The organism is Streptomyces sp. TG1A-8 (assembly GCF_030499535.1).
Lineage (GTDB): Bacteria > Actinomycetota > Actinomycetes > Streptomycetales > Streptomycetaceae > Streptomyces.
On the sequence record NZ_JASTLB010000001.1, the window covers coordinates 4931728 to 5043225 of the forward strand.

At 73.9% G+C, this 111498-nt stretch carries 107 protein-coding genes, 1 tRNA gene, 1 other RNA gene and 9 pseudogenes (2 of these 118 cut by a window edge); 63 read left to right on the forward strand and 55 right to left on the reverse strand.

Annotated elements, in window-relative coordinates; all coding sequences use genetic code 11:
- From QQY24_RS21565 to QQY24_RS21575, 3 genes are all read right to left on the reverse strand, one after another.
- Positions 1-138 carry the start of a hypothetical protein gene (locus QQY24_RS21565; protein ID WP_301974344.1) on the reverse strand. 831 nt of this gene lie to the left of the window's left edge, so the window shows 138 of its 969 coding nt (coding positions 1-138); its start codon is at positions 136-138; its stop codon lies off the left edge, out of view.
- 97 nt (positions 139-235) lie between these two features.
- Complete coding sequence (locus tag QQY24_RS21570; RefSeq protein ID WP_301974345.1) at positions 236-1240, reverse strand: zinc-binding dehydrogenase; 1005 nt, start codon at positions 1238-1240, stop codon at positions 236-238.
- Positions 1237-2394 (reverse strand): mandelate racemase/muconate lactonizing enzyme family protein, encoded by a 1158-nt coding sequence (locus QQY24_RS21575; protein ID WP_301974346.1) that lies wholly within the window; start codon positions 2392-2394, stop codon positions 1237-1239. The genes QQY24_RS21570 and QQY24_RS21575 overlap by 4 nt, the downstream gene beginning before the upstream one ends.
- A gap of 201 nt (positions 2395-2595) precedes the next feature.
- Between QQY24_RS21575 and QQY24_RS21580 the strand changes: the two genes are divergently transcribed.
- Positions 2596-3522: a hypothetical protein gene (locus QQY24_RS21580; protein ID WP_301974347.1), complete on the forward strand. Its 927-nt coding sequence runs from the start codon at positions 2596-2598 to the stop codon at positions 3520-3522.
- An 84-nt stretch (positions 3523-3606) separates the two neighbouring features.
- Here the strand turns inward: QQY24_RS21580 and QQY24_RS21585 are convergent, their stop codons facing one another.
- Positions 3607-4605: an NADP-dependent oxidoreductase gene (locus QQY24_RS21585; protein ID WP_301974348.1), complete on the reverse strand. Its 999-nt coding sequence runs from the start codon at positions 4603-4605 to the stop codon at positions 3607-3609.
- 96 nt (positions 4606-4701) lie between these two features.
- Here QQY24_RS21585 and QQY24_RS21590 point away from each other — a divergent pair, with 96 nt between their 5' ends.
- Both QQY24_RS21590 and QQY24_RS21595 read left to right on the forward strand, forming a co-directional pair.
- Complete coding sequence (locus QQY24_RS21590; protein WP_301974349.1) at positions 4702-5139, forward strand: MarR family winged helix-turn-helix transcriptional regulator; 438 nt, start codon at positions 4702-4704, stop codon at positions 5137-5139.
- Between the two features lie 20 nt (positions 5140-5159).
- Positions 5160-5957 carry an EI24 domain-containing protein gene (locus tag QQY24_RS21595; protein WP_301974350.1) on the forward strand — a complete coding sequence of 266 codons (798 nt, stop codon included), beginning with the start codon at positions 5160-5162 and terminating at the stop codon, positions 5955-5957.
- Positions 5958-6219: 262 nt separating this feature from the next.
- On the opposite strand, the gene QQY24_RS21600 is transcribed toward QQY24_RS21595, so the two are convergent.
- Positions 6220-7191, reverse strand: coding sequence for an aldose epimerase family protein (locus QQY24_RS21600; RefSeq protein ID WP_301974351.1), 972 nt, complete (start codon positions 7189-7191; stop codon positions 6220-6222).
- 15 nt (positions 7192-7206) lie between these two features.
- Positions 7207-8103, reverse strand: coding sequence for an SGNH/GDSL hydrolase family protein (locus tag QQY24_RS21605; RefSeq protein WP_301974352.1), 897 nt, complete (start codon positions 8101-8103; stop codon positions 7207-7209).
- A gap of 253 nt (positions 8104-8356) precedes the next feature.
- Here QQY24_RS21605 and QQY24_RS21610 point away from each other — a divergent pair, with 253 nt between their 5' ends.
- Positions 8357-8851: a DUF3145 domain-containing protein gene (locus QQY24_RS21610; protein ID WP_301974353.1), complete on the forward strand. Its 495-nt coding sequence runs from the start codon at positions 8357-8359 to the stop codon at positions 8849-8851.
- Between the two features lie 69 nt (positions 8852-8920).
- Here the strand turns inward: QQY24_RS21610 and fabF are convergent, their stop codons facing one another.
- From fabF to QQY24_RS21635, 5 genes are all read right to left on the reverse strand, one after another.
- Positions 8921-10183, reverse strand: coding sequence for a beta-ketoacyl-ACP synthase II (fabF, locus tag QQY24_RS21615; protein WP_301974354.1), 1263 nt, complete (start codon positions 10181-10183; stop codon positions 8921-8923).
- 82 nt (positions 10184-10265) lie between these two features.
- Positions 10266-10514 carry an acyl carrier protein gene (locus QQY24_RS21620; protein ID WP_301974355.1) on the reverse strand — a complete coding sequence of 83 codons (249 nt, stop codon included), beginning with the start codon at positions 10512-10514 and terminating at the stop codon, positions 10266-10268.
- An 80-nt stretch (positions 10515-10594) separates the two neighbouring features.
- A complete protein-coding gene (locus tag QQY24_RS21625) occupies positions 10595-11626 on the reverse strand; it encodes a ketoacyl-ACP synthase III (protein ID WP_301974356.1) in 1032 nt (343 codons plus the stop codon).
- Positions 11627-11642: 16 nt separating this feature from the next.
- Complete coding sequence (locus QQY24_RS21630; protein WP_301974357.1) at positions 11643-12590, reverse strand: ACP S-malonyltransferase; 948 nt, start codon at positions 12588-12590, stop codon at positions 11643-11645.
- Positions 12591-12679: 89 nt separating this feature from the next.
- Entirely contained in the window at positions 12680-13888 is a 1209-nt protein-coding gene (locus tag QQY24_RS21635; protein WP_301974358.1) for a CdaR family transcriptional regulator, read from the reverse strand.
- A 70-nt stretch (positions 13889-13958) separates the two neighbouring features.
- Here QQY24_RS21635 and QQY24_RS21640 point away from each other — a divergent pair.
- A pseudogene (locus tag QQY24_RS21640) lies at positions 13959-14609 on the forward strand (pirin family protein); the annotation flags it as partial.
- Between the two features lie 94 nt (positions 14610-14703).
- Here the strand turns inward: QQY24_RS21640 and QQY24_RS21645 are convergent.
- Complete coding sequence (locus QQY24_RS21645; protein ID WP_301974359.1) at positions 14704-15519, reverse strand: serine hydrolase; 816 nt, start codon at positions 15517-15519, stop codon at positions 14704-14706.
- Positions 15520-15688: 169 nt separating this feature from the next.
- Here QQY24_RS21645 and QQY24_RS21650 point away from each other — a divergent pair.
- Together QQY24_RS21650 and QQY24_RS21655 are read left to right on the forward strand one after the other, a co-directional pair.
- Positions 15689-16129, forward strand: a pseudogene (locus QQY24_RS21650) (MerR family transcriptional regulator); the annotation flags it as partial.
- 44 nt (positions 16130-16173) lie between these two features.
- Positions 16174-16530: pseudogene (locus QQY24_RS21655) on the forward strand (aldo/keto reductase); the annotation flags it as partial.
- A gap of 62 nt (positions 16531-16592) precedes the next feature.
- Here QQY24_RS21655 and QQY24_RS21660 read toward each other — a convergent pair.
- The 3 genes from QQY24_RS21660 to QQY24_RS21670 form a co-directional block, all read right to left on the reverse strand.
- Positions 16593-17453, reverse strand: a complete 861-nt coding sequence (locus QQY24_RS21660; protein ID WP_301974360.1) for a DUF4429 domain-containing protein — start codon at positions 17451-17453, stop codon at positions 16593-16595.
- A gap of 65 nt (positions 17454-17518) precedes the next feature.
- Positions 17519-18733 carry an alpha/beta hydrolase gene (locus tag QQY24_RS21665; RefSeq protein ID WP_301974361.1) on the reverse strand — a complete coding sequence of 405 codons (1215 nt, stop codon included), beginning with the start codon at positions 18731-18733 and terminating at the stop codon, positions 17519-17521.
- A 61-nt stretch (positions 18734-18794) separates the two neighbouring features.
- The gene (locus QQY24_RS21670) at positions 18795-19451 is read right to left on the reverse strand and encodes a TetR family transcriptional regulator (protein WP_301974362.1); all 657 of its coding nucleotides are present in this window, start codon (positions 19449-19451) and stop codon (positions 18795-18797) included.
- A 112-nt stretch (positions 19452-19563) separates the two neighbouring features.
- Here QQY24_RS21670 and QQY24_RS21675 point away from each other — a divergent pair, with 112 nt between their 5' ends.
- Together QQY24_RS21675 and QQY24_RS21680 are read left to right on the forward strand one after the other, a co-directional pair.
- Positions 19564-21174 (forward strand): MFS transporter, encoded by a 1611-nt coding sequence (locus QQY24_RS21675; protein ID WP_301974363.1) that lies wholly within the window; start codon positions 19564-19566, stop codon positions 21172-21174.
- Positions 21175-21405: 231 nt separating this feature from the next.
- Positions 21406-21714 carry a small hydrophobic protein gene (locus QQY24_RS21680; RefSeq protein WP_301976319.1) on the forward strand — a complete coding sequence of 103 codons (309 nt, stop codon included), beginning with the start codon at positions 21406-21408 and terminating at the stop codon, positions 21712-21714.
- A gap of 116 nt (positions 21715-21830) precedes the next feature.
- On the opposite strand, the gene QQY24_RS21685 is transcribed toward QQY24_RS21680, so the two are convergent.
- Together QQY24_RS21685 and aceE are read right to left on the reverse strand one after the other, a co-directional pair.
- Complete coding sequence (locus QQY24_RS21685) at positions 21831-22571, reverse strand: potassium channel family protein (RefSeq protein ID WP_301974364.1); 741 nt, start codon at positions 22569-22571, stop codon at positions 21831-21833.
- Positions 22572-22643: 72 nt separating this feature from the next.
- Entirely contained in the window at positions 22644-25391 is a 2748-nt protein-coding gene (gene aceE, locus QQY24_RS21690) for a pyruvate dehydrogenase (acetyl-transferring), homodimeric type (protein ID WP_301974365.1), read from the reverse strand.
- A 394-nt stretch (positions 25392-25785) separates the two neighbouring features.
- Between aceE and QQY24_RS21695 the strand changes: the two genes are divergently transcribed.
- From QQY24_RS21695 to QQY24_RS21720, 6 genes are all read left to right on the forward strand, one after another.
- A complete protein-coding gene (locus QQY24_RS21695; protein ID WP_301974366.1) occupies positions 25786-26226 on the forward strand; it encodes a DUF3052 domain-containing protein in 441 nt (146 codons plus the stop codon).
- A gap of 120 nt (positions 26227-26346) precedes the next feature.
- The gene (locus tag QQY24_RS21700; protein ID WP_301974367.1) at positions 26347-26805 is read left to right on the forward strand and encodes a peroxiredoxin; all 459 of its coding nucleotides are present in this window, start codon (positions 26347-26349) and stop codon (positions 26803-26805) included.
- A gap of 137 nt (positions 26806-26942) precedes the next feature.
- Positions 26943-27518: a TerD family protein gene (locus QQY24_RS21705; RefSeq protein ID WP_301974368.1), complete on the forward strand. Its 576-nt coding sequence runs from the start codon at positions 26943-26945 to the stop codon at positions 27516-27518.
- Positions 27519-27618: 100 nt separating this feature from the next.
- Entirely contained in the window at positions 27619-28197 is a 579-nt protein-coding gene (locus QQY24_RS21710; protein WP_301974369.1) for a TerD family protein, read from the forward strand.
- Between the two features lie 49 nt (positions 28198-28246).
- A complete protein-coding gene (locus QQY24_RS21715; protein ID WP_301974370.1) occupies positions 28247-29386 on the forward strand; it encodes a DUF475 domain-containing protein in 1140 nt (379 codons plus the stop codon).
- Between the two features lie 218 nt (positions 29387-29604).
- Positions 29605-30342, forward strand: coding sequence for a Tellurium resistance (locus QQY24_RS21720; RefSeq protein ID WP_301974371.1), 738 nt, complete (start codon positions 29605-29607; stop codon positions 30340-30342).
- Between the two features lie 29 nt (positions 30343-30371).
- On the opposite strand, the gene QQY24_RS21725 is transcribed toward QQY24_RS21720, so the two are convergent.
- Positions 30372-31178, reverse strand: a complete 807-nt coding sequence (locus tag QQY24_RS21725) for a TerD family protein (RefSeq protein WP_301974372.1) — start codon at positions 31176-31178, stop codon at positions 30372-30374.
- Positions 31179-31349: 171 nt separating this feature from the next.
- Here QQY24_RS21725 and QQY24_RS21730 point away from each other — a divergent pair, with 171 nt between their 5' ends.
- Genes QQY24_RS21730 through QQY24_RS21740 form a run of 3 tightly spaced genes read left to right on the forward strand, consistent with a single transcriptional unit; the run spans position 31350 to position 35817 of the window.
- Positions 31350-32516: an HpcH/HpaI aldolase/citrate lyase family protein gene (locus QQY24_RS21730; RefSeq protein ID WP_301974373.1), complete on the forward strand. Its 1167-nt coding sequence runs from the start codon at positions 31350-31352 to the stop codon at positions 32514-32516.
- A 23-nt stretch (positions 32517-32539) separates the two neighbouring features.
- Positions 32540-34987, forward strand: coding sequence for a phosphoribosyltransferase (locus QQY24_RS21735; protein WP_301974374.1), 2448 nt, complete (start codon positions 32540-32542; stop codon positions 34985-34987).
- Positions 34987-35817, forward strand: a complete 831-nt coding sequence (locus tag QQY24_RS21740; RefSeq protein WP_301974375.1) for an HAD family hydrolase — start codon at positions 34987-34989, stop codon at positions 35815-35817. Before QQY24_RS21735 ends, QQY24_RS21740 begins: the two co-directional genes overlap by 1 nt.
- An 80-nt stretch (positions 35818-35897) precedes the next feature.
- On the opposite strand, the gene QQY24_RS21745 is transcribed toward QQY24_RS21740, so the two are convergent.
- Positions 35898-36119 (reverse strand): zinc ribbon domain-containing protein, encoded by a 222-nt coding sequence (locus tag QQY24_RS21745; protein ID WP_301974376.1) that lies wholly within the window; start codon positions 36117-36119, stop codon positions 35898-35900.
- A 355-nt stretch (positions 36120-36474) separates the two neighbouring features.
- Here QQY24_RS21745 and QQY24_RS21750 point away from each other — a divergent pair, with 355 nt between their 5' ends.
- The 3 genes from QQY24_RS21750 to QQY24_RS21760 all read left to right on the forward strand — a co-directional run bounded on the left by QQY24_RS21750 (position 36475) and on the right by QQY24_RS21760 (position 41236).
- On the forward strand, positions 36475-38601 hold the full coding sequence (locus QQY24_RS21750; protein ID WP_301976320.1) for a transglycosylase domain-containing protein: 2127 nt from the start codon (positions 36475-36477) through the stop codon (positions 38599-38601).
- Positions 38602-38644: 43 nt separating this feature from the next.
- Complete coding sequence (locus QQY24_RS21755; protein ID WP_301974377.1) at positions 38645-39937, forward strand: hypothetical protein; 1293 nt, start codon at positions 38645-38647, stop codon at positions 39935-39937.
- Positions 39938-40057: 120 nt separating this feature from the next.
- The gene (locus QQY24_RS21760; protein ID WP_301974378.1) at positions 40058-41236 is read left to right on the forward strand and encodes an amidase domain-containing protein; all 1179 of its coding nucleotides are present in this window, start codon (positions 40058-40060) and stop codon (positions 41234-41236) included.
- Here the strand turns inward: QQY24_RS21760 and QQY24_RS21765 are convergent.
- Positions 41224-41787 carry a DUF4383 domain-containing protein gene (locus QQY24_RS21765; RefSeq protein ID WP_301974379.1) on the reverse strand — a complete coding sequence of 188 codons (564 nt, stop codon included), beginning with the start codon at positions 41785-41787 and terminating at the stop codon, positions 41224-41226. The genes QQY24_RS21760 and QQY24_RS21765 overlap by 13 nt on opposite strands.
- Positions 41788-41898: 111 nt before the next feature.
- Positions 41899-43299, reverse strand: coding sequence for a hypothetical protein (locus QQY24_RS21770; protein ID WP_301974380.1), 1401 nt, complete (start codon positions 43297-43299; stop codon positions 41899-41901).
- 203 nt (positions 43300-43502) lie between these two features.
- Here QQY24_RS21770 and QQY24_RS21775 point away from each other — a divergent pair.
- Positions 43503-43574: transfer RNA gene (locus QQY24_RS21775), tRNA-Val, on the forward strand.
- Positions 43575-43620: 46 nt separating this feature from the next.
- Here QQY24_RS21775 and QQY24_RS21780 read toward each other — a convergent pair.
- Entirely contained in the window at positions 43621-43965 is a 345-nt protein-coding gene (locus QQY24_RS21780; RefSeq protein ID WP_301974381.1) for a hypothetical protein, read from the reverse strand.
- A 149-nt stretch (positions 43966-44114) separates the two neighbouring features.
- On the opposite strand from QQY24_RS21780, the pseudogene QQY24_RS21785 reads away from it, so the two are divergent.
- A pseudogene (locus QQY24_RS21785) lies at positions 44115-44349 on the forward strand (DUF2277 domain-containing protein).
- Positions 44350-44424: 75 nt separating this feature from the next.
- Here QQY24_RS21785 and QQY24_RS21790 read toward each other — a convergent pair.
- The 3 genes and pseudogenes from QQY24_RS21790 to QQY24_RS21800 form a co-directional block, all read right to left on the reverse strand.
- Positions 44425-45047 (reverse strand): annotated as a pseudogene (locus QQY24_RS21790) (DedA family protein).
- Between the two features lie 198 nt (positions 45048-45245).
- Positions 45246-45701, reverse strand: a complete 456-nt coding sequence (locus QQY24_RS21795) for a DoxX family protein (RefSeq protein ID WP_301974382.1) — start codon at positions 45699-45701, stop codon at positions 45246-45248.
- 211 nt (positions 45702-45912) lie between these two features.
- A complete protein-coding gene (locus QQY24_RS21800; RefSeq protein ID WP_301974383.1) occupies positions 45913-46557 on the reverse strand; it encodes an HNH endonuclease family protein in 645 nt (214 codons plus the stop codon).
- A gap of 371 nt (positions 46558-46928) precedes the next feature.
- Between QQY24_RS21800 and QQY24_RS21805 the strand changes: the two genes are divergently transcribed.
- The 5 genes from QQY24_RS21805 (at position 46929) to QQY24_RS21825 (ending at position 52247) form a co-directional block, all read left to right on the forward strand.
- Positions 46929-47510: a TMEM165/GDT1 family protein gene (locus QQY24_RS21805; RefSeq protein WP_301974384.1), complete on the forward strand. Its 582-nt coding sequence runs from the start codon at positions 46929-46931 to the stop codon at positions 47508-47510.
- Between the two features lie 161 nt (positions 47511-47671).
- Positions 47672-48340, forward strand: a complete 669-nt coding sequence (locus QQY24_RS21810; protein WP_301974385.1) for an HAD-IA family hydrolase — start codon at positions 47672-47674, stop codon at positions 48338-48340.
- A gap of 308 nt (positions 48341-48648) precedes the next feature.
- Positions 48649-50688 carry an MFS transporter gene (locus QQY24_RS21815; protein ID WP_301974386.1) on the forward strand — a complete coding sequence of 680 codons (2040 nt, stop codon included), beginning with the start codon at positions 48649-48651 and terminating at the stop codon, positions 50686-50688.
- Positions 50689-50864: 176 nt separating this feature from the next.
- The gene (locus QQY24_RS21820; RefSeq protein WP_301974387.1) at positions 50865-51536 is read left to right on the forward strand and encodes a hypothetical protein; all 672 of its coding nucleotides are present in this window, start codon (positions 50865-50867) and stop codon (positions 51534-51536) included.
- Between the two features lie 3 nt (positions 51537-51539).
- A complete protein-coding gene (locus tag QQY24_RS21825) occupies positions 51540-52247 on the forward strand; it encodes a hypothetical protein (protein ID WP_301974388.1) in 708 nt (235 codons plus the stop codon).
- 51 nt (positions 52248-52298) lie between these two features.
- Here QQY24_RS21825 and QQY24_RS21830 read toward each other — a convergent pair whose 3' ends face one another.
- Entirely contained in the window at positions 52299-52733 is a 435-nt protein-coding gene (locus QQY24_RS21830) for a DUF1992 domain-containing protein (protein ID WP_301974389.1), read from the reverse strand.
- A 119-nt stretch (positions 52734-52852) separates the two neighbouring features.
- Between QQY24_RS21830 and QQY24_RS21835 the strand changes: the two genes are divergently transcribed.
- A complete protein-coding gene (locus QQY24_RS21835) occupies positions 52853-53245 on the forward strand; it encodes a hypothetical protein (RefSeq protein WP_301974390.1) in 393 nt (130 codons plus the stop codon).
- A 37-nt stretch (positions 53246-53282) separates the two neighbouring features.
- Here the strand turns inward: QQY24_RS21835 and QQY24_RS21840 are convergent, their stop codons facing one another.
- Together QQY24_RS21840 and QQY24_RS21845 are read right to left on the reverse strand one after the other, a co-directional pair.
- A complete protein-coding gene (locus QQY24_RS21840; protein WP_301974391.1) occupies positions 53283-53954 on the reverse strand; it encodes an O-methyltransferase in 672 nt (223 codons plus the stop codon).
- A gap of 284 nt (positions 53955-54238) precedes the next feature.
- Positions 54239-54442: pseudogene (locus tag QQY24_RS21845) on the reverse strand (MFS transporter); the annotation flags it as partial.
- Positions 54443-54833: 391 nt separating this feature from the next.
- On the opposite strand from QQY24_RS21845, the gene QQY24_RS21850 reads away from it, so the two are divergent.
- The gene (locus tag QQY24_RS21850) at positions 54834-56870 is read left to right on the forward strand and encodes a bifunctional glycosyltransferase 87/phosphatase PAP2 family protein (RefSeq protein WP_301974392.1); all 2037 of its coding nucleotides are present in this window, start codon (positions 54834-54836) and stop codon (positions 56868-56870) included.
- A 120-nt stretch (positions 56871-56990) separates the two neighbouring features.
- On the opposite strand, the gene QQY24_RS21855 is transcribed toward QQY24_RS21850, so the two are convergent.
- Positions 56991-57401, reverse strand: a complete 411-nt coding sequence (locus QQY24_RS21855; RefSeq protein ID WP_301974393.1) for a transglycosylase SLT domain-containing protein — start codon at positions 57399-57401, stop codon at positions 56991-56993.
- A gap of 806 nt (positions 57402-58207) precedes the next feature.
- Here QQY24_RS21855 and QQY24_RS21860 point away from each other — a divergent pair.
- From QQY24_RS21860 to QQY24_RS21895, 8 genes are all read left to right on the forward strand, one after another.
- Positions 58208-58795, forward strand: coding sequence for an XRE family transcriptional regulator (locus QQY24_RS21860; RefSeq protein WP_301974394.1), 588 nt, complete (start codon positions 58208-58210; stop codon positions 58793-58795).
- Between the two features lie 120 nt (positions 58796-58915).
- Positions 58916-59515 (forward strand): hypothetical protein, encoded by a 600-nt coding sequence (locus tag QQY24_RS21865; protein WP_301974395.1) that lies wholly within the window; start codon positions 58916-58918, stop codon positions 59513-59515.
- Positions 59515-60849 carry an MAB_1171c family putative transporter gene (locus tag QQY24_RS21870; protein WP_301974396.1) on the forward strand — a complete coding sequence of 445 codons (1335 nt, stop codon included), beginning with the start codon at positions 59515-59517 and terminating at the stop codon, positions 60847-60849. The genes QQY24_RS21865 and QQY24_RS21870 overlap by 1 nt, the downstream gene beginning before the upstream one ends.
- Complete coding sequence (locus tag QQY24_RS21875; RefSeq protein WP_301974397.1) at positions 60842-62257, forward strand: NAD(P)/FAD-dependent oxidoreductase; 1416 nt, start codon at positions 60842-60844, stop codon at positions 62255-62257. Before QQY24_RS21870 ends, QQY24_RS21875 begins: the two co-directional genes overlap by 8 nt.
- Before the next feature lie 154 nt (positions 62258-62411).
- Entirely contained in the window at positions 62412-62540 is a 129-nt protein-coding gene (locus QQY24_RS21880; protein ID WP_301974398.1) for a hypothetical protein, read from the forward strand.
- A gap of 128 nt (positions 62541-62668) precedes the next feature.
- On the forward strand, positions 62669-64063 hold the full coding sequence (locus tag QQY24_RS21885) for a glycosyltransferase family 4 protein (RefSeq protein WP_301974399.1): 1395 nt from the start codon (positions 62669-62671) through the stop codon (positions 64061-64063).
- On the forward strand, positions 64057-64827 hold the full coding sequence (locus QQY24_RS21890) for a class I SAM-dependent methyltransferase (protein ID WP_301974400.1): 771 nt from the start codon (positions 64057-64059) through the stop codon (positions 64825-64827). The genes QQY24_RS21885 and QQY24_RS21890 overlap by 7 nt, the downstream gene beginning before the upstream one ends.
- A complete protein-coding gene (locus QQY24_RS21895; protein WP_301974401.1) occupies positions 64824-65894 on the forward strand; it encodes a prenyltransferase/squalene oxidase repeat-containing protein in 1071 nt (356 codons plus the stop codon). Before QQY24_RS21890 ends, QQY24_RS21895 begins: the two co-directional genes overlap by 4 nt.
- A 4-nt stretch (positions 65895-65898) precedes the next feature.
- Here QQY24_RS21895 and QQY24_RS21900 read toward each other — a convergent pair whose 3' ends face one another.
- The gene (locus QQY24_RS21900) at positions 65899-66189 is read right to left on the reverse strand and encodes a hypothetical protein (protein WP_301974402.1); all 291 of its coding nucleotides are present in this window, start codon (positions 66187-66189) and stop codon (positions 65899-65901) included.
- Between the two features lie 170 nt (positions 66190-66359).
- Between QQY24_RS21900 and QQY24_RS21905 the strand changes: the two genes are divergently transcribed.
- Positions 66360-66929 carry a hypothetical protein gene (locus QQY24_RS21905; protein ID WP_301974403.1) on the forward strand — a complete coding sequence of 190 codons (570 nt, stop codon included), beginning with the start codon at positions 66360-66362 and terminating at the stop codon, positions 66927-66929.
- Between the two features lie 121 nt (positions 66930-67050).
- Here the strand turns inward: QQY24_RS21905 and QQY24_RS21910 are convergent, their stop codons facing one another.
- The 4 genes from QQY24_RS21910 to QQY24_RS21925 all read right to left on the reverse strand — a co-directional run bounded on the left by QQY24_RS21910 (position 67051) and on the right by QQY24_RS21925 (position 71463).
- Positions 67051-67863 (reverse strand): DUF5336 domain-containing protein, encoded by an 813-nt coding sequence (locus tag QQY24_RS21910; RefSeq protein WP_301974404.1) that lies wholly within the window; start codon positions 67861-67863, stop codon positions 67051-67053.
- Between the two features lie 38 nt (positions 67864-67901).
- Positions 67902-68903 (reverse strand): N-acetylmuramoyl-L-alanine amidase, encoded by a 1002-nt coding sequence (locus QQY24_RS21915; RefSeq protein WP_301974405.1) that lies wholly within the window; start codon positions 68901-68903, stop codon positions 67902-67904.
- A gap of 22 nt (positions 68904-68925) precedes the next feature.
- Positions 68926-69576 carry a class I SAM-dependent methyltransferase gene (locus tag QQY24_RS21920; protein WP_301974406.1) on the reverse strand — a complete coding sequence of 217 codons (651 nt, stop codon included), beginning with the start codon at positions 69574-69576 and terminating at the stop codon, positions 68926-68928.
- A 144-nt stretch (positions 69577-69720) separates the two neighbouring features.
- On the reverse strand, positions 69721-71463 hold the full coding sequence (locus QQY24_RS21925; protein WP_301974407.1) for an MFS transporter: 1743 nt from the start codon (positions 71461-71463) through the stop codon (positions 69721-69723).
- 205 nt (positions 71464-71668) lie between these two features.
- Here QQY24_RS21925 and QQY24_RS21930 point away from each other — a divergent pair, with 205 nt between their 5' ends.
- Positions 71669-73108, forward strand: coding sequence for an MFS transporter (locus QQY24_RS21930; protein WP_301974408.1), 1440 nt, complete (start codon positions 71669-71671; stop codon positions 73106-73108).
- Positions 73109-73211: 103 nt separating this feature from the next.
- Here QQY24_RS21930 and QQY24_RS21935 read toward each other — a convergent pair whose 3' ends face one another.
- Complete coding sequence (locus QQY24_RS21935) at positions 73212-73823, reverse strand: response regulator transcription factor (protein WP_301974409.1); 612 nt, start codon at positions 73821-73823, stop codon at positions 73212-73214.
- Between the two features lie 387 nt (positions 73824-74210).
- Here QQY24_RS21935 and QQY24_RS21940 point away from each other — a divergent pair, with 387 nt between their 5' ends.
- The 5 genes from QQY24_RS21940 (at position 74211) to QQY24_RS21960 (ending at position 77874) form a co-directional block, all read left to right on the forward strand.
- A complete protein-coding gene (locus tag QQY24_RS21940; protein WP_301974410.1) occupies positions 74211-75623 on the forward strand; it encodes a condensation domain-containing protein in 1413 nt (470 codons plus the stop codon).
- A 259-nt stretch (positions 75624-75882) separates the two neighbouring features.
- Positions 75883-76122, forward strand: coding sequence for a hypothetical protein (locus tag QQY24_RS21945; protein ID WP_301974411.1), 240 nt, complete (start codon positions 75883-75885; stop codon positions 76120-76122).
- Between the two features lie 156 nt (positions 76123-76278).
- Positions 76279-76566: a hypothetical protein gene (locus QQY24_RS21950; RefSeq protein WP_301974412.1), complete on the forward strand. Its 288-nt coding sequence runs from the start codon at positions 76279-76281 to the stop codon at positions 76564-76566.
- A 207-nt stretch (positions 76567-76773) separates the two neighbouring features.
- Positions 76774-77217, forward strand: coding sequence for a hypothetical protein (locus QQY24_RS21955; protein WP_301974413.1), 444 nt, complete (start codon positions 76774-76776; stop codon positions 77215-77217).
- Positions 77218-77529: 312 nt separating this feature from the next.
- Complete coding sequence (locus QQY24_RS21960; RefSeq protein WP_301974414.1) at positions 77530-77874, forward strand: hypothetical protein; 345 nt, start codon at positions 77530-77532, stop codon at positions 77872-77874.
- A 131-nt stretch (positions 77875-78005) separates the two neighbouring features.
- Here the strand turns inward: QQY24_RS21960 and QQY24_RS21965 are convergent, their stop codons facing one another.
- The 4 genes from QQY24_RS21965 to QQY24_RS21980 all read right to left on the reverse strand — a co-directional run bounded on the left by QQY24_RS21965 (position 78006) and on the right by QQY24_RS21980 (position 79916).
- Positions 78006-78281, reverse strand: a complete 276-nt coding sequence (locus tag QQY24_RS21965) for a hypothetical protein (RefSeq protein WP_301974415.1) — start codon at positions 78279-78281, stop codon at positions 78006-78008.
- Between the two features lie 197 nt (positions 78282-78478).
- Complete coding sequence (locus QQY24_RS21970; RefSeq protein ID WP_301974416.1) at positions 78479-78751, reverse strand: hypothetical protein; 273 nt, start codon at positions 78749-78751, stop codon at positions 78479-78481.
- 199 nt (positions 78752-78950) lie between these two features.
- The gene (locus QQY24_RS21975; RefSeq protein WP_301974417.1) at positions 78951-79235 is read right to left on the reverse strand and encodes a hypothetical protein; all 285 of its coding nucleotides are present in this window, start codon (positions 79233-79235) and stop codon (positions 78951-78953) included.
- Positions 79236-79442: 207 nt separating this feature from the next.
- Positions 79443-79916, reverse strand: coding sequence for a hypothetical protein (locus QQY24_RS21980; RefSeq protein WP_301974418.1), 474 nt, complete (start codon positions 79914-79916; stop codon positions 79443-79445).
- Between the two features lie 465 nt (positions 79917-80381).
- Between QQY24_RS21980 and QQY24_RS21985 the strand changes: the two genes are divergently transcribed.
- The 3 genes from QQY24_RS21985 to QQY24_RS21995 all read left to right on the forward strand — a co-directional run bounded on the left by QQY24_RS21985 (position 80382) and on the right by QQY24_RS21995 (position 82028).
- Positions 80382-80930, forward strand: a complete 549-nt coding sequence (locus QQY24_RS21985) for a hypothetical protein (protein ID WP_301974419.1) — start codon at positions 80382-80384, stop codon at positions 80928-80930.
- Between the two features lie 66 nt (positions 80931-80996).
- Complete coding sequence (locus QQY24_RS21990) at positions 80997-81272, forward strand: hypothetical protein (protein WP_301974420.1); 276 nt, start codon at positions 80997-80999, stop codon at positions 81270-81272.
- A 405-nt stretch (positions 81273-81677) separates the two neighbouring features.
- Positions 81678-82028, forward strand: a complete 351-nt coding sequence (locus tag QQY24_RS21995) for an AbfB domain-containing protein (RefSeq protein ID WP_301976321.1) — start codon at positions 81678-81680, stop codon at positions 82026-82028.
- A gap of 9 nt (positions 82029-82037) precedes the next feature.
- Here the strand turns inward: QQY24_RS21995 and QQY24_RS22000 are convergent, their stop codons facing one another.
- The 3 genes from QQY24_RS22000 to QQY24_RS22010 are packed head-to-tail and all read right to left on the reverse strand — an operon-like array spanning position 82038 to position 84953.
- Complete coding sequence (locus QQY24_RS22000) at positions 82038-83312, reverse strand: sensor histidine kinase (RefSeq protein WP_301974421.1); 1275 nt, start codon at positions 83310-83312, stop codon at positions 82038-82040.
- A gap of 16 nt (positions 83313-83328) precedes the next feature.
- The gene (locus QQY24_RS22005) at positions 83329-84045 is read right to left on the reverse strand and encodes an ABC transporter permease (protein ID WP_301974422.1); all 717 of its coding nucleotides are present in this window, start codon (positions 84043-84045) and stop codon (positions 83329-83331) included.
- Positions 84045-84953: an ABC transporter ATP-binding protein gene (locus QQY24_RS22010; protein WP_301974423.1), complete on the reverse strand. Its 909-nt coding sequence runs from the start codon at positions 84951-84953 to the stop codon at positions 84045-84047. Before QQY24_RS22010 ends, QQY24_RS22005 begins: the two co-directional genes overlap by 1 nt.
- 123 nt (positions 84954-85076) lie before the next feature.
- On the opposite strand from QQY24_RS22010, the gene QQY24_RS22015 reads away from it, so the two are divergent.
- On the forward strand, positions 85077-85979 hold the full coding sequence (locus tag QQY24_RS22015; protein WP_301974424.1) for a MaoC/PaaZ C-terminal domain-containing protein: 903 nt from the start codon (positions 85077-85079) through the stop codon (positions 85977-85979).
- 440 nt (positions 85980-86419) lie between these two features.
- On the opposite strand, the gene QQY24_RS22020 is transcribed toward QQY24_RS22015, so the two are convergent.
- Positions 86420-87676: a hypothetical protein gene (locus QQY24_RS22020; RefSeq protein WP_301974425.1), complete on the reverse strand. Its 1257-nt coding sequence runs from the start codon at positions 87674-87676 to the stop codon at positions 86420-86422.
- A gap of 187 nt (positions 87677-87863) precedes the next feature.
- Here QQY24_RS22020 and QQY24_RS22025 point away from each other — a divergent pair, with 187 nt between their 5' ends.
- The 3 genes from QQY24_RS22025 to QQY24_RS22035 are packed head-to-tail and all read left to right on the forward strand — an operon-like array spanning position 87864 to position 91035.
- Positions 87864-88703, forward strand: a complete 840-nt coding sequence (locus QQY24_RS22025; protein ID WP_301974426.1) for a Nif3-like dinuclear metal center hexameric protein — start codon at positions 87864-87866, stop codon at positions 88701-88703.
- A 13-nt stretch (positions 88704-88716) separates the two neighbouring features.
- Positions 88717-89460 (forward strand): zinc ribbon domain-containing protein, encoded by a 744-nt coding sequence (locus QQY24_RS22030; protein ID WP_367658052.1) that lies wholly within the window; start codon positions 88717-88719, stop codon positions 89458-89460.
- A gap of 12 nt (positions 89461-89472) precedes the next feature.
- The gene (locus tag QQY24_RS22035; protein ID WP_301974428.1) at positions 89473-91035 is read left to right on the forward strand and encodes a bifunctional RNase H/acid phosphatase; all 1563 of its coding nucleotides are present in this window, start codon (positions 89473-89475) and stop codon (positions 91033-91035) included.
- Here the strand turns inward: QQY24_RS22035 and eda are convergent.
- Both eda and yaaA read right to left on the reverse strand, forming a co-directional pair.
- On the reverse strand, positions 91007-91735 hold the full coding sequence (eda, locus tag QQY24_RS22040) for a bifunctional 4-hydroxy-2-oxoglutarate aldolase/2-dehydro-3-deoxy-phosphogluconate aldolase (RefSeq protein ID WP_301974429.1): 729 nt from the start codon (positions 91733-91735) through the stop codon (positions 91007-91009). The genes QQY24_RS22035 and eda overlap by 29 nt on opposite strands.
- Before the next feature lie 72 nt (positions 91736-91807).
- The gene (gene yaaA / locus QQY24_RS22045; protein WP_301976322.1) at positions 91808-92590 is read right to left on the reverse strand and encodes a peroxide stress protein YaaA; all 783 of its coding nucleotides are present in this window, start codon (positions 92588-92590) and stop codon (positions 91808-91810) included.
- Positions 92591-92699: 109 nt separating this feature from the next.
- Between yaaA and rnpB the strand changes: the two genes are divergently transcribed.
- Positions 92700-93103, forward strand: an RNA gene (rnpB, locus tag QQY24_RS22050) — RNase P RNA component class A.
- A gap of 41 nt (positions 93104-93144) precedes the next feature.
- On the opposite strand, the pseudogene QQY24_RS22055 reads toward rnpB, so the two are convergent.
- Both QQY24_RS22055 and QQY24_RS22060 read right to left on the reverse strand, forming a co-directional pair.
- Positions 93145-93474: pseudogene (locus tag QQY24_RS22055) on the reverse strand (MazG-like family protein); the annotation flags it as partial.
- Between the two features lie 38 nt (positions 93475-93512).
- Positions 93513-94058 (reverse strand): DoxX family protein, encoded by a 546-nt coding sequence (locus QQY24_RS22060; protein WP_301974430.1) that lies wholly within the window; start codon positions 94056-94058, stop codon positions 93513-93515.
- Positions 94059-94342: 284 nt separating this feature from the next.
- Between QQY24_RS22060 and QQY24_RS22065 the strand changes: the two genes are divergently transcribed.
- Positions 94343-95590: a D-alanyl-D-alanine carboxypeptidase family protein gene (locus tag QQY24_RS22065; RefSeq protein ID WP_301974431.1), complete on the forward strand. Its 1248-nt coding sequence runs from the start codon at positions 94343-94345 to the stop codon at positions 95588-95590.
- A 366-nt stretch (positions 95591-95956) separates the two neighbouring features.
- Here the strand turns inward: QQY24_RS22065 and QQY24_RS22070 are convergent, their stop codons facing one another.
- Positions 95957-96970, reverse strand: coding sequence for a Gfo/Idh/MocA family protein (locus tag QQY24_RS22070; RefSeq protein ID WP_301976323.1), 1014 nt, complete (start codon positions 96968-96970; stop codon positions 95957-95959).
- 87 nt (positions 96971-97057) lie between these two features.
- Between QQY24_RS22070 and QQY24_RS22075 the strand changes: the two are divergent.
- The 4 genes and pseudogenes from QQY24_RS22075 to QQY24_RS22090 all read left to right on the forward strand — a co-directional run bounded on the left by QQY24_RS22075 (position 97058) and on the right by QQY24_RS22090 (position 101713).
- Positions 97058-98349, forward strand: a pseudogene (locus QQY24_RS22075) (multidrug effflux MFS transporter).
- On the forward strand, positions 98301-99503 hold the full coding sequence (locus QQY24_RS22080; RefSeq protein ID WP_301974432.1) for a serine hydrolase: 1203 nt from the start codon (positions 98301-98303) through the stop codon (positions 99501-99503). Before QQY24_RS22075 ends, QQY24_RS22080 begins: the two are co-directional and overlap by 49 nt.
- 176 nt (positions 99504-99679) lie before the next feature.
- Positions 99680-100690 carry a small ribosomal subunit Rsm22 family protein gene (locus tag QQY24_RS22085; protein ID WP_301974433.1) on the forward strand — a complete coding sequence of 337 codons (1011 nt, stop codon included), beginning with the start codon at positions 99680-99682 and terminating at the stop codon, positions 100688-100690.
- A 285-nt stretch (positions 100691-100975) separates the two neighbouring features.
- Complete coding sequence (locus QQY24_RS22090) at positions 100976-101713, forward strand: bifunctional DNA primase/polymerase (RefSeq protein ID WP_301974434.1); 738 nt, start codon at positions 100976-100978, stop codon at positions 101711-101713.
- Positions 101714-101762: 49 nt separating this feature from the next.
- On the opposite strand, the gene QQY24_RS22095 is transcribed toward QQY24_RS22090, so the two are convergent.
- From QQY24_RS22095 to efeO, 4 genes and pseudogenes are all read right to left on the reverse strand, one after another.
- A complete protein-coding gene (locus QQY24_RS22095) occupies positions 101763-102755 on the reverse strand; it encodes a hypothetical protein (RefSeq protein ID WP_301974435.1) in 993 nt (330 codons plus the stop codon).
- Positions 102715-103689, reverse strand: a pseudogene (efeU, locus tag QQY24_RS22100) (iron uptake transporter permease EfeU). The gene QQY24_RS22095 and the pseudogene efeU overlap by 41 nt, the downstream one beginning before the upstream one ends.
- A 3-nt stretch (positions 103690-103692) precedes the next feature.
- Positions 103693-104952 (reverse strand): iron uptake transporter deferrochelatase/peroxidase subunit, encoded by a 1260-nt coding sequence (gene efeB / locus QQY24_RS22105; RefSeq protein ID WP_301974436.1) that lies wholly within the window; start codon positions 104950-104952, stop codon positions 103693-103695.
- Between the two features lie 76 nt (positions 104953-105028).
- Positions 105029-106165: an iron uptake system protein EfeO gene (gene efeO, locus QQY24_RS22110; protein ID WP_301974437.1), complete on the reverse strand. Its 1137-nt coding sequence runs from the start codon at positions 106163-106165 to the stop codon at positions 105029-105031.
- A gap of 209 nt (positions 106166-106374) precedes the next feature.
- Here efeO and QQY24_RS22115 point away from each other — a divergent pair, with 209 nt between their 5' ends.
- Positions 106375-107019: a PhzF family phenazine biosynthesis protein gene (locus tag QQY24_RS22115; RefSeq protein ID WP_301974438.1), complete on the forward strand. Its 645-nt coding sequence runs from the start codon at positions 106375-106377 to the stop codon at positions 107017-107019.
- Positions 107020-107287: 268 nt separating this feature from the next.
- On the opposite strand, the gene QQY24_RS22120 is transcribed toward QQY24_RS22115, so the two are convergent.
- On the reverse strand, positions 107288-107935 hold the full coding sequence (locus tag QQY24_RS22120) for a heme oxygenase (biliverdin-producing) (protein ID WP_301974439.1): 648 nt from the start codon (positions 107933-107935) through the stop codon (positions 107288-107290).
- Between the two features lie 141 nt (positions 107936-108076).
- Complete coding sequence (gene map / locus QQY24_RS22125) at positions 108077-108814, reverse strand: type I methionyl aminopeptidase (protein WP_367658010.1); 738 nt, start codon at positions 108812-108814, stop codon at positions 108077-108079.
- A 177-nt stretch (positions 108815-108991) separates the two neighbouring features.
- On the opposite strand from map, the gene QQY24_RS22130 reads away from it, so the two are divergent.
- From QQY24_RS22130 to QQY24_RS22140, 3 genes are all read left to right on the forward strand, one after another.
- Positions 108992-109243, forward strand: coding sequence for a hypothetical protein (locus QQY24_RS22130; RefSeq protein ID WP_301974440.1), 252 nt, complete (start codon positions 108992-108994; stop codon positions 109241-109243).
- A gap of 129 nt (positions 109244-109372) precedes the next feature.
- The gene (gene npdG, locus QQY24_RS22135) at positions 109373-110098 is read left to right on the forward strand and encodes an NADPH-dependent F420 reductase (RefSeq protein ID WP_301974441.1); all 726 of its coding nucleotides are present in this window, start codon (positions 109373-109375) and stop codon (positions 110096-110098) included.
- A gap of 13 nt (positions 110099-110111) precedes the next feature.
- Positions 110112-110354: a hypothetical protein gene (locus QQY24_RS22140; protein ID WP_301974442.1), complete on the forward strand. Its 243-nt coding sequence runs from the start codon at positions 110112-110114 to the stop codon at positions 110352-110354.
- Here QQY24_RS22140 and QQY24_RS22145 read toward each other — a convergent pair.
- Positions 110344-111144 (reverse strand): site-2 protease family protein, encoded by an 801-nt coding sequence (locus QQY24_RS22145; RefSeq protein ID WP_301974443.1) that lies wholly within the window; start codon positions 111142-111144, stop codon positions 110344-110346. The two genes, QQY24_RS22140 and QQY24_RS22145, sit on opposite strands and share 11 nt — an antisense overlap.
- 271 nt (positions 111145-111415) lie before the next feature.
- Here QQY24_RS22145 and QQY24_RS22150 point away from each other — a divergent pair, with 271 nt between their 5' ends.
- On the forward strand, positions 111416-111498 hold the start of the coding sequence (locus tag QQY24_RS22150; protein WP_301974444.1) for a BTAD domain-containing putative transcriptional regulator. Its footprint extends 3181 nt past the window's final position; the window shows 83 of its 3264 coding nt (coding positions 1-83); it begins with the start codon at positions 111416-111418; its stop codon lies beyond the right edge, outside the window.

A 111498-nucleotide genomic window follows, 5' to 3' on the forward strand; every position in this document is an offset into this window, starting at 1 on the left:
CTCGGTGCGCCAGCGGCCGCCGCCCGGGAAGGTGTGGGCGGAGGCGTCGGCCGGGTCGGGGGCGGGCGCGTCCAGGCCGAGCGCGGCGAGCACCTGTTCGCCGGGCCTGCGGGCTGCCGGAGCGGAAGCGTCGGTCACAAGCTGTCCTTCGTGTTCGATGTGCCGGAGGAGGTTCGCGGCTCGGGGTGGGGAGGAGGCGGCCGGGACGCCGTCGCGGCGCGCCCCGGGTGCGCGGTCAGGGCCGGAGCAGCACCTTGCCCACCGCCGGACCGCCGCTGCCCACCAGCTCCATCGCCTGCGGGAACCCGGTCAGCGGCAGCTCGTGCGTGACCAGCGGCAGCGGGTCCAGCAGCCCGGCGCCGAACATCCGCACGGCGTGCGCCCAGGCGTCCGGGGGCGCCCCGAAGACGGTGTGCACCTCCAGTTGGCGTACGACCAGGTCGGTCGGGTCGAGTCCGTCGGCGCCCGGCGCAGGGATGCCGGTCAGCACCAGCCGTCCGCCGCGCCGCAGCAGCGCGGCGGCGGTGCGCGCGGCGGACGCGGACCCGGCGGCCTCGATCACGACGTCGAAGCGGTCCGGGAGCGGCTCGTCCCCGAGCCGGTAGCCGGTGGCCCCGAACCGCCGGGACAGCGCTTCCCGGTCACGCCGCGCGCCCACCACCAGCAGCTCCGCCGGCGAGACCGCCTTCAGGAACTGCACGGCGAACATCCCGAGCGTGCCCGTGCCCACCACCGCGACCCGTTCGCCGGGCCGGGCCGCCGCCTTCAGCGCGGCGGCCGCGACGCAGGCGGCCGGCTCCAGCAGGGCGGCGGCCGTCAGGTCGGCGTCGTCCGGCAGCACGTGCAGCAGCCGGGCGGGCAGGGTGAGCGTGGCGGCCATGGCGCCGGGCTGGGTGAAACCGGTCTCCTCGTACCCCGCGCCGCACAGCGTCGTCTCGCCCGCGTGACAGCGCTCGCAGACCTGGCAGTTGCGGAAGCCCTCCCCGACGACCCTGCGGCCGACGAGCGCCTGCGGCACCCCGGCGCCGGCCGCGCGCACGGTCCCGGACCACTCGTGGCCGGGCGTGAGCGGGTAACGCACGTACCCCTGCGGCCGGTTGCCCCGGTACACCTCGCGGTCGCTGCCGCAGACGCCGACCGCGTGCACGGCGACCAGTGCCTCGCCCGGCCCCGGCTCGCGCGGTTCGTGCGGGACGATCCGGTGGGCGCCTGGCGCCTCCACGACGACCTGGGAACTCACTTGGTGCCCTTCGGCCTGCGCTGCTCCCAGCCCTCGGCCCACAGGTCGAACCGGGCCTGCTGCTGGGGGAACTCGGCCGCCGCGTCCACGTCCAGCTCGACGCCCAGCCCCGGCGCGTCGGAGAGGTGGAAGTAACCGTCGACCACCTCGGGGGCGCCCTTGACCACCTTCTTGATCTCCGCGTCCGCGAAGTCGTTGAAGTGCTCCAGGATCTTGAAGTTCGGCGAGGTGAAGCCGACCTGGAGGCTGGCGGCCGTCAGGACCGAGCCGCCGACGTTGTGCGGGGCGACCAGCGTGTAGTGGGTCTCGGCGGTGGCGGCGAGCTTCCGGGTCTCCCAGATGCCGCCGATGTGGCCGACGTCGGGCTGGATGATGTCCACGGCCTGGCTGTCGAAGAGCTCGCGGAACTCGATGCGGTCGTGGATGCGCTCGCCCGTGGCGACCGGGAGGTCCACCTTGGCGGCGACCTTCTCCAGTGCCTTCAGGTTCTCCGGCGGGACCGGCTCCTCCAGCCAGGCGGGAGCGAAGGGGGCCATCTCCCTGGCCAGCCGGACGGCGGTGGCGGGGGAGAAGCGGCCGTGCATCTCCAGCATCAGCTCGGCCCCGGGCCCGATGGCGTCCCGGACGGCCTCGATCAGCGAGACGGCGTAGCGGGTCTGCTCGTGGTCCAGCTCGAAGTGCCCGGTGCCGAAGGGGTCGATCTTCAGCGCCCGGTACCCGCGCGCCACGACCTGCCGGGCGGCCTCGTGGTAGGCCTCCGGCGTCCGCTCGGTGGTGTACCAGCCGTTGGCGTACGCCTTGACCCGGTCCGTCACCTTACCGCCGAGCAACTGCCACACCGGTACGCCGAGTGCCTTGCCCTTGATGTCCCAGCAGGCCATCTCCACGACCGCGATGCCGGACATGACGATCTCGCCGGCCCGCCCGTAGTCGCCGTACTTCATGCGGCGCACGAGGTCCTCGACGGCGAACGGGTCGGATCCGAGAACGTGGTTGGCCTCGGCCTCCCGCAGGTAGCCGATCAGCGCGTCGGTGTGACCGAGCATGCGTGTCTCGCCGACCCCCGTGACCCCCTCGTCGGTGTGCACCTGGACGTAGGTCAGGTTGCGCCACGGCGTCCCGACCACGTGCGTGCTGATTCCGGTGATGCGCACGGCAGTTGCCCCTCAGGTGTTCGAGATTTCGTCACACGTTCGAAATGCTGGCGTGACAGTAAGGAGGGTGCGGCGGGAGTGTCAATGGGGCGAACGGGTAACGGTTTCGGCAAACCTTCCGAGAACTCTCCGGCTCCCGCACCGAACCTTCACAGGGGTGTCTGGGAACGTGACCCGCGGGGAACTTAGTCTTCCCGCGTCATGGACTACTGCCACCCGTGCCGACGGCACCTCAACGGCGCCCTGGCCTGCCCGGGGTGCGGTACGCCCGCGGGCAGCCCGGCCGCGCACACACCGGCCGCGCGCGGGGAGGCGGGCGCGGCGGCGGAGCCGTACGGCCCCGACGGGGCCGTCCACGGGGCCCGGCCGGCCCGCGACGGGCACACCGGGCCCGCCGTCGGCACCCCCCGGGCGGGCGGGGTGGCCGGGGAGCGCGACGACCACGGGGACCCGGGCGGCCGCGCCGCCGCGGACGGCGCGCACGCCCGGCCGGACGAGGCCGGGGGTCGCGCCGCCCGCCGCCGGGCGCGCGGCCGGGGGCACGGCGGAAGTCCGGGCCGGGGTGCCGCCGGCGGCCCGCCGGGTGCCGACGACAGCCGTCGCGACCGCAAGGCCGCCGCGCACCGGCGCCGCCGGCGCCGTACCGCGCTGATCACCGCGGGCTTCGTCCTGGCGGCGGGCGGCCTCAGCCTCGCCGAACTCGGCGTGGACGTGCCCTTCCCCGGCGCCGGACCGGCCGCCTCGGGGGACGCGACGGTGGACGGCGGCGGCTCGGCCTCCGCCCCGGCCGCCACGGCCGTCCCCCCGGGCGGCACCCCGGGCGCCGTTCCCGGCCGGAGCGGCGCCGGGTCCTCGCCGGGCGCGTCGGCGTCCTCCTCCTCTTCTCCTTCGGCCTCCGCCTCCGCCTCCGCGTCGGCGAAGGACGGGGACTCCGCGTCGCCGGACCCCGGGGACGCCGGCCCGGGGGAGCAGTCGGCCGCGGCGAGCGCGAGCACGGCCCCCTCGGTCCCGGCCGGCCCGCCGCCGCCCTCCGACCCGCCGTCCACCGCCGCCCCGGCCCCCTCGGAGCCGGCCCCGGAGCCGACGCCGACGAAGAGGTGCGACCGGTTCCTGTGGTGGTGCTCGTAGACCGGAGCGGGACGCGGGTGCGCCCGCCTCCCGGCCGCGGCTCCCCGGCGCGGCCCGCGGCACCCCGCCCGCCGCGGCCGGACCTCAGAGCTTGACGATCATCTTCCCGGTGTTGTCGCCGCGCAGGACGCCGAGGAACGCCTCCAGGTTGTTCTCGATGCCCTCGACGACCGTCTCCCGGTACTTCAGGGCGCCCGAGGCGACCCAGGGACCGACCTCCTGGACGAACCGGGGCTGCAGGTCGTAGTGGTCGCCGACCAGGAAGCCCTCGATCCGGCCGCGGGTCTGGATCAGCCGGGCGAGGTTCCTCGGGCCGGGCGCGGGCTCGGTGTTGTTGTAGACCGAGATCATGCCGCAGACCGCGATCCGGCCGCCCTGGTTCAGCGATCCGATGGCCGCCTCCAGGTGCTCCCCGCCGACGTTGTCGAAGTAGACGTCGACGCCGTCGGGCGCGGCCTCGCGCAACTGCTCGCTCACCGGGCCGTTCCTGTAGTTGAACGCGGCGTCGAAGCCGTACTCCCCGACCAGCAGCCCGACCTTCTCGTCCGAGCCGGCCGAGCCGATGACCCGCGAGGCGCCCTTGAGCCGGGCGAGCTGGCCGGCCTGGCTGCCCACGGCGCCCGCGGCCCCGGACACGAAGACGACGTCGCCCTCCTTGAGGGAGGCGGTGCGCAGCAGCCCGGCGTAGGCGGTCAGGCCGGTCATGCCGAGCACGCCGAGGTACGCCGACAGCGGCGCGGCCCGCGGGTCGACCTTGACGGCGTTCTTCGCGTCCACGGCCGCGTACTCGCGCCAGCCGAAGAAGTGCAGGACGTGGTCGCCGACGGCGATCCCCTCGGCGTTGGAGGCGACGACCTCGCCGACGGCACCGCCCTGCATGGCCTTGCCCAGCTCGAAGGGGGCGACGTAGGACTTGGCGGCCGACATCCTGCCGCGCATGTACGGGTCCACGGAGAGGTACTCGTTGCGCACCAGTACCTGACCCTCGCGGGGTGCCGGGACCTCGGTCTCGACCAGGGCGAAGTCCTCGGGCTCCGGCCAGCCGACGGGACGGCTGAGCAGGTGCCACTCGCGGTTGATCATGACGGTGCCTTTCCACGCGTCCCAAATGTTTCAGTACCTGAAACAACCATGCGCATCGACATTTCAGCATGTCAAGTAACGCAGTACCCTGGAGTCATGCCCGTCCCGCGGAGAACCCACCGGCCCGACGCCGTGACCATGGAGGTCGTCGAGCTGATCGGCGACGTCGTGGCCCGCTTCTACGCGGACTACGAGGAGGCGGCGGGCGAGCACGCGCTGACCGGCCCCCAGGCCCGGCTGCTCAGCCTGCTGTCGGTGGAGCCGCTGCCGATGCGCAAGCTGGCGCAGAGGCTCAAGTGCGAGCCGTCGAACGTGACGGGCATCGTGGACCGCCTGGAGGTCCGCGGCCTGGTGGAGCGCCGCCCCGATCCCACCGACCGCCGGGTGAAGCTGGCCGCGGCCACCGGGGAGGGCGTCCGCGTCGCCCGCGACCTGCGCGAGGGCCTGCGCTTCGCCCGCGAACCCCTCGCCGGGCTCTCCGACGCGGAGCGGCGCTCCCTCAGGGACCTGCTGCGGCGGATGCTGGACGGCTGACGCCCAGTAGAGTCGTCGCCATGCGCGATCTCGGGGTGGGTTTCGGATATCTGCTGAAGGGCCAGCGCTGGGTGGGCCGGCACGGCCGCCAGTACGGCTTCGGCCTGCTGCCCGGCCTCATCGCACTGGTCCTGTACGCGGCGGCGCTGACCGCGCTCGCGCTGTGGGGCCAGGACGCGGTCGCCTGGGCCACGCCGTTCGCGGACGACTGGTCCAGCCCCTGGCAGGGGCTGTTCCGCGGCTTCCTGACGGCCGTCCTGTTCGCCCTGGGCCTGCTGCTGGCCGTCCTCACCTTCACGGCCGTCACCCTGCTGGTCGGCCAGCCCTTCTACGAGAGCCTCTCCGAGAAGGTCGACCGGGACCTCTCGCCCGACGGGACGGCCCCGGAGTCCGGCCTCCCGCTCTGGCGCGAGCTGTGGATCTCGGCCCGCGACAGCCTGCGCATCCTGGTGCGGGCCGGGCTGTGGGGCGTCCTGCTCTTCGCGCTCGGCCTCCTGCCCGTCGTCGGCCAGACGGTCGTCCCGGTGATCGGCTTCTTCGTCACCGGGTTCTTCCTCACCGAGGAGCTGACCGCCGTCGCCCTGCAGCGCCGCGGCGTCGAACTGCGCGCCCGCCTCGCCCTGCTGCGCTCCCGCAAGACCCTCGTCTGGGGCTTCGGCACCCCGCTCGGCCTGGCCTTCCTGGTCCCCTTCGTCGCGGTGTTCCTCATGCCCGGCGCGGTGGCCGGCGCCACCCTCCTCGCCCGGGACCTGCTGGGCGAGGAGGGCGGCGCGCCGGAGTCCAGCGACAGGGACGAGCCGGTTGCGTCGGGCGGGTGACCCCCGGCCACCGCGCCCGGGAGGAGTCCGGCCGCAGCCCGTCGCCCCCCCGGGGCCGCGGCCCCCGACGCACCCGTGCGGCGGCCGGGTCCGTGGGGCGTATGTGAAGGGTTCGTACGAGGTTGCCGTGGGACGCCCGATCGCCGGCCGCCGCGCCACCACGGCGATTAACGTCTGGTCCGGGACAAGTCTCCCCGTCGGCGGTCCCGGCCCGGGACCTGACACCCGGGCCGGGGCCCGCGCCCGGGCGGCGCGGCGCCGGTCAGCGCACCGAGAAGCCGTACACCGTCTCGGAGCGGTACACCTCGCCCGGCCGCAGCACGGTGCTGGGGAAGTCCGGGCGGTTGGGGGAGTCCGGGAAGTGCTGGGTCTCCAGGGCGATGCCGTCCCCGGGGGCGAACGGGCCGGCCAGGTAGTCGGCGGTGTAGAGCTGCAGGCCCGGCTCGGTGGTGGCGATGGTGAGCACCCGCCCGGACACCGGGTCGTACAGCTCGGCCACCTCCTCGGCCGCCTCGGTCACCCCCTTGTCCAGCACGAAGTTGTGGTCGTAACCGGAGCCGGTCCTGCGGCCCGCGCGGAAGTCGAAGCGGGAACCCGTCACGTCCGCCGGCGCCCCGGCGGGGATCAGGTCCGCGCCGACCGGCGTGTACCGGGAGGCGGCGAGCCGCAGTTCGTGGCCGCCCGCGTGGCCGGCACCGCCCAGGTTCCAGTACGTGTGGTTGGTGAGGTTGACGACGGTCGGCGCGTCCGTGACCGCCTCGTAGGCGATCCGCAGCGCCCCCGACGCGTCCAGCGTGTACGTGACCGTCACCCGGAGCCGGCCCGGGAAGCCCTCCTCGCCGTCCGGGCTGATCCGGCTGAACCGCACCCCGTGCTCGACCGGCTCGGCGTTCCACACCCGCTTGTCGAACCCCCGGTCGCCGCCGTGCAGCGAGTTGGGCCCGTCGTTCCGCGCCAGCGCGTACGTCCGGCCGTCCAGCGGGAAGCGCCCGCCCGCGATGCGGTTGGCGTACCGGCCGACCAGCGCGCCGAGGTAGGGCTCCGGATGGTCCAGGTAGCCGCCGAGGTCCGCGAACCCCAGCACCACGTCCGCCCTGCGCCCCTCGCGGTCCGGGACCTCGGCCGACTGCACGATCCCGCCGTACGACAACACCCGTACCCGCACCCCGCCCCGTTCCAGCGTCCAGCGGTGCACCGGGGTGCGGTCGGAAAGCGCGCCGAAGAATTCGCTCATGCCGAAAAGCCTAGGTCACGGCCGTCCTGTCGTGACCGTGCGGTAGGCGATCTCGGCCAGCCGCGCCTGACCGTCGCGGCTGGGGTGGAACCAGTCCCAGTGGCTGAGCTGGTCGGTGCCGAAGCGGTAGTCGTAGACCGCGTTGCCGTCGAAGCGGCAGCGGCGGTCCTTGGCGCAGACCTCCCCCAGCACCCGGTTGTACTCCTCCACCCGCTGCTGCACCCGTTCCCGCCGGGCCGTGGCCGCGCCGGTCAGGTCGTCCGCGCCGGCCAGCATCGACGGGCAGATGCCCAGCTTCCACACCTGCTTGCCCAGCGGGTTCGTCCGTCCCTGGGACCACAGCCGCTTCAGGTTCGGCACGCTCGCCACGTACACCTGCGTCCTCGGCAGCGACCCGCGCAACGTGCTCAGCGCCTCCTGGAAGTCCGCGCGGAAGTCGGCCACCGGGGTCATCGCCGACACCGAGGAACGGCAGGCGTCGTTGGCCCCCGCCATCACCGTCACCAGCTGCGGGCTCCGGGTGACCGCCCGGGCCACCTGCCGCGGCAGGTCGGACATCCGGGCGCCGGTCTCCGCGTAGTTCCAGGAGTGCCGGGCCGCGCCGGTCACCCCGAGCAGGCGCACCGCCAGGCTGTCCACCCGGGCGTCGCTGCCCGTCGCCCACGACACGGCGGGGCAGTCGGTCAGCACCGTGCACGCGTCGAAACCCCGGGTGATGGAGTCGCCGACCGCGGCGATGGAGTCCGGGCTGCGGTTCCACACCGGAGCGGGCCTCGCCGGGGAGCGGGACGCGCTCGCGGAACCGCCCGCCTTCGAGGGGCCGCCTCCGCCGAAGGCGTCACAGCCCGTGGCCAGCACGGTCGCCGTCACCACGGCAAGGACGGTCCGCGCACGGCGGCTCCGCTTCCGCATCCTGTCGGTCCCCTCGTCGTCGCTGCGGTACTCCCTCCCTACAACGTGCGAGGGTTCCCGGCCCCGGCCCCCTGGAACGGCACACCCCCGCACAAGCGTCCCCCCGGGTGAATGGCGGAGGTTTCCCGGCACCGGGACCGACAGTACGTCACACTCCCTGCCCCGCCTCAGGGTAGCCTCGCCATCAACGCGGCCGTCGTGCCACTGCCGCCCAGCCAGTCCGCAAGATGTCCCGCTCTGCCCGGAGGTTCCGGTGACGACACGTGGAGTTCTGTACGTGCACTCCGCGCCGCGCGCGCTGTGCCCGCACGTCGAGTGGGCCATCGCCGGGGTGCTCGGCACGCGCGTCAACCTCGACTGGATCCGGCAGCCGGCGGCTCCCGGCACCTGGCGCTCGGAGTTCTCCTGGCAGGGCCAGGCCGGCACGGCGTCCAAGCTCGCCTCCGCCCTGCGCGGCTGGCACCTCCTGCGCTTCGAGGTCACCGCCGAGCCCTGCGCCACCGCCGAGGGCGAGCGCTACAGCTGCACCCCCGCCCTCGGCATCTTCCACGCCGTCACCGGCCTCCACGGCGACATCCTGATCCCCGAGGACCGCCTGCGCGCGGCCCTGCAGCGCAGCCGGCAGGGCGAGACCGAGCTGGAGGCGGAGCTGTCCAGACTGCTGGGCAAGCCGTGGGACGACGAGCTGGAACCGTTCCGCCACGCGGGAGAGGGCGCACCGGTGCGCTGGCTGCACCAGGTGGTCTGAGCGTCCGGGCACGGCGGAGGGCCCCCACCGGCCGGTGGGGGCCCTCCGCCGTGCCCGCGGGGACGGGCCTCAGACGGTCCGGAACGCCAGCACCACGTTGTGCCCGCCGAACCCGAACGAGTCGTTCAGCACGGCGATCCGCCCCTCGGGCAGCGTCCGCGCCCCGCCGGTCACCACGTCCGCGTTGACCTCGGGGTCGAGCTCGTCGATGTTGATGGTCGGCGGAGCCGTGCGGTTCACCAGGGCCAGCACCGACGCGACGGACTCGATGCCGCCGGCACCGCCCAGCAGGTGACCGGTCATCGACTTGGTGGCCGAGATGGCCATGTGGTCGACGTCGTCCCCGAACACCTTGCGCAGCGCCTTGATCTCCGCCACGTCGCCCTGCGGCGTGGACGTGGCGTGCGCGTTGACGTGCACGATCTCGGCCGGCTCCAGGTCCGTGTTGTCGAGCAGGTTCTGCAGCGCGTGCGCGATGCCGTTGCCGGACGGCTCCGGCTGCGTGATGTGGTGGCTGTCGGCGGAGATGCCCTGCCCGACCGCCTCCACGTAGATCCGGGCCCCGCGCGCCCTGGCGTGCTCCTCGGACTCCAGGACGACGACACCGGCGCCCTCACCGAGCACGAAGCCGTCGCGGCCGGCGTCGTAGGGACGCGAGGCGCCCCGGGGGTCGTCGTTGTTCTTGGACATCGCCATCATGTTGCCGAACGCGACGATGGGCAGCGGGTGGATGGCGGCCTCGGTACCGCCGGCCACGACGACGTCCGCACGCCCGGTGCGGATCATCTCGATCGCGTACCCGATGGCCTCCGCGCCCGACGCGCAGGCCGAGACCGGGGTATGCACGCCGGCGCGGGCGCCCAGCTCGATCCCGACGTTGGCCGCGGGGGAGTTGGGCATCAGCATCGGCACGGTGTGCGGGGAGACCCGGCGCACGCCCTTCTCCCTGAGCACGTCGTACTGGTCCAGCAGCGTCGTCACGCCGCCGATGCCGGAGGCGATGACCGCGCCGAGACGGTCGGGGTTCACGGCCGCGTCCTCACCGGCCCTGGCGGTGAAACCGGCGTCCTTCCAGGCCTCCTGAGCGGCGATCAGGGCGAACTGCGCGGACCGGTCCAGCTTGCGGGCCTGCGGCCGGGGAATGACCTCGCCCGGCTCGACGGCGACCCGCGCGGCGATGCGGACCGGCAGCTCGGCCGCCCACTCCTCCTCCAGGAGCCGCACGCCGGACGTGCCGGCGACGAGGGCCTCCCAGGTCGAGGCTGCGTCGCCACCCAGCGGTGTGGTTGCGCCGATACCGGTGACGACCACGGTGCGATTGGTCGGGCTCACGGGAATTCTTTCTCCAACGGATGCGGGAATCTACGGCGCCACCGCCGGGTGGCGGGGCCTGGCAGCCTGGCTGCCGGGTGGCTCAGTCCTGGTGCTTGAGGATGTACTCGGTCGCGTCGCCGACCGTCTTGAGGTTCTTGACGTCCTCGTCCGGGATCTTCACGTCGAAGCGCTCCTCGGCGGCGACGACGACCTCGACCATGGACAGCGAGTCGACGTCCAGGTCGTCGGTGAAGGACTTGTCCAGCTGGACGTCCTCGGTGGGGATCCCGGCGATCTCGTTCACGATCTCTGCGAGACCGGCGACGATCTCTTCCTGAGTGGCGGCCATGTCAGGCGCTCCTTCTTCGATGTTCCAGACGGGTTGTGGCGATTGTCCCGCACCGGATCGCAGGATCCGGCACGGAGTGCCTAGGGGAGGGTAACGACCGTGGCGGCGTAGACGAGACCCGCCCCGAATCCGATGACGAGCGCGGTGTCCCCGCTCTTCGCCTCGCCGGTCGCCAGGAGCCGCTCCATCGCGAGCGGGATCGAGGCGGCCGAGGTGTTGCCGGTGGTGCGGATGTCACGGGCGACCGTGACGTGCTCCGGCAGCTTCAGTGCCTTCACCATCGAGTCGATGATCCGCACGTTGGCCTGGTGCGGGATGAAGACGTCCAGGTCGTCCGGGGTGATCCCGGCCGCGTCCAGCGCCTGCTGGGCGACCTTCGCCATCTCGAACACGGCCCAGCGGAACACCGCCTGGCCCTCCTGCGTGATCGCGGGGAACTTGACGTTGCCCTCGCTGTCGACGGGCAGTTCCGAGACGTCGCCGATCCTGAAGCGGTTCCAGGGGACGGTCTGCTTGATGGTCTCGGACTTGTCGCCCTCGGAACCCCACACGGTCGGGCCGATCGCCGGCTCCCGGGAGGGGCCCACCACCACCGCGCCGGCGCCGTCGCCGAACAGGAAGGCCGTCGCGCGGTCCTCCAGGTCGGTCAGGTCGCTCAGCCGCTCCACGCCGATGACCAGGACGTACTCGGCCGACCCCTCCACCACCATGCCCTTGGCGAGCGTCAGCCCGTAGCCGAAGCCCGCGCAGCCCGCCGAGATGTCGAAGGCGGCGGCCCTGTCGGTGCCCAGCTTGTCGGCGATCTCGGTGGCGACGGCCGGGGTCTGGCTGAAGTGCGAGACGGTGGAGACGACCACGGCGCCGATCCGCTCGGCGCCGATGCCCGCGTCGGCGATCGCCTTGCCGGAGGCCTCGATGGCCATCGCGGCGACCGTCTCGTCCGCGCCCGCCCAGTGCCGGGTCTCGATGCCGGAGCGCGAGCGGATCCACTCGTCGGACGAGTCGATCCGCTCGAGGATCACCTCGTTGGGCACCACCCGGGTCGGCCGGTAGCCGCCGACGCCGAGGATGCGCGCGTACGGGGCGCCCTTGCTGGGCTTGATCTTCGCCATGCTCTGGGGCTCCTTGTCAGGCGCCCGCCGCGTGCGCGGCAGGCGTCACGGTCTCGGCGATGAGCGCACGGGCCGCGTCGAGGTCCTCGGGGGTCTTCAGGGCCAGCGTCCGCACGCCGGGCAGGGCGCGCTTGGCCAGGCCGGTCAGCGTGCCCCCGGGACACACCTCGATGAGCGCGGTGACGCCCAGCTCCTTGAACGTCCGCATGCACAGGTCCCAGCGGACCGGGTTGGCGACCTGGCCGACCAGCCTGCGCAGCACCTCGCTGCCGGTGGCGACCGTCGCGCCGTCCTTGTTGGAGACGTAGCCGACCCGCGGGTCGGCGGGCGTGAGGTCCGCCGCGGCCTCGGCCAGCGACTCCACCGCGGGAGCCATGTGGTGCGTGTGGAAGGCCCCCGCGACCTTCAGCGCGACGACCTTGCGGACGCCCTCGGGCATGTCCCCGGCCAGCGCGGCGAGCTGCTCCAGCGTGCCGGCGGCGACGACCTGGCCCGCGCCGTTGATGTTCGCCGGCGTCAGGCCCAGCCGCTCCAGGTGCGCGACCGAGACCTCCGGGTCGCCGCCGAGCAGCGCCGCCATGCCGGTCTCGGTGACGGCGGCGGCTTCGGCCATGGCCAGACCCCGCTTGCGGACGAGGCCGAGCGCGGCGGCGTCGTCCAGGACGCCCGCGAAGGCGGCGGCGGTGATCTCACCGACACTGTGACCCGCGACGGCGCCCGGGGCGATCTCCGTGATGTCACCCAGTGCCGCGGCGGACAGGATCCCGGCCGCGACCAGCAGCGGCTGCGCCACCGCGGTGTCACGGATGGCGTCGGCGTCGGCCCGGGTGCCGTAGTGGGCCAGGTCCAGTCCGATGGCGTCCGACCACGCGGCGACGCGGTCCGCGGCACCGGGGAGTTCGAGCCAGGGGGTCAGGAAGCCGGGCGTCTGGGCGCCCTGGCCGGGAGCGACGAGTACGAGCACTCTCACACTCTCTCTTGGGGACGGCCGCGGCCGCCCGTGGGGACAAGGACGAAGAACACGAGGGCGTTTTGTGGGCCCCCGACAAAAACCTAGGGTTGAGGTTCACCATCGGCCAGACGCCCCAGGGTGAGGGCGATCCGCAGTGTGAACGCGGATCGTACATCGGACGGTGACCAACCGGTGACGTCAGTCACACGTCGGAGCCGGTAGCGCACGGTGTTCGGGTGAACGAAGAGCATGCGCGCCGCGCCCTCCAGACTGCTCGCCTGCTCAAGGTAGACACTCAGGGTCTCGAGCAGCGCCGAGCCCGCCTCCTCCAGCGGTCTGTAGATCTCCTCCACCAACTGCTCGCGCGCGCTGGGATCACCCGCGATGGCCCGCTCCGGCAGCAGGTCGTCCGCCAGCACCGGCCGCGGCGCGTCCTGCCAGGCGAAGCACGCCTTGAGACCGGCCGCGGCGGCCTGCGCGGACCGCGTGGCGGCCATCAGGTCGGGGACGACGGGCCCGGCCACCACCGGCCCGGCCGCGAACGGCCCGATCAGCGACTTGGCGACGCCCAGCGGGTTGGCGCTGCCGCCGGCGACGACGACGAGCCGGTCCCCCAGCACCCCGGTGAGCACCTGGAGCTTGGCGTGCCGGGCGGCCCGCCGGATCGCCTCGACGGTCAGCTCGCTGTCCCCGTCCGGCGCGGTCCCGAGCACGACGCACACGTGCTCGGGGGAGTTCCAGCCCAGCGCGGCGGCCCGGCTGACCGCGCCCTCGTCGGCCTCCCCGCTCAGCACGGCGTTCACCACCAGCGACTCCAGCCGCGCGTCCCAGGCGCCGCGTGCCTCGGCGGCCTGGGCGTACACCTGGGCGGTGGCGAAGGCGATCTCCCGCGCGTACACCAGCAGCGCCTCGCGCAGCACGCCCTCGTCACCGGGTGCCGCGACCTCGTCGATCGCGCTCTCCATCACCTCGATCGTGGTGCGCACCATCTCCACGGTCTGCCGCAGCGTGATGGCCCGGGTCAGCTCCCGGGGCGCCGTGCCGAACACGTCGGTGGAGATCGCCTGCGGGGCGTCCGGGCGCCGGAACCACTCGGTGAAGGCGGCGATGCCCGCCTGGGCCACGAGTCCGATCCAGGAACGGTTCTCCGGGGGCATGGCCCGGTACCACGACAGGGTCTCGTCCATCCGCGCGATGGCCTGCGCGGCGAGGCTCCCGGAGGACTTCTCCAGCCGCTTCAGCGTCGCGGAGCGCGAGTGGACGGGGTGCTGGGCTGCGCGTTCGCTGGTGTGGGATTCGGGTTCGGGCACGGGGACAAGACTGCCTCATCCGGACGGGGCACCGTGCCGCCGGGTCCTCGCCGGGGTCTACGGTGGTGCCGTGACGGACGTACGGCGCGCCGGCGAGCGCTACCGCGGAGGCGACCGCGAGGCCGGGATCGACACCCGCCACGCCTTCTCCTTCGGCCCCCACTACGACCCGGACAACCTCCGCTTCGGAGCGTTGATCGCCTGCAACGAGGAGCGGCTCGCGCCCGGCGCCGGCTTCGACGAACACCCCCACAGCCACACCGAGATCATCACCTGGGTCGTGGAGGGCGAACTGACCCACCGCGACTCCACGGGCCGCGGGACGACGGTCCGCCCCGGCGACCTCCAGCACCTCGGCGCGGCGGCGGGCGTCCGCCACGTGGAACGCAACGACGCGCCGACGCCGCTCACCTTCGTGCAGATGTGGCTGGCCCCGCTGGTCCCCGGCGGCGACCCGTCGTACGGGATCGTGCGCGGCATCGCCGACTCCACCCCGTACGCCGTCCCGGCGGCCGGCGCCGTGCTCCACGTGCGCCGTCCGGCACCGGGGGAGCGGACGGCGGTCCCGGACGGGGCGTTCGTGTACGTGCACGTGGTCCGCGGTGAAGTGCGGCTGGACGGCGAGGAGCTGGGGGCGGGCGACGCGGCCCGCATCACGGACGCCAGGGGTCTGGAGGCGACGGCGCTGACCGCCGCGGAACTCCTGGTGTGGGAGATGGCAGGCCCCGCCCGGCGCGACGCCGGCCCCCCGCCCGCCGGACGGGCGGCCGCGGCGGCCGGAAAGTCCGCCGGGCCGGCGCGCGGCCGCGGGCCGTTCACAGCTCGGCCAGCACCGCGTCCGTGAACGCCGGCCACGCCTCGACCGCCCAGGGTCCGAACGCCCGGTCCGTCAGGGCGACGGCCGCGACGCCCGCCCGCGGGTCGACCCACAGGAACGTACCGGACTGACCGAAGTGCCCGAAGGTGCGCGGGGAGGACGAACCGCCCGTCCAGTGCGGTGACTTACCGCCCCGGATCTCGAAGCCCAGGCCCCAGTCGTTCGGGTTCTGGTGCCCGTAGCCCGGCAGCACGCCCTTCGTCCCCGGGAACTGCACGCTCATCGCCTCCGCCACCGTCCGCGGGTCCAGCAGGCGCGGCGCCTGCACCTCCGCCGCGAACCGCAGCAGGTCCTCCACCGTCGACACGCCGTCCTTGGCGGGCGACCCGGTGAGCGTGGTCGACGCCATCCCCAGTGGCTCCAGCACCGCCTGCCGCAGGTACTCGGGGAACGCGATGTCCGTCGCCGCGGCGATGTGGTCCCCGAGCTGCTCGAACCCGGCGTTGGAGTACAGCCGCCGCTCCCCGGGGGGCGCCGTCACCCGGTGCTCGTCGAAGGCCAGTCCGGAGGTGTGCGCGAGCAGGTGGCGCACGGTCGAGCCCGCGGGGCCGGCCGGCTCGTCCAGCTCGACGGCCCCCTCCTCGTACGCGACCAGCGCCGCGTACGCCGCCAGCGGCTTGGTCACCGAGGCCAGCGGGAAGCGGTGCCCGGTGGGGCCGTGCGTTGCGAGGACGGTCCCGTCGGCCCGTACGACGCCCGCCGCGGCGGTGGGGACGGGCCAGTTCTCGATCGACGCCAAGCTGTTCAACGACATGCGGCCGAGCCTATGCGGCCCACGGCGGCGGCCGCGCCGGAGGGTCGGGACCACGCGTGGGCCCGGGCCGCGCGTACGGCGGCCCGGCGAGCGCGCGCGGGGACCCGCGCGCCGGTTTCCGCCCGGTCCAGTTGCTTGGAGCACACTCGAAGGTCATAGCGTGGGAGCCATGACGGTGATGCAGACCACCCCAGCGGCCACCGGGCAAGCCACCTCCGCCGACATCTGCTCCGCCCCGCCCCCGCGCCGCCCCCGCCCCGAGGGCCGGGACCACTACACGATCAGCGAGGTGGTCGCCCGCACGGGGCTGACCGCGCACACCCTGCGCTGGTACGAGCGCATCGGCCTGATGCCGCACGTCGACCGCTCCCACACCGGCCAGCGCCGCTACCGCAACCGCGACCTGGACTGGCTGGCCTTCGTGACCAAGCTGCGGCTGACCGGCATGCCGGTGGCGGACATGGTCCGGTACGCGGAGCTGGTGCGGGAGGGCGACAGCACGTACGCGCAGCGGCGGGCGCTGCTGGAGTCGACCCGCCGGGACGTGCTGGCCCGGATCGCGGAACTGCACGACACGCTCGCCGTACTCGATCGCAAGATCGACTTCTACGTCACGGGGGGAACACCCGATGACCGACGCCACGCTCGCGACGGTACGGTCCGGCCGACGCCGCGCAGTCCCGGGCCGCGCCGGACCGCGCGCTGGAACTGGGTGTCACGCTGTACGACACGGCGGACGCGTACGGCGCCGGCGAGAACGAGCGGTTCCTGTCCCCGTTCTTCAAGGCGCACCGGGACCGGCTGGTCATCGCCACCAAGTTCGCCCTGTCGATCCCGCCGGACGGGCCGACGAAGCGGATCATCCGCAACGACGCCCCGTACATCCGTGAGGCCGTCGAGGCGAGCCCGCGGCGGCTGGACGTCGACGTGATCGACCTCCATTACGTGCACCGCCGGGACGTGGACGTCCCGATCGAGGAGACCGTCGCCACCATGGCGGAGCCGGTGCGCGGGGAGGCGGACGGCCGCCCCGCGCCCGGTCACGGGCGGCCCGTGACCGCCGCCGGCCCGCCCTACAGCTCCGCCAGCAGTTCGGCCTTCTTGGAGGAGAACTCCTCGTCGGTCACCAGCCCGGCCCGGTGCAGCTCCCCGAGGTGCCGGATGCGCTCGGCGATGTCGGCGGGGTCCCGGCGCGCCGGGACCGGCAGCGCCGGCACCGGCCCCCGGGCGCGGACGGCCGCCAGGACCGCGGCCGCGAAGGGCAGCGACTCGTGCACCGGCCCGTACCCGAGCCCGAAGACGACCGCCGCCGGGTCCTGGTCGGGGCGCACGGACCCGGCCGGGCCGTCCGGACCGGGGGAGCCGTGCCGCAGCAGCCGCAGGTACCCCTCGAAGACCTCCGGCGAGCGCCACTCGACCCCGCTGAGGCCGGCGACCGGGAAGCTCTGGTCGCCGGCCTTCCACTTCGCCGAGGACGCGCCGGTCCACGACCACCGGAAGTGCACCGCCCGCCCGTCGAAGGCCGCCTTCGCGTCGTAGGCCTTGAACTGCAGCGGTGGCTCGGGCGCGGTCACCAGGTACCGGTCGGCCGGGCCGGGCGCGGCCAGCAGCTTCCCCAGCTCGCCGGCGTGGTACTCGGCGAGCGCCTCCCGCTCGGCCGGCAGCACCAGCCGGTACGGATCGGAGCCCTCCCGCAGCTGCCCGGCGGCCGCCTCCACCAGCGGATCGGCGCCGGGGCGCGGCGCGAGCCGCAGCACGACCGTGCCCCGCTTGCCCGGCGCGAGGCTCACCCCCTCGACCGCGGACAGCGGTATCCGCCGCTCCCCGAGTGCCTGGAAGAGCTTGGGTGTCCGAATCCCCCGTTCGTAACGGATGAGCACGGAGTCGGACTCGAACTCCCAGACGGCATGAAAACCCGCCAGTACGTCACCCATGCGGCTCATCGTATGCGGCACGCGCTCCTCCGTCGCCACCCTCGCGGACCGCACTTCCTGCTGTTCTACGCGCGTCCGGCCCCCGCGGTGCCCGGCAGGCCGGCCCGGCACGCATCATCCTGGTGTCCGCACGTCACCGCGTCGTACGCGCCCACCCCGATGTCGGCGAGGTTGCGCAGGCTGTCGGTGCCCGGCTGGAAGTAGCCGCTGTGCCCCCGCGCGTCCCGCGCGGACAGCACCCGCGCCCCGAACGCCGGGGACACCGGGTCGGCGCCGTGCCCGAGCCCGCCGACCTCCAGGTACGGCACGTCCCGCACCCAGTCGGTGGCGTCGCGCATGGCCCACACCCGGGCCGGGGTGCCCAGCCAGGAGGCGGCGGGGACGCGCATGCCGGGGCTGGCGGCCACGGCGATGTCGGCGACCCGGCGCGGCATGCCGCGCGCGGCGACCCCGCACACCACCGAGCCGTAGCTGTGGCAGAACATCGACACGGCCGCCCGGCCCGGCAGGGCGCGCAGCAGCGCGTTCAGCCGTACGGCCCCCTCCTCGGCGCGCATGGCGGTCGCCGCGTCCACGCCCAGCCCGTCGGGCGCGGTGTAGTCGGCCCAGGCGATCACCGCCGTACGGGTCGAGGGGCGCCGCGCCCGCTCGGCCGCGTACAGGGCCTCGGCCATGCCGGCCGGGGCGCTGTACCTGCGGGACGTCCGCTGGAAGGTGAGCAGGTCGGTGTCGACGCCGGGGACGACGACGGAGATCCGCACGGCCGCGGTGAGGTTCCCGAACACCTCCGCGATCCGGCCCGAGCCCTCGGGGTCGAAGGCGAGGACGTGCCGGCCGGGGCGCGTCAGCGCCTCGTAGCGGTGCAGGCGGCGGCCGGCGTCCAGTTGTCCGGCCGTGCTGAGCCGCCCGTCGCGCACGCGCCTGCGCTCGACCTCGCGCGCCTGCTCCAGCGCGAGGCGGTTGGCCCGGTAGCGCAGGAGGACCGGCGCGCCGTTCATGTTGCCGACCGCCAGGGGGTAGCGGCGGGCGAGCCGCTCGCGCTCGCGCGGGGCGAGCGAGGCGAAGAAGCGGGCCAGCCGGGCCGGCGCGGCGTCCGGGTCCGGCAGGCGCAGGCCGTGGACGCTGCCGTGCTCCCACTGGGCGAGCGAGGTCTGCAGGGCGGTCGGTTCCCGGTGGCTGCGCAGGGCGGTCCAGCCGGTGGTCGCGAGCATCACGAACACGACGGCCAGGGCGAGCAGGGCGCGCCAGAGGTTCAGTGGTGGGGTGTCGAAGGAAGTCACTGGGAGGACACACTAGGAGAACGGGACGGTCTCGGGGTAACCGGGTGACGGGGATCACGTTTCAGCGGGCGGGACGCGTGCGGGAAACGTCCGGGGCCGTGCGCCAGTTCCCGGTGAGCGCCGGTCCCACCTGATCGAGGTACGACGCGGTGAGCGCGCGGATCGCCTCCGGGCCGTCCTCGTCGCCGGTGCTCCACTGCCGCGCGGTGACCCGTACGACCGCGCCGAAGACGGCCACGGCCAGCCGCGGGCGCGGATCGGCGTCCACGTCGACCCCCTCCCGTTCGGCGAGCAGCCGCGCGACCGTCTCCTCGGTGGCCGCCGAGCGGCGCAGGTGGGCGGCGAGCAGGGCCGGCGTCGACTCGATCGTCCGGTACATGCGCAGGTACAGCTCGACCGGGACGGCGGACTCGACGGTCTCCCGGATCGCGTCCCAGCCCTCCAGCACCGCCTGCCGCAGCGCCACCATCGGCGCCTCGCGCGCCGGGCGGGCCCGCAGCGCCGCCACGAAGCGGGCCTCCGCCATGTCCTGGACGGCCAGGGCCGCCTCCTCCTTGCCCGCGAAGTAGCGGAAGAAGGTGCGCTGCGAGACGTCCACGGCCCCGGCGATCTCGTCGACGGTCGTGTGCTCGTACCCCCGGGTGGTGAACAGTTCGAGAGCGGCCCTCAGCAGCGACTCCCGAGTACGCCGCTTCTTGCGTTCGCGCAGCGTCTCCATGACCTCTCCCGGTGAACGTTCCCCCAGCTCGGCCCAGGTGCTGGTGTCGTGTCAGTTACCGACTTGTGAATTGGTTTGTCAACTGTCAGCGGCTGTCACTAGCCTCACCGATATGACTAGTCAGACCACCATCGACGCGGCGGGGCCGGGGGGCGGTCCGGGCCCGGGGCCGGCCCCCGGCGCGGGACTGCGCGGCCATCCCTGGTTCACCCTCATCACCGTCGCCGTGGGCGTCATGATGGTGGCCCTGGACGGCACCATCGTGGCCATCGCCAACCCGGCGATCGGCAAGGACCTGCACGCCAGCTGGGCCCAGCTGCAGTGGATCACCAACGCCTACTTCCTGGCCCTGGCGGTCTCCCTGATCACCGCCGGCAAGCTGGGCGACCGGTTCGGGCACCGGCAGACCTTCCTGATCGGCGTGACCGGCTTCGCCGCCGCCTCCGGTGCCATCGGCCTGTCCGACAGCATCGCCGCGGTCGTCACCTTCCGCGTCTTCCAGGGCCTGTTCGGCGCGCTGCTGATGCCGGCCGCGCTCGGCCTGCTGCGGGCCACCTTCCCGGCCGGGAAGCTCAACATGGCGATCGGCATCTGGGGCATGGTGATCGGCGCCTCCACCGCGGGCGGCCCGATCCTGGGCGGCGTCCTGGTGGAGCACGTCAACTGGCAGTCCGTGTTCTTCATCAACGTGCCGGTCGGCGCCCTCGCCCTGGTCCTCGGCCTGTTGATCCTGCGGGACCACCGCGCGGAGAACGCCCCGCGCTCCTTCGACCTGCTCGGCATCGTCCTGCTGTCCGGCGCGATGTTCTGCCTGGTCTGGGCCCTCATCAAGGCTCCGGCCTGGGGCTGGGGCGACGGCCGGACCTGGCTGTTCATCCTCGTCTCCGTGGCCGGCTTCGCCCTGTTCTCCCTCTGGGAGACGAAGGTGAAGGAGCCGCTGATCCCGCTGGCGCTGTTCCGCTCGGTCCCGCTGTCCGCGGGTGTCGTCCTGATGGTCCTGATGGCCATCGCCTTCATGGGCGGCCTGTTCTTCGTCACCTTCTACCTGCAGAACGTCCACGGCATGAGCCCGATCGACGCCGGCCTGCACCTGCTGCCGCTGACCGGCATGATGATCGTCGGCTCCCCGCTCGCGGGCGTGATGATCACCAAGCTGGGCCCGCGCGTCCCGCTGGCGGGCGGCATGGCGCTCACCGCGGTCGCCATGTACGGCATGTCCACGCTGGACGAGGGCACGGGCAGCGCACTGATGTCCCTCTGGTTCGCCCTGCTCGGCCTCGGTCTCGCACCGGTCATGGTGGGCGCCACGGAGGTCATCGTCGGCAACGCGCCCATGGAGCTGTCGGGCGTGGCGGGCGGTCTGCAACAGGCCGCGATGCAGATCGGCGGCAGCCTGGGCACCGCGGTCCTCGGCGCCGTGATGGCCTCCAAGGTCGACAGCACCCTCGCGGACAACTGGGCCCGCGCCGGCCTGCCGAAGCTCCCCCCGGAGCAGCTGCACCAGGCGGCCGAGGCGGTCCAGCAGGGCGTCGCCCCGGTGACCGCGCAGACCCCGGCGCAGCTCGTCCCGGGGATCACCGAGGTCGCGCACCACACCTTCGTCTCCGGCATGAGTCTCGCCTCCCTGGTCGCCGCGGGCGTGGCGGCCGTCGCCGTCCTCGTCGCGCTGCTCACCAAGCGGGGCGAGAACGCGGAGGCGGGCGCGGGCGTGGGCCACATCTGACCCGCTTCCCCCTTCCGCGGCCCACGTTCACCCATCAGGGTGGCTCCGCTCAGGGTCCCTCGCCACGGACGCGCGTCGCAGGTCACAGTGGGTCAGGTCCTCCGCAGGGCACGGGAGGACGCCGGGACCGCGGCGCGCGCCGCCGGAGGGGGCGGCGCGCGCGGGTCTGTCCGCGCGAAACCGGGGTACCCGCTCGCCGAAGCCGAAATGTCCATGGCGACCAGGGAGTTGATGATGGCGGGCTTCGGGAACGGAACGCGCGGGTACCCCCGCTCACGCGGCCGGACATGGCAGCGGACCGGGCCGGACCGTGCGACGCTCGGGATCATCGGCGCCATCTGCGCGGTGGCCGGGTTCTTCGCACTGGGCATCGTCCTGGGCCCGGTGGCGATCTTCTGCGGCTGGCAGTCCATGGGCCGCAAGTGGTCCTCCGACCACTCCGTCCCCGCGCTGGTGGCCCTGGTCCTGGGCGCCATCGACACCCTGCTGGCCGTCATCGCCCTGGCCGGCGCGGCCACGTGGGGCCACGGCCTCCTGTAGCCCCACCGCCCGGCCGCCCCGTGCCCGCCCGCGCCCGCGCGGCCCGAGGGCCGCACGGCCGCGGGCGGTGTCCCGCGCGGCCGTGCGCCCTCGGGGTCACGGGGCGGGCGGCCTCCTCAGCGCCGCTGCTCCTCCCGCGCGGTCAGCCGGGCCACCTCGGCCCGCAGCAGGCGGATCTCCTCGGCCAGCGCGGTGATCGCCTCCGTCTGCCGCCGTTCCTCCACGTCGTCCTTGTCGAACCGCGCGATGAACCACGTGGCGATGTTCGCGGTCACGACGCCCAGCAGGGCGATCCCCGACAGCATCAGCCCGACCGCGATCATCCGTCCGAGCCCCGTGGTCGGCGCGTGGTCCCCGTACCCCACCGTCGTCATCGTCGTGAACGACCACCACACCGCGTCGCCCAGGGTCCGGATGTTCCCGTCCGGCGACTCCCGCTCCACCGACAGCACCGCCAGGGACCCGAACATCAGCAGCCCGATCACGGACCCCGCGACGTAGGTGGTCAGCCGGATCTGCGGAGCCATCCGCGCCCGCCGCCCCACCAGCAGCAGCGTCGACACCATGCGCAGCAGCCGGAGCGGCTGCAGTGCCGGCAGGACCACCGCGCACAGGTCGGGCCAGTGGGACCGCACGAACTCCGCGCGCCGCGGGGTGAGGGCCAGCCGCACCAGGCAGTCCGCGGCGAACGCGGCCCACACCACCCACTCCACGCCCGTGCACACGGCCGTCGCCGCACGGCTCGCGGAGCTGTCCACGATCGGCACGGCGTACGCGACGGCGAAACCCACAGTCAGTGCCAGCAGCGGCCGCTGAGTGCGCCGTTCCCACCGCTCCTGTGCCGTCCGTCGCTCCATGACCGCATAGTAAAGAAGAGGTAAGGGCGGTGGAGTCCCCACTCCACCGCCCTCGGCCGCAGCGCCGTGCCGCTACGCGTCGCCGCCCGCCGCCCCGGGGTCCGCGGCCGAGACGTCCAGCAGCTGGTACCGGTCGATGGCCTGCTTCAGCGCGGACCGGTCGACCCGGCCCTCCCGGGCCAGCTCGGTCAGCACTCCCACCACGATCGACTGCGCGTCGATGTGGAAGAACCGCCGCGCCGCGCCGCGGGTGTCGGCGAAGCCGAAGCCGTCCGCGCCCAGCGACTGGTACGTCCCGGGCACCCACCGCGCGATCTGGTCGGGAACGGACCGCATCCAGTCGGACACGGCCACGAACGGCCCCTCGGAGCCGCTGAGCTTGCGCGTCACGTACGGCACCCGCTGCTCCTCCTCCGGGTGCAGCAGGTTGTGCTCCTCGCAGGCCACGGCCTCGCGGCGCAGCTCGTTCCACGAGGTCGCCGACCAGACGTCGGCCCGCACGTTCCACTCCTCGGCGAGGATCCGCTGCGCCTCCAGCGCCCACGGCACCGCGACGCCGGACGCCATGATCTGCGCCGGGATCTCGCCGCCGGTGCCCTCACCGATCCTGTGGATGCCCTTGAGGATGCCCTCGACGTCCACGTCCGCCGGCTCGGCCGGGTGCTGGATGGGCTCGTTGTAGACGGTCAGGTAGTAGAAGACGTCCTCGCCGTGCGGGTGCTCGGCGTCGCCGGCGTACATCCGGCGCAGGCCGTCCTGGACGATGTGCGCGATCTCGTAGCCGTAGGCCGGGTCGTAGGCCACGCACGCGGGGTTGGTCGAGGCGAGCAGCTGCGAGTGCCCGTCCGCGTGCTGCAGGCCCTCACCGGTCAGGGTCGTGCGACCCGCGGTCGCGCCCAGGACGAAACCGCGCGCGAGCTGGTCGGCCATCTGCCAGAACTGGTCACCGGTGCGCTGGAAACCGAACATCGAGTAGAACACGTACACCGGGATCAGCGGCTCGCCGTGCGTGGCGTACGCCGAGCCGGCCGCGATCAGCGAGGCCGTGCAGCCCGCCTCGGAGATGCCGTCGTGCAGCATCTGGCCCGTCGGCGACTCCTTGTACGCGAGCAGCAGGTCGCGGTCCACCGCCTCGTACTGCTGGCCGAGCGGGTTGTAGATCTTCGCACTCGGGAAGAACGAGTCCATGCCGAACGTGCGGTACTCGTCCGGTGCGATCAGTACGAACCGCTTGCCGATCTCCTTGTCCCGCATGAGGTCCTTCAGCAACCGCACGAACGCCATGGTCGTGGCGATCGACTGCTGACCGGAGCCCTTCTTCACGCTCGCGTACGTCTTGTCGTCCGGCAGCGGCAGCGGCTCGGAGCGCACGACGCGCGTCGGGACGTACCCGCCGAGCGACTTGCGCCGGTCGTGCATGTACTGGATCTCCTCGGAGTCCCGGCCCGGGTGGTAGTACGGCGGCGCGCCGGACTCCAGTTCCCGGTTGGAGATCGGCAGGTGCAGCCGGTCCCGGAAGCGCTTCAGGTCGTCGACCGTGAGCTTCTTCATCTGGTGCGTGGCGTTGCGGCCCTCGAAGTTCGGGCCCAGCGTCCAGCCCTTGATCGTCTTGGCGAGGATGACCGTCGGCTGGCCCTTGTGCTCCTTGGCCGCCTTGAACGCCGCGTAGATCTTGCGGTGGTCGTGGCCGCCGCGGCCCAGGTGCAGGATCTGGTCGTCGGTCATGTCCTGCACCATCGCGCGCAGCCGGTGGTCGTCACCGAAGAAGTGCTCGCGGATGTAGGCGCCCGACTCGGTGGCGTAGGTCTGGAACTGGCCGTCGGGCGTCGTGTTCATCCTGTTGACGAGCACGCCGTCGCGGTCCTGGGCGAGCAGCGGGTCCCAGCTGCGGTCCCAGACCAGCTTGATCACGTTCCAGCCGGCACCCCGGAAGACCGACTCCAGCTCCTGGATGATCTTGCCGTTGCCGCGCACCGGCCCGTCCAGGCGCTGCAGGTTGCAGTTGACCACGAAGGTCAGGTTGTCCAGGCCCTCGCGCGCGGCGATGGACAGCTGGCCGAGCGACTCCGGCTCGTCCATCTCGCCGTCGCCGAGGAAGGCCCACACGTGTGACCGGGAGGTGTCGGCGATGCCGCGCGCCTCCATGTAGCGGTTCATCCGCGCCTGGTAGATCGCGCCGAGCGGGCCGAGCCCCATGGAGACGGTCGGGAACTCCCAGAAGTCCGGCATGGAGCGCGGGTGGGGGTAGCTGGACAGCCCGTTCGGGTGCTTCGACTTCTCCTGGCGGAACCCGTCGAGCTGCCCCTCGGTGAGCCGGTCGAGCAGGTACGCGCGCGCGTAGATGCCCGGGGAGGCGTGGCCCTGGAAGAAGACCTGGTCGCCGCCGTCGCCCTCGTCCTTGCCGCGGAAGAAGTGGTTGAAGCCCACGTCGTACAGCGAGGCCGAGGAGGCGAAGGTGGCGATGTGGCCGCCGACGCCGATGCCGGGGCGCTGGGCGCGCGAGACCATCACGGCAGCGTTCCAGCGCGTCGCGTTCAGGATCCTGCGCTCGATCTCCTCGTTGCCCGGGAAGAACGGCTCGCTCTTGGTGGGAATGGTGTTGACGTAGTCCGTGCTGCGCATCTCGGGCACGGCCACGCGCTTCTCGCGGGCCCGCTCGATCAGGCGGAGCATCAGGTAACGGGCCCGCTCCCGGCCGCGCTCGTCCACGGCGGCGTCGAGGGAGTCGAGCCACTCCTGGGTCTCTTCGGGATCGAAGTCAGGAACCTGACTCGGAAGGCCGCCAATGATGATCGGATTGCGATCGGATCCGGAAGCCACGCTGTTCCTTACCTGTCAGAGGGCCACTGGTACTCGTGCCTACTATTCGTGTCTGCACCGGTTCCCATCGTGTACCTCGGGACGGCGCACGTCATCTCTACCGGTCAAAACGCAACGATACGCCCGGGGTGCGACGGGGATGGCAAGGTTGTTCGGCGGGTGTGACGACGGATGATTCCGATCCGAGCAAACCGGGCACATCGGTGTGAGGTGGTTCCCCGGGAATCGGGATACGGTGCCAGGAGTTGCGGCGACACGGCCGGGATCGTCACCGTTTCGGCGGTCCGGAGGGCCGGGTACTTGCGCGATCGGTCCCGCCCGTGTGGACTACGGCCAATGCTTCGCGCACGCGCGTGGCTGAGACATTCACCAAGACATGATCAGGAGGCAACCCGTGAGCGCGACCGCGGACCACGCGGAGGAGCGGACGAACCCTGCCGCCAGGCTGGGGTTCCAGCCCGGGCAGGTGGTCCAGGAGATCGGCTACGACGAGGACGTCGATCAGGAGCTTCGCGAGGCCATTGAGGAAGCCGTCGAAGGCGACCTGATGGACGAGGACTACGACGACGTGGCCGACGCCGTCGTGCTGTGGTTCCGTGACGAGGACGGCGACCTGACCGATGTGCTGGTGGACGCCACCACGTACATCGAGGAGGGTGGCGCCATCCTGCTCCTCACGCCGAAGACCGGCCGTGCGGGGTACGTGGAACCGAGCGACATCTCGGAAGCCGCGACGACCGCCGGCCTGACCGCGTCCAAGAGCGTCAGCGTGGGCAAGGACTGGAGCGGCTCGCGTCTGGCGACGCCGAAGGCCGCCAAGTCCGGCAAGAGGTAGCCGCCCCGTCCCCGGGCGGCGGACGACCCGTCCGCCGCCCGGCGGTGACGGCTGCGTAGGGTGGCCGGGGGCGTTTGCCGCGCCCTCATCCGAACAGCCCACCGAAAGGGATGCACGACGATGGCGATCCAGGTCGGCGACAAGGCACCCGACTTCGAACTGAAGGACAACCACGGCCGCACCGTGCGGCTCTCCGACTTCCGCGGGGACAAGAACGTGGTGCTCCTCTTCTACCCCTTCGCCTTCACCGGCGTGTGCACCGGCGAGCTGTGCGAGCTGCGCGACAACCTGCCGCAGTTCTCCGACCGCGACACCCGGCTGCTCGCCGTCTCGAACGACTCCATCCACACCCTGCGCGTCTTCGCCGAGCAGGAGGGCCTGGAGTACCCGCTGCTGAGCGACTTCTGGCCGCACGGCGAGGTCTCGCGCGCCTACGGCGTCTTCGACGAGGACAAGGGCTGCGCCGTCCGCGGCACCTTCGTCATCGACAAGGAGGGCGTCGTGCGGTGGACCGTGGTCAACGGCCTGCCCGACGCGCGCGACCTGAACGACTACGTCAGGGCGCTCGACGCCCTGTGAGCCGCCGCGCGGGCCGGCATCCGTGACGCGTGGCGTCAGGTCCGCCGAGGGCGGGAACCCGTCACTAGGATCGGCACGTTGATCCCCTATCCGAAGCACGACGGGGCTCCCGCCCCAGGACACCACATGGAGGACCCGTGGGAGTCAGCCTCAGCAAGGGCGGCAACGTATCGCTGACGAAGGAGGCCCCGGGCCTGACGGCCGTCATCGTCGGTCTGGGGTGGGACGTGCGCACCACGACCGGCACCGACTTCGACCTCGACGCCAGCGCGCTGCTGCTGAACAACTCCGGCAAGGTCGCGAGCGACCAGCACTTCGTCTTCTTCAACAACCTCAAGAGCCCCGAGGGCTCGGTCGAGCACACCGGTGACAACCTCACCGGCGAGGGCGAGGGCGACGACGAACAGATCAAGGTCCACCTGGCCGGCGTCCCGACCGACGTCGAGAAGATCGTCTTCCCGGTGTCGATCTACGACGCCGAGAACCGCCAGCAGTCCTTCGGCCAGGTCCGCAACGCCTTCATCCGCGTGGTGAACCAGGCCAACCAGCAGGAGATCGCCCGCTACGACCTGAGCGAGGACGCCTCCACCGAGACCGCCATGGTCTTCGGCGAGCTGTACCGGCACGGCGCGGAGTGGAAGTTCCGCGCCATCGGCCAGGGGTACGCCTCCGGCCTGCGCGGCATCGCGCAGGACTTCGGCGTCAACGTCTGACGTCCGGCAGCCTCCGCATCCGTCCGGCGCCGCTCCGTTCGGGAGCGGCGCCGGACGTGCAGGGCAACCAGGGAAGCACCATCAGGGGAGGACCAGCATCATGGGCGTCACGCTCGCCAAGGGAGGCAACGTCTCCCTCTCCAAGGCCGCACCGAACCTCACCAACGTCCTGATCGGACTCGGCTGGGACGCGCGGTCCACCACTGGCGCCCCCTTCGACCTGGACGCCAGCGCGCTGCTGTGCGACGCCGGGAACCGGGTGCTGGGCGACGAATGGTTCATCTTCTACAACCAGCTCACCAGCCCCGACGGCTCGGTGGAGCACACGGGCGACAACCTCACCGGTGAGGGCGAGGGCGACGACGAGTCCCTCCTGGTGGACCTCGCCAAGGTGCCGGCCGGCTGCGAGAAGATCGTCTTCCCCGTCTCGATCCACCTGGCCGACGAGCGCGGCCAGACCTTCGGCCAGGTCTCCAACGCCTTCATCCGGGTGGTCAACCAGGCCGACGGCCAGGAACTGGCCCGCTACGACCTGAGCGAGGACGCCTCCACCGAGACCGCCATGATCTTCGGCGAGCTGTACCGGTACCAGGGCGAGTGGAAGTTCCGAGCGGTCGGACAGGGGTACGCGTCGGGGCTGCGGGGCATCGCTCTAGACTTCGGAGTCAACGTTTCGTAAAGCCGCGTACGGCGCGGGGGAGATCCGTACACACACGATGGGGGAGCCAGTGCTTCTGAAAACCTTCGGCTGGTCGTTCGCGGTCACCGCGCTCGGTCTGGTCGCGGCGGCGTTCTACGGGGGGTGGACCGCCTTCGGCATCGTGGCGATCCTCGCCGTCCTGGAGATCTCGCTGTCGTTCGACAACGCGGTGGTCAACGCCGGGATCCTGAAGAAGATGAGCGCCTTCTGGCAGAAGATCTTCCTCACGGTCGGCGTGCTCATCGCCGTCTTCGGCATGCGGCTGGTGTTCCCCGTCGTCATCGTCGCCATCAGCGCCAAGATGGGTCCGGTCGAGGCCGTCAACCTCGCGCTCAACAACAAGGACCGCTACCAGGAGCTGGTCACCGACGCCCACCCGGCGATCGCCGCCTTCGGCGGCATGTTCCTGCTGATGATCTTCCTCGACTTCATCTTCGAGGACCGGGACATCCAGTGGCTGCGCTGGATCGAGCGGCCGCTGGCCAAGCTCGGCAAGGTCGACATGCTGTCGGTCTGCATCTCCCTGATCGTCCTGCTCATCACCGCCTTCACCTTCGCCGCCCACGCCCACCAGCACGGCGGCTCCCACGTCGACAAGGCCCAGACCGTGCTGATCGCCGGGATCGCCGGCCTGATCACCTACATGGTCGTCGGCGGCCTGTCCGGCCACTTCGAGAACAGGCTGGAGGCGGAGGAGGAACGCGAGCACGAGCAGGAGGAGGAGGCCGTCCGCAGCGGCAAGCAGCGCTCGGCGGTGGTCCTGGCCGGCCAGGCCGCGTTCTTCATGTTCCTCTACCTGGAGGTCCTGGACGCGTCCTTCTCCTTCGACGGCGTGATCGGCGCCTTCGCCATCACCAACGACATCGTGCTGATGGCGCTGGGCCTCGGCATCGGGGCGATGTACGTCCGGTCGCTGACGGTCTACCTCGTCCGCCAGGGCACCCTGGACGACTACGTCTACCTGGAGCACGGCGCCCACTACGCGATCGGCGCCCTGGCCGTGATCCTCATGGTCACCATCCAGTACGAGATCAACGAGGTCGTCACCGGTCTGGTCGGCGTCGTCCTGATCGCCTGGTCCTTCTGGTCCTCCGTCCGCCGCAACCGCGTCCTGGCGGCCGCCGAGGGCAGGAGCGACGACAAGGCCGAGGTCTCCTCCGGCGTCTGACCGTTCCCCGCCCCCCGGGGTCCTTCCTCCGGACCGGGCCGGATCGGGGAGCGGTGCCGGGACACGCGGGCCCGGCGGGGTTCGAACGGCAGGACCCAAGGGCGAGATCGGGGACGGGACGGGGTGTGACGCCCCGCGCGGTGAGGAACGCTCTGATCGGGGCGGCCGGCAGGGACCGGCCGCCCCGACGGCAGAGGAAAGAGCACCTGGGGGCGGGAATGGGTTTCTTCGACGGACTGCGCGGCGGACGCACCGCCGACTTCGACTCGGGCAGCGCCGCGAGCAACGCGATCGAACTGACCAGGCGGCACCAGCGGGTGTCCCTGACCAAACAGGACGCGGCCACCGGCCACCTGCGCGTCAACCTCGCCTGGCGGATGCGCACCTCCGACTTCAACACCACCCAGCGGGCCGGCCTGCTCCGGCACCCCTTCCGGGCCCTGAAACCCCCGGAGATCCTCGGGCACGGGCAGAGCATGGTCGACGTCGACCTCGACCTGGGCTGCCTGTACGAGCTGAGCGACGGCACGAAGGGCGTCGTCCAGCCCCTCGGCGGCTACCTCGGCGACGTCAACTCCCCGCCGTACGTCAAGCTCAGCGGGGACGACCGGTTCGGGTCCGGGTCCGGCGAGACGATGTACGTCAACCTCGACCACCGGGACGAGATCAAGCGGCTGCTGGTCTTCGTGTACATCTACGACCGCACCCCGGCCTTCGACCGCACCCACGCGGTCGTCACGCTCTACCCGAGCAACGGGCCGCGGATCGAGATAGGCCTGGACGAGCGGCACCCGCAGGCGCGCTCCTGCGCGGTCGTGATGATCGAGAACGTGAAGGGGGAGCTGACGGTCCGGCGCGAGGTGAAGTTCGTGTACGGCTTCCAGGGCGAGCTGGACCGGCTCTACGGGTGGGGCCTGACCTGGGGGCGCGGGTACAAGACCAAGGCGGACCGCTAGGGCGGGCCCCCACCACGGGCGCGCCGCGCCTACCGCCCGATGAACTGGGGTCCCTGGGGCGGCAGGCGGAAGTCCGGGTCGGCGGGGGGCGCCGCCGGGACCGGCCGGGGCTGGGGGTAGCCGTAGGAGGGCTGGACCGTCGCGGGCTGCGGGTAGCCGTAGGCGGGCTGCTGCGGGGCGGCCGGCTGCGGATAGCCGTAAGCCGGCCGGGCCGGTGCCACGGTGGGCTGCTCGGGCGGGAGCGGCTGGGAGGCCGTCTCGGGCAGCGCCCGGCGCGGCTGCTCCTGCGCCTCCGACTCGTCCACCGAGATGCCGAAGTCCGTGGCGAGGCCCCTCAGCCCGTTGGAGTACCCCTCGCCCAGGGCGCGGAACTTCCAGCCGTCCCCGCGCCGGTACAGCTCGCCGCAGATCAGGGCGGTCTCCGAGCCGGTCTCCGGCCTGATCTCGAAGCGGGCCAGCGGCTGCCCGCCGGCGACCGCCGCGTCGTACAGCAGGATGCACAGGGCCGGGACCCGGTCGAAGGGGACGCCGTCCGCCGAGGCGACCAGCAGGATGCGGCCGATGCCGGGCTCCACACCGGTGAGGTCCGACTGGATCGTGTCGGTCAGTCCCTCGGCGACGCGCTTCTTGCCGAGCCGCCACACCGCGCCGGAAGGGTGCCGGGGCTGGTTGTAGAAGACGAAGTCCTCGTCGGAGCGCACACGGCCGCCGGGGCCCAGCAGCAGCGCCGAGGCGTCCACGTCCGGGACCCCCTGGCCGGCGGTCCAGCGCACCACGGCACGCACCGCGGTGGCCTCCAGCGGGACGTTCGACCCCTTCAGCATGGCGTGCGTCATGCGGTCATCCTGCCTTCCCGGGCCCGGCCGCGACAATGCGGGGGTGCCCCGTGACATGGGCGGGTTACCGGGAATTCATGCCGGGAGGGAACCTGGGACACAGAGCCCTACGTACTATTACCGGCCACCCTTTACCGATTACACAGGTTTCACGGCGCCGCGAGGAGTCCCATGCGTCATTTCGGGCACATCGCCCCCGAGGTGCTCAGGCGCCTCTTCCACCGGGAGCCGTGCGCGTTCACCGCCGACTCCCCGGCCCGGCTCCTCTCCGCGGCCCTGGGCGCCACGCTCTACAGCCCGGCCACCCGGCCGAGGCTCGCCGACGACATCGGCAAGCAGGCGGCCGCCGGCGTGGTCTCGATGGTGCTGTGCCTGGAGGACTCCATCGGCGACGAGGACGTCGCGGAGGGCGAGGACAACCTCGTGCGGCAGTTCGCCGACCTCCACGCCCGCCCGGGGGCCGAACCGCCCCTGCTCTTCATCCGGGTGCGCACCCCCGGGCAGATCCCCGACCTCGTCCGGCGCCTCGGCCCGTCCGCGCGGCTGCTGTCCGGGTTCGTCCTGCCCAAGTTCACCGAGGAACGCGGCATCCCCTTCCTGGAGGCGCTGGCCACCGCCGAGCACACCGGCGGACGCCGCCTCTTCGCCATGCCCGTGCTGGAGTCCCCCGAACTGCTGTACCGCGAGTCGCGGGCGGAGACCCTGGAGGGCGTCTTCCGCGCGGTCGACAAGTACCGCGACCGGGTGCTCGCGCTGCGCCTGGGCGTGACCGACTTCTGCTCCTCCTACGGGCTGCGCCGCGCCCCCGACATGACCGCGTACGACGTCCAGATCGTCGCCTCCGTGATCGCCGACGTGGTCAACATGTTCGGCCGCGCCGACGGCACCGGCTTCACCGTGACCGGGCCCGTCTGGGAGTACTTCCGGGCCTCCGAACGCATGTTCAAGCCGCAGTTGCGGCAGAGCCCGTTCGCCGAGGTGCAGGCCGTCGAACTGCGCGAAAGGCTCATCGAGCGCGCCATGGACGGGCTGCTGCGGGAGATCTCCCTGGACCAGGCCAACGGCCTGCTCGGCAAGACCTGCATCCACCCCTCGCACGTCCTGCCCGTGCACGCGTTGTCCGTGGTCAGCCACGAGGAGTACAGCGACGCCCAGGACATCCTGCGGCCGGAACGCGGCGGCGGGGGCGTACTCCGGTCGGCCTACACGAACAAGATGAACGAAGTGAAGCCGCACCGCGCCTGGGCCGAGCGGACCCTGCTGCGCGCCGAGGTGTTCGGCGTCGCCAACGAGGACGTCGGCTTCGTGGAACTGCTCGCCGCCGGAATACCCGGCTGACCCTTCCCACATCCAAGGAACGCATGAAGAACGCAGTGAACGACGGGGTCTGGTCCGGCAGCTGGGTCGCCGAGCGGCTCGGGGTCGAACTGGAGGGCGACGACGGACTGCCGGCCCTGCTCGGGCTCGCGCTGCGCCGCAACCCCAAGCGGGCCCACCTGCTCGTCTCCCACGTGCTGGGCAAACACGTACCGCAGTCGCCGTCCGTGGTCTACGGCCACGGCTTCCGCCTCGGCCGCCGGGTCCGCGCCCTGCTCGGCGACACCGGGGCCGCCGCGGCCGTCGTCCTCGGCTACGCGGAGACCGCCACCGCCCTCGGCCACTCGGTCGCCGACGGCTTCGGCCCCGCCCCGTACCTGCACTCCACCCGCCGCCCGGTCCCCGGCGTGGCACGGGCCGGCGGCTTCGAGGAGTCCCACTCCCACGCCACCTCCCACCTGCTGCTCCCCGAGGACCCGGCCCTGCTGTCCGGCGACGGCCCGCTGGTCCTGGTCGACGACGAGTTCTCCACCGGCAACACGGTCCTCAACACCATCCGCGACCTGCACGCCCGCCACCCCCGGGGACGGTACGTGGTGGTCGCCCTGGTCGACATGCGCTCCGCCGAGGACACCGCCCGCCTGCGGCGGTTCGCCGCCGGCATCGGCGCCCGGGTGGACGTGGTCGCGGTGGCGTCCGGCACCGTACGCCTGCCCGAGGACGTGCTGGCCAGGGGCCGGGAACTGGTCGCCCGGCACGAGTCCGCGCAGGACGTGCCCGGGCCGCCGCACGGCCGCGTCGCCCGCGTCGACCTGCGCTGGCCCCCGGGCCTGCCCGACGGCGGCCGGCACGGCTTCACGCCCGCCCACCGGGCCCGCCTGGAGTCCGCGCTGCCCGCCATGGGCGCCCGCCTCGCCGAGGCGCTGCCCGCCGGCGCCCGGCGGGTCCTCGTGCTCGGCTGCGAGGAGCTGATGTACGCCCCGCTGCGCCTGGCCCGCGAGCTGGAGCAGATCGTGCCGGCCCAGGTGCGCTTCTCCACCACCACCCGCTCTCCCGTCCTCGCGGTCGACGACCCCGGCTACGCGATACGCACCCGCCTGGTCTTCCCCGCCCACGACGACCCGGCCGACGGCCCCGGCGACCGCTACGCCTACAACGTCGCGGGCGCCGCCTTCGACGCCGTCGTCGCGGTGGTCGACTCCGCCGCCGACACCCCCGCCCTGCACGGGCCCGGCGGCCTGCTGGACCGCCTCGCCGCCCACAGCCCGCACGTCCTGCTCGCGGTCGTCCCCGCCCACGTCCCCGCGCCCCCCGCCCCCTCCGAAAGGCCGGTCATGCTGCCCGACCCCCTCCGCGGTCCCGCCTTCTCCTCGTACCCGCCCGAGGAGGTCGGCTGGCTGCTGCAGGACCTGTCGGACGTGGCCCTGGAGGCGCCGGCCGAGGAGCGCGAGGAGGCCGTCCAGAGCGGCGGCGCGCACTACGCCGAGTCACTGCCGGTGGAGTACCAGCCCAGCGAGCAGTACCAGGGCCTGTTCCGCACGGCCCTGGACGCCTCCGCCGCGCGCCTGGCCCGGGCCGTCGGCGTGGTCACCGAGACGGTCGTCGCGGAGCGCTCGCCGCGCCCGGTGCTGGTCTCACTGGCCCGCGCCGGCACCCCGGTCGGCGTGCTGATGCGCCGCTGGGCCCGGTTCCGGCACGGCCTGGAACTCCCGCACTACGCCGTCTCGATCGTCCGGGGCCGCGGCATCGACGCCAACGCGCTGCGCTGGCTGGCCGCCCACCACGACCCCCGGGACGTCGTCTTCGTCGACGGCTGGACCGGCAAGGGCGCCATCACCCGCGAACTCACCCAGGCCCTGGCGGAGTTCGAGGAGCGGGAGGGCGTCACCGGCTTCGACCCGGAGATCGCCGTCCTCGCCGACCCCGGCTCCTGCGTGCGCACCTACGGCACCCGCGAGGACTTCCTCATCCCGTCCGCCTGCCTGAACTCCACCGTCTCCGGCCTGGTGTCGCGCACCGTCCTGCGCGCGGACCTGGTCGGCCCGGACGACTACCACGGCGCCAAGTTCTACCGCGAACTCGCCGGCGCCGACGTCTCCGTCGCCTTCCTCGACGCCGTCTCCGCCCGCTTCCCGGAGGTCACCGACACCGTCGACGCGGCCGTCGAGGAGCTGACCGCGCAGGACCGCACGCCAACCTGGGCGGGCTGGCGGGCCGTCGAGCGGATCAGCGAGGAGTACGGCATCCACGACGTGAACCTCGTCAAGCCCGGCGTCGGCGAGACCACCCGGGTGCTGCTGCGCCGGGTGCCGTGGAAGATCCTCGCCCGGGCCGGCGCGGGCGCCGACCTGGACCACGTACGCCTGCTCGCCGCACAGCGCGGCGTGCCGGTGGAGGAGGTCGGCGAACTGCCCTACACCTGCGTGGGGCTGATCCACCCCCGGTACACGCGGGGCGCCACCGGCGCCGACGGCAGGGCGGTGAACGTCTGATGCCGGTACTGGTGGCGAGCGACCTGGACCGCACGCTGATCTACTCCGCGGCGGCCCTGGCGCTGACCATGCCGGACGCGCGGGCGCCCCGGCTGCTGTGCGTGGAGGTCCACGAGAGCAGGCCGCTGTCCTACCTGACCGAGACGGCCGCCCGGCTGCTGGCGGACCTCGGCGGCACCGCCGTCTTCACACCGACCACCACCCGCACGCGCAGGCAGTACCAGCGCATCAACCTGCCGGGTCCGCCGCCGAAGTACGCGATCTGCGCCAACGGCGGGCACCTGCTGGTGGACGGGGCCACGGACCGGGACTGGCACGCCGGGGTGCTGGCCCGGCTCGCCGACGAGTGCGCGCCGCTGGCGGAGGTCCGCGAGCACCTGACGAGGTCCGCCGACCCCGTCTGGGTGCGCAAGCACCGGGTCGCCGAGGACCTGTTCGCCTACCTGGTCGTCGAGCGCGAGCTGCTGCCCGGGGACTGGGTGAAGGAACTGGCGGTGTGGGCGGAGGACCGGGGCTGGACCGTCTCCCTCCAGGGCCGGAAGATCTACGCCGTCCCCAAGCCGCTCACCAAGAGCGCGGCCGTCCGCGAGGTCGCCCGGCGCACCGGCGCGCGCCTGACCCTGGCCGCCGGGGACTCCCTGCTGGACGCCGACCTGCTGCTCGCCGCCGACCGCGGCTGGCGGCCCGGCCACGGCGAGCTGGCCGAAACGGAGTGGACCGCCCCGGCGGTCAGCGCCCTGCCGGAGCGGGGGGTGCTGGCCGGGGAGCGGATCCTGCGCGAGTTCCTGCGGGCGGCCGGGGAGGCGCCGGGGACGGGTCAATGGCCGTAGGCCCGCGGTCGTGGGCCCCCGCGGGGGTCGGCTCCTGTTGACGGCGTGCGCAGGCCCGCCCCCCGTGGGCGCCCCGCCGGTCAGCCGCAGCACCCCCCGCCACAGCAGCCGCCGCCCCCGCCCGGCCGGGGCGCGGCGGCGGCCGGGGCGGACGAGGCGCCGCCCACGGCCACCGTCGACAGCAGTTTGACCGTGTCGTCGTGGCCCGCGGGGCAGGCGGCGGGGGCGGAGGACTCCGCCATGGGGCGGCTCAGTTCGAAGGTGTCGCCGCAGGTCCGGCAGCGGTACTCGTAACGAGGCATGCCCCCAGGTTAACCGGCGTGTCCCTGATCACAGCGCCTCAAAGTTTCATGAGTGTTCGCTCACCTTCGATACTGGTGCGGAGATATTGAAAAGATCGCTGATAATTTGACCGAGCCGCGACGAGCCGTAAGACCGGAGGAATGAGGGGGAACCGCGCCGCGACCAGCGCGGCCCCCGCTCTGTCCGACCGCGCGCGCAGGAACGAGTGCGAGGGGAGACGCAGCCGTGACCGACGCATGGCAGCGGACGGACGATTCCGAGGGCGACGACGAAGCCCCGTCCGGAGGACAACGGCCGGTGGAGAGGGACGCCACGCTCCACCTGAAGGTTGACGGCCTGCGGGCGGACGCCACGATGCAGCTGCGCGTGCCGCCGCCCCCGCCGCCCCCGCCGCCCCCGCCGCCCGGGGAACCGGCGGCCCCCGGCGGCCGGGCCGCCCGGCGGCGCAGCTCCCGGCCCACGGGCCGCGACCGCCTCAGCGGCACCGCCACGACCGCCCTCGACCGCCTGCGGGCCGTCCTGGGCCCGCGGCTCGCACCGCTCGCCCCCCACGCCCGCCGGCTCAGGCCCGCCTACCCGCGCCCCAACCGCACCGGCTGGCGCCGCTGGCTGCCCTCCTGGCGGCAGTGGCTCGGCGGCGTGCTGTCCGGCTCCGGCCTGCTCTTCCTGTTCCTGCTCGCCGCCTACGAGACCACGGACATCCCGACGAACCTCAACAGCTTCGCCACCCAGCAGGACAACGTCTACTTCTGGTCGGACGGGACCCCGATGGCCCGCACCGGGTGGGTGCAGCGGCAGAGCATGCCGCTGAAGGAGATACCCGAGCAGGTGCGCTGGGCGGTGCTCGCGGCGGAGAACGAGAGCTTCTACTCCGACCCCGGCATCTCCTTCAAGGGCATCAGCCGGGCGCTGTGGCGGACCGTCGGGCAGGGCAGCACCCAGGGCGGCTCCACCATCACCCAGCAGTACGTCAAGAACGTCTACCTGAACCAGAACCAGACCGTCAGCCGCAAGTTCACCGAGGCGATGATCGCCCTCAAGCTCGACAACAAGATGAGCAAGGACGACATTTTGGAGGGCTACCTCAACACCAGTTGGTTCGGCCGCGGCACCTACGGCATCCAGCGGGCCTCCCAGGCCTACTACGGCAAGGACGTCAGCCAGCTCAACGCCAGCGAGGCCGCCATGCTCGCCTCCCTGCTGAAGGGCGCCGGGCTTTTCGACCCCACCCTCAGCAAGGCCAACCACCAGCGGGCGGTGGAGCGGTGGTCCTGGATCCTGGACCGGATGGTCAAGACCGGCAGGCTGACCCCGGCCGAGCGGGCCACGTACCGGACGTTCCCCGAGCCGCTGAAGTCGGCCCGCGTGTACGACACCGGCAAACAGAGCGACTACCTGGTGGAGCTGGCGCAGCAGTACGCCAAGAGGACCGCCCACATCTCCGACCGGGACTTCGACCTCGGCGGCTACCAGATCTACACGACCTTCGACCGCAAGCGCGAGGTCACGCTCACGGACGCCGTCACCAAGGCGCGCAAGCAGGCGGGGGCGGAGCGGCCCCAGCAGGCGAGGACCGCCCACTACGGCGCCGCGTCGGTCGCCGCCGACGGGCGCATCCTCGCCGTCTACGGCGGCCCCGACCACCGCACCCAGGGCTACAACGAGTCCAACGCGACCACGGTCCAGGCCGGTTCGGCGTTCCTGCCGTTCGTCTACGCCGCCGGCCTGCAGAACGGCGTCCACAAGACCCGCGGCGGGCCCGCCACCCCGGTCACCCCGCAGAGCGTCTACGACGGCGACGACGGGGTCCCCGTCACCACCCCCGAGGGCCCCTACTGGGACCGCAGCGGCAAGAAGGTCGCCGCGCACAACGACGGGGGCGAGTCCTACGGCAGGATCACGCTGGCCGACGCCCTCGCCAAGTCGGTGAACACGCCGTTCATGCAGCTCGGCATGGACACCGGCCTGGACAAGGTGCGCCGGACCGCGGAGGCGGCGGGCCTGCTCGCCTCCAGCATGGGACCGCAGGTGCCCGACCTGTCCCTGGGCAGTTCCACCCCGAGCGCCATCCGGATGGCCAGCGGTTACGCCACCTTCGCCGCGGACGGCAGGCACACCGAGCCGTACTCGGTGCGCCGGATCACCCGCAACGGCTCGCCGGTCGCCCTGGAGGCACCCGCCGCCCGCCGGGCGGTCAGCGCCGCGGTGGCCGCGCAGGTCACCGAGGCGCTGGCGGCCTCGCTGCGCACCGCCCACCCGGGAGCCGCCTCGGCCGTGCCGGCGGCCGGGAAGGCCGGGACCACCGCCGACGACACCGCCTCCTGGTACGCGGGCACCGCCGGCTCCGTGTCGACCGCGGTCGTCGTCTACCGCATGGACCTGGCCAAAAGTCTCGAACCACTTCCGCTCAAGGGCCTGGCCGGTACATCCTCCGACAGCGTCCCGTACGGCATCTGGGCGCAGGTCACGGGCGTCGAATGACCTCCACGGCCGCACCCGCATCCCCTCGCAGATTGAGCCGCGCATGAACAAGAAGCCGCCCACCGGCCGCCGCCGCCGGGTCCGCACCCGGCAGCCCCGCCTCGCGCTGCGCCCCGAGGTGCTGACCCTGGCCGCGCTGCTCGTCGTGGCCTCGCTCATCGCGGGGTACCTGGCGCTGACCCGCCAGGACAGCACCTCACCCGCCGCGTCCGCCAAGGGGGGCGCCAGGGGAACCACGGGCAGCACCGGCAAGGAGCCCGCCTGGGACGGCAGGGTCAGGGTCCTCGGTGACGGCTCCACGTCCTACACCGGTCCGCAGAAGGGGCAGTTGAAGCCCGTCCCGCTCAAGCCCGGCGAGAAGCCGCCCCAGTTCGTCGTCTTCTCCTGGGACGGCGCGCTGGAGGGCAGCGACCACCTCTTCTCGCACTACCGTGAGCTGGCCAAGGAGTACGACGCCCACATGACCTTCTTCCTCACGGGCATCTACCTGCTGCCCAAGAGCAAGAAGACGCTCTACCACGGGCCGCAGCACGCGCCGGGCGACGCAGCGATCGACTACGCCACCGACGAGCACATCCGCACCACCCTGGAACAGCTCCGCGACGCCTACGAGGACGGCGACGAGATCGGCACCCACTTCAACGGCCACTTCTGCGGCGCCAAGGGCGGCGGCGACTGGAGCGTCGACGAGTGGAAGAGCGAGATCGACCAGTTCTTCTCGTTCGTGGAGAAGTGGAAGACCAACACCGGCTACAACGACGTCCCCGCCCTGCCCTTCGACTTCAAGCGGGAGGTCACCGGAGGCCGCGCCCCCTGCCTGGAGGGGCAGGCGAACCTGCTGAAGGCCATCAAGGACTACGGCTGGCGCTACGACGCCAGTTCCGCAGGGGACTTCCAGATATGGCCGGCGAAGAAGGACGGCATATGGGACTTCCCGCTGCAGATGCTGCCGTACGAGAGCGGCAAGTACCAAGGCCTGTCCATGGACTTCAACTTCCTCTACAACCAGTCCGGCGGCGAGACCGACGGCGACCCGGCCAAGTACCCGCAGTGGGAGCAGGAGACCGTCGACTCCTACATGGCCGGTTTCAACCGGGTGTACTACGGCAGCCGGGCGCCGCTGTTCATCGGCAACCACTTCGAGGACTGGAACGGCGGCATCTACATGAAGGCCATCGACCAGGTGGTCGCGAACGTCTGCACGAAGAAGGGCGTCAAGTGCGTCTCCTTCAGGGAACTCGCCGACTGGATGGACGCGCAGAAGCCGGCCACCCTGGAACGGCTGCGCAGCCTCGACCCCGCCCAGTCCCCGGACTGGTCCACGGTGGTCAAGTGACGCCTGAGGGACCGCGTTTCGGCCCGGGACCCCACCGCCGCCACCCCCTTCACGGCGGGCGCCCGCCTCATGCGAAGATGCCCTCTCCCGGTAGGTGTACCGGTGCAGAGGGGAACAGCATTGAAATCGAGAAGACTGAGCCGTAAGCGGAGCCGTACCGCCATAGTCACGGCGGCGGCCGGCGCGGTCGTCGCGGGTGTGGCCCTGGTGCCCAACTGGAGCGCGGGCGCCGCCGTCACCGACAACCCGACGGTGGACGCGGCCACCAGGGCGACCTTCCAGCGACTGGCCGACGCGGTCTTCACCGACCGCACGTCCGCCCTCGTGGACAGCGGGACCCACCATGCCAAGCGTCTCGCCGCCGGGTTCTCCGGCGACGTGCGCCTGTCGTCCGCCCAGTCGCGCGAGGAGAGCTCCGCGCTGGGCGAGCTGCGCGGCCGCAAGTCCCGGCTGGCCCGGCTGGGCGAGAAGTACAGCGCGGCCAGCACCCGGGTCACGCTGGACGCCACCCGGGTCAAGGGCCGGCGCGCCACGGTCGCCGTCACCGAGACCACGACCCTGACGTACGAGAAGGTCAAGGGCACCGAGCCGAGGACCACCGGCTTCCAGGCGCACCACGAACTGACCTTCAGGGCCGACCGGCGCGGCGACTGGCAGCTGACCGGCGTCCAGGACACCGACGACGGCTACCTGGCCGTCAACCAGGTGGCCAAGCCGGACGTCGCCAAGCCGGCCACCGCGAGCGACGACGGCCCGCCCGAGGCGGCCCGTTCGGCGACCACCTGGCCCGCGCCGGCCAAGCCGAAGAGCCTCTCGGGCACCGGCTACGACTACAAGGCCATGGCGGCGTACGCAACCAAGTACTGGAACCAGTACAACCCCGACTACCCCGACTACAACGGGGAAGGGGCCGGCGGCGACTGCACCAACTTCGTCAGCCAGTCCCTCAAGGCGGGCGGCTGGAAGCACGTGCCGGGTTACACCGACGACTTCCACAACTGGTTCGGCAACGCCGACATCCAGTCGGACTCGTTCGTCGGCGTGAACGAGTTCTCCTGGTTCGCCCTGTCCTCCAAGCGGGTCACCAGCCTCGCCAACGTCTACCAGATGGACATCGGCGACGTGCTGCAGATGGACTTCAACAAGGACGGGTCCAAGGACCACTCCATGATCGTCACCTACCGCAACCCGCAGGGCGTGCCGTACGTGACGTACCACTCCACGAACACCTACAACAGGTCGGTGGCCAGCCTCGTCGCGTCGTACCCCACCGCCGCGTTCTACGCCTACCGCACCTGACGGGGTTCCCGGTGCTCCGGTTCCTCCCGCCGCGCCGGAGGGGACTCGGGGTGCCGGGACTTCCAGTAGGGGTTGTCGTGCGGCAGGGACGAGCCGACCCTGCCGTACATCCCGAAGGTCATCAGCAGCAGGCCGACGGCGAAGCTGAACAGCACGTTCTGCATCTTGAACGCCAGGAAGTTGCTGCCGGAGTCCAGCAGGCCGAGGTTCAGGAAGCCGTTCAGCAGGAACAGCACGCCCAGCACCATGTTCAGCGTGGAGGCGACGTTCCCCCCGATCACCATGCCCACGAGGAGCACCGCTCCGACGCAGATCGACAGCACGCTGAGCGCGCCGTTGGTGTTCAGGCCCACCACGGTGTCGCCGCCGGTGCTGAAGAACCCGATCCGGTTGATCATCCCCAGGATGCCGAAGGCCAGCAGGAAGAGGCCGATCAGGCCCGCGCCGACCCGGTAGACCCTGTTCAGCCGGTGGTCGACGGGCAGGTGCTCGTCGAACCGGGGCCGGTTCCTGGAGCGGGGTGACCGCGTGTGCGCTGCGTGTGGGGCCATGTCCGCCTCCCTCGGGCGCTCAGCGGAGACCGTCCGTCCCCTTCAATATCCGCCGGCTCGCATTACCCGGCAACACGGGCGGCCCTGGCCCCGTCCCGGCGCGGGCCGCGTTCACCGGCCCGGGCCGCCCCCGCGCTCCGCGCGGATCTGCGCCACCACCCGGGCCACCGTGAGCCGCACGGCCTCCGTCTCCGTCAGGAAGTGCCAGTAGTCGGGGTGGCGGCCCTCCAGCGTGCCGACCGCCCGCTCCAGCCGGGCCACCGCGTCGTCCAGCGGCCGGGCGTGCCGCGGATCGGGGGTCGCCCGGCCCGTCATGGCCAGCCGCTGGGCGTCCCGGATCGCGAACCGGGTCCGCTCGATCTCCCGCTGCGGGTCCTTCTGCACCGCGTTCAGCCGCGTCAGCCGGTCCCCGGCCGCCGAGACCGCCTCGTCGGTGCCGTTCAGCAGCGCCCGGGCGGTCGACAGCAGCGCGGTGGCGTCCGCCCAGCGCTGGGCGTCCCGGGCGGTCCGCGCCTCGCGCAGCTTCAGCTCCGCCTGCCGCACGTGCTGCGCGGCCTGTTCGGGCACCTGCTGGAGGTCCTGCCAGCAGGCGGCCGAGAACCTCCGCCGCAGCTCGCTCAGCACCGGGTCCACCTGTCCGGTGCGCGTGGTCAGCGCCTCGGCCCGGGTGCGCAGGGACACCAGCCGGTGGTCGATCTCGGCGGCCTTCTCCGGCAGCCGCTCGGCCTCGGCCCGGATCGCCGCGGCCTCCCGCTGGACCCGCTCGGCCCGCTCCAGGGTCTGCGCCACGCCGTGCTGCCCGGCGCCCTGGTTCAGCCTGGTCAGCTCGGGGGAGAGGGCGGCGAGGCGGGCGGCGAGGTCGTCGGCCCGCAGCTCGCTCCGGCGCACGGCGTCCAGGGCGTCGCTCGCGCCCAGCAGTGCCTGCCGGGCCCGCTCCACGGCGGGCGCCAGCCGGGCCAGCTGTGTCTCGGCCTTGCCGAGCAGCGGACCGAGCGAGCCGGCGAAGCGGTCCAGCTCCGCCTTGACCCGGACCAGTTCGTCCTTGGCGCCGGTCAGCTCGGTGCGCGCCCGGGCGGCGACGGAGGCCTCCAGGTCGTCGCGGTCGAGGTCGTGGGCGTCCACGGCCTGGATGTAGCGTCGGCTGGCCTCGTCGATGCGCTGTCCCAGCGCCTCGAAGTCCGAGGCGGCGCGGCGGGCGGCGGGCGAGTCGTCGACGGCCGTGATGGTCTCGACGGAGATCTGCAGGTCCCGCTGGGCGGTGTCGAGTTCGTAGAACGCCGCCGCCGCGTCGTCCTTCGCCGCCTGGGCCTCGGCCCGCTGGCCCTCGGCCCGTCCGCCGAACCAGCGCCGGGTGCCGCCGCCCGCGAAGGCGGCGGGCAGCGCGAGGGCCGCGAGCAGCGGCAGGCCGATCAGGACGAGGGTGTCACGCGGCCCCCCGGACCCGTGCCGGGCCCGTACGCTCGACGGTGGGGCGTACGGCTGCGTGGATGGCGTGCCCGGTGTCGCCGTCACATCCCTCTCCCGTGCTGTCATTCGCCTGGGTGGTGTCATTCTCCCATTCGCAGGAGACGAACACACGGGCCGGCCGGTTCGCCGTACGGGCCGCCGTTTTCCGCCCCGCCCCGCTGCGGTCCGGCCGGCGGGGCGGTCCGCTTCCGGCGTGGACGCGGTGTGCGGCACAATCCCCGGGGCGATGTAGGCTGTCGACCTGTCCCGGGTGCGTAGCTCAGTGGTAGAGCGCCTGCCTTACAAGCAGGATGTCGGCGGTTCGAAACCGTCCGCGCCCACCCACGGAAAGGCCCCCGGCCGCGTGCGGCCGGGGGCCTTTCCGCGTCACTCCGCCTCCCGGGCCGCCTCTTCGCGGGCGTGTTTGAGCGTGCTGCGGGCGTCCACGCGCTCGCCCACCGCGACCTCGGACCAGAAGCGGTGGCAGCTGACGAAGACCGCGAGTTCGTGCTCGCGGCGGCGCAGCTTCTCCACCTCGGCCTGTTCGTCCGCCGTCCAGCCGGGGGAGGCGGGCCTCTCCACCTTGCGCCAGCCGGTGTCGTCGCTTGAGCGGTCCATCGGCTCGACGGACCAGGGCAGCCGCTTGAGCAGGGCCGACAGCTCGGCCCGGACCTGATGCAGCTCCTCCTGACCGGCGAGGAGGTCACTGGGGAAATCGTAGGTCGTAGCCACGCGTTAATGCTACGCCTGTTCGAATTTGCATGGCGAGTTCAACTCCGGGGTTCAGTCGGACGGGTGAGCGCCCCGGCGGCCCGCGGGAGGCGGTGGCCGCCTTCGGCGTGATCCGCGCCGGCCCGCGCGCCGTGCGGGAGACTGGGGGCATGTGCCGGAACATCAGGACGCTGCGCCCGCCCGTACTGCCCGCCGGGGCCACCGAGGACGACATCCGCGCCGCCGCGCTGCAGTACGTGCGCAAGGTCTCGGGGTTCCGGGCGCCCGCCGCCCACAACCGCGAGGTGTTCGAACCGGGCCGTGGAGGCCGTCGCCCGGGCCACGGCGGACCTGCTCGACGGGCTGGAGGTGCGGGGGCGGCGGTCCGCGCGCGGGGCCGGGTAGGACGGGCGGCGCGGGAGCGCGCCGGCGGGCGCGGGCGCGGGCGTGGGTGCGGGGTGCGGGGTGCGGGCCGGGGCGTTACGGCGTCCGGGCCGGCCGGCGGCGCATGAGGAGGCCCGCCGCCGCCCCCGCCCCGACGGGCGCCGCCACCGACACCGCCGTGGCGAGCCAGGTCGCGCCCGGCCGGCGGGTGCCGAAGTGGCCGAGGGCCACGCTGTAGGCGGCCCAGGACGGGCCGGTCGGGGCCGACCAGGGCAGGAAGTGGCGGGCGCGCCGGTGCGCGGCACCGGCGCAGAAGGGGTCGACCGAGCGGCCGGCGGGGGCGAAGCGGGCCAGGACGACCAGGGCGCCGCCGCGCCCCGGGAGAGGGCCTCGCCGAGCCGTTCCTGCGCGCCTGTCAGGCGCCGGGAGCGGGCGGTCGCGCGGTCCGGTCGCGCACCGCCCCGCCGGGCGAGCCGGTAGGCCACCAGGTCGCCGAGGACGGAGGCGGTCGCGGCGGAGAGGATCGGGGCGAGGGCGTCGGGCACCTCGCGCGGGACCCGGCCGGTGGCCGCGCCCGAGCCCGCCGCCGCTGCCGTGGCCGCCGTGACGACGAGGACGCCGCTGGGCAGCAGGGGCACGAAGACGTCGAGCAGCACCGGCGGGGCCACCGTGGCGTGGATCCACGGACCGGCCGCAAGTGACCCCGCGCTCTCGTGCACGACGACTCCCGTTGTGTCCCCGTTGACGGCCGTACAGCGTGCGCCCGGGGCGTGACAGCGCGTTCGCGAGGGGCCCGGACGGTCGCCGCGGGAAGTCGTCCCGGCCGGGAACGGACGGTCCGGCCGGGGTGCGCGCGGACGCGGCGTCCCTTCCCGCGCTCCGGCCGGAGCGCGGGAAGGGACGCCGTCGTACCGGGGTCAGACCGCCATCGGCGCCTGCTCGGCGGCCGGTTCGCCGGTGGCCGCGGTGCGCCGGGTGGCGAGCCGGTCCAGGCCGAAGGCGCCCGAGCCGGTGAAGACCAGCAGGAAGAAGGCCCAGCAGAACAGGACCGACAGCTCACCGCCGTTCTGGATGGGCCACAGGGCGGCCCGCTGGTGGACGTCGAAGTAGGCGTACGCCATGGAGCCGGAGGCGGCCAGCGCGGCGGCGCGGGTGCCCAGGCCGAGCAGGACGAGGCCGCCGGCGACGAACTGGATCAGGGCGGCGTACCAGCCGGGCCAGGTGCCGGCGTCGATGGTGCCGCCGTGGGTGCCCATGGCGCCCCCGAGGACGCCGAAGAGCGAGGCGGCGCCGTGCACGGCGAACAGCAGGCCGACGACGATGCGGAAGGCGCCGACGACGTACGGCTGGGCGGAATCGAGGCGTGCGGACATGGAGGGTGGTCTCCTCTGCGGTGGCCCGGGCCGTGCCGTCCGGTGGGGGTGGGACGGGGGCGTCGGGCCGGACGTGGGGGACGACGGGTACCGGAGGGGAGGACCACGTTAGGCGCGCCTAAGCGATGCTTGCAAGTTCAACATTTGGCCATTGTTCGTCGGCCGCCCCGCGGGGCGCCGCGGGCACCCCGCGGGAGGGCCGACGGCCGGGTCAGCAGCCGGCGAGGTCGTTCTGCAGCGCGTTCTTCTCCGCGGAGTCGACCGAGAGGTCGTAGTAGTACTTCACCTGGACCCAGGCGCGGACGTAGGTGCACAGGTACGCGGACCGGGACGGCACCCAGGTGGCCGGATCCTGGTCGCCCTTGGCCTGGTTGACGTTGTCGGTGACGGCCAGGAGCTGGGGGCGGGTGACGTCGTTGGCGAATGCCTGCCGCTGGGCGGTGGTCCACTTGCCCGCGCCGGAGTCCCACGCCTCGGCCAGCGGGACGAGGTGGTCGATGTCGACGTCGGAGGCGGCGCTCCAGGTCGCGCCGTCGTACGGCGAGTACCAGCTGCCGCTGGTGGCCGCGCAGGAGGAGTCGGTGACGACGTTCGAGCCGTCCCGCTTCAGGATCCACTCGCGGGTGTTGCAGGTGCCGGAGATGGTGATCCAGGTCGGGAACAGGTCGCGGCTGTAGCCGGTGCGGTTCTCGGTGGCCACGGTGAGCTGGGAGAGGTAGCCGCGGGCCGTGGCGCCGCTGACCGGGGTCGGGAGGGCCGCGGAGGCGCTCGGGGGGTTGAGGAGGGCCGCGGAGGCCGTGAGGCCGGTGAGGACGGCGAGCGTGCTCAGTCGTCGACGCGCGTAGAACTTGGGCATGCGAACTCCCTGGAGGGGTGGGGATGTCGGACGCGGGCGGGGGAATGCTCGCGACGCCGTGTTGCGAGCAGGTGAGCGCCCGGTGAGAACCTAATGACGCGCTCATGACACGACAAGGTTCGCGGCGGAACTTTCGCTTCCCGTACGATGGGGACGTTGAAGGGGAGTAGCTCTTCGCCGGACCGTCGACATACTGCCCAGCGAGCCTGGGCCGGCGCCCGGAGGCGGATCCCGCGGGACCGCCAGCGAGACCTTCGGCAAGCAGTGCACGCCCGTGCCTCCCGGTGCGGGCGTCCGTGCGCTGTCCTGCCGAGGTGTCCCCTGTGAGGTGCAGCACTCTCGGCCGGGCGGCCCCGACCGATTGAGGATCCTTGATCAGCATCACCGTGACGGCGCTCGTCTTCGGCGTCGTCTTCCTCGCCGAGCTGCCCGACAAGACCGCGCTCGCCGGCCTCGTCCTCGGCACCCGCTACCGCGCCTCGTACGTCTTCGCGGGCGTCGCCGCCGCCTTCCTGCTGCACGTCGTGCTCGCCGTCGCCGCGGGCAGCGTGCTGACCCTGCTGCCCCGGCAGATCGTGCACGCGCTCACCGGCGTGCTCTTCCTCGGTGGCGCGGCGATGCTGCTGCTGAAGGAGGACGAGGACGACGAGGAGGTCCGCAGACCCGCCGACCAGTCCTTCTGGAAGGTCGCGGGGACGGGCTTCATGCTCATCCTGGTCGCCGAGTTCGGCGATCTCACCCAGATCATGACCGCCAACCTCGCCGCCCGCTACGACGACCCGGTCTCCGTCGGCCTCGGCGCGGTCCTCGGGCTGTGGGTGGTGGCCGGCCTCGGCATCGTCGGCGGAAAGGCCCTGATGAGGCGGGTGCCGCTGCGGCTGATCACGAGGGTCGCGGCCCTGTTGATGCTGGCGCTCGGCGTGTGGAGCCTCTACGAGGCGGTGACCGGCTGACCTGAACGGCGGACGAATCCTTGCGGGATACGGTGGCGGAACCCCGGCCGGGTTTTGTACCGTGGAGAAACAAAGTGGCTCCCGCCCGTTCACCTGACCGGCGGGCGGGGCCGCCTTGTCCCCCGCTCCGCCTTCGGGCGCCGTCGCCACTGGAGCTGCCGATGCCGGCCACCGCCCCGCCCTCCGTCCTCACCGCCCGCGCCCTCCTGCTCGACATGGACGGCACCCTCGTCGACTCGACCGCGGTGGTCGAGCGCGTCTGGCGGCGCTGGGCCGAGCGGCACGGGCTGGACGGCGACGAGGTGATGAAGGTCGTCCACGGCCGGCAGGGCCACGCCTCGATGGCCGTGCTGCTGCCCGGCCGGCCCCGGCAGCTGAACCTCGCCGACAACGCGCGCATGCTCGCGGAGGAGACCGCCGACACGGACGGCGTGGTCGAGGTCCCCGGGGCCGCCGCCTTCCTCGCCTCCCTGCGCGGGCTCCCGCACGCCCTGGTGACCTCGGCGGACGCCGCCCTGTCCACCGCCCGCATGAACGCCGCCGGGCTGCCGCTGCCCGCGGTGCGGGTCACGGCCGAGTCGGTCGGGGCGAGCAAGCCCGATCCGGAGGGCTTCCTGAAGGGCGCCGCCGAACTGGGCGTCGGCCCGGCCGACTGCGTCGTCTTCGAGGACTCCGGCGCGGGCATCGCCGCCGCGCGGGCCGCGGGCATGCGCGTTGTGGGCGTCGGACCGCGGGCGCACCACCACGCCCCCGACGCCGTCGTGCCGGACCTCACCCGGGTGAGGGTCGAGGCCGTGGCCGGGGGGACGGTCCGGCTGCACGTGGGCTGAGCGGGCCACGCCCGCTCACGGCCCCTACGGCCGTGCCGTCACCGCTTCCAGGCTCGCCCGGGTCGCCGGGCTAGACGCCCGGCTCGTCGGCGCGCAGGCCCCTGGTCCACTGGTAGGCGCGCACGGCGTCCTCCACCGGGCGGGTGAAGCGGAACTCCTTCGCGTCCTCCCGCACCCGCCGCACCGGGACGGACGGGGGCCGGGCGCGCGGGGGACCCGGCAGGGCCGATGGCCCGGCGGCCCCGACAGGCCGCAAACGGCGGCACCGCTCACGATGGAAGGTGTCGTCCGAGTTCCGGGAGGTCCCCATGGTGCTGGACACGCATGGCACGGCGAAGGACGTGCGGACCGCCGAGCGCGTCCCGGGCGACGTGCTCGTCTCGATCGGCGCCCTGCTGCTCGGGCTGCTGCTCGCCGCGCTGGACCAGACCATCGTGGCGACCGCGCTGCCGACGATCGTCAGCGACCTCGGCGGCCTGGAGCACCTGTCCTGGGTCGTCACCGCCTACCTGCTGGCCTCCACCGCGGCGATCCCGCTGTGGGGCAAGCTCGGCGACCAGTACGGCCGCAAGAGGCTGTTCCAGACCGCGATCGTCATCTTCCTCGTCGGCTCCGCGCTGTGCGGGGTCGCGCAGAACATGCCCCAGCTCATCGGCTTCCGGGCGCTGCAGGGACTGGGCGGCGGCGGGCTGATCGTGCTGTCGATGGCGATCGTCGGCGACATCGTGCCGCCCCGCGAACGCGGGCGCTACCAAGGGCTGTTCGGCGCCGTCTTCGGTGCGACGAGCGTACTGGGCCCGCTGCTGGGCGGCCTGTTCACCGAACACCTCAGCTGGCGCTGGGTGTTCTACGTCAACCTCCCCCTCGGCGTCGTCGCGCTCGCCGTGATCGCCACCGCCCTGCGCGTCCCGCGCCGCTCCGACCGCCACGTCATCGACTACCTCGGCACGTTCCTGATCGCCGCGGTCGCCACCTGCCTGGTGCTGGTGGCCTCGCTCGGCGGCACCACCTGGGGCTGGGCCTCGCCGCAGGTCGTCGGCCTCGCCGTGCTGGGCGTCCTGCTCGCCGCAGCCTTCGTCGCCGTGGAACGGCGGGCCGCCGAACCGGTCCTGCCGCTCAAGCTGTTCCGCGTCCGCACCTTCACGCTCGCCGCCGTCATCAGCTTCATCGTCGGCTTCGCCATGTTCGGCGCGATGACCTACCTGCCGACGTTCCTGCAGGTCGTGCACGGCGTCTCGCCGACCATGTCCGGCGTGCACATGCTGCCGATGGTGTTCGGCCTGCTGCTGTCCTCGACCGCCTCCGGGCAGGTCGTCAGCCGCACCGGACGCTGGAAGGTCTTCCCGGTCACCGGCACCGCCGTGACCACCCTGGGCCTGCTCCTGCTGCACCGGCTCGACGAGTTCAGCTCCACCGTCGAGATGGGCGCCTGCTTCCTCGTCTTCGGCCTGGGCCTCGGCCTGGTCCTGCAGGTCCTCGTCCTCATCGTGCAGAACGCCGTCCCCTACGAGGACCTGGGCGTCGCCACCTCCGGCGCGACCTTCTTCCGCTCCATCGGCGCGTCCTTCGGCGTCGCCATCTTCGGCACCGTCTTCTCCAGCCGCCTCGGCGACCAGCTCGCCGCCGCCTTCCGGGGCGTGCGGCTGCCGCCCGGCGTCTCGCCCGGCGCCCTGGAGGCCGACCCGCGCGGCATCGCCGCCCTGCCCGCCGCCCTGCGCCCGGCGGCCCTGCACGCCTACGCGTCGTCCATCACCGAGGTCTTCCTGTACGCCGTCCCGGTCGCCGTCCTCGGCTTCGTGCTGGCGTGGTTCCTGAAGGAGGACCGGCTGCGCGGCTCGGTCACCGCGCCGGACGCCTCCGAGACCCTCGCCCCCAACCCGGTCGAGCGCTCCTCCCGCGACGAGGCGTGCCGGGCGCTGTCCGTGCTCGGCACCCGCGAGGGGCGCCGCGAGATCTACCGGGAGATCACCGGGCGGGCCGGGTACGACCTGCTGCCCGCCGCGAGCTGGCTGCTGCTGCGCATCCGCAGGTACGGCTCGCTGGAGCCGGCCGTGCTGACCGAGCGCAGTCCCGTCCCGCTGCACGCGGTCCTCGCGGCCGCCCGTCAGGTCGAGGAGCGCCGGCTCGCCCAACGCCGGGGCCCGGAGATGGTGCTGACCGCCGCCGGACGCCAGGTCGCCGAACGGCTCGCCGCGGCCCGCGAGGAGTCCCTGGCCGAGCTGCTCGGCGACTGGTGGGGACCGGACCGGTCCACCGACCTGGTCCTGCTGGTGAAGGAGCTGACCGCCGAACTGTGCGGCGCCGAACGCGAACGGCCGCACAACGGCACGGTGGCGAAGGCCGGTTGACGGCTCGTCAGGTCCGCGGTCCGGTCCGGTGCCGTACGCCGGCCGGACCGCGGGCCCCGCCGGGCGCGGGAACCCCCCGCCGCCCCGCCGGGCGCCCACGGCCGTTTGTGGCGCTTCTTCCGGGTCATCCGAAAGGGGAACCGGCCAGCGGGGCCGGTCCGATCCGGAAGGCAACCATGTCCACAGGCATGATCATCGCTGTGATCGTGATCGTCGCGGCCGTGGTGCTCGTCGCGGCCGCCCTGATCGCGCGCGCTCGCGGCCGGCACGGCGGGCCGGACCTGAAGCGCCGCTTCGGACCCGAGTACGAGCGGACCGTGGCCCGGCACGACGGGGACGCCAAGGCCGCCGAACGAGAGCTGACCGAGCGGGTCGAACGCCACGGGGCCTTGCGCGAGCGGCCGTTGGAGCCCGCCGAGCGCGAGCGCTTCGAGCACGCCTGGACGGCCGTGCAGGAACGCTTCGTCGAGGCGCCCCGCGAGGCCGTCGCCGAGGCCGACCGGCTGCTCGGGGAAGTCGCCGCCGCGCGCGGCTACCCGGACGGCGGGCGCTACGAGGAGCAGCTCGCCGCGCTGTCCGTGCACCACGCGCACCACGTCGAGGGCTACCGCCAGGTGCACCGGGCGGCCCGGGACGGGGCGGGCGGCGGGGCGGACGCCGGAACCGAGGAGCTGCGCACGGCGCTGCTCCAGGCCCGCAGCCTCTTCGACGACCTGATCCGCACCGGCCACGCCGACACCGGCCGCCGGCCCTCCGGCGTGGCGGCCGACGACGGCCACCGGTCCGGTACCGCGGCCCGTGGACACGCCCCGTGGGCCCTTCACAAGAGCCGCCCGAAGGAGAGCTGAACCATGACGCAGAACAGGCAGACCGGTCCGGGCAGCGAGGACTTCCGGCCCGGCACCGACACCGCCGAGCGGGCACCGTACGGCGACGAGCGCACCGAGCGGGCACCGTACGACGGCGAGCGCGCCGGGCAGGACGCGTGGGCGCCGCGGGCCGGTCGCGACGAGGGCTTCTCGGACACGGCGGCGTCCGGCCGGCCGGGCCCGGCGGCCGACGACCGCGCGCACGGCGCCGCGACGGGGCTCCCCTCCGGCACGGACCGGCCCGGCGCGCGGCACTCCGCCACGGGAGAGCCCGCCACGCGGGACTTCCCGGGCGACGCGCGGGGCGAGCGCGCCGCCGGCACCGTCGCGCCCGGCCGGCAGGACGCGGTGTCCGACGGGCGGACGCCGCGCGACGCCCACGCCCCGCACGGCACCGACGGCACGGGCGCGTCGCTCCTTCCGCACGAGGAGTCGGAGCAGTGGGAGGCGCGGCTGCGGCAGACCGCGGCCGGGTTCGTGGACGAGCCCCGGGCGGCCGTCGAGGAGGCCGACCGCGAGCTGCAGGAGATCGCCGCCCGGGTCGAGGACGCCGTCTCCCGGCGCCGCCGAACCCTGCGCACCTCCTGGGAGGAGCGCGGCTCGCGCGGACCCGGCGGCACCGACACCGAACGGCTGCGCCTGGCCATGCAGGACTACCGCGAGCTGGCCGGACGCCTGCTGCACCTGTGACGGACCCGCCGGCGCGCGAGCGCGGCCCGCGTCGCTGCGGCGCGGGCCGCGCTACGGCCGCGCGTCCGGTCCGTCCCCCGTGGCGCCGGCCCTGCGCTGCCGCCACTGCCGCACGACCTCTTCGACGTCGTAGGGCTTCTTGCCCAGCGGCGGGCCGGGCGGCGGCTTGAACATCATGTCGCGGATCTTCACGTTGATCTCCGTGATGATCCTGCGGACGACCCGCTCCGAGGGCGCCGCCCGGGCAGCCGCGAGCGCGTCCTCGGCCTCCTTGCGCAGTGCCAGCGCCGGCGGCAGCACCGCCAGGCCCTCGCGGGCCATCTTCCGCTTGACCCACCACAGCTCGTCGTACGGGGACTCCACGTCCGCGGGCAGCGGCCGGCCCGCGCCCGGCAGCCGGTCGAACGCGCCGCGCGCCTGCGCATCGCGGATCTGGTGGTCGACCCAGGACTCGAACGGGACGCCCGGTGGCTTTCGCTCGGTCATGAACCCATTGTGCCGGACGGGGCCGCGCCGGGCGTTTTATCATGCGGCGGCAGTGTGGCGAACCGGCCACCGCGCAGGGACGGCCGGACGGCCGCCGGACGCATCAGGGGGACACGCTCGTGCTCGAACTCACCATGGCCGCCGTCTGCGGGGCCGACGCGGGCGCCACCGCCGGCATGACGATGGCCGAGGCGCCCAGCGCGCCCGGCGCCGTGCTCCGGGTGGGCCGGGACGCCTCCGTGTGCCGGCTCGTGACCCCCGAGGACTGGCTGTTCGTCTCCCGCGTCCACCTGGAGTTCGCGTGCGGCCCCGACGGCGGCTGGCGGCTGAGCTGGCTGCGCGGCTCGCGGGCCGAACCGTCCTGCGAGGTGCGGCTGGTGACCGGGGAGCAGCACCGGCCCCTCTCCTACGGCGGAACCGCGCCGCTGCCGCACGGCGGCGCCGGCGAGGTCGTCGTCCTCGACCGCGGCGCGTCCCGCAGCGTCAACGTCGGCTTCCACCACGAGCCGTGAGACCCGGGCCGGGCCCGTCCCGGGCGGCGCCCCGGGCTCAGTCGAGCACCCGGGCCAGCGCGAAGCCGTCGTAGCCCTTGGCGCCCACGGTCTGCACCGCCGTGCCGCTCAGCCTCGGGTGGGCGGCGATGAGCTCGATGGCGGCGCGGGTGCCGACGACGTCCGGCTCGGTGTTCGCCGCGTCCGCGACCCGGCCGCCGCGCACCACGTTGTCCACGACGATCAGGCTGCCCGTGCGGGTCAGCCTGAGCGCCCACTCCACGTAGTGCGGGTTGTTGGACTTGTCGGCGTCGATGAACACCAGGTCGAAGGGGGCCGGGTTCTCGTCGGCGAGCTTGGGCAGCGACTCCAGGGCCGGCCCCACCCGCACCTCGGCGATCCGGTCGAGGCCGGCCCGCGCGAGGTTGCGGGTGGCCACCTCGGCGTGCCGGGCGCTGTACTCCAGGGAGATCAGGCGGCCGTCGGCGGGGAGGGCGCGGGCCAGCCAGATCGTGCTGTAGCCGCCCAGCGTGCCGATCTCCAGGACGGTCCGGGCGCCCTGGACCTGCGCGAGCAGCTGGAGGAACTTGCCCTGGGTGGCCGTGATCGAGATGTCCGGCAGTCCCGCGGCCTCGTTCTCGCGGACGGCCGCCCTGAGCGCGTCGTCCTCCGGCGCGAGGTGGCTGGTGAAGTAGAAGTCGACGTCGTCCCACGGCTGCGACCCGCTCATGCGCCTGCTGCCTTTCCCGAGTGTCGGCTCGGGTCTCTTCCCCGAGGCCCCTGGACCCTTCCCTCCGGATGATCTCAGCCGGCCGGCCCGGACGGGGTGAGAACGCCCCGCCGGACGCCCGCGGCGGGACGGGACCGCCCCGGGGCGCCCGTCCCGGGGCGCGCCGGCCCTCGTGCGGACCGGCCCTCGTGCGGACCGGCCCTCGTGCGGACCGGCCCCCGGGGCGGTCGCGTCCGCGCCGGTGCCGCGGGACCGCGGCGGGAAGCCGCCTGCCGGCGTGCCGCGGACGGTGCCGCCCCGGCCAGCGGGCGCCCCGCCGACTCGGACACGCGCCAGACCGCGAACCCGCCGACGACGGCCGCGGCCATCATGGAGGGGGCGGGCGTCATCATGTTCCCCGTCGCTCCGACCAGCGCGGTCGCCACCAGCGGAATCGTCCCGCCGAACGGGGACACCGACACGTTGAAGCCGGTCGACGGGGAGCCGTGGCCCGCCGAAACGGGGCTCGCCCTCCTTTCGTCGGGGACGGGGCCCGGGGCGGCGCTGCCGGAATCGGGCCGAAAAGCGACCACGGGCGGACGACCGCCCCTGACGTGCCGCGCACAAGTCGGTGCATAGTGCACCGAAATGCCCCGCCGGCAGGGACGTCTCCGCGCCACCGGGCGGCCGCCGTGGGCCCCGGCTGTGATCCTTGTCGTCCTCCACGGAGGCGACCCCGTCCCCCTCCCACTATCGTCGTCCGGGCAAAAGGAGGACGGACGTCAGGTGAAGCGGGGGCCGCCTGCGTCTCCTCCTGGGGGACCGCGCGCCCCATAGGGTTCGCGGAGGGAACCCGGCGCGCACGGCGCCCGGGACGACGGGGCGGGAGGCCGACGGGGCGTGGCGAACGTGGAGCACGGCGGGCGACCGGCGGATGCCTTCGGGACGGCCGGGACGGGGTCACGGCTGCGTGCGGCCCGGCTCGCGCTGTGGGCGGTGGCCGCGGTCCTCGCGATACGGCAGCTGGCCGTCGTCCTCACCACCCCGAGCGGTGACCGGCTGACCGACCTGGAGACCTGGGTCGGCCCCGCGGGCGTCCTGCACGTGACCGGGTCGCTGTACGACTCGCCGCGCTTCACCGGTACTCCGTTCGGGGGACTGGTGCTCAAGCCGCTCACCAGGTCCGCCGAGCAGGCCCTCGGCTGGGGCTGGACCTTCGGCACCCTGCTGCTCGTCGTCGCCCTCGGCATGGTCGCCGCCCGCGCGCTGCCCCAGCCGGCCGGCCGCCGCACCTCCCTGCTGGCCGCGCCGGTCGCCATCAGCCTGCTGATGCTCTCGCTGCCGGTGCGCAACACCCTCTGGCTCGGCCAGACCAGCATCATCCCGGTGCTGCTGGTGCTGCTCGGCTGCTTCACCGTGCGCGGCGAACGCGCGAGCGGCCTGTGCGTGGGCGTGGCCGCCGCCCTCCAGCCGACCGTACTGCTGTTCGCCCCGCTGCTGTGGTTCACCGACCGCCGTCGCGCCGCCCTGTCCACGGGCGTCACCTTCGCCGCGTGCACCGCGCTCGCCTGGGCCGCGATGCCACACGACTCGTACACCTACTGGGTGCACCACATGGCCGGCGCCGGTCTCGGCGGCAAGGCCGACGCCCTCGCCAACCAGTCCCTGCACGGCGCCCTGCTCCGCCTGGGCCTCACCGGCCCGCTGGAGATCGCCCTCTTCCTGGTGCTCGCCGCCGCCGTCGCCGTCCTCGCCCTGCGCCGCGCCGTCCGCTACGCCCACGACGGCCAGCTCCTGCTCGCCGTGGCCGTCACCGGCTGCGCCGCCGTCGCCGTCTCCCCGACCACCTGGCAGCACCAGCTGCTGTGGGTGCTGCTCGCGGTGGTCGGCAGGGTCGGCAGGCGGGCCTCGGACCGTTACGTCTGGCCGGTGGCGGTGGTCCTGGTGACCACCCTCCCGGCGAAGATGATGCTGCCGAACATGCCGGTGGTGTACCCGCTGCGCGACAACATCGTGCTGCTCGCGGCCCTCGCCGCCGCCACCGCCGTGCCGTTCCTGTCCCGCACCTCGCCGTACTACCGCGCGCCGGTCCCCGCCGAGTACGCCGGGGCGGTGCCCGCCCGTTTCCGGCGCGTCCCGCTGCTGCCCCTGCTGCGCCGGGTGCTCACCCGCCCCAACCTCCTGCTGGAGCTGCTGCTCATCCGCGTGACGTACGCCGCCTACCAGCAGGTCAGGCTCGCCGCCACGGGCGGCAGCAACGCGGCGGGCCGGGCGACGGCCGAGCACAACGGCCGGCACCTGCTGGCCGTGGAGCGCTTGCTGCACATCGACGTCGAGCACGCGGTCAACCACGCCGTGGTGCGGGTCGGCTGGCTGCGGGACTTCTTCGACTTCTACTACGAGTCCTTCCACTTCGTCGTGCCGCTGACCGTGCTCGGCGTCCTGTACTGGCGCCGCCCGGTCGACTACCGCTGGGCCCGCGCCTCCCTGGGCTTCACCACCCTGCTCGCCCTGGTCGGCTTCTGGCTCTTCCCGCTGGCCCCGCCGCGCCTGATGCCGACCCTCGGCATCATCGACACCGTGCACGGCGTCCAGGACTTCTCCAAGCCCGACTACGGCACCCTGACCGCACTCACCAACCAGTACGCGGCGATGCCGTCCCTGCACTTCGGCTGGTCGCTGTGGTGCGGGATCGTCATCGCGGTCATCGCGCCCCGGTGGTGGATGAAGGCACTGGGCCTGCTGCACCCGCTGTTCACCGTCTCGGCCATCGTCGCCACCGGCAACCACTGGGTGCTGGACGCGGCGGGCGGCGCGGTGGTGGCGAGCGCGGGCTTCGGCCTGTCGTACCTGTTCCAGGGCCCCCGGGCGCGGACGGTCGCGGCGGTGGCCGGGACCGGCGCCCGGGAGCCGGCGCGGGGGGCGGCGGCGGGCTGACCGCCCGGCGGCGGGCCGCCGCACGGCGGGCGCGGGGCGGCGGGGGCGCCCGGACGCGCGCACACCCCCGCCGGGTGGGCGGGGGTGCGGGGGCCGGGGCCGCAGTGGGCGGCGGGCGGCTCAGTACCAGCCGTTGGCCTGCCAGAAGTTCCAGGCGGCGGCCGGGCTGCCGTAGCGGGACTCCATGTAGTTCAGGCCCCACTTGATCTGGGTGGCCGGGTTGGTCTTCCAGTCGGCGCCGGCCGAGGCCATCTTCGAGCCCGGCAGGGCCTGGACCAGGCCGTAGGCGCCGGAGGAGCCGTTGGTGGCGGTGGGGTTCCAGCCACTCTCGTGCTCGACGATCTTGCTGAACGCGTTGTACTGCGCGGCGTCCGGGATCATCTGGTGCGCGATCGCCTGGGCGGAGGAGGCGGAGGTGGCGGCCTGGGCGGGCGCCGCGGTCAGCGCCATGCCGGCGGTGGCGGCGGCCACGGCGGCGGCGGTGAGGGCCTTCTTCGGAGAAGCGATGCGGCGGATGAAGGAGACGGACACGGAGAACCTCTTGCGTCGGGGACGGGGGATCGCCCGCATGTCCCGGCCCCGCCCGGTGTCCGTGCGAGGGCCGCATGCGTCGGTGCCCGGCCCGTTGCGGGCTCGTGGCGCCTGGCGACGTGGTCCAGAGAAGCAGGTCGGAAACGCGTCCGCAATGACCCCTTTTACTAGTTGTGGCCGGATCCGGGGGGAGGGCGGTTCGTGTGGCGTGGCTCTCAATCCGCAGGTCAGAGGTGGTGGCCAAAGGGACTTTCCGGACATCTGGGGCTACGAGGGCGGGTCGTAGGTGATCTGCGTCATGTGGGGTGCTTCACCGTCCCCCTCACCGGCCGGACACGGGCGCTCACCCAGTGGGTGCACCGCATGTGACCGCGGTCTCGAAAACCGCCCGGCGGGCCGCCCGGTGCGGCGCCCGCGGCGGCGCGGGTCCGTGGGCGGGGGTCGGGACGGCCGTGCGGAGGGCCGGCCGGGGTCCCGCCCGGGGTGGCCGCGCGGTGGGCGGCGGACCGGTCCGGCCGCGGGGCGGTCCGGTGGTGGAACGGTTGCCGGGGCCGGCGGTGCGGGGGCGCGGCGGGGTGGGGAGCGGACAGGAGGACGCCCCGGATGCTGCTCCCCCATAGGCAGCACCCGAGGCGGGTCGATCTTGCTCCGGTGCCTCGATCCTCGCCCACCGCGCCCTCAACTGTCAACGATTGCTGCCCAATTCGGCAGTGGGTGTTGGCATGCCTGGTCGGCGCACGGGCGACCGGGTAGCCTCGCGTCAGTTCAGCCACGGAACGGATGACACGCCCAGGGGGGGGACCTCGGTGAGTGACGCCTACGCCCCGCTGGCCGATGTGCTCGACCGCCTCGGGGAACTGACCGGCCGCCCGGGCCGGCTGCCGGAGGTCCTGGACGTGGCGGGCCTCTCCCATCGCACCGGGATCCCCGTCGGCGTCGTCGTCGAGCTGCTCTCGGGCGGCCGGGCGCCCGAGGCGTCTTTGGCCCAACGGGTGCGTCAGCGGCTGGACTTCATCCGGGAGACCCGGCGGCGGCCCGACGGCAAGCGGTACTCGCTGGACGAACTGGCCAGGATCGCCGGGACCAGCCGGCAGTGGCTGAGCGAGTGGCGCAAGAGCGGCATGCCGGGCCTGGAGCACACCGACCGGCTGCGCAGGTTCTTCGGCCTGTCCGCGGGCTTCTTCACCGCGGACGAACCGGAGGCGCTGCACGAGGCGCTGCAGCCGGTGCTGCAGGCGCTGGAGGCCGAGGCGGACCCGCTGCTGAGGCTGCGCGAGAGCGGACTGGTCCGGCTGGCCGCGCGCGCCCCGCAGATGAACCCCCGCCAACTGGCCACGCTCGCCGACCTGGCGGAGATGATCATCATGTCGGAGCGGGGGGAGAGCGGCGGCTGAGGTATCCGGTCCGGTGCCCGCGCGGCCCGGCGACCGACGCGACCGATGTGACCGCAGTGGCCGGCGGCGAGCGACGACGGTCGGCCGCGAGCCCGAGGACGACGACCGCAAGGACGACGCATGAGCACCGACAGATCGCCGAAGTCCCGCAGGCCGGGCGGGTCGCCGAAGCGGTTCCTCGACCGGCTCGTCCGCGACACCGTCCGGACGCTGACCCCGCCGACCGGGCCGGAGGCGTTCCTGCACGCGGTCTGCGCCACGCTCAGCCCGCAGCTGGACCGGCCGGTCCGGTTGAAGTTCGTCGGCTTCCCGCCGGGCCTGGACGTCTCCGGGGTCACCTTCGCCATGGACGAGGAGTACGTCGTCGTGGTCGAGGAACGCGCCCCCGACGCCCACAAGTTCGTCATCACCGGCCACGAGCTCGGCCACATCCACTACCAGACGCTGGACGTGCACTACCCGGCCGGCATGCCGACCGCCGCCCGCCGGCTGCTCTCCCGGGACGACGGGGCCGTCCCGTGGGACCAGGTCGTCGCCATGGCGACCCGGTCGCCCGCCGCCGCGGCGGCCGACGCCGAGTGGGAGGCCGAGGAGTGCGGGCTGCGGCTGGCGGCGAAGTTCTCCAAGGTCGTCGGACCGCACGCGGCGGCCGGGCGGACGACCCAGGACACCCTCACCGGCCGGCTGTCGTCCTCGCTGGGCAACATCGGCGGGCCGTGATGCGCGAAGACCCGCGCTGGGACCTGGCGGGTTCCTTCCTCGCCTACACCGTCCCGGCCGTACTGCTCGCCGTGGCCTTCGTGATCAAGCTGCCGCTGCTGCGCCGGGCCTGGCAGGACCCGATCCTGCGGGCGACCGCGCTGCTGCTCGGCATCGGCGCGGTGGTCTTCGTCTCGCTGCCGCCGGGCAACCTGCACCGCGTCAACCGGATCACCGGCATCCCCAACTTCGCCGGTCTGTGGGTGTACTCGCTGCTCACCGCCTACTGCGGGGCCTGCCTGTGGCTGATCATCACCTGGCGCGAGCCCCCGTCCGCGGCCCGGCGCCGGCGCACCCGCACGGTCTGGATCGCCTACGCCCTCATCATCGTCGGCCTGTGGACGACCTTCCTGCTCGGCGACCACCACGTGGAGCGGCTGCGCGACCTCGACACCTACTACGCCAACACGCCCTGGATGCGCGAGTTCGCGATGCTGTACCTGGTCGCGCACATGGTGTCCGCGGTGGTCGCGGCGAGCATGCTGTGGGCCTGGTTCACGGAGGTCGAGGACACCTGGCTGCGCCGGGCCGTGGTCTTCCTCCAGGTCGCCTACGCGCTCGGGCTCATCTTCGACGTCGCCAAAATCGCCGCGATCGGCGCCCGCTGGAGCGGCCGGGACTGGGACTGGCTGTCGACGTACGTCGCGCCGCCGTTCGCCATCGCCGAGGCGGCCCTGGTCGCGGTGGGCTTCATCGCCGGGCAGGCCGGCCCGGTGGCCGAGGAACGCCGGCGGCTGGTCCGCTCGCACCGGCGGCTGAAGCCGCTGTGGCAGGCCATGCTCGCGGTCACCGCGCCGGCCGCCCCGGCGACCGGTCGGGTCAGCGGGGCCGCGCTGCGGCTGGAGCTGCGCCGGGCGGCCATCAACGACGGCCTGCTGAAACTGGGCCCCTACCTCAGCCTCACCCGCCGCGAGCGCGTCCGGCGGGTGGCCGGGGCCGCGGGCCATTGCGATGCCGTCGCGCGGGGCATCGCGGGTGCGGTGGACATCCTGACCGCCGTGGACACCATGCGCCGCCGGGAGGCCGGGGACGACCCGGCCCCCTCGGACCACCCCGGGGAGCCGTCGCCGTCCGCCCGCTCCGGGCCGGCCCCCGGCGCGCCCGGGGCCGGGGGCGGTGCCGGGCCGGGGGCCCCGGGGCAGCGCCGGAAGCCGCCGCCCGTGGCCCCCGGTACCCCGGGCATCCCGGACAGCGAGCTGGAGTCCATCGCGTACGCCCTGCGGTGTCACGCGCCGGACATCGACGCGTTCCGCCGGGAGGCGGCCGCCACGGAAGGTCACACCGCCCATGCCTGACGCACCCGCCGCCCGCCGCCGCACCGCGCTCGTCATCGGGGGCAGCACGGCCGGCATGCTGGCCGCCTCCGTGCTCACCGGCCGCTTCGAGCAGGTCACGGTCGTGGAGGCCGACCGGCTGCCGCAGGGGCCCGAACCGCGCAGGGGGCTGCCCCAGGCCCACCACGCCCACCTGCTGTGGTCCGGCGGGGTGGCCGCGATGGAGGAGCTGCTGCCGGGCGTCACCGGGGAACTGGTCGGCCGGGGCGCGGGGCTCATCGGCGTGATGGCGGACCTGGTGAGCAAGGCGCCCTCGGGGCAGTGGTTCCGGCGGTTCACCGACTCCCGGCACCACATGATCGTGTGCAGCCGGGACCTGCTGGACGCGGTCGTCCGGGCCGACGTCCTCGGCCGCCGCGGGATCACCCTGCTGGACGGGACGCGGGTGGCGGGCCTCGCGGGGGACGAGGGGCGGGTGACGGGCGTGCGCGTGCCCGCCGGGCCGGGCGGGCGGACCACGACCCTGCACGCCGACCTCGTGATCGACGCGAGCGGCCGGGCCTCCCACGCCCGCGCCTGGCTGCGGGAGCTGGGCCACGCCCCGGTCGAGGAACGGGTCGTCGACGCGGGAGTCGCCTACGCCAGCCGCGTCTACGCGGCCCCCGCCGGGACGGCCGCGCTGCGCTACCCGGTCGTGAACGTCCAGGCCGACCCGCGCGACGCGCCCGGCCGCGGCGGGGTCGTCGTGCCGATCGAGGGCGACCGCTGGCTGGTGACGCTCTCCGGCACCCGCGGCGGCGAACCGACCGCGGACCCCGAGCGGTTCGAGCACTTCGCGCTCACCGGGCTCGCGGACCCGGTCATCGGCCGGCTCCTCGCCCGGGCCGAGCCGCTCACCGACCCGGTCACCACGCGCAGCACGGCCAACAGGCGCCGCTACTACGAGAGGGCCGGGACGTGGCCGGACGGCTTCGCCGTCCTCGGGGACGCCGTCGCCGGCTACAACCCCGTCTACGGGCACGGCCTGTCGGTCGCCGCGCAGAGCGCGCAGGCCCTCGGCCGGGTCCTGGACCGGTACGGGCCCACCGCACCCGGCACCGCCCGCCGCGTCCAGCGCGCGGTGGCCCGCCCGGTGGGCAACGCCTGGAACCTGGCGGTCGGCCAGGACGCGTACTACCCCGGTGCCGCGCCCGAGCCGCCGACCCCCGTGGAGCGGCTGCTCACCGCGTACGTCGACAGGACGGTGGCGGCCGGCTCGCAGGACCCGCGCGCCCTGCGCGGCCTGCTGGACGTGATGAGCCTGAAGACCCCGCCCACCCGGCTGTTCGCCCCCGACATGCTGTGGGCCCTCTGCTTCGGCCCGCGCAGGCGCCCCCTGCCCGGCCCGCCGCTGAGCCGGGCGGAACGGGAGGCCGCCGGCCTCGGCTGACCCCGGAGGACCGGTGCGGGCCGGTGTGCGGGCGGCGGTCCGGGGGCGCCGTCCGGGCCGGCGCGCACCCGCCCGCACGGGCCGGCCCCGTGCGGCCCCGTGCGGCCCCGTGCGGTTCCGTCGGGTCGATCAGCCGGCACGCCGTCTCGATGCCGTGGCCTCCACCCGGGCGACCGAGGCGCTGCCCGACAGCCGGGTGATCGGCGCCGAGCGCCAGGTGCGCTCGATGGGGCACGTGGTCACCCGGTCCGGCGGGGGCCGCGCCGTGGCGCGAATCACCTGACCCACTGCTCGCAGCACTCCTACCTGCCGGTAGATTCGGAGCCGCTTGAACGATCAAGTCTGGAACTCGTTCCAGGTCGGCGTCCCGTCGTAACCTCGCGGGACAAAACAGGCAGAAGGGGGCCCAAGGTGACCGCTGAGGCCAGTCGGACGGGCCCTCGGCCGGACTCCGCCGCCGACGGCGGGCGACCGCTCCACATCGCGCTCCTCACCTACAAGGGGAACCCGTTCTGCGGCGGCCAGGGCGTCTACGTCCGGCACCTCTCCCGCGAACTGGCCCGCCTGGGCCACCGGGTCGAGGTCATCGGCTCCCAGCCGTACCCCGTCCTGGACGAGGGCCTGCCCGGACTCACCCTGACCGAGCTGCCGAGCCTCGACCTCTACCGCCAGCCCGACCCCTTCCGCACCCCCGGGCGGGACGAGTACCGGGACTGGATCGACGCCCTCGAAGTCGCCACCATGTGGACCGGCGGCTTCCCCGAACCGCTCACCTTCTCCCTGCGCGCCCGCCGCCACCTGCGCGCCCGCCGCGGCGAGTTCGACGTCGTGCACGACAACCAGACCCTCGGCTACGGCCTGCTGGGCGACCTCGGCGCCCCCCTGGTCACCACGATCCACCACCCCGTCACCGTCGACCGGCGGCTCGAACTGGACGCCGCCGAGACCTGGCAGCGCCGCCAATCGGTGCGCCGCTGGTACGCCTTCACGCGGATGCAGAAGCGCGTCGCCCGCCGGCTGCCCTCGGTGCTGACGGTCTCCGGCAGCTCCCGCCAGGAGATCGTGGACCACCTCGGCGTCCGCGACGAGCGCGTCCACGTCGTCCACATCGGCGCCGACACCGACCTGTTCGCGCCGAACCCGGCCGTCCCCGAGGTGCCCGGCCGCATCGTGACCACCTCCAGCGCCGACGTGCCCCTCAAGGGCCTGGTCTTCCTCGTGGAGGCGCTCGCCAAGGTGCGCACCGAGCACCCGGCCGCCCACCTCGTCGTCGTCGGCAAGCGTCCGCAGGAAGGGCCGGTCGCGGCGGCGGTCGAACGCTACGGACTCGCGGACGCCGTCGAGTTCGTCAAGGGCATCTCCGACGCCGAACTGGTCGACCTGATCCGCTCGGCCGAAGTCGCCTGCGTGCCCTCGCTCTACGAGGGCTTCTCGCTGCCCGCCGCCGAGGCCATGGCCACCGGCACCCCGCTCGCCGCCACCACCGGCGGCGCCATCCCCGAGGTCGCCGGCCGCGACGGCGAGACCTGCCTCGCGGTGCCGCCCGGCGACGCGGACGCGCTGGCCGCCCGGCTCGGCCGCCTGCTGGGCGACCCCGCACTGCGCGTACGGCTCGGCGCGGCGGGCCGTGAGCGGGTGCTGCGGAACTTCACCTGGGCCCGCGCCGCCGAAGGCACCGTGGCCCACTACCGCGAGGCCGTCGCCCGCGCCGCGGGCCCCGGCCGTCCCGCACCCCGGACCCCCGGCCGTCCCGCGGCCCCGGCAAGTGTTCCAGGCGTCTCCTCCGAAAGCAGGGCCACGTGCTGACCGTCGACTTCTCCCGGTTCCCGCTCGCCCCCGGCGACCGTGTCCTGGACCTCGGCTGCGGAGCCGGCCGGCACGCCTTCGAGTGCTACCGGCGCGGCGCCCGGGTCGTGGCCCTCGACCGGAACGCCGGGGAGATCCGCGAGGTCGCCAAGTGGTTCGCGGCGATGGGGGAGGCCGGGGAGGCCCCCGAGGGCGCCACCGCCACCGCCATGGAGGGCGACGCCCTCGCGCTGCCCTTCCCGGACGAGTCCTTCGACGTCGTCATCATCTCCGAGGTGATGGAGCACATCCCCGACGACAAGGGCGTCCTCGCCGAGATGGTGCGCGTGCTCAGGCCGGGCGGCCGGATCGCCGTCACGGTGCCGCGCTACGGGCCGGAGAAGGTCTGCTGGGCGCTGTCCGACGCCTACCACGAGGTCGAGGGCGGCCACATCCGCATCTACCGGGCGGACGAACTGCTGGCGAAGATGCGCGGGGCGGGCCTGAAGCCGTACGGCACGCACCACGCGCACGCGCTGCACGCGCCGTACTGGTGGCTGAAGTGCGCGTTCGGCGTCGACAACGACACGGCGCTGCCCGTGCGGGCGTACCACAAGCTGCTGGTCTGGGACATCATGAAGAAGCCGCTGGCCACCCGGGTCGCCGAACAGGCGCTCAACCCGCTGATCGGCAAGAGCTTCGTGGCGTACGCCACCAAGCCGCACCCGCCCCGGCTCGCGCAGGACGCCGCGGCCGCCGCGACGACCGAGGCGGCCGCCCAGTGACCACCCCCCGGACGGAACACCTCGTCCTGCCCGGGGTCCTCACCGCCGGGCAGGCCGCCGAGACCGTGCGCGGCATCCTCGCCGCGCAGCGGGAGGACGGCGCCATCCCGTGGTTCCGCGGTCACCACCTCGACCCGTGGGACCACACCGAGGCGGCCATGGCGCTGGACGCGGCCGGTGAGCACGAGGCCGCCGGGCGGGCCTACGACTGGCTCGCCACCCACCAGAACGAGGACGGCTCCTGGTACGCCGCCTACGCCGACGGCGCCCACGACGACGTCACCGACCGCGCCCGCGAGTCGAACTTCGTCGCCTACGTGGCGGTCGGCGTCTGGCACCACTACCTGTCCACCGGTGACGACACGTTCCTGGACCGCATGTGGCCGTGCGTCCACGCGGCCGTGGAGTGGGTGCTGCGGCTGCAGCAGCCCGGCGGCCAGATCGGCTGGCGGCGCGAGGACGACGGCACCCCCGCCGCGGACGCGCTGCTCACCGGCAGCTCCTCGGTCCACCACGCGCTGCGCTGCGCGCTCGCCATCGCCGAGCAGCGCGAGGAGGCGCAGCCCGACTGGGAGTTGGCGGTCGGCGCGCTGCGCCACGCCATCCGCCGGCACCCCGAGCGCTTCCTCGACAAGGACCGCTACTCGATGGACTGGTACTACCCGGTCCTCGGCGGCGCCCTGACCGGGGCGGAGGCCAAGGCGCGCATCGAGGCCGGCTGGGACCGCTTCGTCGTCCCCGGCCTGGGCGTGCGCTGCGTCGTGCCCAACCCGTGGGTGACCGGCGGCGAGTCCAGCGAACTCGCCCTGGCCCTGTGGGCGGTGGGCGAGTCGGACCGCGCCCTGGAGATCCTGCAGTCCGTCCAGCACCTGCGCGACGCGGAGACCGGCCTGTACTGGACGGGCTACGTCTTCGACGACGGCGCCGTGTGGCCCCGCGAACTCACCACCTGGACGGCGGGCTCGCTCCTGCTGGCCGTGGCCGCCCTGGGCGGCCACGAGGCCACGTGCGCGGTCTTCGGCGGCGACCGCCTGCCGGTCGGCCTGGACCCCGACTGCTGCCGCTGAGGGTTCAGCGGCGGTGCATGCGGTTGGCGACGGCGTGGCCGACGAACAGGTAGACCACGGCGGCGAGGCCGTAACCGGCGACCACCCGCGCCCAGGCCTCGTCGAAGGTGAACAGGTCGTGCGACCAGCCGGCCAGCCAGGAGGCCGCGTCGTGGACGAACTGCACCAGGCTGTTGGCCCGGTTCGCGTCCAGTAGGTACATCAGGATCCACAGGCCGAGGATGAGGGCCATGACGTCGGCGACGGCCGCTATGACCGTGCCGGCCTGATTCGCGCCAGTGCGATATCGAGACATGCAATGCGCATTGCCGCAACCCGGGGGGCGAAACCCCCGTGCCCGTGCCGTGCAGCGGCCGTGCGGGAGGACGGGCGGCGCGGTGCCGCCGTCCCCGAGTGGCGGGCGGCGCCCGTCCGGGTGAGTCTGCCGGAGGAAGCACCCGATCGGAAAGACACCCGGAGGACCTCGTGCCTGTACCGATACGACGCCTCTGCGTGGCGCTCACGCTGTGCTGCGCCCTGCTGGCCGGTGCCACCGCCTGTGGGAACGGCCGGACGACCAGCAGCAGTACCCAGGACACGGTGGCGGCGGCGCTCGTCGTCGCCACCCCCAGCCCGACGACCTCCGCGGAGCGCCAGAAGTTCGCCAAGACCCGCTTCGTGCTGAACGCGGGCCTCGCGGCCGGTGCGACCTACCAGTGGATCGTGAAGCCCTGGAAGGCCGGGAAGTTCAAGAAGGGCGCCCACGGCCGCACCGTGACCCTGGTGAAGGCCGGGCTCGCCGGCGCCTTCGCCTACAACCGGCTCAAGGCGGCCCAGCGGAACGCCAAGGGCGATCCCCTGCTCTCCAGGGCGCTCGCGCCGCTCACCAAGGGCATCGACGCCCTGAAGGCCCTGCCGGCCAAGCTCCGCAAGGGCGACGGCAAGGCGGCCGACTCCTACGACGACATCATCAACAAGGTCAAGGACGCGGGCAAGGACGCCGGAGCACCGGTCAAGGACAAGGTGCCCTCCGCCTCCGAGCTCTCCAAGGGGTAGGGGGTCCGGGTCCGGTCGCCGCCCCGTCCGGCGGGCGGCCGTGCGCAGTGCGCCGGGCGGCCCCACGGCGACGGCCCCCGCCCGTCCGGGCGGGGGCCGTGCGCGGCGGCGGGGGCGCGGCTCAGCCGCGCTGGATGCCGGTGGTGTCCTGGAGCACGCCGCGGCGGCCGTCCTGGGTCTGCGCGACCAGCGCGGCACCGCGCTGCTCGACCGCCAGGTACCAGGTGCCGGGCGCCAGTTCGGCGACCGGGGCGGGCGAGCCGTCCTCCGCGTACAGCGGACGCGTCACCGGCACGGCGAACCAGAACGGCGAGAACTCCGCGGCGGCCGGCTGCGGCGCCGGGGCGGCCGGCACACCCGGCTGCCCGTAGGCCTGGCCGGGCTGCGGCTGGGCGCCGTACGGCTGCGCCGGGGCGCCCGGGTAGCCGTAACCACCGGGCGGCTGGGCGCCGTAGGGCTGCGGAGCGGCCGGCTTGGCGGCCGGGACCAGCGGGGCCTGCAACGCCGGGACGAGGGGGGTGGCGATGGCCGCGGCGGCCATGACCAGCGTGGCGACGAGGGCGATGACCAGACCCGTGCCGGCGCTCGGGCCGTCGCTGGAGCCGTTGCCGATGTTGTTCGCGCCGCCCGACGGGTCGATCACGTTGCCGAGCGCGCTCCACGCGGCGAAGACGGCGAACGCGGCACCGAACTGGCCGAGGTCGAGGCCGGCCACCTTGCGCGGCTGCGGCAGGGCGCGGGCGACGACGACGAGCGCGGCCCCGATGATCCCCGCCAGGACGACGCTCAGCAGGACCGGCCCGCTCGACCAGAGGTTCGGCATGTCGAAGTCGCCGGCGTCGTACGAGTAGTTGTCGAGGAACGACGCGATGAACAGCAACACCGCTGCCCCGATCACCACGCCGTCGCCTCTAGTGAGGGAGCGGATATTCACTTCAGGTCCTTCGTAGGTCGTCTCGTCGTCGGTAGACACTAGCGCCCGTGTGAGCCGGCTGTACGGCCGGATCCGCCCGCCGCTCGCGACTCGCGCAGGAAACTCACGATTCCCTCGGAGATCCCCTGCGCCGCCTTCTGCCGCCAGGCGCCGCTGGTCAGTTGTGCCGCGTCCTTGCTATCGCGCATGTTGCCGCACTCGATGAACACCTTGGGAACCGTTGACAGATTGAGACCGCCCAGGTCCGTGCGCGTGACCAGGCCGGTGCCCGAACCGAGGTAGTTGGAGGGCGCCTCACCGGTGGCGTGCAGGAAGTGGCCGGCGATGCGCTCGCCCAGGGCGCGGGAGGGGCCGACGATCGCGCGGGTGTCGGCCCCTCCGGAGTGCACGGGCCCCGGCATGATGACGTGGAAGCCGCGGTTGCCGGGCGCCGAGCCGTCGGCGTGGATTGAGACGGCCGCGTCCGCGCGGGCGGTGTTGCCGATCCGCGCCCGCTCGTCCACGCAGGGACCCCAGGCGGGCTCGTCCCCGTCGTGGGTCAGCCTCACCGTGGCGCCCTGCTCCTCCAGCAGGGCGCGCAGCCGGTGGGCGACGTCGAGGGTGAACCGGGCCTCCGTGTAACCGGCGTTGGTGGACGTCCCGGTGGTGTCGCACTCCTTGCGGTTCGTCCCGATGTCCACGCTGCGGTTGATCTCGGCCGTGTGCCGGACGTTGCCTGGGTTGTGCCCCGGGTCGATGACCACGACCCTTCCCCTGAGCGGTCCCGCTCCGGCGGGCGCGGAGGCCGTGCGCGCGGGGTCCGGCCGCCCGCCGTCCTCCGTGGCCGCGGGGCCCGAGGGCGACGTCTCGCGCGCCGCGGTGGAGGCGGCCGGGGAGGAGGCGGTGCGGACCGGGGTCCCCGGCCCGCCGTCGCCCACCGCCTCGTACACCCCCCAGCCGAGCAGTGCGCCGGTCACCAGCGCGGCCAGCGCCACGGTCAGCGGGGAGCGCCGGGGACGGCGCGAGTGCGGGGGATCGGTCCGCGGGCCTTCGTACGACACGTCAGCGACTCTAACCGGGCGCTCAGATTCCCGCCCCCGTTCGCCGCAGGACGCGCAGCGACCCGGTCACCGCCGTCTCCGTGAACGCCCCGGACGCCAGGGCCCGCAGGTACACCCGGTACGGCGCCTGCCCGGTGAACTCGTCCTCCGGCTCGGGGAAGACGTCGTGGATCACCAGCAGGCCCCCGTCGGCGACGTGCGGCGCCCAGCCCTCGTAGTCGGCGGTGGCGTGCTCGTCGGTGTGGCCGCCGTCGACGAAGACGAGGCCGAGCGGGGAGTTCCAGACCGCGGCGATCCGGGGGGAGCGGCCGACGAGCGCGACCACGTGCTCCTCCAGTCCCGCCCCGTACAGGGTGCGGCGGAACATGGGCAGCGTGTCCATCAGCCCGGTCTCCGGGTCGACGGTCTCGGGGTCGTGGTAGTCCCAGCCGGGCTGCTGCTCCTCGCTGCCCCGGTGGTGGTCGACGGTCAGCGCGGTGACCCCGGCCCCGCGGGCGGCGTCGGCGAGCAGGACGGTGGAGCGCCCGCAGTAGGTGCCGACCTCCAGCAGCGGCAGCCCCAACCGCCCCGCCTCCACGGCGGCCGCGTACAGGGCGAGGCCCTCCTCGACGGGCATGAAGCCCTTCGCCGCCTCGAACGCGGCCAGGATCTCCGGCTTCGGTGCCGCGGGCATGGGGGTCCTTTCGTCCGGTCTGCACGACGGGGCCGCACGGCCTGTCCGGCTGCTGCCGCGTGCCGGCGCGTACGACGTCCTCGGTGCCCATGCTGGCGCAACCCCCCGCCGCCGCGGTGGGCGGGGGTACGCGTGGCGCGCTGCTCAGGCGGTGACCGCCCCGCCGGGCAGCGACAGGTCCAGCTCGACGGCCCGCTCGTCGCCGGCGTGGGTCGCCGAGGAGGCCAGCGGACCGTGCCCGGCGGCCCTGGCGGCCAGGACGTAGGCGCCCTGCGCGGGGACGGCGAGGACGTAGCTGCCGTCCTCCGCGGACACGGTGGCCCCCGCCTGGCGGCCCCGCCGGTCGATCAGGGTGACCTTGGCGCGGGCGACGGGGGCCCCGCCGGCGTCCAGCACCCGGCCCCGGAAGCCGCGCAGCGCCTGCTCGGCCCGCTCCAGGTTGGCCTCCTCCTCGCTGCTCGCCCGCAGCTGGGTGTGCTGGGCCCGGCGGGCCGTCTTCGGCAGGAAGACCGCCAGGAGCAGGCCGACGGCCACGGCGGCCGTGGCGATGAGGAAGGAGACGCGGAAGCCGTGCATGGTCGGGACCGCGACCCCGCCGACGTCGTCGGCCGTGTCGGCCAGCACCATGCCGATGACGGCGCTGGAGACGGACGTGCCGATGGACCGCATCAGTGTGTTGAGGCCGTTGGCGGCGCCGGTCTCGGAGGCGGGGACCGCGCCGACGATCAGCGCGGGCAGGGAGGAGTAGGCGAGGCCGATGCCGGCGCCGAGGACGACGGAGGTGACGATGGTCTGCCAGGCCGCGTCCATCAGGCCGAGGCCGCCGCCGTAGCCGATCGCGATGATCACGAGGCCGGTGATGAGGGTGGTCCTCGGGCCGTAGCGGGCGGACAGGCGGGCGTAGACCGGCGCGGTGAACATCATGGTCAGGCCCAGCGGGGCCACGCACAGGCCCGCGACGACCATGGACCGGCCGAGGCCGTAGCCGGTGGCCGCGGGCAGCTGGAGCAGCTGGGGCAGGACGAGCGAGACGACGTAGAAGCTGACGCCGACCATGATCGAGGCGAGGTTGGTGAGCAGCACCTCGCGGCGGGCGGTGGTGCGCAGGTCGACCAGGGGAGCCTTGAGGCGCAGTTCCAGCAGGCCCCACAGCAGCAGGACGACCACGGCCGCGGCGAACAGGCCGAGCGTCGTGCCGGACGACCAGCCCCAGTCGCTGCCCTTGGTGACGGGCAGCAGGAGCAGTACCAGGCCGGCCGACAGGCCCACCGCGCCGAGCAGGTCGAAGGAGCCCCGGGCGCGCATCGGGGACTCGGGGACCACGAGGAGGGTGAGGGCGATGGAGAGCACGCCGAGGCCGGCGGCACCGTAGAACAGGGTGTGCCAGTCCGTGTGCTGGGCGACCAGGGCCGCGGCGGGCAGCGCGAGACCGCCGCCGACGCCGATGGAAGAGCTCATCAGGGCCATCGCCGAGCCGAGCCGCTCGCGCGGCAGCATGTCCCGCATCAGGCCGATGCCCAGGGGTATCGCGCCCATGGCGAAGCCCTGGAGGGTACGGCCGACGATCATGGTGAGCAGTTCGCTGGTGAGCGCGCTGACCAGGGCGCCGACCACCATCACGGCGAGGCTGAGCACGAGCATGCGGCGCTTGCCGTACAGGTCGCCGAGCCGGCCCATGATCGGGGTGGCCACGGCACCGGACAGCAGCGTCGAGGTCAGGACCCAGGTGGCGTTGCTGGGGGCGGTGCCCAGCAGTTGCGGCAGGTCCTTGATGACCGGCACGAGCAGGGTCTGCATCACCGCGACCACGATGCCCGCGAAGGCGAGCACCGGGACCACGGCGCCGCTCGCCCTCCGGCCGGGCTGGTCGGTCGTCGTGTGCGTCATTGAGTGGGGCCTCCCGCGTCGAATGGGTCCTGGGTCAAACCTCGTATGCACAGGCAACTATTCCGTTGCTTCGGGCCCCTAAAGAAATCTTGACCTTCCCATGGGTTTCTGATCTCCCGTCAGTGCCGGCGGCGGGGCGGAAGGTGCCGTTCCGGGATGTCCGGGGCCGAAATGCCGATGCAGGGACCGTAACGGGGTTGAGAGCATGACCACCATGCTGGAAGCCGCCGACACCGCGCCCCCGTCAGCCCGCCGTGCGACACCGCCCGCCTGGCTGGTGGTCGCGCTGGCCTGCGCCGGGCAGTTCCTGGTCGTCCTCGACGTGTCCGTGGTCAACGTGGCCCTGCCGTCGATGCGCGCCGATCTCGCCCTGACCCCGTCCGGCCTGCAGTGGGTGGTGAACGCCTACGCCATCGCCTTCGCCGGGTTCATGCTGCTCGGCGGCCGTGCGGGCGACCTCTACGGCCGCAAGCGGATGTTCCTGGTCGGGCTCGGCCTGTTCACCCTGGCCTCGCTCGGCGGCGGACTGGCCCGGGAGGGCTGGGAGCTGCTGCTGGCGCGGGCCGTGCAGGGACTGGGCGCGGCGGTGCTGGCGCCCGCGACGCTGACCCTGCTGACGGCGGCCGTGCCGGAGGGGCCGGCCCGGGCGCGGGCGATAGCCACCTGGTCCGCGGTGGGCGCAGGCGGCGGGGCCGCGGGCGGCCTGGTCGGCGGGGTGCTGGTCGACGCGCTGTCCTGGCGGTGGGTGCTGCTGATCAACGTGCCGGTGGGCGCGGTGGTGCTGGCCGGTTCCGCGCGCCGGCTGGTGGAGAGCCGCGCCGGGGACCGGCGGCGCCTGGACCTGCCGGGCGCGCTGCTGGTGACGGCGGGCCTGGCGACGCTCGCCTACGGCATCGTGCAGACGGAGGCGCGGGGGTGGACGGCCGCGGCCACGCTGGTGCCGCTGTGCGCCGGGCCGGCCCTGATCGGCCTCTTCCTGCTGGTGCAGGCGCGCACGGCGGCGCCGCTGATGCCGCTGGGCCTGCTGCGCAGGCGCGCGGTGGCGTCGGCCAACGCGGCCATGTTCGTCTCCGGCTCGGCGATGTTCTGCATGTGGTACTTCATGACGCTCTACGCCCAGAACGCGCTCGGCTACGGGCCGCTGGACGCCGGCCTCGCCCTGGTGCCCAGCTCGCTCGCCGTGCTGGCGGGCTCCAAGGCCGCCCCGCGCCTGATGCGCGCGGCCGGGGCGCGCACGGTGGCGACGGCCGGCACGCTGGTGGCCGCGGCCGGCTTCGGCTGGCAGTCGACGATGAGCGCGCACGGCGCGTACGTCACCGGGATCATGCTCCCGGGCGTGCTGATGATGCTGGGTGCGGGGCTGGCCGGCACCCCGCTGGCCTCGCTGGCCACGTCCGGCGCGGCACCGGGGGAGGCCGGGCTGGTCTCGGGACTCATCAACACCTCGCGCACGATGGGTGGTTCGCTCGGGCTCGCCGTCATGTCCACCGTCGCGGCGGCCGGCACGGGCAGCGCTACCGGCGCCGAGGCGCTGACGCGGGGCTACGCGCTCGCCTTCCGCGCGAGCGCGGCGCTGCTGTTCGGCGGGGCGGTGCTCATGGCGGCGTGGCTGCCGCGGAGGAGGCCGCCGGCCGCCGCCGCGTGAGGCGGCGGGGGGCGGGGCCCGCGGGGCGGGGACGCGACGCCGGTCCCGGCGCACCCGGCGGGGTGGCGGCCGGCGGGGTGGCGGGGGCCGGGCGGGAGCCCGCTCACAGCCATCCCTGCTGCCGGGCCTCCCGTACCGCCTCCGCCCGGTTGCGGGTCCCCGTCTTGCCGATCGCCGCGGAGAGGTAGTTGCGGACGGTGGATTCGGACAGGTGGAGCCGCGCGGCGACGTCGGCGACCGTCGCCCCGTCCGCCGACGCCTTCAGCACCTCGCACTCACGGCCCGTCAGCGGGCTCGGCCCGGCGCTGAGCGCCGCCGCGGCCAGCGCCGGGTCGACCACGGTCTCGCCGGCCAGCACGCGCCGCACCGCCGCGGCCAGTTCCTCCACCGGCCCGTCCTTGACCAGGAAGCCGGCCGCTCCCGCCTCCATGGCCCGGCGCAGGTACCCGGGCCGGCCGAAGGTGGTCAGGATCAGCACCCGGCAGTCCGGCGCCCGCTCCCGCAGCCGCGCCGCCGCGTCCAGGCCGCTGGTGCCCGGGAGTTCGATGTCCAGCAGGGCCACGTCCGGCCGGTGCACGAGCACGGCGTCCACGATCGCGTCGCCGTCCGGGACCTGGGCGACCACCTCGATGTCATCCTCCATGCCCAGCAGCAGGGCGAGGGCCCCGCGCATCATGCCCTGGTCCTCGGCGAGCAGGACTCGGATGTCGTTCACGGCCCCAGCCTAAGGGCTGCCCCGCGGGTCCCGGACACCCCGAACGGCGTCCGCCCGGGCCCCGTTCGCGCAGGTGTCGCGGGCCGGTTGCGGGACGACTCCCGCGGCCTCGTGCATGACCGGCGGGGGACGCCGAGGACTGCGGGGGACGCCGAGGACTTCGGTGCGGCTCGCCGTCCACGTCCGCGCGCCGGCCCCGGGCCCGTGGTCCGCCGGGGGCGGGCCGGTGACGGCTCGGGCGGTGCCGCCCACGCACTCACCGGCCCGCCCCCGCTTCGCCGTTCGAGGCGTCACACGTCCCGCTGAAAAGGCGGCGACACAGAAGCCGCCGCTGGCGCGCGGTCCTCCGTCGATGAAGCTGGTGTCTTCTGCGAAGGAGACGCCATCGTGCGAATTTCTGACATTCAGCGCTGTGAAGTCCGGCCCGGGCGACTCATCGAGTGGACGGTCAGTCCGGCGACCGTCGCGGCCGCAGCGGTGCTGCCGCCGGATCCGCGACCGCCGGCATACATCCAGGAGTCGCACATCAGGACGGCGCGGTCGGTGCGTGAGGACGGGATGTTCGTGCCGACCTGGCTGGGCACGGCGTTCGACCTGCCGGGCCGGGCCGATCCCGATGCGCTGGAGCGGGCGTTGCGCGGCTGGACGCTGCGGCACGAGACGCTGCGCAGCGGCTTCCGGTGGGCCGGCGACGACATGCACCGGTTCACGCTCGACGAGGACGACGTGTCGCTGCACCGGGAGGTGGTCGGTGACTTCGCCGATGCGGAGGTGCTGGTCCGGTACCTGCAGGACCGATTCGACGCCGCGGCGAACGCGCTCGGCTGGCCGAACCTCATCTACGCGGCGGTCGTCCGCGACGACTCCGTCAGTGTGTACATGGTCTTCGACCACAGCAACGTCGACGCCTACTCCCTCCAGCGCATCCCGGAGGAGATCCGCGAACTGTACACGGCGGGCACCGGCGCCCGGCCCGTCACCGGTGGGTCCGTGGGGAGTTACGTCGACTTCTGCGAGCAGGAGCGGGCCAACGCGGACGGCATCGACGACACGCACGCGATCGTCGCCCGCTGGCGGGAGTTCATCGGCCGGTGCGACGGGAGGCTTCCGGAGTTCCCCGTCGACCTCGGTCTGCGGCCCGGTTGCGCCCTGCCCGCCCAGAAGCTGGTGTGCGAGCCGCTCGTCGACGCGGACGCCGCCGCCGCGTTCGAGGCGCACTGCCGCCCCTACGGCGGCAGCCTGGTGGGCATCCTGGCGGCGACCAGTCTCGTCGTCCACGAGCTCGGCGGGCAGCCGGTCTACCGCACGGTCGTGCCGCTGCACACCCGGCTGAAGTCCGCGTGGTCGGACTCCGTGGGCTGGTACGTCGGCGGTGCGCCGATCGAGGTGCCCGCGACGCGGGACTTCGACAGCGCGCTCGCCACGGTCCGCGCCGAACTGCGGGCCAACCAGGCACTGGCGCGCATCCCGCTGGCCCGTGTACTGCGCCTGCTCGGCGCCGACTTCCGTCCGACCTCGCCCGACATGTACTCGATCGTCTCCTACGTGGACGCCCGCGGTGTTCCCGGCTCGGCCCGCTGGACGGAGAGGAAGGCGTACGGATTGATCCGGGTGTCGTACGGCGACCAGGTGTGCGCCTGGGTCAACCGGCTGCACGAGGGACTGTGGTTCGCCTGCCGCCACCCGGACACCGACATCGCCCGCAGGAACGTGCGGCGGTACGTCGAGGGACTGCGGGATCTGATCGTCTCCACGCCCGCCCGCGGTCGCCTCCACGTCGCGGAGCCGGCGCTGTCCTGAAACAACCTTCGTGCGTCGCAACCGGGTTGGTGCCGACGCGACAGCACCCGGCACCGGTCCGTTTGACGCGACGGCACGCGCGGGACGGCAACCCGTCCCCGCTCACGGCCGGTTGGCGTCAACCCGGTGACCGTGCGGCGGTATGTCCCCATCGTGATACGTCCGTCCCATGTGAACACCCCCTTACGGCTACTGCTAGTATCTGTGCCATCACGCTCGGCGATGGGCGTCGATTCACCAGTAGAGAACTGAGGGTTCCATGCGCAAGCTTCAGCAGGTCGTGATCGCAGCAATGGCGGCCGGCGGACTGGCCGCCATCGGTGCCGGCACCGCCGCCGCCGACACCCCCGGCGGGCAGCAGGTGTCCGACCTCTACCGCCCCTACCAGGAGTGCAGCCCGCAGACCGTGTCCGAGAACGACGTGCCGCTCGGTGTGCTCGGTCTGGCGGGCACCCTGGACACCACCTGCGGCCAGTACAACACCGCCTTCACGGGCTGAGTTCGGCGCCACCGTGCGCGACGCCCGGCCCGGGACCCTTCGGGACCGACCCCCAAGGGTCCCGCTCCTCCGGCCGGACGCCCGAGTGCCGGAGGCGGAGCCCGGCGCGGCCGGTGGTCCGGTGCCCGGACATCCCTGCAAAGGAAGAACCATCACATGTTCAACAGGAAGAAGATCGCGGCCGTTTCGGCGCTCGTCGGCGGCCTCGCCGCGGTCGGCGCCGGCGTCACGCAGGCGTACGCCGCGGCAGGACCGGGAACCTGCACGCGCGACCTCGAGGGCAATGTCACCTGCGCCCAGCGGATCGAGGGTGAGGTCCCCGAGGGCGGCGTGGTTCCCCACCAGGAGACCTGCCGGCCGGTGCGGCCCGCGACGTTGCCCGCCTCCCTGGGCGGCGGGACGACGCGGTTCGGGCCCAGGGTGACCTGTTCCTCCACGGCGTAGGCGGCGCCCGGCGGGGCTGACGACGGGCGGGGGCCACGGGGTGCGCCGTACCGGGCGCCGGGGACCGGAGCGTCACGGGGTCGAGATGGCGGGAGCGGACTGCGCGACATGGGGGTGCAGATCCACAAACGCTACACGGCGTATGTGTAAGCTCACACCCAGTAGTCAAGCCGGGCTGCTCTGCCCGGGTGAGAAAGGGTCAAACCCATGCGTAAGTTTCAGCGTGCCGCAGTCGTAGCGGCAGCGGTTGCGGGGCTGTCCGTCCTCGGCGCCGGAGTCGGTTTCGCCAACGGCAACGACGGAGCGGTTCCGCAGGTCACCGCCGTGGCCAACTCCTCGGCCAACGCCGTCGCCTTCGGGGGTAGTTACTACGCCCAGCCCGAGGTCGAGTTCGAGGGCCAGCCGCAGGTCCAGTCCGAGGGCCAGCCGGAGGGCCAGCCGGAGGGCCAGCCGGAGGGCCGGTCCGAGGGTCAGCCGGAGGGTCAGCCGGAGGGCCGGTCCGAGGGTCAGCCGGAGGGTCAGCCGGAGGGCCGGCCCGAGGGTCAGCCGGAGGTCCAGTCCGAAGGCCAGCCGCAGGCCCAGCCGGAGGAGCAGAAGAACGCCGAGCCCGAGCAGGGTCACGGCCCGCACCAGTACGGCGAAGGTGAGTGAAGGCGTACCGAGGGCTGATCCTTCCGGCGCCGGCACGGGCGCATCGTCCTTCTTCACGAGCCTGATGCGCATCGCGCGAACCCAGCGTTTCGGTCCCGCGCCGAATCGTTCGGCGCAACGGTGTGCCGAGTGACACCCGGTGGCGGAGGCAGCCCGGACGCGCGGCCCAGAGGGCGCGCGTCCGGGCTGCGGCCGTCCCGCCCCCGGGTGCGGCCTCCAGGTACAGAATGCTCTGTTTCGACCTTCTCGGCCCGGGCGCACGCCGGTCAGCGGCACAGGCGTCCGGGCCACTGTTGCAAAGGAATGCAGCACATGTTCAGTCCGCAGAAGATGGCCGCCGTATCGGGGCTCGTCGGAAGTCTCGCCGCGCTCTGCCTCGGCGCCGGACACGCGTACGCAGACGGACCGTCGGGCGACTGCAGGATCACCGCGCAGGGCGACACCGTCTGCGTGCGCAAGAACGAGACCCACACCGACAAGGACGGCACGCACGTCGTCGAGCAGGTGCAGGACTGCTCGACGGGCGAACGGCCACACGTGGTGTACCCGGAGGACCGGCTGGTGGGCGATGGGTCCACGAGCGTCGGGCCGGTCGTGGACTGCTCCAACACCACGAAGCTGCCCAAGGGCTTCAAGAAACCGCACGTCGCGTCCTGAGGACCACCACACGTGCCGGGCCGGGATCGATCCCGGCCCGGCATTTCGGTTTTCCCGGGGCGGCCCACCGGCGAAACGACAATTCCCGGTGCCCCGGCCGACGGCCGGGGCACCGGGAAGGGGAATGCGTCTCAGCCGCCGAAGCTGTTGTTGCAGCCCATGGTCGAGCCGATGTCGGTGGTCTGGGCGCCCGGGTTGCCCTCGCCGTTCAGCGCGTTGCCCAGCACGCCGTTGAGCACGCCGACCTCGCCCAGGATGTCGAGGTTCAGGTCGTGCGACTTGCAGGTGGTGCTCTGTCGGACGTCGAAGCCGTCCTTGCCCTGGTCGGCGTGGGCGGTGCCGGCGCCCAGGAGCCCGAGGCTGCCGAAGGCGGCGAGGAGGACGGCGGCCGTGCGGATCTTGCGCATGTCATCTCCGGTGAAGTGAGGGGGACGCGATCTGTGGATGATCGGCATCTGTGCGGTCGGGAGGACCGGGGGCCTGCCCGGAGGAATCCGGCCGCGTGCCGGACCACCGCTGCCGACAGGCCCGCCGGGGTGGGCGCACGGCCCCGGCCCGATGCCGGGACCGTGCGCGCGTGCGGCGTCCGAACGCCGCCGGGACCTCAGAAGGCGCTGTTGTTGCAGCCCATGGTCGAGCCGATGTCGGTGGCCTGGGCGCCCGGGTTGCCCTCGCCGTTCAGCAGGTTGCCGCCCAGGCCGTTGAGCACGCCGACCTCGCCCAGGATGTCGAGGTTCAGGTCGTGCGACGTACAGGTGGAGCTCTGCCGGATGTCGAAGCCGTCCTTGCCCTGGTCGGCGTGGGCGGTGCCGGCGCCCAGGAGCCCGAGGCTGCCGAAGGCGGCGAGGAGGACGGCGGCCGTGCGGATCTTGCGCATGTCATCTCCGGTGAAGTGAGGGGGACGCGATCTGTGGATGATCGGCATCTGTGCGGTCGGGAGGACCGGGGGCCTGCCCGGAGGAATCCGGCTGCGCGCCGGACCCTCGCTGCCCGGCAGGTCCGCTGGAACGCGCGAATGGTCCCGGCCCGATGCCGGGACCATTCGCGCGTGCGGCGTTCGAGCGCCTGACAGAGCCTTAGAAGGCGCTGTTGTTGCAGCCCATGGTCGAGCCGATGTCGGTGGCCTGGGCGCCCGGGTTGCCCTCGCCGTTCAGCGCGTTGCCCAGCAGGCCGTTGAGCACGCCGACCTCGCCCAGGACGTCGAGGTTCAGGTCGTGGGACTTGCAGGTGGAGCTCTGCTTGATGCTGAACTTGTCGCCGTGGTCGCCGCCGCCCATGCCCTGGGCCTGGGCCGTACCGCCCACGAGGCCGATGCTGCCGAGGGCAGCGACCAGGACGGCAACGTTGCGAAGCTTGCGCATGTCATCTCCGGTGAAGTGAGGAGGACGATCCTTGGTGGATCGACCGCTTACAGTTACGGGAGATTAGTGCCGAATGTCCCGGCACTCTGGGTGACGCGCCGATTACCGATCACGTCGCGGAACCGTCACCCGAAAGCCGTAACGCCCGTGGACGGGCCCGTGAGTCGTGCTCCACGGGCCCCTCCCGGGCGTCGGCGTTCGGCAGGGCTACTGCGCGCTGGCGAGGGAGTTGGACTGGCTGTTGGCCTGGGTGCAGTCGACGCCCCGGGTCTCGGAGGAGGCGAGCAGGGCGATCGGGACGTTCGCGTCGAGCAGGGTCTGCGGGCTGCACTCCTGGTACGGGCGGAACAGGTTGGTCTGGCCCGTCGGGGCGCCCTCGTGCGTCTGCGGGGCCGGCGGAGAGAGCCGAGGGCTGATCTGTGGGTTGAGCTGGGGGTTGACCTGCGGTGCGACCTCGGTGCCCCGCTGCGGGGCCGCCTGCTGCCGGGCCGGCGAGCCGGAGGTCTGCACGGTCGCCTGGGCGGAGGAGGCCGAGGCGGCCTGGGCGTCCGACTGCGAAGCGGCGGACGGCGCGTGTCCGTCGTGGGTGGCGGGGGTGACCGCGGAGCTCGGGCCGGCGCCGACGGCGGACAGACCGCCGGCCGCTGCGACGACGAGCACGATTTTCTGGAGCTTGCGCATGGAATTCTCGGCCCTTCAATGACCTGTGCACGGAACCTGGTGAAACGCTGATGGGGCAGCGCAGCCGCCGCCGTTCCCGGCTGTCTGGTGCGGCTGCGGAAACCGGAAACCATCGTTCTTGCCCCGTGGGGAACGAGACGGCGGCGAACACGGACACGGACGGCGGGCCACGGTCACCCATTTGCCCCACGGGGGCAACACCCGTCCCGGTGGACGGCAAACGGGTGACGGGCCTCGGGGCGCCGTGACCGCGCCCTGGCCGTTCTCGTTCCTACGGAGAGAGGGCAGCGGCCGTGGACCCGAACGCGGGTGAGGCGGACCGCTGCCGGCTCCGAACGCGAAGTCCGCGTGCTACTCGGGATCGCCGCTGCTGACGGTGCAGTACGAGTATCGCACCGACTGCACGTGTGACCGCGCTGAATGCAATGGACTTCCCTATTCAGGTATTGAAGGGCCGAGGGTTTCATGCGCAAGCTTCACAAGGTCGTGCTCTTTGCAGCAGCGGCCGGCGGTCTGTCCGCCATCGGCGCCGGCACCAGCCATGCCGACTCTCCCGCCGGACACGGCAGTTCCGCGCCGGCTCCCGAGCACCCGGCTCCCCGGGTCGCGGCACCCGCCCACCAGCCGGCCCCGCAGGCGCCGCGGTCGACCGGTTACGCCTCCGCCTCGGCCTCGTCGCAGGGGTCGGCGCAGGCCTCCACCTCGCCGTACCGGCAGCAGGCCGCCCCCGCGCAACCGGCCCAGGCCGCCCCCGCGCCGCCGGCCCAGATCGTGCCGCAGGTCATGCCGCAGGTCATGCCCCAGGTCGCCCCCAAGGTGGACGTGCCCCAGGCCTTCGGTCCGGAGCCTCCGGTGCGTGTCGCCCCGCAGGTGAGCCCCCAGATCAATCCGCAGGTGAACCCGCTCGTCGACTCGCAGATCGCGCCGCCGGGCGTACCGGAGCTGACTCCGGTCGGCCTCGGACAGGTCGCGGCACCTCCCGTCGGCCAGCTGGGGCTCCCCCGGCTCGGCTGACGGCGAACCGTCCGGAATCCCACTCGATCCGTCGCGGATCCCATCCGCTCGACCAACGGAGAAGCAATGCGCAAGTTCCACAAGGCCGTCCTCATGGGCGCCCTCCTCGGCAGTGTCGGCTCCCTCGGCAGCACCACCGCCTTCGCACACGGCGAGCCGGGCCACGACCTCGACGTCACGCAGGGCATCGAGTGCCGCTCGCACGACATGAACATCGAGGTGATCGGCAACCTCAGCGCCATCACCGGCCTGGCGGGCAACCTGCTGAACGGCGAGGGGGCCCCGGGTGCACAGCAGAGCCACCTCGGTTCCGACATGGGGTGCAACAGCCGGGCGTTCTGACCGGCCTCCGCCGCCCCCTGCCCGCTGTGGCACCGGTACGCGCCGACGCCACAGCGGGGCCGCGGGGGGCGCACACAAGGGGGGCGCCGGGATGCCGGCCACGGTCCGCACCCCGCCCTCGCGCGCTTTTCCGCGGCCCGTGGCACAGCCGGACGCCGGTGGGGGCGCCGGCCGCACGGGCCACGGCCCGCACACCGCCCCGGTCCCCGCGTCCGTGATCACCGCCGCCGTCGCCTCCGGTGCGACGGCGTTCGCGGGGCAGACGGGCGCCGACTCCGCCGGGGCGGTTCCACGAGCGGTCCGACCGGCGTCGCCGGCACCCCCGGCCCCGGCCCGGGGGTCTCGCTGCGCGCCACGACCCCCTGCCGCACCACCGAGTACGTCCGCCACCGGAACGCCGCCGTCATCTCCCCGGTGACGTCGGGCAGCCCCTCCCTCGACAAGGGCGACGCGACCTGGATCGTGCGCCGTGGGCTCGCCGACGGCTCATGCGTCTGCCTGGAGCCGCGCAACCACCCCGGTGACTTCCTGGGCCACTTCGACCACCGGCTCCACCGGCAGCCCATGGACGGCACCGCCCGGTTCCGGGCCGACGCCACCTTCTGCCCGCAGACCGGCAGGAGCGGCACGGACACCTCGTCCGCCTCGTACGACTACCCCACGCGCCACCTGCGCCACTACGACCACGGCGTCCACCTGGCGGGCAACGGCGGCTCCACGTCTGGGACGGCAGCACCACCTGGGCCGCCGACGTGAGCTGGGCGGTCAGCCCGCCCTGGGCGCCGTAACGAGTCCGGCGGCAGCCAGGTGCGCGGGCTCCACCGGGAGTTCGGCGGTCACCGTGAAGCCGCCGCGCGGCGACGGGCCGGCCGTCAGCGAGCCGCCCGCCGCCGCGAGGCGCTCGGTCAGGCCCGCGAGGCCGGTGCCGCCGATGCCCTCCCGGGGCCGGGTGACGGCCTTGCCGGTGCCGTTGTCGGTGACCGTGAGCCGGGCCCGCTCGGTGCTGCTCGTGACGGTGATCCCGCAGTGGGTGGCGTCGCTGTGCCGGACCACGTTGGTCACCGCCTCGCGCACCACCCAGCCGAACAGCGCCTCGGTCTGCGGGGCCAGGGGTGTTCCGGACTGGCGCACCTCCGTGCGCGTGCCCGCCGCGGACAGCGCCGAGCGGGCCCGGGCCAGCTCGGTGGCCAGGCTGCCCTCGCGGTAGCCGGTCACCGCCTCCCGTATCTCCGTCAGCGCCTGCCGGCCCACCGACTCGATGTCGCCGATCTGCGCCAGCGCCGCGTCCAGGTCCCGCTGCGCCAGCCGGCGGGCCGCCTCCGACTTCACCACGATCACCGACAGCGTGTGGCCCAGCAGGTCGTGCAGGTCACGGGAGAAGCGCAACCGCTCCTCCGCCACCGCGCGCCGGGCCAGTTCCTCGCGCGCGGCGCGCAGCTCCCGCACCGCCTCGGACAGACCGAGGATCGCGGCGGTCACCATGGTCGACAGGAACGTGCCGTAGGCGATGTTCACCGCGTTCGCGGCGTCCCGGAGGGCGGAGACGCCCCCCGCGTACACCGCGAGCAGCATGCCGGTGCGGGCCAGCCACCGGCCGCGCAGGGCGGCTCCCGCGGCGAGGCCCAGCAGTGGGAAGAACATCAGCCAGCTGCCGCCGTACCCGAGGGCCAGACCCGTGGTCAGCACGCCCATCAGCAGCAGCGCCAGCCGGGTGGAGGGCGTCTCGCGCCTGCCGCGGTCGAAGGAGCGGAAGGTGACGTAGACGTACAGCGAGTTGAACGCGAACAGGCCCACGGCGCCGACCCACGCGTTCGGCGTCTTGCCCTGGAGCAGGTTGGAGAAGGACCCCATGCCCAGCAGCAGCCAGGGCAGCAGCGCGAAGCCGGTGGGCGGCGGACCGGGATGCTCGGCGGCCGGGTCGCGCCCCTCCTTCAGGACCGCCCGCCGGGCCGTCCTGAACTCCTCCATGTCCGCGCGCCACCGGGCACGCGCCGCCCGCACCGCCGCCACCCGGCACTTCACTGTCCGCCACCACGTCATGTCCGTGTTCCCCCGGTCAGATGGTTCCCGCACCACGGCGGTACGACAGCACAGCGTACGAACCGAACACCAGCAGCCAGGCCGTCAGGACGATGATGGCACCGGCGGCGGGGGCCTGTCCGTCCGTGACCGCGGTGCCCAGCTGGGCGAAGCGGCGGGTGGGGGTGTACGCGGACAGGCCGCGCAGCCAGTCCGGGAACAGGCTGACGGGGAACCAGAGTCCGCCCAGTACCGCCAGGCCCATGTTGCACATCATGTTGACCACACCCGTGGCGGGCCCGGACAGCCGGTAGCCGTTGCCGAGGCCCAGCAGCGTGAAGGGGATCGAACCGAGCCACAGCAGCAACGTCACCGCGGCCCACTGCCAGACCGCCAGCCGCACGCCGTTGAACAGCCCGCCCGCCGCGAGCACCGTGACGATCGAGGGCAGCACGGTCACCGCGCCGGTCAGCGCCCGGCCGGTCACCACCTGGTGCGGCGGCATCGGCGTCACGCGCAACTGGCGCAGCCAGCCGGTGGACCGGTCCTCGGCGACCGCGCCACCGGTGTTCAGCGCCGAACCGACCGCGCCGTAGGCGGCCATGCCCACCATCGCCGCCGTCTTCCAGCCGCCGCCCCCGTCACCGAGGTTGGTGAACAGCAGGTACATCATCACCGGCATCGCGATCCCGCCGACCACGAAGCCCGTGTCGCGCAGGGTGCGGCGGATCTCCAGGCGCACGTAGTCGAGCATCACACCGTCTCCAGTTCGCGGTCGGCCGAGGTGAGGGCGAGGAACGCGTCGTCCAGCGAGGCCGGGGCCACCTCGAGGTCCCGGACCGCGTCCAGCCGGGCCAGGGCCATCACGGTCGCGTCGGAGTCGTCGCTGCGCAGCCGCACCCGGCCCTCGCGCACCTCCACCGACCGCACGCCGGGCAGCAGGGCCAGCTCCTGCGGGTCGCGCCCGGCCGGGCGCACGGAGACCAGGCTGCCGCCCGCCGCGCGCCGCAGGTCCTCGCCGGTGCCGTCGGCGACGATCCGCCCGCGGTCGATGACGAGGATCCGGTCGGCGTGGGCGTCCGCCTCCTGCAGGTAGTGCGTGGAGAACAGCACGGTGTGGCCCCGGCGGGCGTAGGCGCGCATGGACTCCCAGAAGGCGTGCCGCGCGGTCACGTCCAGCGCCGCCGTCGGCTCGTCCAGCACCAGCAGCGCGGGGTCGCCGGCGAGCGCGACCGCGAACCGCACCCGCTGCACCTGCCCGCCGGACAGCCGGTCCACCCGTCGCCCGGCCAGGTCCGCGATCCCGGCCAGCTCCAGCGCCCGCGCCACCGGCATCGGCGCCGGATAGCGCCGGGCCACGAAGCCGACCAGTTCCCCGACGGTCACCCGGGGGACCGGACGGGCGTCCTGGAGCATCGCGCCCACCCGGCCCGCGCGCACGGACCGCTCCGGCCCGGCGCCGAACAGCTCCACCGCGCCCGCGTCGGGCTCGTACAGGCCCAGCAGCAGCCCGATCGTGGTCGACTTGCCGGCCCCGTTGCGGCCCAGCAGGGCCACCGTCTCGCCGTGCGCGATGTCCAGGTCGATGCCGTCCACGGCGCGCACGGCACCGTACGTCTTGACCGCCCCCGTGAAGGAGACGGCGCTTCCCCTCTGTGTCATGCCTACGACCATAGGAATCCGGGGGCCGCCCCGGCAGATGCGCTTGTACGGACCCGGGCAGTACAAATGTCACTGCCCGCCGCGCCCGGCACCGCGTCGGGCCCCGAAGTCCTCAGGAGCCCCATGCCCATCGACGCCGCCAAGGCCCTCGCCGCCGCGCCCCGGTCCGGCCGGATCGCCTGGACCGCCGGGGACGTCCTGCTCTACCACCTCGGCATCGGCGCCGGCATGAACCCGGACGCCACCGACCCCGCCACCGACCCCGGCGAACTGCGCTACGCCCTGGAGACCCGGCTGCGCGTCCTGCCGAGCTTCGCCACCGTTGCGGGCGCGGGCGCCCCCGGCGTGATCAGCGGCCTGTCGATGCCCGGCGTCGACGTCGACCCGGCCACGGTGCTGCACGGCGGCCAGAGGTTGGAGGTCCACCGGCCCGTCCCGGCCGAGGGCACCGCCGCCACCACCGACCGCATCACCGCCGTGCACGACAAGGGCACGGCCACCGTCCTCGTGCTGCGCACCGAAGCCGCGGACGCCGACGGCCCGTTGTGGACGAGCGAGGCCGAGATCTTCGTGCGCGGCGAAGGGGGCCGGGGCGGCGACCGCGGCCCCGTCGGCCGCCGCCCGGAGCCGCCCGCCGGCCCGCCCGACCGGACCGTCGAGCGGCCCACCCGTCCCGACCAGGCCCTGCTCTACCGCCTCAGCGGCGACCGCAACCTGCTGCACGCCGACCCCGCGTTCGCCGGGCGCGCCGGATTCGACCGGCCCATCCTGCACGGGCTGTGCACCTACGGCATCACCCTGAAGGCCGTGGTCGACACGCTGCTCGACGGCGAGGTGACCCCGGTGCGCTCCTGTGCCGCGCGGTTCACCGGGGTGGTGTACCCGGGGGAGACCCTGCGGGTGCGCATGTGGCGGCAGGCGGGGGAGCGGGCCGGGGGCGGGGACGGTTCCGTCCGGGTGGCCGTGAGCGCCGTCGAACGGGACGACGCGCCGGTCCTCACCGGCACCGTCGTGCTGCGCCCCTGAGCGACCACGGCCGGGCGGAGGAAGGCCCGGCCGGCCGGGTGCGGCAGCCGGGGCAGGAGGAACAGGAGGAACAGGGGGGATAGGAGGGACAGGAGGGACAGGAGGGACAGGAGAAAGAGGAAACGACGGAAAAAAGGGAAGGAGGGGCGCCCGTCCATGGACGGGCGCCCCTCCTTCCCGTACGGTCAGGCAGCCGCCTCGGCCGGTTCCCCGGCCGGTTTGCGGTGACGGCCTTGCGGAGCCGTCTCACTGTCCTGGGCCGCGACCGGGCCCCGGTGCCGGCCGTGGCCGACCGCCTCCTGAGAGTCGGCAGACAGCTGCTGCGTCCTGCTGGTGTCGCTCATCGGAAGAATTCACCCCGTCACCGTGATCTTTCGTACAGCCGGGCGAGTCTAACCGGCACACCACGGGCCGAATCCAGGCGCACACGCCAACCGGCACTAGTTCGTTACAAGCCGTGCCAAGGGCGCTTGTTGCAGGGGTACGGGGCGGGTCGCGGCGGGCTCCGGCGGGCCGGGCCGCACCGCCGGCCGGGGCCCCTCGGGCACCCCGGCGGGCGTCCCGTCCGGAACCGTACCGCCCGCCCCCGCGTTCGCCGTCCGCACCGCTCTCCCCGCTCCCCCCGGGCGCGGGTCCGCCGCCCCGAGCTGATCCGCCGCCAGTTCCGCCATCCCGCACGGCACCTCCCGGGTCGCGTACGGCAGCCGCAGCACCCCCCGGGGCGTCCACAGCCCCGACCCCGTCAACCACCCCTCGGGCGCCGGGAGATGACGCACCCGACGCTCGGCCGGCCGCCAGATGCCGACCCAGCTGCCGAACGGGCCGTCGACGCGCAGCGCCACCGCGCAGTTCTCCGGCGTCAGCACCTGTCCCGGCTGGATCGCGAACGGCGTCACCACGCAGTCCGCGAGCCGCAGGCACTCCGGGAAGCGCACCGGAAGCGTGCTGCCCAGGACCCCCCAGCCCAGGCGCTCCCGACCCGGGCAGGGCGCGTCCGAGGAGACCAGCAGCAGCCCGCTGTCGAGGTCGGCCAGCAGCAGCCGGTCGTCACTGCCGGCCGCGATCTGCAGCAGGGGCGAGACCTCCCCGCCGCGTCCCAGGTCCACCACGACCGTCTTGGTCCGCCCGTCCAGCTCCCGGTCCACCGCCAGCATCCGTCCCGCGCGCTCCAACCACACCCCTCCCGAGCAGCGCCCCGGCACCTCGGCGAGCCGCTCGGGACCGAAGGCGCCGCCCGCCACCCGCCACACCGCCGTGGAGCGCGGGCCGACGGCGAGGGCGTACGCGTGCGCGCCGTCCGGCGCCGGCGGCAGCAGCGTCAGCCGGGTGCCGGGCCCGGGGCACTCCACCGCGCCCAGCGGCAGTTCACCGGTGCCGGGCCCGGTCGGGTAGAGCAGGCCGAAGGTGTGCCGGTGCCCCACCGGCCGGTGGACCAGCACCCGTCCGTCGCCCAGGGGCTGCACCTGCGTGCCGGGCTCCTCCGGCTGGTTGCCGGGCAGCGGCACCGCGTACGGCTCCGGCCCGTCCAGCGTCCAGCGCTCCGGGAACCACGCGTCGCGCTCGCCGTCCAGCGCGAGCCGGGCCGCGTACGCGCCGTCCGCCGTGATGGCGCATCCCGGTCGCGGCGCACCGCCGTCCGCCCCCGCCGGCGGGTCGATCGCGCGGGCCGTCGTCGTTTCGGTCGCACAAGCCGTCATCGTGCGGTCACCTCCGGCGACGAAGCTAGTTTTCGCACGCACGGGCGGGGGAGCGGTGGAGGCCCGCTTCACACGTACGGGTGGCGCGGAAGCGGTTCCGCCGGGGGCGCGGGGCGCGCTGTGCCGGGCGGGCCCGGTCCGGCGGACGCGGTACGGCCCCGCAGAACGGCCAGGTAGCCTTTTCCCCGTGCCCCGTCTGTCTGAAGTCATCGCCGCACTGGAGAACCTGTGGCCCGCCGAGCGGGCCGAGTCCTGGGACGCGGTCGGCACCGTCGTGGGCGATCCCGGCCAGGAGGTCACCCGGGTCCTGTTCGCCGTCGACCCCGTGCGGGAGACCGTCGAGGAGGCCGTACGGCTCGGCGCCGACCTGCTGGTCACCCACCACCCGCTCTACCTGCGCGGGACGACCACGGTCGCGGCCTCCACCTCCAAGGGCCGCATCGTGCACACCCTCATCAAGAACGACATCGCCCTGCACGTGGCCCACACCAACGCCGACACGGCCGATCCGGGAGTGAGCGACGCGCTGGCCGGTGCGCTGGACCTGCGCGTCGTGGGGCCGCTCGTGCCGGACCCCGCCGATCCCGCGGGCCGCCGGGGCCTGGGCCGCGTCTGCGCGCTCGACCACCCGCTGACCGTCCGCGAACTGGCCGCCCGCGCCGCCGAACGGCTGCCCGCCACCGCGCAGGGCGTCCGGGTGGCGGGCGACCCCGACGCCGTCGTCCGCACGATCGCGGTCAGCGGCGGCTCCGGCGACAGCCTCTTCGACCAGGTCCGCGCGGCCGGCGTCGACGCCTTCCTCACCGCCGACCTGCGCCACCACCCGGCCTCGGAGGCCGTCGCGCACAGTCCTCTCGCGCTGCTCGACGCGGCGCACTGGGCCACCGAGTGGCCCTGGTGCGAGCTGGCCGCGAGCCAGCTCGACGAGATCTCCGACCGCCACGGCTGGGACCTCAGGGTCCACGTCTCCAGGGCGGTCACCGACCCCTGGACCGCCCACGCGGCGTCCTCCGTCACCACTAGCTAATGGGAGCCCCCAACTGAACGCCGCGCCCGCCGACCAGATCCGACTCCTCGACGTCCAGGCCCTCGACGTCCGCCTGCAGCAGCTCGCGCACAAGCGCAGGTCGCTGCCCGAGCACGCCGAGATCGACTCGCTCACCAAGGACCTCACCCAGCTGCGCGACCTGCTCGTGGCCGCGCAGACCGAGGAGGGCGACTGCGCCCGCGAGCAGACCAAGGCCGAGCAGGACGTGGACCAGGTGCGCCGGCGTGCCACCCGCGACCAGCAGCGCCTGGACTCCGGCGCGGTCACCTCGCCCAAGGACCTGGCCAACCTCCAGCACGAGATCGTCTCCCTCGCCAAGCGGCAGGGCGACCTGGAGGACGTCGTCCTGGAGGTCATGGAACGCCGCGAGGCCGCCCAGGAGCGGGTCGGCGAACTGACCGGGCGGGTCGCCTCCGTCCAGGCGAAGATCGACGACGCGACCGGCCGCCGCGACGCCGCGTTCGGGGAGATCGACGCCGAGGCCGCCTCGGTCACCAGGGAGCGCGAGGTCATCGCCGCCTCGGTCCCCGCCGACCTGCTCAAGCTGTACGACAAGCTGCGCGAGCAGCAGGGCGGGGTCGGCGCGGCCAAGCTGTACCAGCGCACCTGCCAGGGCTGCCGCCAGGAGCTGGCGATCACCGAGCTGAACGAGGTCCGCGCCGCCGCGCCCGGCACGGTGCTGCGCTGCGAGAACTGCCGCCGGATCCTGGTGCGCACCGCCGAATCGGGTCTGTGAGGGGCTGACGCGGTGCGGGAGTTCATCGTCGAGGCCGACGGCGGGTCACGGGGCAACCCGGGGCCCGCGGGCTACGGCGCCGTGGTGAGCGACGCGGCGACGGGGGAGACGCTGACCGAGGCGGCCGAGTACATCGGCGTCGCCACGAACAACGTGGCCGAGTACCGGGGCCTGCTGGCCGGCCTGCGCGCGGCCCGGGACCTGGACCCGTCCGCCCGGGTCCACGTCCGGATGGACTCCAAACTGGTCGTCGAGCAGATGTCGGGCCGCTGGAAGGTCAAGCACCCCGCCATGAAACCGCTGGCGGCCGAGGCCGGCCGTGTCTTCGCCCCCGGCCGGGTCACCTACGAGTGGATCCCGCGCGAGCGCAACAGACACGCCGACCGCCTGGCCAACGAGGCGATGGACGCGGGCGCCGAGGGCCGTCAGTGGTCCCCGGCCGCGTCTCCTGCGTCTCCCGCCTCCCGCGCTCCCCTCGCCGCCCCGGAGGAACCGGCCCGGCCCGGTGACGCCACGGCGGGCGCGGCCCGGGCCCGGGCCGCGCTACGGGCGGCGGCCCCGGCCGACGGGCCCGGGCCGGTTGCGGCGGCGGGCGCGGAAGAAGCTGCCGGGACCGGTGGGGCGGACGGAACCGCCGGGGCCGATGGGGCGCGCAGAGCTGCCGGGGCCGATGGGGCGCGCGGAGCTGCCGGGACCAACGGAGCTGCCGGGACCGGTGGGGCGGACGGAGCTGCCGGGACCGGTGGGGCTTCCAGGACCGACGGACTCGCTGTGACCGACGGAGTCGCCGGGACCGACGGGGCTGCCGGGGCGGGCCTCCCCGCCGCGGAGCACGGGACGGCCGCCCCGGCCCGGCAGCACGAGCCGTCCACCCTCCGGCGGCGGGAGCCGGCCGGCCCGGCCGGTCACCGTGTCTCCACCCCCGGCTGGAGTGCCGCTCCCGATCTCGGGGCGCCCGCCACCTTCGTCCTCCTCCGGCACGGCGAAACCCCCCTCACCCCCCAGAAGCGCTTCTCCGGCAGCGGTGGCGGCGACCCCTCCCTGTCCGACACCGGCCGCGAGCAGGCCCGGCGCGTCGCCGCCGCCCTCGCCCGGCGCGGCACCGTCCAGGCGATCGTCGCCTCCCCGCTCGCCCGGACCCGCGAGACCGCCGGCATCGTCGCCGCCCGCCTCGGCCTGGACGTCGAGGTGGAGGAGGGGCTGCGCGAGACGGACTTCGGCGCCTGGGAGGGCCTCACCTTCGGGGAGGCGCGCGAGCGCCACCCGGACGACCTGGACGCCTGGCTCGCCGACCCGGAGGCCCGCCCCACCGGTGGTGGCGAGAGCTTCGCGCAGACCGCCGTCCGGATCGAGGCCACCCGCAGGAAGCTGGTCGCGGCCCACGCCGGCCGCACCGTCCTGCTCGTCACGCACGTCACGCCGATCAAGACCTTCGTCCGCCTCGCCCTCGGCGCCCCGCCCGCCTCCCTGTTCCGCATGGAACTGTCCGCCGCCTCGCTCTCGGCGGTGGCGTACTACGCGGACGGCAACGCGAGCGTGCGGCTGTTCAACGACACGTCCCACCTGCGTTCCTGAGTCCGGCGGCGGCCCGCGCCAGCTCCTCGACGCGGGCCCAGTCCCCGGCGGCCACCGCCTCCGCCGGGACCATCCAGCTCCCGCCCACGCAGCCGACGTTGGGCAGGGCCAGGTACTCCGGCGCGTCGGCCGGGCCGATGCCGCCCGTCGGGCAGAAGCGCGCCTGGGGCAGCGGGCCGGCCAGGGACTCCAGGAACGCGGTGCCGCCCGCCGCCCGCGCCGGGAAGAACTTCATCTCCCGCACCCCGCGCTCCAGCAGCGCCATCACCTCCGAGGCCGTGGAGACCCCCGGCAGGAACGGCACCCCGGACGCCCGCATGGCGGCCAGCAGCGGGTCGGTCCAGCCGGGACTGACCAGGAACCGCGCCCCGGCCGCCACGCACTCGCCGGCCTGCCCGGGGGTGAGGACCGTGCCCGCCCCGACCACCGCCTCCGGCACCTCGGCGGCGATCGCGCGGATCGCGTCCGGGGCGGCCGGCGTCCGCAGGGTCACCTCGATCGCGGGCAGCCCGCCGGCCACCAGCGCCCGCGCCAGCGGTACGGCGTCGGCGACGTCCGGCACGACCAGCACGGGCACGACGGGCGCGAGGCCCAGCACGGAGGCGACGGCGGCGGGAGGGGCGGCCGAGGACGGGGAGCCGGCCGGGGGGACGGGCGGGGGGCCGGAGTCGGCCGGGGAGGCGGGCGGCGGCGGGGTCATGCCCTCATCGTGCCGACCCACCGCACTCTCCGCAAAGATCGTTGCACATGCTGCAACAACCGCCGGGCGGTCTCAGTGGACCTCCTCCACCAGCACGTCCAGCGACCACGGCCTCCCCGCCCGGCCCGGAGCCTCCGCCTCCACCGCGTACCCGAGGTCCCGCAGCGCCTCCACCAGCCCGGTCGGGTCCTCCGGCACGGTCCCGGCCGTCAGCAGGGAGCGCACGATCCGGCCCTTCGTCGCCTTGTTGAAGTGGCTGACGACCTTCCGCGTCGGCGCGTGCAGCACCCGCACCGTCGCCGTCCGCCCGGCGACCTCGCCCGTCGGCTTCCAGGCCGCCGCGTAGGCCGAGGAGCGCAGGTCCAGGACCAGGCCGTCACCGGCCGCCTCGGGCAGCACCCGTGCCATCGGGGCCCGCCAGTGCCCGGCCAGCGCGCCGAGCCCGGGCAGCCGCACGCCCATCGAGCAGCGGTAGGAGGGGATCCGGTCGGTCACCCGCACCGCGCCCCACAGCCCGGAGAAGACCAGCAGCGAGCGCGCTGCGCGCCCCTTCGCGGCGGCGTCCAGCGAGGCCAGGCCGAGGGCGTCGTAGAGGACACCGGTGTAGATCTCGCCGGCCGGGCGGGCGCCGGCGGTGCGCAGCCCGGCGTTCTTCGCGACCTCACCGCGCAGCCCCCCGCTCAGACCGAGCACCTCGCGGGCCTTCTCCTCGTCACCGGAGCACAGCTCGACCAGTTCCCCGAGCACGGCCTCCCGCGCGCCGGTCAGCCCCGGCAGGGACAGCGACCCCAGTTCCAGCGGCGCCCCCTCGCCCGGGTTCGCCTTGCCCTCGGAGGGCGGCAGCAGGACCAGCAACACGTACTCCTCACGTAGACCTCCGCGTCAGGGTACGGCGTGCCGCCCGCGGTCCCGCCCGCGGTCCGCACCGCCCCCGGGGGCCCGGTACCATGGCCGACACGGCAGACGAGCCGGGCGGACGGCCGCGTGGAACCCCTTTCCGGGGGCTCCCCGAGGAACGTCCGGGCTCCACAGGGCAGGGTGGTGGCCAACGGCCACCCGGGGTGACCCGCGGGACAGTGCCACAGAGAACAGACCGCCGGGGGCCTCGGCCCCCGGTAAGGGTGAAACGGTGGTGTAAGAGACCACCAGTGCCCAGGGTGACCTGGGCAGCTAGGTAAACCCCACCCGGAGCAAGGTCAAGAGGGGACACCCCGGTGTCCCTGCGCGGACGTTCGAGGGCTGCCCGCCCGAGTCCGCGGGTAGACCGCACGAGGCCGGTGGCAACACCGGTCCTAGATGGATGGCCGTCGCCCCGGCGTCCGCGAGGACACCGGGGAACAGAACCCGGCGTACAGCCCGACTCGTCTGTCGTCCGACATGCCGTGGGCCGGGGGCCCGTTCGCGTCCTCCGGTCCCATCGGGCGCTGCGACACCCGTGTCAGGTGGTGCGTGAAGACCTCCCGCGCCTGCGGCGTCAGCGTCCGCAGGGCCACCAGCGCCGTGATCGCCACGTCGCACAGTTCCGCCCGGACGTCCTCCCAGGTGTGGGTGACGCCCTTGCGGGGGTTCTGGCCGGTCGCGCCGATGACCGCCTCGGCTACCTCGCCGACCTCCTCCGACAACTTCAGGACGCGCAGCAGGAGGCCTTCCGGGCCGGGGTGCGCGCGGGCGGCCTCCAGGCGGGCCCAGAGGTCGTCGATGGCCGGCCACAGGGCGGCGGCAGCGTGTTCGTCGGTCATGGGCCCGCAGCCTGCCACGCCGGCGGGGGCGACGGCCGCTACTCCTCGGACAACGCCCCCTGCTCCCCCTCGCCCCGCTGCCGCAGCCGCCTGCTCCGGACGCCCACCACGAAGGCCGCCACCGCCGCCGTCACGCCGAGGGCCGCCGGGACCATCCAGCCGCGGTCGAGGACGTGACCTGCGGCGTGGTCGAGGGAGAGCCGGCCGGGTCCGGTCACCGCGAGGCCGGCCGCCGTCAGGCCCAGGCTCGCCGGGTGCTCGTAGCCGCCCTCCTGGGCGAAGAAGCCGTTGGGCAGGTGGACCGCCGCGGCCCCCGCCATCGCGCCGGCCGCCGCCGCGCCCGCCGCCGGCGTCGCCAGGCCCAGCGCGAGCAGCGTGCCGCCGCCCATCTCCGCGAGGCCCGCCGCCGCCGCGCTCGCCCTGCCCGGCGCGTAGCCGACGGACTCCATGAACTGGCCGGTCCCCTCCAGTCCGTGCCCGCCGAACCAGCCGAACAGCTTCTGCGCGCCGTGCGCGGCCAGTACGCCGCCCGTCCCCAGCCGGAGCAGCAGCAGGCCCAGATCACGTCGGTCGTAACAGGTCACGGTGACTCCCGGTCGGCAGGTAAGCGGTCCTCTTCCGCGCAACCACCGTCGCACCCCCCGCACCACCGGGCCCGCCCCGCGTGCCGTTCGGGTGGCGGGGCCGACCCCTTCGCGTCCGCCGCCCCACCGCCCGCCCCGCCACCGCCCGTCACGGCGTCCCCTGCCCGGTGCGCGGGGCCCGGAAGGGGCCGACGGGGACTCAGTTCCTCCTCGGGCGGCGCATTCCAGCCGGTCGGGGGGCCGCCGTCGGGAAACCCCGGTGGGATGCGGTGTACCGTCCCCGGGTGCGTGAATGTTCCCGGCTCAGCCGGCGTGCCGTCCTCGGGCTGACGGCCGCCGCCCTTCCCCTGTCCACGGCCGCTCCCGCCGCCGCGACCACCGCCTCCCTCATCGGGGGTGAACGGCTGACCCGGGACGGGATCCAGGTGCGCGGTGCCACCGGACTGCCCCGGAAGCTCACCGCCCGGGCGTGGCTCGTCGCCGACTGCGCGAGTGGGGAGGTGCTCGCCTCGTGCAACGCGCACCGCCGCCTCGCGCCCGCGTCCACCCTCAAGATGCTGTTCGCGGACACGGTGCTGAAGAAGTTCGACCGCACCGAGCGCCACCGGGTCACCGACGCCGAGCTCGCCGACGTCCCGGCCGGCTCCAGTCTCGTCGGCATCAAGCCCGGCATCACCTACACCGTGGAGCAGCTGTGGCAGGGCGTGTTCCTGCGCTCCGGCAACGACGCTGTGCACGTGCTCGCGCACATGAACGGCGGAATCGCCGAGACGGTCGCCGAGATGCAGGCCAGGGCCACCGACCTGCGGGCCCTGGACACCCGGGTGGTCAGCCCCGACGGCTTCGACCACCCCGGCCAGCTCTCCTCGGCGTACGACCTCACGCTGTTCGCCCGCCACGGACTGAAGGACGCCGACTTCCGCGGTTACTGCGGCACGAGGACCGCCGACTTCCCGGCGGGCGGCGGCAGGACCTTCCAGATCCAGAACACCGACCGCCTGCTGACCGGGGCGTGGGGCCTCGGCACGTACCAGGGCCTGATCGGCGTGAAGAACGGCTACACCAGCCACGCCGGCAACACCTTCACCGGCGCGGCCACCCGGGGCGGCCGGACCCTGCTGGTGACGGTGATGCACCCGGAAGCCGGCGGCAACGCCGTCTACGAGCAGACCGCCGCACTGCTCGACTGGGGCTTCGGCCACGGGCGTTCGGCGCGGGCGGTGGGCACGCTGGTCGAACCGCTCGGCGGGGGCGGTGCGGCGGCCGCGAGTCCGGTGGCCGCCGGCAAGGCGGCCCGGGCCGCGGCCGGCGCTCCCGGCGCGGCGGCCGCCCGTCCGTCGTCCTGGCGGCTGCTGGGCGGCGCCGCCGGGGCGGTGGCCCTGCTGGGCGCGGGGACGTGGGCGCTGCGGCGGCGCGGGCCCGCGGCGACGGGGACGACCGGGACGACCGGGACGACGGGGAACGCGGGCGGTCCGGCGACCGGAACGGGCGGCGCGGGCGGCGCGGACACCGGTGGCGGGCGGCGGAGTTGAGGTCCCGGGCACAGCGCCCGGACGTCCGCGGCAGCCGTTCCACCCGCCGGTGCACACCTCGCGGTGCCCCGCGGGCCCGCCCCCACCGCGCTCCGGTGGAAGGGCCGCCGGCCCCCTCGATGTGGTCGCGGAATCCCCCTGCCCATATGTGAAGCTCTCGTGGAGAGGATGCGAACGCGGGGGCCCGGCCGCCCGCAGGGGCGCGGGCGTCCCCGCTCCGCCCGTGCCCGTGGGGCGGTTGGGGCCCGGCCCCGGCCGGTGCCGGAACCGGCCCGCTCGCCACCGCGGTCCCCGGCCGCCCGCCGGTCACGGCCGGGCGGCGCGGACGGACGCCCCGCCCCGCGGGGCCGGGTGCCCGCCGTGCGGTCACGCCGTGGCGCCGGCCGTCTCCCCGGGATACCGCACCCCGGCCTGCTCCCGTATCGCGTCCAGCGTGCGCATCACCGCGAGGCTGCCGTCCAGCGGCACCAGCGGCGACTGCTTCTCGCCCGCCCGCAGCGCCCGCATGACCTCCAGCGCCTCGTGCCGGAAGGTGGCGCGCGGGCCGTCGGCGGGGTCGGCGGCGAACTCCTCGGGGTCGCGGCCGTCGCGGTGCAGCACGAACCGGTCGGGGTCGAAGAAGCCGGACGGGACGTCGATGCGGCCCAGCGAACCGGTGACCGAGGCGGTGACCGCCGTACCGCCCGCGATGGAGCAGTGCAGCGAGGCCAGCGCGCCGCTGTCCCAGGAGAGCAGGGCGCCCGTCTGGAGGTCCACGCCCTCCTCCGAGAGCACCGCCCGCGCGGTGATCCCGTCCGGCTCGCCCAGCAGCAGCTGCGCGAACGACACCGGGTACACGCCCAGGTCCAGCACCGCCCCGCCGCCGAGCGCGGGGTCCCGCAGCCGGTGACCCGGGGGGAAGGGGCCCGCCAGCCCGAAGTCCGCCTGCACCGTGCGGACCTCACCGACGGCCCCGTCGTCCACGAGTGCCTTCAGGCGCCGGATCAGCGGGTTGCAGTACATCCACATCGCCTCCATCAGGAAGCGGTCGTGCTCCCGCGCCAGCGCCACCAGCTCCCCGGCCTCGCGGGCGTTGAGCGTGAACGCCTTCTCGCACAGCACGTTCCGCCCGGCCGCCAGGCACAGCCCGGCCGCGGCCCGGTGCGCCGAGTGCGGCGTGGCGACGTACACGACGTCGACGTCCGCGTCCCCGGCCAGGCCCTCCCAGTCGCCGTGGGCCCGTGCCACCCCGAACCGTTCGGCGAACGCCTCCGCCGACTCCTTGCGGCGCGAGGCGACCGCCACGATCTCCGCGTCCGGCAGGTCCACCAGGTCCGCCGCGAACGCCGCCGCTATCCCGCCCGTCGCCAGGATCCCCCAGCGCACGCTCCGCTCCGCCATCCCCGCCCCGCTCTCGTTCATGTGTGCCCCGGCAGTATGTACGAGCTGAGAGCATAGGTGCCGGTCATCAGCGAGAAGGAGGGGCACATGTCCGAGCACGCGACGGCACCGGCACCGAAGGCGGACCGCGCATCCACCGGCGTCCGGCCCCCGGCCGCCGCGCGCGGCACCGGCCTGCTCGTCACCCTCGTCCTGGGCGGCCTCACCGCCACGCCCCCGCTCGCGATGGACATGTACCTCCCGTCCCTGCCGGAGGTCACCCGCTCCCTGCACGCCCCCGCCGCCACCGTCCAGCTCACCCTGACCGCCTGCCTGCTCGGCATGGCCCTCGGGCAGCTGGTCGTGGGCCCCATGAGCGACCGCTGGGGCCGCCGCCGCCCGCTGCTGGGCGGCCTCGCCGTCTACGTCGTCGCCACCGCCCTGTGCGCCGTGGCCCCGAACGTCGGGACCCTCGTCGCCCTCCGGCTGGCGCAGGGCCTCGCGGGCGCCGCCGGCATCGTCATCGCGCGGGCCGTCGTGCGCGACCTGTACGACGGGGTCGCGATGGCCCGGTTCTTCTCCACCCTCATGCTGATCTCCGGGGTCGCCCCGATCGTGGCCCCGCTGATCGGCGGGCAGATCCTGCGGGTGACCGACTGGCGGGGCGTGTTCGTGGTCCTCACCGTGGTCGGGGCCGTCCTCGGCGCGGTCGTCTGGTTCCGGCTGCCCGAGACGCTGCCGCCGGCCGGCCGGCACGAGGGGGAGCGGCCGAGGCCCTGCGGGCGATGCGCGGCCTGCTCGCCGACCTGCCCTTCACCGGCTACATGCTCTCCGGCGGCTTCGCCTTCGCCGCGCTGTTCGCCTACATCTCCGCCTCCCCCTTCGTCGTCCAGGAGATCTACGGCGCCTCCCCGCAGACCTTCAGCCTGCTGTTCGGCCTCAACTCGGTCGGCCTGGTGATCGCCGGCCAGGTCAACGGCAAGCTGCTGGTGGGCCGGGTCAGCCTGGACAAGGTGCTCGGCGCCGGGCTCGCGGTGATCGTGCTCGCCGCGACCGCCCTGCTGCTGATGTCCGCCGGCGCCTTCGGCGAGGTCGGGCTCGCACCCGTCGCCGCCGCCCTGTTCGTGCTGATGTCCGCGATGGGCCTCACCCTGCCCAACGCCCAGTCCCTCGCCCTGCTGCGCACCCGGCACGCCGCCGGCTCCGCCTCCGCGCTGCTCGGCACCTCCTCCTTCCTCGTCGGCGCGGTCGCCTCCCCGCTCGTCGGCATCGCCGGTGAGCGCACCGCCGTGCCCATGGCGGTGGTCCAACTGGCGGGGGCGCTGGTCGCCGCGGCCTGCTTCGTGGGAATGTGCCGTCCCTGGAACGCGACGGCGGGACCGGAAGGAGACGGCAACTGAGCGCACCGAGACTGCGCGCCGACACACCGGAACGGGCCGGGCTCGACCCCGTGGAGCTCGCCCGCCTGGTCGACGAGGTGCACGCCCTCACCGCCGGAGCACGCCCCTGGGCGGCCGGCGCCGTCGCCGTGGCCGGACGCGGTCCCGTCGTCGCCGTCGCCGAGGCCGCGGGCTGGGCCGTGCGCTACGCCTCCTACGACCCCGCGGCCGACAGGGGGGTCGAGCTGCCGCCCGCCGCCAGGGTCCCGATGACCGTCGACACCCCCTTCGACCTGGCCTCCCTCACCAAACTGTTCACGTCCGCCGCCGCCGTGCAGCAGATCGAACGCGGCACGCTCGGCATCGACGCCCGCGTCGGCGCCTTCCTGCCCGAGTTCACCGGCGCCCGCGGAGTCACCGTGCGGCAGCTGCTCACCCACACCTCCGGACTCCGTCCCGAACTGCCCCTGTACGACTGCCCGGACGCCACGGCCCGCCACGCCCTGCTGCGTGCCGAGGCCCCCATCGGCGAGCCCGGCACCCACCGGTACTCGGACCTGAACATGCTGCTGCTCCAGTTCCTGCTGGAGCGGATCACCGGCCGCCCCCTGGACGTCCTGATCGAGGACGGCATCACCCGCCCGCTCGGCATGTCGGCGACCGCCTTCGGCCCCTGCCCCGGCGCGGCGGCCACCGAGGACCAGCGGCGGCCGTGGGCCAAGGCGCACCGGGGCATGCTGCGCGGCGTGGTCCACGACGAGAACGCCTGGGCACTCGGCGGTGTCGCCGGCCACGCGGGCCTGTTCTCCACCGGCCGCGACCTGGCGGTCTTCTGCCGGGCCCTGCTCGCGGGCGGCGCCTACGGCCCCGCGCGCGTCCTCGGCCCCGACTTCGTGGAGCTGATGCTGACCCCGCCGGGCCTCGGCTTCGCCGTGGACCAGCCGTGGTTCATGGGCGGGCTGGCGGGCGGGGGAGCGGCGGGCCACACCGGGTTCACCGGAACATCGCTGGTGCTCGACCCCGCGACGGACACCTTCCTGGTGCTGCTGGCCAACGCCGTGCACCCGCGCCGACGCCCCCCGGACAGCAGGCCCAGGGCGGCGGCGGCGAGCCGGTTGGCCAGGGCGGTGCGGGCCGCGTGGCAGCCGGGCGCGTTCGGCCCGCCGGGCGGCTGACGGCGGGCCCCGGCGGGACCCCGGCGGGAGGGGCGGCGACGACCCGGTCGGTCCGGTCGGTCCGTGCGGCGGACCGGCGGCGGGGCTCCGAGGGGCCGGGGCGGGATACGGGAGGACGGGAGGCGGGCGGTCCGGGCCGGGCCGGCGGCGTCACCGGGCGGCCATAGAATCGCCGGGTGAACGACCCCGTACGCCCGGCCGAGCGACTCCGCGCCACCCTTGACGACGTGCTCGCGGGGCTGCCTCCCACGCAGGCCGCCTCGGCCGTGGACCGGCTGATCGCCGCCTACCGCGGAGCCACCCCCACCGACGCGCCGATCCTGCGCGACCACGCCGACGTGGCCGCCTACGCCGCCTACCGGATGCCGGCCACCTTCGAGGCGGTGCGCTCGGCCCTGGAGGCGTTCGCGGACACCGTCCCCGGGTGGGCGCCCGGCAGCCACGTGGACGTCGGCGGCGGCACCGGCGCGGCGACCTGGGCGGTGGCCGCCACCTGGGAGGGACGGCGGCCGGTGACCGTGCTGGACTGGGCCGAGCCCGCGCTCGCCCTCGGCCGGCGGATCGCCGCCGACCACCCCGCGCTGGGCGGTGCCCGCTGGCAGCGCGCCCGCATCGGGACCGCGCTCACCCTGGACGACACCGACCTCGTCACCGTGTCGTACGTCCTCAACGAACTCGACGAGGCCGACCGCGCCGCCCTCGTCGACGCCGCCGCGGGCGCCGCGCGGACCGTGGTGATCGTGGAGGCCGGCACCCCCGCCGGCCACGGTCGCGTCATCGAGGCCCGCGACCGCCTGGTCCGCGCCGGGTTCCGCGTCGCCGCGCCCTGCCCGCACAGCGCCGCCTGCCCCCTCGTGCCCGGCACGGACTGGTGCCACTTCTCCGCCCGGGTCAGCCGCTCCTCCCTGCACCGCCAGGTCAAGGGCGGCTCCCTCGCCTACGAGGACGAGAAGTTCAGCTACGTCGCCGCCACCCGGCTGCCCGCCGCCCCGGCCCCGGCGCGGGTGGTGCGGCGCCCGCAGATCCGCAAGGGCCAGGTGCTGCTGGACCTGTGCGGGGCCGACGGGCGACTGCGCCGCACCACGGTCACCAAGCGCCACGGCGTCCGGTACAAGGCGGCCAGGGACGCCGACTGGGGCGACGCGTGGCCACCGGACCCCGCGGACCCCGGCACCCCGCTGCCGTGACGGAACCGACCCGCCGGCGCGCGGGGAGGGGCGGCGGCGGGACCCCGGCGGCCCGCCGGCGGACCCGTGGCGTGCCCCGCCCCGCCGCCCGCCGACGGGCCCGTCACGACGGCTGCCCCCCCCCGGGGCGCCCCGGGGCGCCGCAGGGGAGTGCCCCGGTGCGCCCCCGGCGTGCTGTGAGTCGTCCCTCCGTGCCCCCGCCGGATCCCGGCCGCGGTCTCCCCGGGCGCGGGAAGGTGGGACGATGGGGCATGCTGTCCGCACCACGGCGAGGCGAGGGGATAGATGAGCGCGACGTTCGGCGGCCGCACCGGCCGGCAGGGCAAACTCTCCCAATGGCTGCGCGGACGCCGCCCGAAGGAGGCCGCCGGCGACGGTGGCCGTGAGGCCCTGCTGCTCGCCGCCGCCGCGGCGGGACTGCCCCTCGCGCCCGCCGCGCACCCCGCCCACGGCTACCGCTGTTCCTGCGACCGCGTGGGCTGTCCCACCCCGGCCCGGCACCCGGTGTCGTTCGCCTGGCAGACCCAGTCCACGACCGACCGCGCGCAGATCGAGCACTGGGCCCGGCACCAGCCGCAGGCCAATTTCATCACCGCCACCGGCATGGTGCACGACGTCCTGGACGTGCCCCTGGAGGCCGGCCGGCAGGCGCTGGAGCGGCTGCTGAAGGCCGGTGTGGAGGTCGGCCCGGTCGCCGGGAGCGACGACGGCCGCATGCTGTTCTTCACCCTCACCCGCGGCACCCCCGAGGACGAGGACGAGTGGTGGCCCTGCGAGCTGGACTGCCACCCGGAGACCATGGACGAGCACCCGGGCCTGCGCTGGCACTGCCGGGGCTCCTACGTCCTCGTACCGCCCGCCCTGCTGCCCGGTGACGACGACCGGCGGGTGCGCTGGCTGCGCGGCCCCGAGCATCCGCTGCCCGACCCGCTGAGCCTGCTCGAAGCGCTCACGGACGCCTGCGCCCGCCACGCCGGCACGGAACCGGGCCACGCGGGCGCGGCCTGGCCGCCGCAGCGCTGAGGCGCAGGTCCGCCCCGGTCCGGTCCCCCCGGTCCGCCCCGGCGCCGTCCTACCCGCCCTGCGCCCGCGTCAGCCCCTGCACCCGCCCCAGCACCGACACCGCACCGCTGCCCGCCGGGTCCAGGGCGACCTCGTTGGAGACGGACTCCAGCGTCAGCGACTGCTTGATGCGGCCCTTGGTCAGGGCCTGCACGTCCCTGTTCGGGACCGGCACGGAGGTGCCCGCGGCGGCCGTCTGCTTCTCGTAGTGGTGCGAGGCGAAGAACACCAGCGCCCCGCCGTCCGCCGTGCGCAGCGCGAGCGGCGCGTAGTCACCGCGGGTGAGCGGCTCGTCGACGTACTGCCGGACCAGGCCCGGCTTCTCGGCCTGCTTCCGCCGGGTCGCGCGCCAGCCGCTGGTCTGCGGACCGTCCGCGAAGGTCTTCCCGCCGTCCTCCAGGTACGCCGCGTAGCGCGCGCTCAGGTCGGCGGGCGGCACCGCGAGCCCCGCGGAACCGGCGGGCACGGCCTCGGCCCAGCCGTCCGCGTCCGTCCGGAACTCCGGTACGTCACCGGGTGCGACCAGGGTCAGGAACGCCACCTGCCAGGGCTCGCCGAGGCCGTCGCGCTCGAACACGAGCAGCCAGCGGACGTCGCCGCCCTTGTTGCCGCGGGCGTCCGCGACGAACCAGCGGGGCCAGCCGGCCTTCTTCGGGATGGTGTACTTCGCGTCCGTCAGCTCCAGCGGCGTGTGGTGCGGGTTGCCGGCCGGGCTGTTGAGGTGCCCCGCCCTCAGCCGGGCGCCGTCGATGTCGGCGAGGGCGCCGGCGACGCGGTCCTCGTCCAGGGAGCGGTCGTAGGCCTTGTCGGCCCCGTTGTACGCCGCGGTGAACGCGCTGAGCGCCCTGGCGGCCTCGGCGCGCGTGGCCGCGGGGAGCACCTCGCGTTCCCCGTGCACCACCACGCATCCGCTCGCCGTCAGCGACAAAGCGGTCAGCGAGGCCGCTATGAGTGCGTTCCGGTCACGCCTGCGGAGCCCGCGACGCCTGCGATCCCTGCTCATGAGGTGCCTTCACCCTCCCCTTTCCGGAGGCGAACCCTACCGGGGCGGGGAGGGGCGCGGACGGCCGGTTCCGCTACTCGGACTCGGCCCCGGCCGGCGCCGGCCGGGCCGGACGCCCGCGCAGACGGGCCCGGAACTCCGGGGTGAGGAGGAAGACGCCGAGCGTCGGCACCAGGTAGACGGCCCACACCGTGAGCTGGAGGACCGTGGGGTCCGGCTGGAAGTTGAAGACGCCCTTGAGGAGGGCGCCGTACCAGCTGTCCGGCGAGATGGTGCCGCTGATGTCGAAGGCCAGGTTCCCGATGCCCGGGATCCAGCCGGCCTCCTGCAGGTCGTGGAAGCCGTACCCCAGCACGCCCGCCGCGACCACGACCAGCATGCCGCCGGTCCAGGTGAAGAACCTGGCGAGGTTGATCCTCACCGCGCCCCGGTAGAACAGCCAGCCGAGGAGCACCGCCGTCGCCAGGCCCAGCGCGACGCCGATCAGCGGACGCGGGGTGCCGTCGGAGGCCGCGTGCACCGACGCCCACACGAACAGGGCGGTCTCCAGGCCCTCCCGGCCCACGGCCAGGAACGCGGTGGCGACCAGCGCGCCCGTGCCCATCGCGAGCGCCGCGTCCAGCTTGCCGTGCAGCTCCGACCTCAGGTGCCGGGCGGTGCGCCGCATCCAGAACACCATCCAGGTCACCAGGCCGACCGCGATGATCGACAGCGAGCCGCCGAGCGCCTCCTGCGCCTGGAACGTCAGCTCCTGCGAACCGAATTCGAGGGCGCAGCCGAAGCCCATGGCGATGGCGACCGCGATGCCGATGCCGATCCAGATCGGCCTCAGGGCGTCCCTGCGGCCGGTCTTGACCAGGTAGGCGATCAGGATGCAGACGACGAGCGACGCCTCCAGGCCCTCGCGCAGGCCGATCAGGTAGTTGGAGAACACGGGCTACGCCTCCTTCGAGAACAGCGTGCGGCCCCACCAGTCGCCGGAGTCCCGGACGCCGGGCGGCACCGCGAAGACCGCCGATCCCACGTGCTGGATGTACTCGTTGAGCGCGTCGTGCGCCGACAGCTTGCGCTGCAGCGGGATGAACCCCTTGCGCACGTCCCGCTGGTAGGCCAGGAAGAACAGGCCCGCGTCGAGCCGGCCGAGGCCGTCGGTGCCGTCGGTGAAGGAGTAGCCCCGGCGCAGGATGGTGATCCCGCCGTTGGCGTCGGGGTGCGCCAGCCGCACGTGCGCGTCCGGCTTCATCGCCTTCAGGAACGGCGCGTCGTGCTCCTTGGCCTTGCCGACCGGCGCCCCCTCGCGCTTGTCCCGGCCGAAGACGTCCTCCTGCTCCTGCAGCGAGGTCCGGTCCCACGTCTCGATGTTCATCCGGATCCGCCGGGCGACCAGGTACGACCCGCCGGCCATCCAGTCGGGCCCGTCCCCGTCGCCGACCCAGACGAACTTCTCCAGCCGGTCCGTCTCGGTGCCCGCGATGTTGCGGGTGCCGTCCTTGAACCCGAAGAGGTTGCGGGGGGTCTGCGCGCCCGGGGTGGTCGAGGAGGTCTTGCCGAAGCCCAGCTGGGACCAGCGCACGGCGACCGTGCCGAAGCCGATGCGGGCCAGGTTGCGGATGGCGTGCACGGCGACCTGCGGGTCGTCCGCGCAGGCCTGGATGCACAGGTCGCCGCCGGTGCGGGACTTCTCCAGGTTGTCCCCGGGGAAGGCGGGCAGGTCCACCAGGGCCTCGGGCCGCCGGTCCGCCAGGCCGAACCGGTCGAAGAGCGACGGCCCGAACCCGATGGTGAGCGTCAGCCGGGACGGCTTGAGCCCGAGCGCCTCGCCGGTGTCGTCCGGCGGGGCTTCGGCGAGCCCGCCGTAGGCGCCCTCACCGACCGGCTCGCCGGCGGTCATCCGCCGGGCCGCGGCCGTCCAGTCCTTCAGCATCCGCACGAACTGGGCGCGGTCCGCGGTCTTCACGTCGAACGCCGCGAAGTGCAGCCTGTCCTGCACAGGGGTGGCGATGCCGGCCTGGTGGACGCCGTGGAAGCGCACCGCGCCGCCCGCGTCGGCGGCGGCCGGGTCCACGTCGTCACCCGTCCTGGTCATCGCTACCGCACCGCCGGCCGCGGCGGCGCCGAACGCGAGTCCGGCCCCGCCCCAGCCGATCAGCGCCCGGCGCGACGGAGTGCTCTGCCGGCTTCCCTGGGTCTCGGCCATCGCCTGTGTCCCCGTCCTCGTCGTCCTCGTCGTCCCGTTGTCCCTGCTGTCCCTGCTGTCCCTGCTGTTCTCGTTCCTACTTCACGACCGCGGCGGCCAGCTTGGACAGCGGCTCGGCGAGCGCGTTCACCGCGTCCGACAGCTCCTTGCGCTGCTCCTCGGTGACCTTGTCGTAGGAGACGAAGTCGTAGGAGTCCTTGGCGGAGCGGTACTTGTCCAGCAGCGTGTTCAGCGCCGCGAACTGCTTGTCCAGCTCCCCGGCCAGCGCCGGGTCGTTCTTGGCGGCGACCGGCTTCAGCAGCTCGTAGGCCTTCTGCGCGCCCTCGACGTTGCCCTTGAAGTCGACCAGGTCGGTGTGCGAGTAGGCCTCCTCCTCGCCGGTGACCTTGCCGGTGGCGACCTCGTCCAGCAGTTCCTTGGCGCCGTTGGCCATGGAGGTCGGGGTGATCTCCGCCTTGCCGACCCGGCTCCGCCAGTCCTTCAGGTCCGTCAGCAGCCGGCCGGCGACGTCCTTCTCCGCGGGGCCGACCTTCCCGTCCTGCCAGAGCGCCTGCTCCAGGCGGTGCCAGCCGGTCCACTTCTGGCCGGCCTCCAGGTCGCCCTTGCGGATGTCGACCTTCGGGTCGATGTCGCCGAAGGACTCCGCGACCGGCTCGGTGCGCTCCCAGCCGAGGCGGGAGGGCGCGTAGGCCTTCTTGGCGGCGTCGACGTCGCCCGCCTGGACCGCCTTGACGAAGGTCTCGACGAGCGGCAGCGTCGCGTCGGCCTGGTCCTGCGCGTACTGCCGGTACGCGGCGACCGCCTTGTCCAGCCCGGGGTTCCGCTCGGCGGCGGCGCCGGAGCCGGTGACGGTCAGTTTCTGCCGGACGCCGTGGCCCTTCATGCCGGGGCGGCACGCGATCTCGTACGAGCCGGCCTTCACCTCGGCGGTCAGCGTGTACTTGGTGCCGGGGCCGATGTTCTCCTTCTCGGAGACGATCCGGTCGTCCGGGAAGACGATCTCGACCTCGGTCGCCTTCGACCCCTTGTTCTCGATCCTCAGCGTGACCTGGCCGGCCGGGACCGACTTGGCGGAGGTCTCGCACGTCGAGTCGGCCGCCGTGACCCGGATGGCGTCGCCGTCCTCGGCGCCGCTCTTCGCGGTGCAGGCCGAGAGGGCGGTCAGGGCCGTCGCGGTGGCGGCGGCGGTGACGGTCAGTCGGACGGCTCGCATGCAGGCTCCCGGCGAAGGACGATGTGGTGAGGCTCACCTAAGTTACCTGAGGCTTACCTCAGACATGCCCCTCTGGATCGTGATTCTGCTCTCACGGGGGTGATCACGGGCACGGTCCGGCGCCGCCGGCCCGGAGCCGACCCCGCGCGACGGTCGGGGCCGCCTCCGGGTGCGCGCGCCCGCCGGTGCCGCGGTGCTTCAATGCCCGCGTGACTGACTACGACGTGCTCCGCGTCTTCTGCGGGCCGAACGGCGGCTACGGCAACGAACTGGGTGTCGTCCGTGAGGGCTCGGTCCTGCCCGGGCGCGGCGACCGGCAGGCGCTGGCCGCCAAACTGGGCTTCAGCGAGACCGTGTTCGTGGACGACCCCGAGCGCGGACTGATCGACATCTACACCCCCACCCTGCGCCTGCCCTTCGCCGGCCACCCCTGCGTCGGCACGGCCTGGCTGCTGGACGTGCCCGAACTGGTCACGCCCGCCGGGGTCGTCGGCACGCGTCTGGACGGCGAGTTCAGCTGGATCGAGGCCCGCGCGGAGTGGGCCCCGCCGCGCACCCTGCGCCAGTACGCCACCGCCGCCGAGGTGGACGCCCTCGACGTGCCGCCGCCCGGCGAGTGGCTCTACGCCTGGGCTTGGGAGGACGAGGCGGCCGGCCGCGTCCGCGCCCGCGCCTTCCCGGGCCGCGGCGACGGCGTCGAGGAGGACGAGGCGACGGGGGCGGCGGCCCTGCTGCTGACCGAACGGCTGGGCCGTGCGCTGAACATCGTCCAGGGCAGGGGTTCGCAGATCCTGACGGCACCGCAGCCGCACGGGTGGGTGGAGGTCGGGGGGCGGGTCGTGCTGGAGCGCTGACCGCGCGGCCGGGCGCCGGCGGTCCCGCGCGTCCCCGTGCGGGCGCTCCCGCGCACGCCGGCGGCCGGCGCCGGCGGGCACGGCGCGGCCGACCGCGGCCCGTACCGGTGCGGACCCGGCTCGCTCCGAGGCCGCACCGGCCGGGCCGACCGCACCGGCCGCACCGACCGCACCGGGCGGGCCGGGCGGGCCGGCGCCCACTGCGGCGACCGCGGCGACTGCCCGCGCAGGGGCCCCCGGGGCCGCCCCCGGGCCCCGTCGCCGCGGCTCACGCGGACCGCCGGACCTCCTCGTCCAGCGCCCGGAGGACGGCCGAGTTCAGCGCGAAGGCCCGCTCGCGCTCCGCCACGATCCGCCGCTTCTCCGGTCCGTCCGCCGCCGCGCCGTCCAGCAGTTCGCGGTACCGCCGCTTGAACGCGGCCGGGTTCGCGGTGTCCTCGAAGACGGGGAAGCGGACCCCGTCGCCCTTCCCGGCGAAGCCCCACGTCCGCTCCGCCCGGTCCCGGATCACCTGGCCGCCGGACAGGTCGCCGAGGTAGCGGGTGTAGTGGTGGGCGACGTAACCGCCGGGCCGGTGCTCGGCGCAGTCGCGCACCCGGCCGGCGTACGCCCGGGTCGCCGGCAGGGCGCGCAGCCCCGCCCGCCACCGCGGTCCGCGCAGGTGCGCCAGGTCCCGCTCCAGCGCGGGCAGCCGGAACGGCTCCGGCCGCAGGAACGGGCCCACCAGCGGATCCGCCGCCAGCCGTTCGGCCGCGCCCTCCAGCGCCTCGTACACGAACCACAGCTGCTCCGTGTAGCGCGCGTACGCGTCCACGCCGAGCCGTCCGCCCAGCAGGTCGTCCAGGAAGGCCGAGGACCCCGCCTCCGCGTGCCGCGCGTGCGTCGCGGTGCGGACGAGGGTCGAGAACGACTCCACGGCACTCTCCTCGGTTTGCCGACGGCCTGTCGGCAGGTTTACCGACGGGACGTCGGGAAGGCGGGGGCGCGCGGGCGGGGACCCGGGGACGCGAAAGGGCCCGCCCCCCGAGCGGGGAGCGGGCCCGGCGTGCCGTGCCGGTCACGGCAGGGTCAGGACGTCCGCCCCGGTCTCCGTCACCACCAGCGTGTGCTCGAACTGCGCGGTCCGCCTGCGGTCCTTGGTCACGACCGTCCAGCCGTCGTCCCACATGTCGTACTCGTGCGTGCCCAGCGTCAGCATCGGTTCGATCGTGAAGGTCATGCCCGGCCGCATGACCGTCGTCGCGTGCGGGCTGTCGTAGTGCGGGATGACCAGGCCCGAGTGGAACGAGGAGTTGATGCCGTGCCCGGTGAAGTCGCGGACGACGCCGTAGCCGAAGCGCTTGGCGTACGACTCGATGACCCGGCCGATGACGTTGACCTGCCGGCCCGGCCTGACCGCCTTGATCGCCCGGTTCAGGGACTCCCGGGTCCGCTCCACCAGCAGCCGCGACTCCTCGTCCACGTCCCCGACCAGGTAGGTGGCGTTGTTGTCGCCGTGCACCCCGCCGATGTACGCCGTCACGTCCAGGTTGACGATGTCGCCGTCCCTCAGGACCGTCGAGTCCGGGATGCCGTGGCAGATGACCTCGTTGACGCTCGTGCACAGCGACTTGGGGAAGCCCCGGTAGCCGAGCGTGGAGGGGTAGGCGCCGTGGTCGCACATGTACTCGTGGGCGATCCGGTCCAGCTCGTCGGTGGTGACGCCGGGCGCGATGGCCTTCGCGGCCTCCGCCATCGCCCGCGCGGCGATGCGGCCGGCGACCCGCATCGCCTCGATGGTCTCCGGGGTCTGCACCTCCGGCCCGGTGTACGGCGCGGGGGCGGGCTTGCCGACGTACGGGGGGCGGCGGATGTTCCCGGGTACCGAGCGGGTGGGGACAGCTCCCCTGGGACGAGCAGCGACTGGCCAGACATGTCAGCGAGTCTAACCAGCGGCCGCGGGGGAACATGTCGGTGGCGAGAGGAGCTGGTCATGGCCCTGTTCAAGAAGCGCACCGCCGGCAGGCCGGGCGAGTGGTTCTACTGCCTGGAGCACAAGAAGGTCGAGGAGGGCCCGGAGTGCCCGGCCAAGGACCGCTTCGGGCCGTACGCGAGCCGGGAGGAGGCCCGGCACGCGATGGACACCGCGCGCGAGCGCAACCTCCAGTGGGAGAACGATCCGCGCTGGCACGACGCGTCGGCGGGCGCCCGCGGCGCGGACGAGGACCGGCGGGCGGACGGGTAGGCCGCCGGGGCGCCGGACTCCCCCTCGGGACGGGGGACTTGGGCGCCCGTCGGCCCCCGGCCCCGCCGGTTCGGCCGTTCCGGCCCACGTGACCGGGTGCCGTCACCGACGCGGACGTAGAGTCGGCGCATGACCTCTACCGACAGCGCACAGATCTCCGCGAAGGCCCCCGCGAAGGCCGCCGCCAAGGACCCCTGGGACCTGCCCGACGTCTCCGGGCTCGTCGTCGGCGTGCTCGGCGGCACCGGCCCGCAGGGCAAGGGCCTCGCCCACCGGCTCGCCAGGGCCGGCCAGAAGGTGATCATCGGGTCCCGGGCCGCCGAGCGCGCCCGGGCCGCCGCCGAGGAACTGGGGCACGGTGTCGAGGGCGCCGACAACGCCGAGACCGCGCGCCGCAGCGACGTCGTGATCGTCGCCGTGCCGTGGGACGGCCACGGCGAGACGCTGGAGTCCCTGCGCGGGGAACTGGCCGGCAAGCTCGTCGTGGACTGCGTCAACCCGCTCGGCTTCGACAAGAAGGGCGCCTACGCCCTCACGCCCGAGGAGGGCAGCGCCGCCGAGCAGGCCGCCGCCCTGCTGCCGGACTCCCGGGTGACCGCCGCCTTCCACCACCTGTCGGCCGTGCTGCTGCAGGACCCGGAGATCGAGGAGATCGACACCGACGTGATGGTGCTGGGCGAGGAACGCGCCGACGTGGAGATCGTCCAGGCGCTGGCCGGCCGCATCCCCGGCATGCGGGGCGTCTTCGCCGGCCGCCTGCGCAACGCCCACCAGGTCGAGGCGCTGGTGGCCAACCTGATCTCCGTCAACCGCCGGTACAAGGCACACGCCGGGCTGCGCCTCACCGACCTGTGAGCCGAGGGGGCCGATGGGGGACACTGGTCGTCGTAGCAGTGTCCCCCGACAGGAGCCGACCCCCATGCCCCGCATCGCCCTCTACACCCTCGCCGTCTGCCTCCTCGCCGTGGCCGCGGCGGTCGTCTCCTTCGTCCAGGGCAGCTGGCTGGGGATCGTCTGGATGCTGCTGGCGGGGCTGTCGTCCAACATGACCTGGTACTACGCCAAGCGCGAGCGGGCCGTCGCGGCCCGGGGCAAGCCGTTCACGGGCTGACCAGGCAGAGGTCCGGGGTGCCGTTCCAGAAGCGGTAGAGCCAGTAGCCGCAGTCGGAGGAGCCCGCGCCCACGTCCAGGCCGCGCAGGACCGCGTCGATCAGGTCGAAGAACACGGCGTTGACCGACGGCACCCACAGCAGCGCGAACACGAACAGCAGGCCGAACGGCGCGAACGGCTCCACCTGCCGCTTCACGCCGGCCGACAGCCACGGCTCGACCACGCCGTACCCGTCCAGGCCCGGCACCGGCAGGAGGTTCAGCAGCGCCGCCGTCACCTGGAGCAGGGCGAGGAACGCCAGCGCGTGGCGGAAGACGGGGGGCACCCCGTCCAGGGCGTGCAGCCAGAACGGCGCCGTGCACACCGCCGCGAACAGGACGTTCGTCAGCGGGCCCGCCGCCGAGATCAGGCTGTGCCGCCAGCGACCCCGGATGCGGTGGCGCTCGATGAACACCGCGCCGCCCGGCAGCCCGATCCCGCCCATGACCACGAACAGCACCGGGAGCACGATGCTCAGCAGCGCGTGCGTGTACCTCATCGGGTTCAGCGTGAGATAGCCCTTGGCACCGACCGAGACGTCCCCGCTGTGCAGGGCGGTGCGCGCGTGCGCGTACTCGTGCAGGCACAGGGAGACGATCCACGACGCCGTCACGAACAGGAACACCGCGAGGCCCGGCCGTGCCGCGAACCCGGTCCAGGTGGCCCAGCCGGTCACCGCCGTCACGGCCAGGATGCCGACGAACACAGGACTGAGGCGCCGGTCGCCGCGGCTGGTGGTGACGGTGGTCATCGTCGGGCTCCTGTCGGGTGGCGGTCGAGGGCCCGACCGTACCCGGCGGGGACTCGCGGGGAAAACGTCTCGCGGTGGCCGTCCGGTTCCTGGAAGGTGGGGGAATGACACGGACGAGGGTCCCGCGCGCGAACCGGTGGCCGGCGCGCCCCGGCGCGTCCCCCGCCGCGGACGGGGAGGTCCGCCGCCGGCCGGCCGCCGGCGGCGGGGAGGGCGTGCCGGACGGCACGCCGCCACGGTCCGGTGATCGGCCCTGAGCGCTCCGGGGACAATGGACCCCGTGCGCTACCGCCTCCTCGGTCCCACCCAGGCACTCCGCCCCGACGGCACGCCCCTGCCGGTCGGCGGGGCGCG

Bases quoted from the DNA above. Each gene is read 5' to 3' on its own strand.
- QQY24_RS21580 (WP_301974347.1), top strand. From the start codon at position 2,596: ATGGACTACTGCCACCCGTGCCGACGGCACCTCAACGGCGCCCTGGCC.
- QQY24_RS21585 (WP_301974348.1), bottom strand. From the start codon at position 4,605: ATGATCAACCGCGAGTGGCACCTGCTCAGCCGTCCCGTCGGCTGGCCG.
- QQY24_RS21590 (WP_301974349.1), top strand. From the start codon at position 4,702: ATGCCCGTCCCGCGGAGAACCCACCGGCCCGACGCCGTGACCATGGAG.
- QQY24_RS21595 (WP_301974350.1), top strand. From the start codon at position 5,160: ATGCGCGATCTCGGGGTGGGTTTCGGATATCTGCTGAAGGGCCAGCGC.
- QQY24_RS21600 (WP_301974351.1), bottom strand. From the start codon at position 7,191: ATGAGCGAATTCTTCGGCGCGCTTTCCGACCGCACCCCGGTGCACCGC.
- QQY24_RS21605 (WP_301974352.1), bottom strand. From the start codon at position 8,103: ATGCGGAAGCGGAGCCGCCGTGCGCGGACCGTCCTTGCCGTGGTGACG.
- QQY24_RS21620 (WP_301974355.1), bottom strand. From the start codon at position 10,514: ATGGCCGCCACTCAGGAAGAGATCGTCGCCGGTCTCGCAGAGATCGTG.
- QQY24_RS21625 (WP_301974356.1), bottom strand. From the start codon at position 11,626: ATGGCGAAGATCAAGCCCAGCAAGGGCGCCCCGTACGCGCGCATCCTC.
- QQY24_RS21645 (WP_301974359.1), bottom strand. From the start codon at position 15,519: ATGTCGTTGAACAGCTTGGCGTCGATCGAGAACTGGCCCGTCCCCACC.
- QQY24_RS21660 (WP_301974360.1), bottom strand. From the start codon at position 17,453: ATGGGTGACGTACTGGCGGGTTTTCATGCCGTCTGGGAGTTCGAGTCC.
- QQY24_RS21670 (WP_301974362.1), bottom strand. From the start codon at position 19,451: ATGGAGACGCTGCGCGAACGCAAGAAGCGGCGTACTCGGGAGTCGCTG.
- QQY24_RS21675 (WP_301974363.1), top strand. From the start codon at position 19,564: ATGACTAGTCAGACCACCATCGACGCGGCGGGGCCGGGGGGCGGTCCG.
- QQY24_RS21680 (WP_301976319.1), top strand. From the start codon at position 21,406: ATGATGGCGGGCTTCGGGAACGGAACGCGCGGGTACCCCCGCTCACGC.
- QQY24_RS21685 (WP_301974364.1), bottom strand. From the start codon at position 22,571: ATGGAGCGACGGACGGCACAGGAGCGGTGGGAACGGCGCACTCAGCGG.
- QQY24_RS21700 (WP_301974367.1), top strand. From the start codon at position 26,347: ATGGCGATCCAGGTCGGCGACAAGGCACCCGACTTCGAACTGAAGGAC.
- QQY24_RS21710 (WP_301974369.1), top strand. From the start codon at position 27,619: ATGGGCGTCACGCTCGCCAAGGGAGGCAACGTCTCCCTCTCCAAGGCC.
- QQY24_RS21720 (WP_301974371.1), top strand. From the start codon at position 29,605: ATGGGTTTCTTCGACGGACTGCGCGGCGGACGCACCGCCGACTTCGAC.
- QQY24_RS21725 (WP_301974372.1), bottom strand. From the start codon at position 31,178: ATGACGCACGCCATGCTGAAGGGGTCGAACGTCCCGCTGGAGGCCACC.
- QQY24_RS21730 (WP_301974373.1), top strand. From the start codon at position 31,350: ATGCGTCATTTCGGGCACATCGCCCCCGAGGTGCTCAGGCGCCTCTTC.
- QQY24_RS21735 (WP_301974374.1), top strand. From the start codon at position 32,540: ATGAAGAACGCAGTGAACGACGGGGTCTGGTCCGGCAGCTGGGTCGCC.
- QQY24_RS21740 (WP_301974375.1), top strand. From the start codon at position 34,987: ATGCCGGTACTGGTGGCGAGCGACCTGGACCGCACGCTGATCTACTCC.
- QQY24_RS21745 (WP_301974376.1), bottom strand. From the start codon at position 36,119: ATGCCTCGTTACGAGTACCGCTGCCGGACCTGCGGCGACACCTTCGAA.
- QQY24_RS21750 (WP_301976320.1), top strand. From the start codon at position 36,475: ATGCAGCTGCGCGTGCCGCCGCCCCCGCCGCCCCCGCCGCCCCCGCCG.
- QQY24_RS21755 (WP_301974377.1), top strand. From the start codon at position 38,645: ATGAACAAGAAGCCGCCCACCGGCCGCCGCCGCCGGGTCCGCACCCGG.
- QQY24_RS21765 (WP_301974379.1), bottom strand. From the start codon at position 41,787: ATGGCCCCACACGCAGCGCACACGCGGTCACCCCGCTCCAGGAACCGG.
- QQY24_RS21795 (WP_301974382.1), bottom strand. From the start codon at position 45,701: ATGTCCGCACGCCTCGATTCCGCCCAGCCGTACGTCGTCGGCGCCTTC.
- QQY24_RS21800 (WP_301974383.1), bottom strand. From the start codon at position 46,557: ATGCCCAAGTTCTACGCGCGTCGACGACTGAGCACGCTCGCCGTCCTC.
- QQY24_RS21810 (WP_301974385.1), top strand. From the start codon at position 47,672: ATGCCGGCCACCGCCCCGCCCTCCGTCCTCACCGCCCGCGCCCTCCTG.
- QQY24_RS21815 (WP_301974386.1), top strand. From the start codon at position 48,649: ATGGTGCTGGACACGCATGGCACGGCGAAGGACGTGCGGACCGCCGAG.
- QQY24_RS21820 (WP_301974387.1), top strand. From the start codon at position 50,865: ATGTCCACAGGCATGATCATCGCTGTGATCGTGATCGTCGCGGCCGTG.
- QQY24_RS21825 (WP_301974388.1), top strand. From the start codon at position 51,540: ATGACGCAGAACAGGCAGACCGGTCCGGGCAGCGAGGACTTCCGGCCC.
- QQY24_RS21830 (WP_301974389.1), bottom strand. From the start codon at position 52,733: ATGACCGAGCGAAAGCCACCGGGCGTCCCGTTCGAGTCCTGGGTCGAC.
- QQY24_RS21840 (WP_301974391.1), bottom strand. From the start codon at position 53,954: ATGAGCGGGTCGCAGCCGTGGGACGACGTCGACTTCTACTTCACCAGC.
- QQY24_RS21865 (WP_301974395.1), top strand. From the start codon at position 58,916: ATGAGCACCGACAGATCGCCGAAGTCCCGCAGGCCGGGCGGGTCGCCG.
- QQY24_RS21870 (WP_301974396.1), top strand. From the start codon at position 59,515: ATGCGCGAAGACCCGCGCTGGGACCTGGCGGGTTCCTTCCTCGCCTAC.
- QQY24_RS21875 (WP_301974397.1), top strand. From the start codon at position 60,842: ATGCCTGACGCACCCGCCGCCCGCCGCCGCACCGCGCTCGTCATCGGG.
- QQY24_RS21900 (WP_301974402.1), bottom strand. From the start codon at position 66,189: ATGTCTCGATATCGCACTGGCGCGAATCAGGCCGGCACGGTCATAGCG.
- QQY24_RS21920 (WP_301974406.1), bottom strand. From the start codon at position 69,576: ATGCCCGCGGCACCGAAGCCGGAGATCCTGGCCGCGTTCGAGGCGGCG.
- QQY24_RS21925 (WP_301974407.1), bottom strand. From the start codon at position 71,463: ATGACGCACACGACGACCGACCAGCCCGGCCGGAGGGCGAGCGGCGCC.
- QQY24_RS21930 (WP_301974408.1), top strand. From the start codon at position 71,669: ATGACCACCATGCTGGAAGCCGCCGACACCGCGCCCCCGTCAGCCCGC.
- QQY24_RS21945 (WP_301974411.1), top strand. From the start codon at position 75,883: ATGCGCAAGCTTCAGCAGGTCGTGATCGCAGCAATGGCGGCCGGCGGA.
- QQY24_RS21950 (WP_301974412.1), top strand. From the start codon at position 76,279: ATGTTCAACAGGAAGAAGATCGCGGCCGTTTCGGCGCTCGTCGGCGGC.
- QQY24_RS21955 (WP_301974413.1), top strand. From the start codon at position 76,774: ATGCGTAAGTTTCAGCGTGCCGCAGTCGTAGCGGCAGCGGTTGCGGGG.
- QQY24_RS21960 (WP_301974414.1), top strand. From the start codon at position 77,530: ATGTTCAGTCCGCAGAAGATGGCCGCCGTATCGGGGCTCGTCGGAAGT.
- QQY24_RS21965 (WP_301974415.1), bottom strand. From the start codon at position 78,281: ATGCGCAAGATCCGCACGGCCGCCGTCCTCCTCGCCGCCTTCGGCAGC.
- QQY24_RS21970 (WP_301974416.1), bottom strand. From the start codon at position 78,751: ATGCGCAAGATCCGCACGGCCGCCGTCCTCCTCGCCGCCTTCGGCAGC.
- QQY24_RS21975 (WP_301974417.1), bottom strand. From the start codon at position 79,235: ATGCGCAAGCTTCGCAACGTTGCCGTCCTGGTCGCTGCCCTCGGCAGC.
- QQY24_RS21980 (WP_301974418.1), bottom strand. From the start codon at position 79,916: ATGCGCAAGCTCCAGAAAATCGTGCTCGTCGTCGCAGCGGCCGGCGGT.
- QQY24_RS21985 (WP_301974419.1), top strand. From the start codon at position 80,382: ATGCGCAAGCTTCACAAGGTCGTGCTCTTTGCAGCAGCGGCCGGCGGT.
- QQY24_RS21990 (WP_301974420.1), top strand. From the start codon at position 80,997: ATGCGCAAGTTCCACAAGGCCGTCCTCATGGGCGCCCTCCTCGGCAGT.
- QQY24_RS22000 (WP_301974421.1), bottom strand. From the start codon at position 83,312: ATGACGTGGTGGCGGACAGTGAAGTGCCGGGTGGCGGCGGTGCGGGCG.
- QQY24_RS22005 (WP_301974422.1), bottom strand. From the start codon at position 84,045: ATGCTCGACTACGTGCGCCTGGAGATCCGCCGCACCCTGCGCGACACG.
- QQY24_RS22010 (WP_301974423.1), bottom strand. From the start codon at position 84,953: ATGACACAGAGGGGAAGCGCCGTCTCCTTCACGGGGGCGGTCAAGACG.
- QQY24_RS22015 (WP_301974424.1), top strand. From the start codon at position 85,077: ATGCCCATCGACGCCGCCAAGGCCCTCGCCGCCGCGCCCCGGTCCGGC.
- QQY24_RS22020 (WP_301974425.1), bottom strand. From the start codon at position 87,676: ATGACGGCTTGTGCGACCGAAACGACGACGGCCCGCGCGATCGACCCG.
- eda (WP_301974429.1), bottom strand. From the start codon at position 91,735: ATGACCCCGCCGCCGCCCGCCTCCCCGGCCGACTCCGGCCCCCCGCCC.
- QQY24_RS22070 (WP_301976323.1), bottom strand. From the start codon at position 96,970: ATGGCGGAGCGGAGCGTGCGCTGGGGGATCCTGGCGACGGGCGGGATA.
- QQY24_RS22090 (WP_301974434.1), top strand. From the start codon at position 100,976: ATGAGCGCGACGTTCGGCGGCCGCACCGGCCGGCAGGGCAAACTCTCC.
- QQY24_RS22095 (WP_301974435.1), bottom strand. From the start codon at position 102,755: ATGAGCAGGGATCGCAGGCGTCGCGGGCTCCGCAGGCGTGACCGGAAC.
- efeB (WP_301974436.1), bottom strand. From the start codon at position 104,952: ATGGCCGAGACCCAGGGAAGCCGGCAGAGCACTCCGTCGCGCCGGGCG.
- efeO (WP_301974437.1), bottom strand. From the start codon at position 106,165: ATGCGAGCCGTCCGACTGACCGTCACCGCCGCCGCCACCGCGACGGCC.
- QQY24_RS22130 (WP_301974440.1), top strand. From the start codon at position 108,992: ATGGCCCTGTTCAAGAAGCGCACCGCCGGCAGGCCGGGCGAGTGGTTC.
- npdG (WP_301974441.1), top strand. From the start codon at position 109,373: ATGACCTCTACCGACAGCGCACAGATCTCCGCGAAGGCCCCCGCGAAG.
- QQY24_RS22140 (WP_301974442.1), top strand. From the start codon at position 110,112: ATGGGGGACACTGGTCGTCGTAGCAGTGTCCCCCGACAGGAGCCGACC.
- QQY24_RS22145 (WP_301974443.1), bottom strand. From the start codon at position 111,144: ATGACCACCGTCACCACCAGCCGCGGCGACCGGCGCCTCAGTCCTGTG.